The 108750-nt window shown below is 64.7% G+C and carries 114 protein-coding genes and 1 pseudogene; 54 read left to right on the forward strand and 61 right to left on the reverse strand.

Annotated features, from left to right (window positions below; genetic code table 11):
- The first annotated feature begins 47 nt into the window (after positions 1-47).
- Positions 48-542 carry a ClbS/DfsB family four-helix bundle protein gene (locus tag ACQ651_RS00595; protein WP_227284326.1) on the forward strand — a complete coding sequence of 165 codons (495 nt, stop codon included), beginning with the start codon at positions 48-50 and terminating at the stop codon, positions 540-542.
- 4 nt (positions 543-546) lie between these two features.
- Here the strand turns inward: ACQ651_RS00595 and ACQ651_RS00600 are convergent, their stop codons facing one another.
- Positions 547-1185, reverse strand: a complete 639-nt coding sequence (locus tag ACQ651_RS00600; protein WP_227284325.1) for a hypothetical protein — start codon at positions 1183-1185, stop codon at positions 547-549.
- Between the two features lie 392 nt (positions 1186-1577).
- Positions 1578-1910: an ArsR/SmtB family transcription factor gene (locus tag ACQ651_RS00605; protein WP_227284324.1), complete on the reverse strand. Its 333-nt coding sequence runs from the start codon at positions 1908-1910 to the stop codon at positions 1578-1580.
- Positions 1911-2117: 207 nt separating this feature from the next.
- Between ACQ651_RS00605 and ACQ651_RS00610 the strand changes: the two genes are divergently transcribed.
- The 5 genes from ACQ651_RS00610 to ACQ651_RS00630 all read left to right on the forward strand — a co-directional run bounded on the left by ACQ651_RS00610 (position 2118) and on the right by ACQ651_RS00630 (position 4784).
- Positions 2118-2435, forward strand: a complete 318-nt coding sequence (locus ACQ651_RS00610; RefSeq protein WP_430447837.1) for an AtpZ/AtpI family protein — start codon at positions 2118-2120, stop codon at positions 2433-2435.
- Between the two features lie 117 nt (positions 2436-2552).
- Positions 2553-3299, forward strand: coding sequence for a F0F1 ATP synthase subunit A (locus tag ACQ651_RS00615; protein WP_227284607.1), 747 nt, complete (start codon positions 2553-2555; stop codon positions 3297-3299).
- 54 nt (positions 3300-3353) lie between these two features.
- A complete protein-coding gene (locus ACQ651_RS00620; protein WP_018302205.1) occupies positions 3354-3590 on the forward strand; it encodes a F0F1 ATP synthase subunit C in 237 nt (78 codons plus the stop codon).
- A gap of 79 nt (positions 3591-3669) precedes the next feature.
- Positions 3670-4215, forward strand: a complete 546-nt coding sequence (locus ACQ651_RS00625) for a F0F1 ATP synthase subunit B' (RefSeq protein ID WP_375550559.1) — start codon at positions 3670-3672, stop codon at positions 4213-4215.
- Positions 4215-4784, forward strand: coding sequence for a F0F1 ATP synthase subunit B (locus tag ACQ651_RS00630; protein ID WP_227284606.1), 570 nt, complete (start codon positions 4215-4217; stop codon positions 4782-4784). Before ACQ651_RS00625 ends, ACQ651_RS00630 begins: the two co-directional genes overlap by 1 nt.
- Positions 4785-4904: 120 nt before the next feature.
- Here the strand turns inward: ACQ651_RS00630 and ACQ651_RS00635 are convergent, their stop codons facing one another.
- The 7 genes from ACQ651_RS00635 to ACQ651_RS00665 are packed head-to-tail and all read right to left on the reverse strand — an operon-like array spanning position 4905 to position 10518.
- Positions 4905-5894 (reverse strand): P1 family peptidase, encoded by a 990-nt coding sequence (locus ACQ651_RS00635; RefSeq protein WP_430447839.1) that lies wholly within the window; start codon positions 5892-5894, stop codon positions 4905-4907.
- 1 nt (position 5895) lies between these two features.
- Positions 5896-6249, reverse strand: coding sequence for a hypothetical protein (locus ACQ651_RS00640; protein ID WP_227284320.1), 354 nt, complete (start codon positions 6247-6249; stop codon positions 5896-5898).
- Positions 6246-6602: a cupin domain-containing protein gene (locus ACQ651_RS00645; RefSeq protein ID WP_353618428.1), complete on the reverse strand. Its 357-nt coding sequence runs from the start codon at positions 6600-6602 to the stop codon at positions 6246-6248. The genes ACQ651_RS00640 and ACQ651_RS00645 overlap by 4 nt, the downstream gene beginning before the upstream one ends.
- Positions 6599-7156 carry a hypothetical protein gene (locus ACQ651_RS00650; protein WP_430447841.1) on the reverse strand — a complete coding sequence of 186 codons (558 nt, stop codon included), beginning with the start codon at positions 7154-7156 and terminating at the stop codon, positions 6599-6601. Before ACQ651_RS00650 ends, ACQ651_RS00645 begins: the two co-directional genes overlap by 4 nt.
- A gap of 19 nt (positions 7157-7175) precedes the next feature.
- Complete coding sequence (locus ACQ651_RS00655) at positions 7176-8759, reverse strand: ABC transporter ATP-binding protein (RefSeq protein ID WP_430447843.1); 1584 nt, start codon at positions 8757-8759, stop codon at positions 7176-7178.
- Complete coding sequence (locus tag ACQ651_RS00660; protein ID WP_430447844.1) at positions 8756-9580, reverse strand: ABC transporter permease; 825 nt, start codon at positions 9578-9580, stop codon at positions 8756-8758. Before ACQ651_RS00660 ends, ACQ651_RS00655 begins: the two co-directional genes overlap by 4 nt.
- The gene (locus ACQ651_RS00665; protein ID WP_430447846.1) at positions 9577-10518 is read right to left on the reverse strand and encodes an ABC transporter permease; all 942 of its coding nucleotides are present in this window, start codon (positions 10516-10518) and stop codon (positions 9577-9579) included. Before ACQ651_RS00665 ends, ACQ651_RS00660 begins: the two co-directional genes overlap by 4 nt.
- Before the next feature lie 94 nt (positions 10519-10612).
- On the opposite strand from ACQ651_RS00665, the gene ACQ651_RS00670 reads away from it, so the two are divergent.
- From ACQ651_RS00670 to ACQ651_RS00690, 5 genes are all read left to right on the forward strand, one after another.
- Entirely contained in the window at positions 10613-10918 is a 306-nt protein-coding gene (locus ACQ651_RS00670; RefSeq protein WP_430447847.1) for a hypothetical protein, read from the forward strand.
- A gap of 115 nt (positions 10919-11033) precedes the next feature.
- Entirely contained in the window at positions 11034-12236 is a 1203-nt protein-coding gene (locus tag ACQ651_RS00675; RefSeq protein ID WP_430447848.1) for an aminopeptidase P family protein, read from the forward strand.
- Between the two features lie 107 nt (positions 12237-12343).
- Positions 12344-14494 carry an esterase-like activity of phytase family protein gene (locus ACQ651_RS00680; RefSeq protein WP_430447850.1) on the forward strand — a complete coding sequence of 717 codons (2151 nt, stop codon included), beginning with the start codon at positions 12344-12346 and terminating at the stop codon, positions 14492-14494.
- Positions 14495-14604: 110 nt separating this feature from the next.
- Complete coding sequence (locus ACQ651_RS00685) at positions 14605-15255, forward strand: hypothetical protein (RefSeq protein WP_430447852.1); 651 nt, start codon at positions 14605-14607, stop codon at positions 15253-15255.
- Between the two features lie 119 nt (positions 15256-15374).
- Positions 15375-15854 (forward strand): pyridoxamine 5'-phosphate oxidase family protein, encoded by a 480-nt coding sequence (locus ACQ651_RS00690; RefSeq protein WP_430447853.1) that lies wholly within the window; start codon positions 15375-15377, stop codon positions 15852-15854.
- A 114-nt stretch (positions 15855-15968) separates the two neighbouring features.
- Here ACQ651_RS00690 and ACQ651_RS00695 read toward each other — a convergent pair whose 3' ends face one another.
- Positions 15969-17441, reverse strand: coding sequence for an ABC transporter substrate-binding protein (locus ACQ651_RS00695; RefSeq protein WP_430447855.1), 1473 nt, complete (start codon positions 17439-17441; stop codon positions 15969-15971).
- Between the two features lie 195 nt (positions 17442-17636).
- Here ACQ651_RS00695 and ACQ651_RS00700 point away from each other — a divergent pair, with 195 nt between their 5' ends.
- The 8 genes from ACQ651_RS00700 (at position 17637) to folD (ending at position 26490) form a co-directional block, all read left to right on the forward strand.
- Complete coding sequence (locus ACQ651_RS00700) at positions 17637-17834, forward strand: hypothetical protein (RefSeq protein ID WP_227284310.1); 198 nt, start codon at positions 17637-17639, stop codon at positions 17832-17834.
- Positions 17835-18134: 300 nt separating this feature from the next.
- Positions 18135-18638, forward strand: a complete 504-nt coding sequence (pal, locus tag ACQ651_RS00705; protein ID WP_227284604.1) for a peptidoglycan-associated lipoprotein Pal — start codon at positions 18135-18137, stop codon at positions 18636-18638.
- Positions 18639-18643: 5 nt separating this feature from the next.
- Positions 18644-19480 (forward strand): tol-pal system protein YbgF, encoded by an 837-nt coding sequence (gene ybgF / locus ACQ651_RS00710; protein WP_430447857.1) that lies wholly within the window; start codon positions 18644-18646, stop codon positions 19478-19480.
- Positions 19477-20739, forward strand: coding sequence for a tRNA lysidine(34) synthetase TilS (gene tilS, locus ACQ651_RS00715; RefSeq protein WP_430447859.1), 1263 nt, complete (start codon positions 19477-19479; stop codon positions 20737-20739). The genes ybgF and tilS overlap by 4 nt, the downstream gene beginning before the upstream one ends.
- A gap of 90 nt (positions 20740-20829) precedes the next feature.
- Positions 20830-22740, forward strand: a complete 1911-nt coding sequence (gene ftsH / locus ACQ651_RS00720) for an ATP-dependent zinc metalloprotease FtsH (RefSeq protein WP_227284308.1) — start codon at positions 20830-20832, stop codon at positions 22738-22740.
- Positions 22741-22946: 206 nt separating this feature from the next.
- Positions 22947-23555, forward strand: a complete 609-nt coding sequence (locus tag ACQ651_RS00725) for an MOSC domain-containing protein (protein WP_430447861.1) — start codon at positions 22947-22949, stop codon at positions 23553-23555.
- 284 nt (positions 23556-23839) lie between these two features.
- A complete protein-coding gene (locus ACQ651_RS00730; RefSeq protein ID WP_430447863.1) occupies positions 23840-25516 on the forward strand; it encodes a formate--tetrahydrofolate ligase in 1677 nt (558 codons plus the stop codon).
- 74 nt (positions 25517-25590) lie between these two features.
- Positions 25591-26490: a bifunctional methylenetetrahydrofolate dehydrogenase/methenyltetrahydrofolate cyclohydrolase FolD gene (folD, locus tag ACQ651_RS00735; RefSeq protein ID WP_430447864.1), complete on the forward strand. Its 900-nt coding sequence runs from the start codon at positions 25591-25593 to the stop codon at positions 26488-26490.
- 61 nt (positions 26491-26551) lie between these two features.
- Here the strand turns inward: folD and ACQ651_RS00740 are convergent, their stop codons facing one another.
- A complete protein-coding gene (locus ACQ651_RS00740; protein WP_286193220.1) occupies positions 26552-26914 on the reverse strand; it encodes a PaaI family thioesterase in 363 nt (120 codons plus the stop codon).
- Positions 26915-27069: 155 nt separating this feature from the next.
- On the opposite strand from ACQ651_RS00740, the gene ACQ651_RS00745 reads away from it, so the two are divergent.
- Complete coding sequence (locus ACQ651_RS00745) at positions 27070-27873, forward strand: LytTR family transcriptional regulator DNA-binding domain-containing protein (protein WP_227284303.1); 804 nt, start codon at positions 27070-27072, stop codon at positions 27871-27873.
- Here the strand turns inward: ACQ651_RS00745 and pdeM are convergent.
- From pdeM to ACQ651_RS00825, 16 genes are all read right to left on the reverse strand, one after another.
- Complete coding sequence (gene pdeM, locus ACQ651_RS00750; RefSeq protein ID WP_430447866.1) at positions 27870-28532, reverse strand: ligase-associated DNA damage response endonuclease PdeM; 663 nt, start codon at positions 28530-28532, stop codon at positions 27870-27872. The genes ACQ651_RS00745 and pdeM overlap by 4 nt on opposite strands.
- Before the next feature lie 148 nt (positions 28533-28680).
- Positions 28681-31098: a ligase-associated DNA damage response DEXH box helicase gene (locus tag ACQ651_RS00755; protein ID WP_430447868.1), complete on the reverse strand. Its 2418-nt coding sequence runs from the start codon at positions 31096-31098 to the stop codon at positions 28681-28683.
- A 74-nt stretch (positions 31099-31172) separates the two neighbouring features.
- Entirely contained in the window at positions 31173-32495 is a 1323-nt protein-coding gene (locus ACQ651_RS00760; RefSeq protein WP_430447870.1) for an ATPase, read from the reverse strand.
- Between the two features lie 87 nt (positions 32496-32582).
- Positions 32583-33080 carry a prepilin peptidase gene (locus tag ACQ651_RS00765; RefSeq protein ID WP_375550541.1) on the reverse strand — a complete coding sequence of 166 codons (498 nt, stop codon included), beginning with the start codon at positions 33078-33080 and terminating at the stop codon, positions 32583-32585.
- A complete protein-coding gene (locus ACQ651_RS00770) occupies positions 33080-33937 on the reverse strand; it encodes a tetratricopeptide repeat protein (protein ID WP_227284298.1) in 858 nt (285 codons plus the stop codon). Before ACQ651_RS00770 ends, ACQ651_RS00765 begins: the two co-directional genes overlap by 1 nt.
- A gap of 30 nt (positions 33938-33967) precedes the next feature.
- Positions 33968-34540: a tetratricopeptide repeat protein gene (locus ACQ651_RS00775; protein WP_430447872.1), complete on the reverse strand. Its 573-nt coding sequence runs from the start codon at positions 34538-34540 to the stop codon at positions 33968-33970.
- Between the two features lie 15 nt (positions 34541-34555).
- Positions 34556-35548: a type II secretion system F family protein gene (locus tag ACQ651_RS00780; protein ID WP_227284296.1), complete on the reverse strand. Its 993-nt coding sequence runs from the start codon at positions 35546-35548 to the stop codon at positions 34556-34558.
- A gap of 14 nt (positions 35549-35562) precedes the next feature.
- Positions 35563-36531 (reverse strand): type II secretion system F family protein, encoded by a 969-nt coding sequence (locus ACQ651_RS00785; RefSeq protein WP_227284295.1) that lies wholly within the window; start codon positions 36529-36531, stop codon positions 35563-35565.
- A 5-nt stretch (positions 36532-36536) separates the two neighbouring features.
- Positions 36537-38000, reverse strand: a complete 1464-nt coding sequence (locus ACQ651_RS00790; protein WP_430447874.1) for an ATPase, T2SS/T4P/T4SS family — start codon at positions 37998-38000, stop codon at positions 36537-36539.
- A gap of 12 nt (positions 38001-38012) precedes the next feature.
- On the reverse strand, positions 38013-39266 hold the full coding sequence (locus ACQ651_RS00795) for an AAA family ATPase (protein ID WP_227284293.1): 1254 nt from the start codon (positions 39264-39266) through the stop codon (positions 38013-38015).
- Between the two features lie 226 nt (positions 39267-39492).
- Positions 39493-40113, reverse strand: a complete 621-nt coding sequence (locus tag ACQ651_RS00800; RefSeq protein ID WP_227284292.1) for an OmpA family protein — start codon at positions 40111-40113, stop codon at positions 39493-39495.
- 4 nt (positions 40114-40117) lie between these two features.
- Positions 40118-41500, reverse strand: a complete 1383-nt coding sequence (locus tag ACQ651_RS00805; protein ID WP_227284291.1) for a type II and III secretion system protein family protein — start codon at positions 41498-41500, stop codon at positions 40118-40120.
- A gap of 206 nt (positions 41501-41706) precedes the next feature.
- A complete protein-coding gene (gene cpaB, locus ACQ651_RS00810; RefSeq protein ID WP_430447875.1) occupies positions 41707-42528 on the reverse strand; it encodes a Flp pilus assembly protein CpaB in 822 nt (273 codons plus the stop codon).
- A 221-nt stretch (positions 42529-42749) separates the two neighbouring features.
- Complete coding sequence (locus ACQ651_RS00815; RefSeq protein ID WP_227284289.1) at positions 42750-42983, reverse strand: Flp family type IVb pilin; 234 nt, start codon at positions 42981-42983, stop codon at positions 42750-42752.
- A 262-nt stretch (positions 42984-43245) separates the two neighbouring features.
- Complete coding sequence (locus ACQ651_RS00820; protein WP_121896628.1) at positions 43246-43446, reverse strand: Flp family type IVb pilin; 201 nt, start codon at positions 43444-43446, stop codon at positions 43246-43248.
- 249 nt (positions 43447-43695) lie between these two features.
- Positions 43696-43953, reverse strand: a complete 258-nt coding sequence (locus tag ACQ651_RS00825; RefSeq protein ID WP_430447877.1) for a hypothetical protein — start codon at positions 43951-43953, stop codon at positions 43696-43698.
- 341 nt (positions 43954-44294) lie between these two features.
- Between ACQ651_RS00825 and ACQ651_RS00830 the strand changes: the two genes are divergently transcribed.
- A complete protein-coding gene (locus ACQ651_RS00830; protein WP_430447879.1) occupies positions 44295-45089 on the forward strand; it encodes a lytic transglycosylase domain-containing protein in 795 nt (264 codons plus the stop codon).
- Positions 45090-45092: 3 nt separating this feature from the next.
- Here ACQ651_RS00830 and ACQ651_RS00835 read toward each other — a convergent pair whose 3' ends face one another.
- From ACQ651_RS00835 to ACQ651_RS00850, 4 genes are all read right to left on the reverse strand, one after another.
- Complete coding sequence (locus tag ACQ651_RS00835; protein WP_121896631.1) at positions 45093-45374, reverse strand: GNAT family N-acetyltransferase; 282 nt, start codon at positions 45372-45374, stop codon at positions 45093-45095.
- A complete protein-coding gene (locus ACQ651_RS00840; protein WP_227284285.1) occupies positions 45367-45990 on the reverse strand; it encodes a 3-oxoacid CoA-transferase subunit B in 624 nt (207 codons plus the stop codon). Before ACQ651_RS00840 ends, ACQ651_RS00835 begins: the two co-directional genes overlap by 8 nt.
- On the reverse strand, positions 45990-46694 hold the full coding sequence (locus tag ACQ651_RS00845; RefSeq protein WP_430447881.1) for a CoA transferase subunit A: 705 nt from the start codon (positions 46692-46694) through the stop codon (positions 45990-45992). Before ACQ651_RS00845 ends, ACQ651_RS00840 begins: the two co-directional genes overlap by 1 nt.
- Positions 46695-46787: 93 nt before the next feature.
- Positions 46788-47894, reverse strand: coding sequence for a class II histone deacetylase (locus ACQ651_RS00850; protein WP_430447883.1), 1107 nt, complete (start codon positions 47892-47894; stop codon positions 46788-46790).
- 143 nt (positions 47895-48037) lie between these two features.
- Here ACQ651_RS00850 and ACQ651_RS00855 point away from each other — a divergent pair, with 143 nt between their 5' ends.
- A complete protein-coding gene (locus ACQ651_RS00855) occupies positions 48038-48385 on the forward strand; it encodes a TraR/DksA family transcriptional regulator (protein ID WP_227284283.1) in 348 nt (115 codons plus the stop codon).
- Here the strand turns inward: ACQ651_RS00855 and ACQ651_RS00860 are convergent.
- Positions 48382-48624 carry a hypothetical protein gene (locus ACQ651_RS00860; protein ID WP_121896636.1) on the reverse strand — a complete coding sequence of 81 codons (243 nt, stop codon included), beginning with the start codon at positions 48622-48624 and terminating at the stop codon, positions 48382-48384. The genes ACQ651_RS00855 and ACQ651_RS00860 overlap by 4 nt on opposite strands.
- A gap of 134 nt (positions 48625-48758) precedes the next feature.
- Between ACQ651_RS00860 and ACQ651_RS00865 the strand changes: the two genes are divergently transcribed.
- Positions 48759-49484, forward strand: coding sequence for a M48 family metallopeptidase (locus tag ACQ651_RS00865; protein ID WP_430447885.1), 726 nt, complete (start codon positions 48759-48761; stop codon positions 49482-49484).
- Positions 49485-49635: 151 nt separating this feature from the next.
- Positions 49636-49890, forward strand: coding sequence for a DUF6455 family protein (locus tag ACQ651_RS00870; protein WP_227284282.1), 255 nt, complete (start codon positions 49636-49638; stop codon positions 49888-49890).
- 40 nt (positions 49891-49930) lie between these two features.
- Here ACQ651_RS00870 and rimO read toward each other — a convergent pair whose 3' ends face one another.
- Positions 49931-51313: a 30S ribosomal protein S12 methylthiotransferase RimO gene (gene rimO / locus ACQ651_RS00875; protein ID WP_430447887.1), complete on the reverse strand. Its 1383-nt coding sequence runs from the start codon at positions 51311-51313 to the stop codon at positions 49931-49933.
- A 192-nt stretch (positions 51314-51505) separates the two neighbouring features.
- Here rimO and ACQ651_RS00880 point away from each other — a divergent pair, with 192 nt between their 5' ends.
- The 3 genes from ACQ651_RS00880 (at position 51506) to ACQ651_RS00890 (ending at position 55398) form a co-directional block, all read left to right on the forward strand.
- On the forward strand, positions 51506-53545 hold the full coding sequence (locus ACQ651_RS00880; protein ID WP_430447889.1) for an AsmA family protein: 2040 nt from the start codon (positions 51506-51508) through the stop codon (positions 53543-53545).
- Positions 53546-53615: 70 nt separating this feature from the next.
- Positions 53616-54098: a transglycosylase SLT domain-containing protein gene (locus ACQ651_RS00885; RefSeq protein ID WP_227284279.1), complete on the forward strand. Its 483-nt coding sequence runs from the start codon at positions 53616-53618 to the stop codon at positions 54096-54098.
- 94 nt (positions 54099-54192) lie between these two features.
- The gene (locus ACQ651_RS00890; RefSeq protein ID WP_430447890.1) at positions 54193-55398 is read left to right on the forward strand and encodes an MFS transporter; all 1206 of its coding nucleotides are present in this window, start codon (positions 54193-54195) and stop codon (positions 55396-55398) included.
- A gap of 30 nt (positions 55399-55428) precedes the next feature.
- On the opposite strand, the gene ACQ651_RS00895 is transcribed toward ACQ651_RS00890, so the two are convergent.
- Positions 55429-56016 (reverse strand): GcrA family cell cycle regulator, encoded by a 588-nt coding sequence (locus tag ACQ651_RS00895; RefSeq protein ID WP_375550525.1) that lies wholly within the window; start codon positions 56014-56016, stop codon positions 55429-55431.
- Between the two features lie 140 nt (positions 56017-56156).
- Here ACQ651_RS00895 and ACQ651_RS00900 point away from each other — a divergent pair, with 140 nt between their 5' ends.
- Positions 56157-56978, forward strand: a complete 822-nt coding sequence (locus tag ACQ651_RS00900) for an ABC transporter permease (protein ID WP_430447891.1) — start codon at positions 56157-56159, stop codon at positions 56976-56978.
- Between the two features lie 84 nt (positions 56979-57062).
- Here the strand turns inward: ACQ651_RS00900 and ACQ651_RS00905 are convergent, their stop codons facing one another.
- From ACQ651_RS00905 to metF, 6 genes are all read right to left on the reverse strand, one after another.
- Positions 57063-58013 (reverse strand): DMT family transporter, encoded by a 951-nt coding sequence (locus tag ACQ651_RS00905; RefSeq protein WP_430447892.1) that lies wholly within the window; start codon positions 58011-58013, stop codon positions 57063-57065.
- A gap of 116 nt (positions 58014-58129) precedes the next feature.
- Complete coding sequence (argF, locus tag ACQ651_RS00910; protein ID WP_227284275.1) at positions 58130-59056, reverse strand: ornithine carbamoyltransferase; 927 nt, start codon at positions 59054-59056, stop codon at positions 58130-58132.
- Between the two features lies 1 nt (position 59057).
- Entirely contained in the window at positions 59058-59636 is a 579-nt protein-coding gene (locus ACQ651_RS00915) for a GNAT family N-acetyltransferase (RefSeq protein ID WP_375550521.1), read from the reverse strand.
- Complete coding sequence (locus tag ACQ651_RS00920; RefSeq protein ID WP_430447893.1) at positions 59620-60816, reverse strand: aspartate aminotransferase family protein; 1197 nt, start codon at positions 60814-60816, stop codon at positions 59620-59622. The genes ACQ651_RS00915 and ACQ651_RS00920 overlap by 17 nt, the downstream gene beginning before the upstream one ends.
- A 78-nt stretch (positions 60817-60894) precedes the next feature.
- On the reverse strand, positions 60895-61392 hold the full coding sequence (locus ACQ651_RS00925) for a PaaI family thioesterase (protein ID WP_430447894.1): 498 nt from the start codon (positions 61390-61392) through the stop codon (positions 60895-60897).
- 148 nt (positions 61393-61540) lie between these two features.
- Positions 61541-62410 carry a methylenetetrahydrofolate reductase [NAD(P)H] gene (gene metF / locus ACQ651_RS00930; RefSeq protein ID WP_227284271.1) on the reverse strand — a complete coding sequence of 290 codons (870 nt, stop codon included), beginning with the start codon at positions 62408-62410 and terminating at the stop codon, positions 61541-61543.
- Positions 62411-62503: 93 nt separating this feature from the next.
- On the opposite strand from metF, the gene ACQ651_RS00935 reads away from it, so the two are divergent.
- From ACQ651_RS00935 to ACQ651_RS00945, 3 genes are all read left to right on the forward strand, one after another.
- Positions 62504-63424 carry a LysR family transcriptional regulator gene (locus tag ACQ651_RS00935; protein ID WP_227284270.1) on the forward strand — a complete coding sequence of 307 codons (921 nt, stop codon included), beginning with the start codon at positions 62504-62506 and terminating at the stop codon, positions 63422-63424.
- Between the two features lie 104 nt (positions 63425-63528).
- Entirely contained in the window at positions 63529-64164 is a 636-nt protein-coding gene (locus ACQ651_RS00940; protein ID WP_227284269.1) for an alternative oxidase, read from the forward strand.
- A gap of 80 nt (positions 64165-64244) precedes the next feature.
- A complete protein-coding gene (locus ACQ651_RS00945) occupies positions 64245-65045 on the forward strand; it encodes an inositol monophosphatase family protein (RefSeq protein ID WP_375550518.1) in 801 nt (266 codons plus the stop codon).
- A 2-nt stretch (positions 65046-65047) separates the two neighbouring features.
- On the opposite strand, the gene ACQ651_RS00950 is transcribed toward ACQ651_RS00945, so the two are convergent.
- Genes ACQ651_RS00950 through fsa form a run of 4 tightly spaced genes read right to left on the reverse strand, consistent with a single transcriptional unit; the run spans position 65048 to position 68139 of the window.
- A complete protein-coding gene (locus ACQ651_RS00950; RefSeq protein WP_227284267.1) occupies positions 65048-65746 on the reverse strand; it encodes a CDP-alcohol phosphatidyltransferase family protein in 699 nt (232 codons plus the stop codon).
- A 38-nt stretch (positions 65747-65784) separates the two neighbouring features.
- Entirely contained in the window at positions 65785-66708 is a 924-nt protein-coding gene (locus tag ACQ651_RS00955) for a tyrosine recombinase XerC (RefSeq protein ID WP_430447896.1), read from the reverse strand.
- Positions 66709-66718: 10 nt separating this feature from the next.
- Positions 66719-67432: a DUF484 family protein gene (locus ACQ651_RS00960; protein WP_227284265.1), complete on the reverse strand. Its 714-nt coding sequence runs from the start codon at positions 67430-67432 to the stop codon at positions 66719-66721.
- 53 nt (positions 67433-67485) lie between these two features.
- Entirely contained in the window at positions 67486-68139 is a 654-nt protein-coding gene (gene fsa, locus ACQ651_RS00965) for a fructose-6-phosphate aldolase (protein WP_430447897.1), read from the reverse strand.
- A 75-nt stretch (positions 68140-68214) separates the two neighbouring features.
- Here fsa and ACQ651_RS00970 point away from each other — a divergent pair, with 75 nt between their 5' ends.
- The 4 genes from ACQ651_RS00970 (at position 68215) to ACQ651_RS00985 (ending at position 73512) form a co-directional block, all read left to right on the forward strand.
- Positions 68215-70407: a primosomal protein N' gene (locus ACQ651_RS00970; protein ID WP_430447898.1), complete on the forward strand. Its 2193-nt coding sequence runs from the start codon at positions 68215-68217 to the stop codon at positions 70405-70407.
- Positions 70408-70478: 71 nt separating this feature from the next.
- Positions 70479-71564 carry a histidinol-phosphate transaminase gene (hisC, locus tag ACQ651_RS00975; RefSeq protein WP_430447900.1) on the forward strand — a complete coding sequence of 362 codons (1086 nt, stop codon included), beginning with the start codon at positions 70479-70481 and terminating at the stop codon, positions 71562-71564.
- Positions 71561-72496, forward strand: coding sequence for a prephenate/arogenate dehydrogenase family protein (locus tag ACQ651_RS00980; protein WP_430447901.1), 936 nt, complete (start codon positions 71561-71563; stop codon positions 72494-72496). The genes hisC and ACQ651_RS00980 overlap by 4 nt, the downstream gene beginning before the upstream one ends.
- A complete protein-coding gene (locus ACQ651_RS00985) occupies positions 72493-73512 on the forward strand; it encodes an extensin family protein (protein ID WP_430447903.1) in 1020 nt (339 codons plus the stop codon). Before ACQ651_RS00980 ends, ACQ651_RS00985 begins: the two co-directional genes overlap by 4 nt.
- A 51-nt stretch (positions 73513-73563) precedes the next feature.
- Here the strand turns inward: ACQ651_RS00985 and ACQ651_RS00990 are convergent, their stop codons facing one another.
- Positions 73564-74565, reverse strand: a complete 1002-nt coding sequence (locus ACQ651_RS00990; protein ID WP_227284260.1) for a DUF2125 domain-containing protein — start codon at positions 74563-74565, stop codon at positions 73564-73566.
- A gap of 72 nt (positions 74566-74637) precedes the next feature.
- Here ACQ651_RS00990 and ACQ651_RS00995 point away from each other — a divergent pair, with 72 nt between their 5' ends.
- The 3 genes from ACQ651_RS00995 (at position 74638) to ACQ651_RS01005 (ending at position 78416) form a co-directional block, all read left to right on the forward strand.
- Positions 74638-75180 (forward strand): gamma-glutamylcyclotransferase, encoded by a 543-nt coding sequence (locus ACQ651_RS00995; protein WP_227284259.1) that lies wholly within the window; start codon positions 74638-74640, stop codon positions 75178-75180.
- A 74-nt stretch (positions 75181-75254) separates the two neighbouring features.
- Positions 75255-76472 carry an apolipoprotein A1/A4/E family protein gene (locus ACQ651_RS01000; protein ID WP_227284258.1) on the forward strand — a complete coding sequence of 406 codons (1218 nt, stop codon included), beginning with the start codon at positions 75255-75257 and terminating at the stop codon, positions 76470-76472.
- A gap of 6 nt (positions 76473-76478) precedes the next feature.
- On the forward strand, positions 76479-78416 hold the full coding sequence (locus ACQ651_RS01005) for a peptidoglycan -binding protein (RefSeq protein ID WP_430447905.1): 1938 nt from the start codon (positions 76479-76481) through the stop codon (positions 78414-78416).
- On the opposite strand, the gene ACQ651_RS01010 is transcribed toward ACQ651_RS01005, so the two are convergent.
- The 3 genes from ACQ651_RS01010 to gloB form a co-directional block, all read right to left on the reverse strand.
- Positions 78413-79375, reverse strand: coding sequence for a M23 family metallopeptidase (locus ACQ651_RS01010; protein ID WP_430447907.1), 963 nt, complete (start codon positions 79373-79375; stop codon positions 78413-78415). The two genes, ACQ651_RS01005 and ACQ651_RS01010, sit on opposite strands and share 4 nt — an antisense overlap.
- 11 nt (positions 79376-79386) lie before the next feature.
- On the reverse strand, positions 79387-81726 hold the full coding sequence (clpA, locus tag ACQ651_RS01015; RefSeq protein WP_430447909.1) for an ATP-dependent Clp protease ATP-binding subunit ClpA: 2340 nt from the start codon (positions 81724-81726) through the stop codon (positions 79387-79389).
- Between the two features lie 207 nt (positions 81727-81933).
- Positions 81934-82707: a hydroxyacylglutathione hydrolase gene (gloB, locus tag ACQ651_RS01020; protein WP_430447911.1), complete on the reverse strand. Its 774-nt coding sequence runs from the start codon at positions 82705-82707 to the stop codon at positions 81934-81936.
- Between the two features lie 63 nt (positions 82708-82770).
- On the opposite strand from gloB, the gene ACQ651_RS01025 reads away from it, so the two are divergent.
- The 7 genes from ACQ651_RS01025 (at position 82771) to ACQ651_RS01055 (ending at position 89143) form a co-directional block, all read left to right on the forward strand.
- Complete coding sequence (locus ACQ651_RS01025; protein WP_227284253.1) at positions 82771-83529, forward strand: class I SAM-dependent methyltransferase; 759 nt, start codon at positions 82771-82773, stop codon at positions 83527-83529.
- 267 nt (positions 83530-83796) lie between these two features.
- Positions 83797-84357, forward strand: a complete 561-nt coding sequence (locus tag ACQ651_RS01030; protein WP_430447912.1) for a F0F1 ATP synthase subunit delta — start codon at positions 83797-83799, stop codon at positions 84355-84357.
- A 1-nt stretch (position 84358) separates the two neighbouring features.
- Positions 84359-85897, forward strand: a complete 1539-nt coding sequence (gene atpA / locus ACQ651_RS01035) for a F0F1 ATP synthase subunit alpha (protein ID WP_227284251.1) — start codon at positions 84359-84361, stop codon at positions 85895-85897.
- Positions 85898-85909: 12 nt separating this feature from the next.
- Positions 85910-86785, forward strand: coding sequence for a F0F1 ATP synthase subunit gamma (locus ACQ651_RS01040; protein WP_430447914.1), 876 nt, complete (start codon positions 85910-85912; stop codon positions 86783-86785).
- Positions 86786-86807: 22 nt separating this feature from the next.
- The gene (gene atpD / locus ACQ651_RS01045; RefSeq protein WP_227284249.1) at positions 86808-88232 is read left to right on the forward strand and encodes a F0F1 ATP synthase subunit beta; all 1425 of its coding nucleotides are present in this window, start codon (positions 86808-86810) and stop codon (positions 88230-88232) included.
- A gap of 12 nt (positions 88233-88244) precedes the next feature.
- The gene (locus ACQ651_RS01050; RefSeq protein WP_430447915.1) at positions 88245-88646 is read left to right on the forward strand and encodes a F0F1 ATP synthase subunit epsilon; all 402 of its coding nucleotides are present in this window, start codon (positions 88245-88247) and stop codon (positions 88644-88646) included.
- Positions 88647-88792: 146 nt separating this feature from the next.
- Positions 88793-89143 carry an H-type lectin domain-containing protein gene (locus ACQ651_RS01055; protein ID WP_430447916.1) on the forward strand — a complete coding sequence of 117 codons (351 nt, stop codon included), beginning with the start codon at positions 88793-88795 and terminating at the stop codon, positions 89141-89143.
- 67 nt (positions 89144-89210) lie between these two features.
- Here the strand turns inward: ACQ651_RS01055 and ACQ651_RS01060 are convergent, their stop codons facing one another.
- Positions 89211-90239 (reverse strand): ribose-phosphate pyrophosphokinase, encoded by a 1029-nt coding sequence (locus ACQ651_RS01060; protein ID WP_227284246.1) that lies wholly within the window; start codon positions 90237-90239, stop codon positions 89211-89213.
- Between the two features lie 102 nt (positions 90240-90341).
- On the opposite strand from ACQ651_RS01060, the gene ACQ651_RS01065 reads away from it, so the two are divergent.
- Both ACQ651_RS01065 and ACQ651_RS01070 read left to right on the forward strand, forming a co-directional pair.
- Positions 90342-90941, forward strand: coding sequence for a 2-hydroxychromene-2-carboxylate isomerase (locus ACQ651_RS01065; protein ID WP_227284245.1), 600 nt, complete (start codon positions 90342-90344; stop codon positions 90939-90941).
- A complete protein-coding gene (locus tag ACQ651_RS01070; protein WP_430447917.1) occupies positions 90938-91717 on the forward strand; it encodes an alpha/beta fold hydrolase in 780 nt (259 codons plus the stop codon). Before ACQ651_RS01065 ends, ACQ651_RS01070 begins: the two co-directional genes overlap by 4 nt.
- On the opposite strand, the gene ACQ651_RS01075 is transcribed toward ACQ651_RS01070, so the two are convergent.
- From ACQ651_RS01075 to ACQ651_RS01100, 6 genes are all read right to left on the reverse strand, one after another.
- Positions 91714-92769 carry a threonine aldolase family protein gene (locus ACQ651_RS01075; RefSeq protein ID WP_430447918.1) on the reverse strand — a complete coding sequence of 352 codons (1056 nt, stop codon included), beginning with the start codon at positions 92767-92769 and terminating at the stop codon, positions 91714-91716. The two genes, ACQ651_RS01070 and ACQ651_RS01075, sit on opposite strands and share 4 nt — an antisense overlap.
- Positions 92766-93212, reverse strand: a complete 447-nt coding sequence (locus tag ACQ651_RS01080; RefSeq protein WP_227284242.1) for a YcgN family cysteine cluster protein — start codon at positions 93210-93212, stop codon at positions 92766-92768. Before ACQ651_RS01080 ends, ACQ651_RS01075 begins: the two co-directional genes overlap by 4 nt.
- Entirely contained in the window at positions 93209-94135 is a 927-nt protein-coding gene (locus tag ACQ651_RS01085) for a bifunctional riboflavin kinase/FAD synthetase (protein WP_375550503.1), read from the reverse strand. Before ACQ651_RS01085 ends, ACQ651_RS01080 begins: the two co-directional genes overlap by 4 nt.
- A gap of 100 nt (positions 94136-94235) precedes the next feature.
- On the reverse strand, positions 94236-94679 hold the full coding sequence (locus tag ACQ651_RS01090; protein ID WP_227284601.1) for a MaoC family dehydratase: 444 nt from the start codon (positions 94677-94679) through the stop codon (positions 94236-94238).
- Between the two features lie 118 nt (positions 94680-94797).
- A complete protein-coding gene (locus tag ACQ651_RS01095; RefSeq protein ID WP_430447919.1) occupies positions 94798-95670 on the reverse strand; it encodes a TIGR01459 family HAD-type hydrolase in 873 nt (290 codons plus the stop codon).
- Between the two features lie 88 nt (positions 95671-95758).
- Positions 95759-96211 (reverse strand): hypothetical protein, encoded by a 453-nt coding sequence (locus ACQ651_RS01100; RefSeq protein ID WP_227284239.1) that lies wholly within the window; start codon positions 96209-96211, stop codon positions 95759-95761.
- A 78-nt stretch (positions 96212-96289) separates the two neighbouring features.
- Here ACQ651_RS01100 and ACQ651_RS01105 point away from each other — a divergent pair, with 78 nt between their 5' ends.
- Positions 96290-96724, forward strand: coding sequence for a MarR family winged helix-turn-helix transcriptional regulator (locus tag ACQ651_RS01105; RefSeq protein ID WP_430447920.1), 435 nt, complete (start codon positions 96290-96292; stop codon positions 96722-96724).
- A gap of 34 nt (positions 96725-96758) precedes the next feature.
- Here ACQ651_RS01105 and ACQ651_RS01110 read toward each other — a convergent pair whose 3' ends face one another.
- Positions 96759-98717, reverse strand: coding sequence for a bifunctional 2',3'-cyclic-nucleotide 2'-phosphodiesterase/3'-nucleotidase (locus ACQ651_RS01110; protein ID WP_430447922.1), 1959 nt, complete (start codon positions 98715-98717; stop codon positions 96759-96761).
- Positions 98718-99144: 427 nt separating this feature from the next.
- Positions 99145-100068: a manganese-dependent inorganic pyrophosphatase gene (locus ACQ651_RS01115; RefSeq protein WP_430447924.1), complete on the reverse strand. Its 924-nt coding sequence runs from the start codon at positions 100066-100068 to the stop codon at positions 99145-99147.
- A 382-nt stretch (positions 100069-100450) separates the two neighbouring features.
- Between ACQ651_RS01115 and groES the strand changes: the two genes are divergently transcribed.
- Both groES and groL read left to right on the forward strand, forming a co-directional pair.
- Positions 100451-100738 carry a co-chaperone GroES gene (gene groES, locus ACQ651_RS01120; RefSeq protein WP_121896680.1) on the forward strand — a complete coding sequence of 96 codons (288 nt, stop codon included), beginning with the start codon at positions 100451-100453 and terminating at the stop codon, positions 100736-100738.
- 39 nt (positions 100739-100777) lie between these two features.
- Positions 100778-102422 (forward strand): annotated as a pseudogene (gene groL, locus ACQ651_RS01125) (chaperonin GroEL).
- A gap of 121 nt (positions 102423-102543) precedes the next feature.
- On the opposite strand, the gene ACQ651_RS01130 reads toward groL, so the two are convergent.
- The gene (locus ACQ651_RS01130; RefSeq protein WP_430447925.1) at positions 102544-102864 is read right to left on the reverse strand and encodes a hypothetical protein; all 321 of its coding nucleotides are present in this window, start codon (positions 102862-102864) and stop codon (positions 102544-102546) included.
- A 1-nt stretch (position 102865) separates the two neighbouring features.
- Between ACQ651_RS01130 and ACQ651_RS01135 the strand changes: the two genes are divergently transcribed.
- The 3 genes from ACQ651_RS01135 to ACQ651_RS01145 are packed head-to-tail and all read left to right on the forward strand — an operon-like array spanning position 102866 to position 105864.
- A complete protein-coding gene (locus ACQ651_RS01135) occupies positions 102866-103804 on the forward strand; it encodes an NAD(P)-dependent oxidoreductase (protein ID WP_430450291.1) in 939 nt (312 codons plus the stop codon).
- A gap of 42 nt (positions 103805-103846) precedes the next feature.
- The gene (locus ACQ651_RS01140) at positions 103847-104992 is read left to right on the forward strand and encodes an alpha-D-ribose 1-methylphosphonate 5-triphosphate diphosphatase (RefSeq protein WP_430447926.1); all 1146 of its coding nucleotides are present in this window, start codon (positions 103847-103849) and stop codon (positions 104990-104992) included.
- Positions 104989-105864 (forward strand): DMT family transporter, encoded by an 876-nt coding sequence (locus ACQ651_RS01145; RefSeq protein ID WP_430447928.1) that lies wholly within the window; start codon positions 104989-104991, stop codon positions 105862-105864. Before ACQ651_RS01140 ends, ACQ651_RS01145 begins: the two co-directional genes overlap by 4 nt.
- Here the strand turns inward: ACQ651_RS01145 and ACQ651_RS01150 are convergent.
- Positions 105834-106277, reverse strand: coding sequence for an NUDIX domain-containing protein (locus ACQ651_RS01150; RefSeq protein ID WP_227284232.1), 444 nt, complete (start codon positions 106275-106277; stop codon positions 105834-105836). The genes ACQ651_RS01145 and ACQ651_RS01150 overlap by 31 nt on opposite strands.
- A 90-nt stretch (positions 106278-106367) precedes the next feature.
- On the opposite strand from ACQ651_RS01150, the gene ACQ651_RS01155 reads away from it, so the two are divergent.
- Entirely contained in the window at positions 106368-107096 is a 729-nt protein-coding gene (locus ACQ651_RS01155) for an alpha/beta fold hydrolase (protein ID WP_227284231.1), read from the forward strand.
- 24 nt (positions 107097-107120) lie between these two features.
- Here the strand turns inward: ACQ651_RS01155 and ACQ651_RS01160 are convergent, their stop codons facing one another.
- Positions 107121-108191 carry a 5-(carboxyamino)imidazole ribonucleotide synthase gene (locus ACQ651_RS01160; protein ID WP_430447929.1) on the reverse strand — a complete coding sequence of 357 codons (1071 nt, stop codon included), beginning with the start codon at positions 108189-108191 and terminating at the stop codon, positions 107121-107123.
- Positions 108184-108672 carry a 5-(carboxyamino)imidazole ribonucleotide mutase gene (purE, locus tag ACQ651_RS01165; protein ID WP_227284229.1) on the reverse strand — a complete coding sequence of 163 codons (489 nt, stop codon included), beginning with the start codon at positions 108670-108672 and terminating at the stop codon, positions 108184-108186. Before purE ends, ACQ651_RS01160 begins: the two co-directional genes overlap by 8 nt.
- Positions 108673-108750: the final 78 nt, after the last annotated feature.

The raw sequence follows: 108750 nt of genomic DNA on the forward strand, positions 1-108750 counted from the left end.
CGCGCCTCCGCGCAGTGCAAAATAACTGCATGTGAAAGGAATGTCTCATGCCCGCCGCCACCAATCGCGAAGACCTGATCGCCGTCACCCGGAAGGACTACGCCAAGCTGGAGGCCCTGATCGCCGATATTCCCGCCGATCTGGCGGAGCGGAAATTCGAGGACGATACCTCGATCAAGGATATCGTCACCCACCGGGCCCATTGGAGCGGGCTGTTCTTCAAATGGCTGGATCAGGCCGCGGCGGGCGGGCCGGTGCATATCCCCGACGAGGGCGTGAAATGGAACCAGCTCAAGCCCTATAACGCGGAGTTGCGGCGGCGCTATGCCGATATGTCCTGGGATGACGCCAGGGCGTGGCTGGCCCGCGCGCATGGGCGGCTTCTGGATTTCATGCAGGCCGGGACCGATGCGTCGCTTTACGGGCAGACCATGCCGGGGGCCACCGGATGGACCATCGGGCGCTATGCGGAGGCGTCAGGGCCCAGCCATTACCGCTCGGCCGCGAAATTCATCCGGTCCTGCCTGAAACAGGCAGGTTGAGCGCTCAATCCGTCGGCAGATCTTCCACCCGGTCGCGCATCTCCTCGGGAAAGGCGGAAAGCGGTACGCGGGCCAGATCGTAGGTGATCGTGCCCAGAGGCGCGGGCAGGGCCACCATCTGCTGCATGGAGTTACCCGAACAGGTGTAGGTGATCACGGGGTTGAAGCTTTGCGGGCCGGGCGGAGGCGCAAGCGGCACGGTCGCACTGCCATCGGATGTGGTGACCGTCATCTCGCCCGTAAGGCCGCCGCCGCCGCCCGGCAGGTGACAGATGTCCAGCATGCCACCCATCGCGGTCAGGTAACCGGCCGAGGTGATCGTCTGCGCGTTCATCTCCACCCGCGTGACATTGCCGTCATCGTCTTCGAACACGGCATTGCCATTGGCGCCCATCGGGAAGGTCTCGAAAAACCCGTCCTCGTAGATGATCATCGCGACCGGCCGCCCGAAATCGTTGAAATTGGCGCGCACGTTCTCCGGCATGGCGCGCATCGCCCGCTCCATCGCCTCGGGGATCGTGCTGGATCCGATCCATGCGCCGACGACGCAGCTTTCGATCGGGCCGACCGGGCCGTCGCAGGTCTGCGCCCCGGCGGGCGCGGCAAGCATGACCGCAAGGGTGAGGGGCAGGGCATGGCGCATGGGACAGCTTCCTTCGTGATGTGCGGACAATCATGCATATGTCGGCGCACCTGTCATCGGGGTTCAATCGCGCGGCCCCCCGCGGGCGTCGCCGGAAGGGCATCAACCTTCCCGCGACAGGCCCCGGTTCGGGACGGCCCGCCAACGCCGCGCGGCCTGATCGGGGCGAATATGGGAACCGAACCCCCTGACGGGGCGTTGGACTGGCATAGAACAAAAAACTCGGAGATTTCTCATGCGTGGTATACTGACCCTTATCGGCCTCGTCGTGGTCGTCGTCGCCATCATCAATTTTATCTGAGGTCCTCATGAGAAATATCTTTTATGTCATCGGCCTTGTCGTGGTCGTGGTCGTCATCCTGCGGCTTGCGGGTATCCTCTGATCTGAACGGTCACCCGTCCCGATCCAGACCGGTTTCGGCCAGATAGGCCTCGAACGCCTCAAGGTTCACCGGATCGAACTGCCCGAAGCCCTGCATCCAGACGGACGCATCCTTCATCGCATCGGGATCCAGCTTGCACCATTTCACCCGCCCGCGCTTCTCCTGCGTGATGAGACCAGCGCGGGTGAGTATGGCGAGATGCTTGGAAATCGCGGCCAGGGACATCTCGAACGGCTCGGCCACATCCGTGACCGCCATGTCGTCTTCCAGCAGCATCGACAGGATCTGCCGCCGCGTCGGGTCGGCAAGGGCGGCAAATGTGGTGTCCAGACGGTCGGGCATGGGGGTGGTTAAAAGCGCAGCGCACCGCAATCGTCAACCATTCGGTTGAATATGCGCCAATCCCACATGCGGCGTGGCGCCAGTGTCGCGCCTGAAACTTCTCTTTTCTCTTCAATGCATTGGCCGGTTTTTGCCGGTGCGTTTCGCGCGTTGACTCTGCGCGCGGCTCTGCTAGCTTCCGCCCGAACCTCGAAGGGGTGTCCCGCGATGCCTGACCAACTCGATCCCGACCGCCTCAAGGCGCTGGAGGAGCGGCTGGCCAGAACCAAGGGCGCGCAGGACAGCAAACCCCATACCGAGGAGCATTATTCTCAGGCGCAGCATGCCTGGCGAATGGTGATCGAACTGGTGGCCGGTCTCGGGATCGGGTTCGGCATCGGATACGGGCTGGATACGCTTCTGGGCACCCGGCCGTGGCTGATGGTGATATTCACGCTTCTCGGCTTCATCGCCGGGGTGAAGACGATGATCCGCTCGGCGCAGGAAATGCAGCGCCAGGCAGAGGCGAAAGACGAAGGGGAATAAGACGTGGCAACGGATAGCAACACCTCTGGCGACACCCAAACGGCGCAATCCGGCTCCGGTCGCCTCATTGCCTTCGGTCTTATCGGCGTTGCGGTCGTGCTGTTCATCCTCGGTCTGATGGACGATTACGAAAGCGGTCTGTCGATCCACCCGATGGACCAGTTCATCATCGAGCCGTTCTTCGGCGATGGCCCGATCCACTGGTACACGGTGACGAACTCCACGGTCTGGATGGCGGCCGCGATCCTGGCGATCACGGCGCTGATGGTGCTGGGCACGCGCGGGCGCGCGGTCATTCCCAGCCGGGTCCAGTCGGTGGCCGAACTGGCCTACGGCTTTGTCCGCAAGATGGTGGAAGACGTGGCCGGCAAGGATGCGCTGCCCTATTTCCCGTATATCTTCACCCTGTTCCTGTTCATCCTGTTCGCGAACTTCCTCGGGCTGATCCCCGGCAGCTTCACCTCCACCAGCCATATCGCGGTGACCGCGGTGATGGCCGGCGCCGTGTTCCTGACCGTCACGATCCTTGGCTTCATCAAGAACGGAGCGGGCTTTCTGAGCCTCTTCTGGGTGTCGTCCGCCCCCCTCGTGCTGCGGCCCATCCTCGCGGTCATCGAGCTGATTTCCTATTTCGTCCGCCCGGTCAGCCATTCCATTCGTCTGGCCGGCAACGTCATGGCGGGCCACGCCGTTCTGAAGGTGTTCGCGGGCTTCGCCGGGGCGCTGGGCGTGGGCGCCGTCGCGCCGATCATCGGCGTCATCGCAATCTACGGTCTCGAGGTGCTGGTCAGCGCCATCCAGGCTTATGTCTTCACCATCCTGACCTGCGTCTATCTTAAAGACGCGCTTCATCCGCACCACTAGGGCGGCGGTCAGGGTTCGAAATCTTAGCCAATTCCAACGTAAGGAGAGACGATCATGGAAGGCGATATCGCAAATATGGGCCAATTCATCGGTGCAGGTCTGGCAGCCATCGGCTCCGGTGCCGCCGCCATCGGTGTGGGCCATGTGGCCGGCAACTTCCTGGCGGGCGCGCTGCGCAACCCGTCCGCGGCCGCCGGTCAGACCGCGACGCTCTTCATCGGTATCGCATTTGCGGAAGCGCTCGGGATCTTCGCGTTCCTCGTCGCTCTGCTGTTGATGTTCGCCGTCTGAGCCACCCGAACCATCCTTACGTCCGGGTCATCCGCACTGCGCGGGTGGCCCGGTGTAATCCCGGTTCCAGGAGGACAAGATGGCCGATGAAGCCCTTGTAGCTGCAGAAGAAGCCGCCGGTGCGGCGGGCATGCCGCAGCTCGAATTTTCCACGTTCCCGAACCAGATTTTCTGGCTCGTGGTGACGTTGATCGTGATCTACCTGATCCTGTCGCGCATCGCGCTGCCGCGGATCGGGGCGGTTCTGGCCGAACGCCAGGGCACGATCACGAATGACATTGCCGCCGCCGAAGACCTGAAACGTCAGGCCAGCGATGCGGAGGAGGCGTATAACAAGGCGCTTGCCGATGCCCGCGCCGAGGCGCAGGAGATCATTGCCGAGACCCGCGCCGAGATTCAGGCCGAACTGGCCGAAGCCACGGCGCATGCGGATGCCGAGATTGCCGCCAAGGTCGCCGAAAGCGAAGCGCGCATCGGCGAGATCCGGGCCGGCGCGATGCAAAGCGTCGAAGAGGTGGCGCGGGATACCGCGACCGCACTTGTGGCGGCCCTGTCCGAGGGCAAGGCGGATGCGGGCGCGGTGAAGGATGCCGTTGCCGAACGGATGCAGGGAGGACGCCAATGATGCGCTATGTGATCGCGGCCTCCGTTCTGGCGACGCCTGTCTTTGCCGCGGGCGAAGACGGCTACAGCAGCTACGACTTCACGTCGCTGTTCAACACCGATTTCGTGGTGCTGATCGGCTTCCTGCTGTTCCTGGCCATCCTGTTCTATTTCAACGTCCCCTCCATGCTGGGCGGGATGCTGGACAACCGCGCACGCCAGATCAGGGCCGATCTGGACGAGGCGCGCGCGCTGCGCGAGGAAGCGCAGACGATCCTTGCCAGCTACGAGCGCAAGCAGCGTGAAGTCGCGGCGCAATCCGAACGGATCGTGGCCTCCGCCCGGGAGGACGCGGCGGCGGCGGCGGAGCAGGCCAAGGCAGATCTCAAAGCCTCGATCGCGCGGCGGTTGCAGGCGGCGGAGGATCAGATCGCCAGCGCCGAGCAATCGGCGGTCCGTGACGTGCGCAATCGCGCGGTAGACGTGGCCGTGGCCGCGGCGGCGCAGGTGATCGCGGCGCAGACAACGGCGGCCGAGGCCAACAAGCTGATCGACAACGCCATCACCGAGGTCGAAGCCCGGCTTCACTGAACCGGCCTGGTACCCAACCCTGCAAAAACCCCCGGTGGACCGCCGGGGGTTTTCGTTTTGGGCTGGATAATGGCCGGGGAGCCTCTGGCGGGAGGTTTTCGGGAAGCCGGGAGCCGCCGGCTAGGTCGAAGAAAACCGCGCGGCCCATGTGGGTTGCAGGTCGCCCGTGGCGGGGGTCGCATGATAGACGCCGCGGGCGATGGCGCGCGCCAGGCAAAGCGCGGCGGCGTTGCCAAGGCGGAGCAGATCTGCCTCCGGTGCTTCAAGCGGGGTCGTGCCGGTGGCCGCCGCGAAGACCAGATCGCCATCCATGGGCGTATGGCTGGGATAGATCGCGCGCGCCATTCCGTCATGGGCGGCGGTGGCGAGACGGCTGGCCTGGGACTGGGTCAGCTCCGCGTCGGTCGCGACAATCGCGATGGTCGTGGCCTGACCGCCGCCCTTGACAGGCGCGGGCGCGGAGGGATCGAAATCGCGCGCCGGGCCCAATCCGCCGAACTCGCTCCCGAACTCGAACGGCGCGGCCCAGAAATGCGGGCCGTCGCCCACCGTGACCCGGCCGAGCGCATTGACAGCGACCAGCGCCCCCACGGTGTAGCGCCCGACCTTCAGGGAGGCCGAGCCGAGCCCGCCCTTGAGATCCGCGATCAAAGCGCCGGTGCCGGCCCCGGCCGTGCCAAGGGCGAAATCCTCCGCCGCATGGGCCAGCGCGGTGGCCCCAAGCGCCTTGTAGGGGTTCTGCGCCCAGTCCTTCTGTCCACCGTTGATCAGATCGAACAGGATCGCGGCGGGTACGATGGGCACCGTGACATCGCCGACGGCGAAACCGCGCCCCTCCTTCCGAAGCGCATCCGCCACGCCCGAGGCGGCATCCAGCCCGAAGGCGGAGCCGCCGGACAGAACCAGCGCATCGACCTGCTGCACGGTCTTGTCGGGGGCCAGAAGGTCGGTTTCGCGGGTGCCGGGCGCGCCGCCCATGACATGCACGGCGGCGGTGAAGGGCCTGTCGGCCACCAGCACCGTGCAGCCGGTCTTGATCTCCGCATCGGCGGCGCTGCCGACGCGCAGGCCCTTGATGTCCGTGATCAGGTTTCCGGGTCCGGGCTGCATCTCAGGTCTCTCCGCGTGCGGGGATCATGCGCGTGACGGTGCCCCGGAACGTGCCTATTGGTGAAAGCAGATCCGTGGCCCCGACCGGGCAGTCCAGCCCCGGATAGGCCGCCGGCAGGATCAGAAGAAGGGTGTTCCGCCCGGTTGCCGCCGCACGGATGACCTGCGCGGTATCGGCCCCGAAATAGGGGGTCAGGCGCGCGATGGGCGCGCTGGCGGGGATCACCTCCACATGGTCCAGATCAAGCCCGGGCGCCACATCCAGAAGATGGGCGAAGGCCAGCGGCTGGCTTGCGAAATCGGCCGCAAAAACAGTGATGTCGGCGGGCAGGACATGGCGCGCGAAGCCGGTCATAGGCGCTCCTTCCGAACGGCGGTCTCCGGGTTGCCGGTGTTCGGTGTGCCGGCCGGTTCGATCACCAGCAGATGCGCCTCGCTCCGGGCGACCGGGCGATGGTCAACGCCGCGGGGCACGACGAACAGCTCCCCCTCCCCAAGGGTCACGGTCTGCCCGGGCATCTCGATGTCGATCTCGCCCTTGAGCACCAGAAACAGATCGTCGGTCTCCGGGTGGCTGTGCCAGACAAATGGGCCCTCGACCTTCACGACCATGATATCGTTGCCATTGTACCCCGCCACGATGCGCGGCGCCCAGTGCTCGGTGACCTTGGCCAGCTTGTCCGCAAGATTGACCTTCTGCAATGTCATGTCGCCTGTGCCTTTCCTTCAAGCCTTGCCGTGTCAAGCCGGGCGGCGCGATGGATCGGCCAGAACGCAAGAAACGCGCCGAGCGCACCGCCCACATAACTTGCTTCATGCATCAAGCCCGCGCGCAGGAAATCCTGCCGCTCCACGCCCTCGGGCGTCTGCAGCGGGTCGAGCCAGCCGGTCGCGGGCAGGGTCAATCCGGCCAGCAGCCCCAGCATGGCGGCGAAGGCCGCAAGAAACACGACCATTCCGATTGCACCGATCCCGGCGGCGAGATACGTGCCCGCCCGGGGGATGCGGAAAAGACCGTAAAGAAGGGCCGGCGCGCCCACGGCCAGCCCCATCCACCAGCTTGCGCGAAAGCCTACGATGGCCGCGCCCAGACGGTTCCGCGCCGTGTCCGGAATGCCCATCTGATCGAATTTCAGGCTGTGAAAGTAATCCGGCCCGACGGTGAAGCTGAGTTGATTGTGAACCGCGCCGAACAGGCCCGCGGCCAGCACCGACAGTGCCAGAAGCACGAAGAAAACCGGGAACTTGCCAAATCGGGTCAACACTGGTCCTCCTGTCGGCTCACATGGCCGCGTTCGTGCCCGTCCGCCCCATGATATCAAGCCTTGGCGCGGCGGCCAGCAGGGTTCGGGTGTAGCTGTGGGCCGGGGCGGTGAAAACGGTCTCGGTCTCTCCTTCCTCCACGATCCGGCCGGCCTGCATCACCAGAACCCGGTCGGTGATCGCGCGGATCACCGTCAGATCGTGGCTGATGAACAGATAGCTGAGATGCAGGCGGCTTTGCAGATCGGCCAGAAGGTCGAGGATTTGCGCGCGCACCCGGACATCCAGCGCCGAAACGGCCTCGTCCAGAACCAGAATGCGGGGCCGTGTGATCAGCGCGCGGGCAATGGCGATGCGCTGGCGCTGCCCGCCCGAGAACTCATGGGGGTACTTGGTCATGTCCGAGGGCTGAAGACCGACCGATTGCAGCGCCTCGGCCACCCGGTCGCGGCGATCGGGCGGCGGCGCCGCCATCAGGTGGAACGGCTCGGCCACCAGCTTTTCGACCTGCCAGCGCGGATTGAAACTGCCATAGGGGTCCTGAAACACGACCTGAATGCCGGCGCGCAGGTCATTGCGCATGGCGGGCGTGACGGGCTCCCCGAAAAGGCGGATCGCGCCGCCCTGTATCGGGTCAAGGCCAAGGATCGCGCGGGTCAGCGTGGATTTTCCGCAGCCGCTTTCGCCCACAAGGCCCAGACTTTCGCCCTTGTGCAGCTGGAAGCTGACGCCATCCACCGCGCGCACGGGATCGCCGCGGGTCAGCCCCCTGCGGGGTCCGGGATAGAGCCGCAAGACGTTCTCCACATCCAGCAGCGGCGCGCGCCCGGCCATCTGTGCCCGGTCCGGCTGATGGGAGGAGGCGGCGAAAAGCGCGCGCGTATAGGGATGGTTTTGCTGGCCGAGAACCTGTGCCGTGGGCCCTTGCTCGACAATCTCCCCCTTCTGCATGACAGCCACATGATCGGCCATGTCCGAGACGACGGCCAGATCGTGGGTGATCAGCAGCAGGGACATGCCTTCCTCCGCCACCAGATCCTTCAGCAGATCGAGGATCTGCGCCTGGGTGGTCACGTCCAGCGCGGTGGTGGGTTCGTCCGCGATCAACAGCCGCGGATGCAGCGCGATGGCCGCGGCAATGCACACTCGCTGGCGCTGCCCGCCGGAAAGCTCGTGCGGGAACCGGTCCATCCCGATATGGGACAGCCCGACACGGTCCAGCCGGTCGCGCGCGATGCGCCGCGCCTCCGCCCGTGTGGCGGCATCGTGGATCAACAGCGTCTCGGCGACCTGATCGCCGATGGTCTGCACCGGGTTGAGCGCGGTCATCGGTTCCTGAAAGATCATCCCGATCTCGTTGCCGCGCAGGGCGCACATATCGGCCTCGGATTGCGTCAGCAGGTCGATCTCGTCCAGATGGGCCCGCCCGGTGATCTCGGCGCCGTTCGGCAGCAGCTGCATCAGCGCCAGCGCGGTCATGGATTTGCCCGACCCGCTTTCGCCGACAAGCCCGAAAATCTGGCCCTTGCCGATGGCAAGCGACACATCGCGCAGGATCGGCAGGCCGTGGATCGACAGGGACAGCGCCTCGATGCGGATCATGTCCGCTGCCTCCGCAGTCTCGGGTCCAGTACATCGCGCAGACCGTCGCCCATCAGGTTGAGCCCCAGCACCATCAGCACGATGGCAAGCCCCGGAAGCACCGCCAGCATCGGGTGGGTGTAGATCATCGTCTGCGCGTCGGCCAGCATCCGGCCCCAGCTTGGCGTGGGCGGCTGCGCGCCCAGTCCGACATAGCTGAGCGCGGCCTCGGCCAGAATGCCGAGCGAAAACTGGATCGTGGCCTGCACGATCAGCAGGTTGGCGATGTTGGGCAGGATATGCTCGGCGCTGATCCGCACCTTGCCCTTGCCGGCGGTGCGGGCGGACAGGACATAGTCCAGCGTCCACAGGCTGAGCGCGCCACCGCGGGCGACGCGGGCAAAGACCGGGATGTTGAAGATGCCGATGGCCAGAATGGCGTTGAGCGCGGAGGGGCCGAAAACCGCGGTGATCAGGATCGCGATGACCAGCGAGGGGAAGGCGAAGATCAGATCGTTGCCGCGCATGATGATCTCGTCGAGAAGCGAGCCCCGCGTCGCGGCGGCGGCAAGGCCCAGAGGCACGCCAAGCGTTATGCCGATGCCCACGGCCACCAGCGCCACCGCGATGGAGGTGCGCGCCCCGACCATCAGCATCGACAGAAGATCGCGCCCGAACTGATCGGTGCCAAGCGGGAAGTCGCCGCCCGCGGGTTGCAGCCGGTTGGCGATGACGAGGCTTTCCACGTCATGCGGTGTCCAGACGAAGCTGAGCAGGGCCGCGGCCAGAAACCCCGCCGAAAGTGCTGCGCCAAGCAGCAGGGAGACGGGCAGGCGGCTCATTTCCGGCGCAGCCTCGGGTCGGCGGCGGCATAGGCGATATCCACCAGAAAGGTCACCAGAATGACGGCAAAGACCAGCAGCATGGTCACGCTCTCCACCACGATCAGATCCCGCTGGGTGATCCCCTGAAAGATCAGCCGGCCGAGACCGGGCAGGAAGAAGACGTTTTCGATGATGATCGCCCCGGCCAGCAGAAAGGAGAATTGCAGCCCGATGATGGTGAGCACCGGGATCAGCGCATTGCGCAGCGCATGGCGGATGACGGCCTGCCGCCGGCTCAGACCCTTGGCGCGCGCGGTGCGGATGTAATCCTGCCCGAGCGTGTCCAGAAGAGCCGAGCGCATGACCCGCGCCAGAATCGAGGCCTGCGGCAGCGCCAGCGCGATGGCCGGCAGCGTCAGCGCCTTGATCGCCGCCATCGGATCGGCCCAGCCGGGAAAGCCGCCCGCCGAAAACCATTGCAGGTTGACCGCAAAGACCAGCACCAGCAGCATCGCGAACCAGAAGTTCGGCACCGCGATGCCAAGCTGCGTGCCGCCCATGATGCCGTAATCGGTGGCCGTCCCGCGCCGCGCCGCCGCGATCAGCCCCACCGGAAAGGCGATGGCCGTCGACAGCGCCAGCGCATAGCCCGCAAGCGGCAAGGAGACCCAGAGCCGGTCGAGGATCAGGTCGGCCACCGGCACGCGATAGGTGTAGGAGGTGCCGAAATCGCCGGTCAGCATGCCCGAGACCCAGGCCCAGTACCGTTCGGGCAGGGTGCCGCCAAGCCCCAGTTCCTCGCGCAGGGCCGCCACATTCGCCTCGGTCGCGTTCAGGCCCAGCATGAACGCGGCCGGATCTCCGGGGATCACCTCGATCACCAGAAAGATCACCAGACTGGCGGCAACCAGACTGAGGCAGAGCGAAATCAGACGGTTGAGAAGATACCGCAGCATATCCCGGAGGTTAGACGGCGCGCGGGGACGGGACCAGAGCAGAGTTGACAGCCCGGGCCGTTCTGCGGCGGAGTGGGCGCAAAGGAGCGGGACAATGACGGGATTGCCGGTATGGGCGCGGTTTGCGCTGATCAACGTGGCCTTGCCCTGGGGTATCGCGCTTTTCCTGGCCTGGCTGGATCCCGAGCCCGCGGTCTCCGTCATCTCGGTCTATATCGCGGCGATGCTGATCCTGATCCTGAATGTCGGGCAGATCCGCACCTCGCCGGAGTGGCGCTGGGTGTTCGGGGTGGTGACGCTGGCCAATCTCGCCTGCACGATGCTGTTCGGCAATGTCGCGCTGGCCACCGCGTTCGGGTCGATCCTTCTGGCGCTGCAGGTGCTTTTTGGCCTTGCCTGACCGGGCGGGGTTGCGGCAGGTTTGCGCGATGGGACGATGGCGTCGTCCGGCCGCGCTCTCAGCGGGCCAAGCTTTCGCCCTGAACGCCGGGGCCTTCTGAACAGGAGGGTCCGCCATGGAGCGCCCGGAGTTCTTCAGCTTTCACAACGGCGAAAAGGCCCCGCTGCCATTTTCGCAGGCGGAGTACGATACCCGCCTGATGGGCCTGCGCACGATCATGGATGCCCACGGTGTCGAGGTGGCGGTGCTGACCTCGATGCACAATATCGCCTATTACTCGGGCTTTCTCTACTGCGCCTTCGGGCGGCCCTACGGCCTTGTGGTGACCGCCGACCAGGCGGTGGTGATCGCCGCCGGAATTGACGGGGGCCAGCCGTGGCGGCGCTGCGCCTGCGATGCGCTGACCTATACCGACTGGCAGCGCGGCAATTTCTGGCGCGCGGTGCTGTCGGTCACCGGAACGGCCCGCGTCGCCGGGTATGAGGGCGATCACATGACCCTTGCCGCGCGGCAGGCGTTTTTCGATGCGGCGGCGCCCCGCGATACGGTCGATCTTGCGCCGATGACGATGCGCCAGCGGATGGTGAAATCGGCAGCCGAACGCGATCTGATCCGCGCCGGCGCCGCGGTGGCGGATATCGGCGGGTGGGCCATGAAGACGGCCATCCGGGAGGGCGTCCGCGAAATCGAGGTGGCGATGGCCGGGCGCAACGCGATGGAGCTGGAAATCGCCCACCGGTTTCCCGATGCCGAATACCGCGACACATGGGTCTGGTTTCAGTCCGGCCTCAACACCGACGGGGCGCATAACCCGGTGACGGGGCGCAGGGTGCAGCGTGGCGATATCCTGAGCCTCAACGCCTTTCCGATGATCTCGGGCTACTACACCGCACTGGAACGCACGTTGTTCATCGGCGAGGTGGATGACGCCTCCCGCGCGATATGGGAGGCGAATGTGGAGGCCCATGAGCTAGGCATGTCCCTGATGCGGCCCGGCATCCGCTGTTCTGAGATCACCCGCGAGATCAACGACTTCCTCTCCGGGCGCGGTCTGCTTCAATACCGGAGTTTCGGCTACGGCCATTCCTTCGGCGTGCTGTCGCATTACTACGGAAGGGAGGCGGGGCTCGAACTGCGGGAGGATATCGACACGCGCCTTGAACCGGGCATGGTGATCTCCATGGAGCCGATGCTGACCATCCCCGAGGGGCAGCCGGGCGCGGGCGGGTATCGTGAACACGACATCCTGATCATCACGGAGGAGGGCGCCGAGAACATCACCGCCTTCCCCTACGGTCCGGCGCATAACGTGGTCTGACGGGCCGGCCGGGCGCAGCATTTCATGAAACCGATACATTTCCGTTACGTCAGGGTCACGCGACCGCGCGAGGAGGGGCCGTCACAGCAACTTGGGGAGCCTTCTGCATGACCACGCGTTTTCTGACCCTGACATCGGCGCTCGCGCTGATGGCGGGGCCCGCATTGGCGGACATGAATTTCAACCGTATCGCCTCGTTCGCGGTTTCCGAAAACAGCCCTGAGGCCGCGGAAACTTCCGCCGAGATCATCGCGGCAACCGGCGACGGGATGACGCTGGTCTATACCGATAGCCCGCTGGAAGCGCTGGGGTTCATCGACATCACCGATCCCGCCGCGCCGATGCCCGCCGGGATCGTCGAACTGGACGGCGAGCCGACCTCCGTCGCGGTGGTGGGCAATTACGCGCTGGCCGGTGTGAACACCTCTGAAAGCTATACCGAGCCATCGGGCTATCTCGTCGAGATCGACGTCACCGACCGGCGCGAGCTTGGCCGCTGCGACCTGCCGGGACAGCCCGATTCCGTGGCGATTGCGCCGGATGCGTCCTTCCTTGCCGTGGCGATCGAAAACGAGCGGGACGAGGATCTGGGCGATGGCCGCGTGGGCCAGATGCCGGCCGGGTCGGTCGTGATGGTGGATCTCACGCCCGACGGTCTGATCGCCTGCGACACGCTCCGCGTGGCCGATATCACCGGCCTGGCCGAGGTCGCCCCCGAGGATCCGGAGCCGGAATACGTCTCGATCAATGGCGAGGGCGAGGTGGTCGTCACGCTTCAGGAAAACAACCATATGGTGGTGCTGGACCGCGCAGGCGCGGTGCTGAGCCATTTCTCCGCCGAGGCCGTCGATCTGGAAGGGATCGACGTGGAAGAGGAAGGCGCTTTCGTCCATGACGGGCGCCAGCCGGGGCGGGTCCGCGAGCCCGATGCGGTCGCATGGATCGACGACACCCATTTCGCCACCGCCAACGAGGGCGACATGGATGGCGGATCCCGCGGGTGGACGATCTTCAGCCAGACCGGCGATGTGATCTACGAAAGCGGCACCTCCTTCGAAGAGGCGATCATCCAGATCGGCCACTACCCCGAGCGCCGCTCGGGCAACAAGGGCGTGGAGCCCGAGAGCGTGACCTTTGCCGAATTCGGCGGCACGCCCATGGTCTTCGTGGGGGCCGAACGCGCCTCCATCGTGGGCGTCTACGATGTGAGCGACCCCGCCAATCCGGTCCTGACGCAGCTTCTGCCGTCCGGCATCGGGCCGGAGGGGTACGTCACCATCCCTGAACGCAACCTGCTTGTTTCCGCGAACGAAGTGGACGGTCTCGAAGACGGGGCCGCGCGGGCCCATGTGATGCTGTTCGAATATCAGGACGCTCCGGCCAGCTACCCGCATCTGAGTTCCGCCAACATGGCGGAGCTGACCGGATGGGGTGCGATTTCCGGGCAGGTCGCGGGCGACGATGGCCTGATCTACGCGGTCAATGACAGCTTTTACGCCATGCAGCCGACGATCTTCGTGATCGACCCATCGGAACGCCCGGCGCAGATCGTCAATGCGATCCGGGTGACCCGGGCCGGCCAGCCGGCGCAGTTGCTGGACATGGAAGGCATCGCGCTGGACGGCGACGGCGGCTTCTGGATCGCCTCGGAAGGCCGGACCGACCGGCTTGTGCCCCATGCGCTCTACCATGTGGGGGCTGATGGCGAGATCGCGGATTATGTGCCGCTGCCCGCCGCGTTGCAGGCGGTGGAACGCCGGTTCGGGTTCGAAGGCATCACCCGGGTCGGCGACAGCCTGTGGATGGCGGTGCAGCGGCCTTGGGCCGATGACCCGGAAAACCACACCAAGCTGGTGTCCTACAATCTCGAAACCGAGGAATGGGGCGCGGTTCTCTATCCGTTGACCGAGCCCGCGACCGGCTGGGTCGGTCTCAGCGAGATCGCGGCCCATGGAGAGCATGTCTATGTCATCGAGCGTGACAACCAGATCGGCGCGGCGGCGGTGACCAAGCGGATCACGCGCATTCCGCTGGCCCAGATGCAGCCCGCGGCGCTGGGCGGCGATCTGCCGGTGGTGACGCCGGAACCCGTGGTCGATCTCATTCCGTATCTGACCTCCACAGGCGGCTTCGTGCTCGACAAGGTCGAGGGGCTGGCGATCATGGCGGACGGAACCATGTGGGTGTCCACCGACAATGACGGGGTCGATGACCATTCCGGCGAAACGATGTTCTTTGCCATCGACGGCGAGATGTAAGCCATTTCCGATGACGACCGGCCCCCCCGCTGCATCCCGTGGCGGGAGGCCTTTTGTTGCCTTGGTGGAGCAGCTACACCTGTTCGTGAACAGGGCAGATAGGAAACACCATGCTGATCAGACTGAAAGACTTGAAATCGCTCGATGCGGTCGCGTCGGATGACAGCCGCCACACCGTCACCGATCTGTTCGTGGGCGACAATCACAGGGTCACCCATGTGGTCGTCGATATCGGCAGCTGGTTCGAGCGGCAGAAATGCGCGATGCGGATCGCGGTTTTCGGGCAGCCGGATGTGGCCGAGAGCGTCTGGCCGGTGACGGTTGCCGCCGCCGATGTGGAAGCCGGCGAGGTCGTGGCGGCCCGCGCGCCCGAGGATGCCGAGGTCGAGCCCGAGATGCTGAGCCAGGCCGAATGCGAACTGGCCGCTGCCAGCAGTAGCGCCGATCTGCACCGGGTGGGCAGATTGCTGGATGCCGACGTGATGGGCAGCGACAAGCTGGCCGGCAGCCTGATGGATGTGATCGTCGAAACCGACGGCTGGCATATCGCCATGCTGGTGATCCATGCGGGCCCCACGGATATGGAACATCAGCGGGTGATCCCGGTGGGCATGGTCGCCGATATCGACTGGTCGACACCCCGGATCACGCTGAGCTGCCCGGAAAGCACCGTCGACAGCAGCCCGGAACTGCATGAGATCGGCGACCGGATCGAAGGCAAATGGTACAACAAGGTTCTGGGGTATTACGGGCTGGGCTGAGCCGCCACGGAAACTGCCGCGGCTCCCCGTTTTTCCGTTCGGCGCAACTGCCGGGCGGGGAACAAATGCGGCTCGTTCTGGTTGAGAGGTGACACAATCCTCAGGACAGGACACAAGCAATGAGCGATCTGAAGCACGAATTCTGGAGCCGTATGGAAGATGTCCGGGCCGGGATGTTGGGGGTCAGGGGGCAGGGCCGTCTGGTCGCCATGTCGCCGCAGGTCGACGACGACATGCCCGGGCATATCTGGTTCATCACCGCCAAGGGCACCGATCTCGCCAAATCCGTCGAAGCCGGTGCGCAGCCCGCGCAATTCGTCGTGGCCGACGCGAAAACGGGTCTCTACGCGGATGTGGAGGGCCAATTGAGCCGCTCCACCGACCGTGAGGCGCTGGATGAGGTCTGGAGCTTCGTCGCCGATGCCTGGTTCGAGGGCGGGCAGCACGATCCGGATGTCTGCCTGCTGCAATTCACGCCGGACAGCGCCGAAATCTCGGTGACACCCACCAGCGGCGTGAAGTTCCTCTACGAAATCGCCAAAGCCAACCTGACCGATCAGAAACCCGATGCCGGGGAACAGGGCACGGTCACTTTCTAGGCCTTCTCTCTCCGGCCGCGCCCCGCGCAGGCCCCGGGGCACCAATGTGGCAGGCATGAAAAACGCCCCGGGCGATGGCGCCCGGGGCGTTTTTGCGATTGTGTCGCGCGGGGCCTACTGCGTCCAGCGGACGCCGCTCAGATCATTGGCCTGTGTCGGGGAGTTTTCCCACAGACCTTCGATATTGGCGTTGGCCACGCCGGTTTTCGCAAGCTGGAACAGATAGCCGTTGACGTAATCGTCGGCGATTACCTCCTGAGCCGAGCGCAGCAGCGCCGAGCGTTCCGCCGGGTCGGCGGTCAGCGTCAGCGTGTTCATCAGATCCTGAAACCCCGGATTGTCATACTGGAAGTAGTATTCCGGCCGGGCATAGATCCCGATATCCATGGGTTCGGTATGGCTGACGATGGTCAGATCGAAATCCTTGCCCCGGAACACCTGTTCCAGCCATTGCGCCCATTCCAGATTGCTGATCTCGGTCTCGATCCCCACCTCGCGAAGCTGGGCCGCGATGATCTCCCCGCCCCGGCGCGCATAGGATGGGGGCGGCAGCGCCAGACGAAGGGTCAGATCGGAGACACCGGCCTCCGCCAGAAGCGCGCGGGCGGTCTCGGGGTCGAAGGCGGATTGCCCGGTCAGATCGACGTAATCCGGGTGATGCGGGGCGAAATGGGTGCCGATGGGCGTGCCATAGCCGAACATCGCACCGTCGATGATGTCCTGCCGGTTGATCGCATGGGAAATCGCCTGACGCACGCGGATATCGTCCAGCGGCGCGGACTGGTTGTTCATCGCCAGAATGGTTTCCCCCTCGGTCGAGCCGACGATGACGGAGAACCGGGGATCGGCTTCGAACTGGCCAAGCGTTTCGGGCGCGGGAAAGACCGGGAAGGCATCCACATCCCCGGCCATCAGCGCGGCAAAGGCGGCGTTCGGGTCGGAAATGAAGCGGAAGGTCGCGGCCTCCAGCGCCGGCGCCTCGCCCCAGTAATCGGGGTTGCGGGTCAGCTCCACCCGGTCGCCCTGCACCCAGTCGGCAAAGACGAAGGGGCCGGTGCCGACCGGATTGGTGGCATTCGTCTCGGCACTTTCGGGGGCGACGATCACCGCATCGCCCCAGGCCAGGTTGAACAGCAGCGCCCCGTTCGGCGCGCTCAGACGCAGCACCACGGTGGTGTCGTCAACCGCCTCGACGCTCTCGATCCCCGCGAACAGCGCGGCCTGCGCATTCGTGGTGTCCTCGGCCCGGGCGCGATCGAGGGAGAAGACGACATCCTCGGCGGTGAAGCTGCTGCCGTCATGGAACATCACCCCGTCACGCAGTGAAAACGTATAGGTCAGCCCGTCTTCGGAAATCTCCCACGTCTCGGCCAGCCCCGGCACCACCGATCCATCGGAGGCAAAGCGCGTCAGCCCCTCAAAGACATTGGCGTAAACCACCTCGTCGATGGCGGCGGCGGCGCCGCCCGTCGGGTCCAGGTTGGGCGGTTCCAGCTGCATCCCGATGGTGATGTCGGTCTGCTGCGCCAACGCGCCGCTTGCCGTAAGGGCAAGGATTGCGCCGGTCATCTTGAAACGGTGGAACATGCGTCTCTCCCTTGAGATGTTTCGCGGCGATGGTATTGGGCAATGGGTTTGGCTTGCAAGCGCGGATCGCGCCGCCCGATGCTGCACTGCGGCGTGGCGTCGCAAAGCTGTTACTTTGGAGTCGCCCGAATCGAAGGGGTGCATTAACCTTTCCGGCGGGGAAACGGCCTTACATGACAAAAACGGAGTTGCGCGATGCATGTGCCAAGCACTGAGGACATTCTCAAACTGTCCAGTGATCATGTTGCCGAATTCATCAACAAGCACACCAGTTCCAAGACCTTGAGTGTGATCATGCGGCAGTTGAACGAGCAGTTGATGTCCGCCGACGAGGCGGTCCGCAATGCCGCTCAGGCTGCGCTTCAGCGGTTGGGCTTTCCCGAATACGCCTAGGTTTCAGGCTGATATCCGCCAAAGCCGGGGCAAAACAGCCATCGTGACATCCGCCGTCTCCGGGACGGTGCTGCCCGGTCTGTCGCCGCGTGGCCATTCCGCGCCGCGCCTGCCGCCTTGACCGTACGTGTGCCGGCGCTGGCCTCCGGCGCGTGCCACCCTCCCGCCCGGATCCGGCAGGCGCCCGTCCGGCACGGAAATCTTTGCTGATTCCCGATCTGGCTCCCTTGTGATTTGCATGAACCCGCACCCATGTTACGCTGCGCGGCAAAACACACCCTGAACCGAGGAATGAGCACCATGAATATCCTGATGAAATCCGCCCTTCTGGTTGCGGTCCTTGGCCTCTCGGCCTGCGCCCAAGGCGGGCTTGGCGGCAACACTGCCGGCGCGTTGAACGGCGCGGGGCAGCAGGGGGCGTTCGATCCGACATCGCCGGCCTATTTCAACCAGACCGTGGGCGACCGCGTTCTGTTCGCCGTCGATCAGTCCACCCTCGCGCCCGACGCCCGGGCAACCCTTGACGGGCAGGCCCAGTGGCTGCTGACAAACACCGAATACACCGTCCTGATCGAAGGCCACGCGGATGAACAGGGCACCCGTGAATACAACCTCGCCCTCGGCGCCCGCCGGGCCAGCGCGGTGGAGGAATACCTGATCAGCCGCGGCGTTGCGGCCAACCGGCTCCGGACGATCAGCTACGGCAAGGAGCGTCCGATCGAAATCTGCTCCGACGAAAGCTGCTATCGCCAGAACCGCCGCGCGGTCAGCGTCATCGCCGCGGGCGCCGGCGCCGGGGTCTAATGACGATGCTGCGCCCGTTCGCCCTGTCCGTCGCCCTTGCGGCAACCCTCAGCCTGCCCATGCCCGCCATGGCGCAGGACCGGGATCAGACCCTGGCCGATATCCGGCAGGAGCTTTCCGTTCTCTATGTGGAACTGCAACGGCTGCGGGGGGAGCTGAACACCACCGGCGCGTCTCTGGGCAGCGGGGCGTCGGGCGACACGCTCCAGCGCGTCGACGGGATCGAGGCGGAGTTGCGCCGCCTGACCAGCCTGACCGAAGAGATGCAGCTCAGGATCGACCGGGTTGTCAGCGACGGCACCAACCGCGTGGGTGATCTGGAGTTTCGTCTGTGCGAGCTTGAGACCGATTGCGACATCGCCGATCTGGGCGATACCCCCAGCCTTGGCGGGGAACCGCTGACCGGGGCGGGTCCGGTTGCGGCCCCTTTCCCGGCGCCGGGCGGCGGCGCGGCGCTAGCGGTGGGCGAGCAGTCGGATTTCGACCGCGCGCAGGCGGCCTATGACGCGGGCAACTACGCCGAAGCGGCACAGCTTTTTGCCGCTTTCACCCAAACCTATCCCGGCGGCCCCCTGAGTGCGGAGGCGCATTTCCTGCGCGGCGAGGCGGAAGCGGCCCAAAGCAACTGGAGCGAGGCCGCGCGGGCCTATCTCGATAGTTTCTCCGGCGCGCCCGATGCGCCCCGCGCGCCCGAAAGCCTGACGAAACTGGGCACCAGCCTCGGCCAGCTCGGCCAGACGGAAGAGGCCTGCCTCACCCTGGCGGAAGTCGAACTTCGCTATCCGACCTCTCAATCGGTGTTCGACGCGCGCTCCGCCATGGCCGGCCTTGGCTGCACTTGAGCATCGAAACCCGGTTCGCCGCCACGCTTGAGCGGCTTCTGGCGGGGCGGCGAGGCCGGTGTATCGGGGTTGCGGTTTCCGGCGGCAGCGACTCGCTGGCGCTTCTGGCCCTTGCCGCCGACTGGGCAGGGGCGCAAGCCACCCCCCCGGATGTGCAGGCGATCACCGTCGATCACGGCCTGCGCGCCGAAAGCGCGGACGAGGCCGCCTGGGTCGCCGCCCGGGCGCAAGATCTGGGCGCGGCCCATGTCACGCTGCCATGGCGGGGCTGGGACGGGCAGGGAAACCTGCAGGCCCAAGCCCGCGCCGCCCGCTATGGCCTCATGGCCGATTGGGCGCACGCTGAAAGGCCGGAGATCTCCGCGATCCTGCTGGGGCATACCCGGGACGATCTGGCCGAAACCTTCCTGATGCGTCTGGCCCGCGGCTCCGGTGTCGATGGCCTCTCCGCCATGGCCGAGACGACGCAAGGTCACGGCATTCCGTTTCTCCGCCCGCTTCTGGCCGAGCGCCGCAAGGCCCTGCGCGACATGCTCAAGGCCCGCGGCCTCGGCTGGCGCGACGATCCCGGCAATGACGACCCGCGATTTGACCGGGTGCGGATGCGTCAGGCGCTTGACCTGCTTGGCCCGCTCGGCCTGACCACCGACCGTCTGGCCGAGACCGCCCGGCAGCTTGCCCGCGCCCGCACGGCGCTGGAGGCCCGCTGCGCGGAAACCGCCGCACGGATCGCGACCGAACCCCTGCCCGGCGTGATCGCACTGGTGCGCTCGGATTTTGCCGCGACCGAACGCGAAACCCAGCTTCGCCTCATGGCGCACGGGCTCTCGCGCCTGTCCTCGGCGCCCTATCGCCCGCGCCTGAAAACGCTGGAAACCGCGCTTGACGACGCGCTGGCCGGGCGGGGCGCCACGCTGCATGGCGGGCAGGTTGTGGCCACCGCATTGCATATCTTCGTGGTCCGCGAACATGCCGCGGTCGCGGGGCTGGAAACGCCCGCCGACGGCACGGCGCTCTGGGACAATCGCTGGCAGGTGCGGGGCGCGCGGCTTCAGGGCTGCACGATCCGCGCGCTGGGCCCCGACGGGGCCAGCAAAATCGACCGTCCGGCCACGCTGCCCCATGCGGCGCTCACCTCCTATCCCGGGATCTGGAGCGGCGAGAGCCTCGTGGCGGCGCCCGAGCTTTGGCACGCGCCGCTTTGTCAGGCCAGCTATGCACCGCAGGCGCGCTTTCATCGTACCATATTATCGCATTGAAGTTGGCCCGAGCATGTCTATCTTACGGGGACGTGCCGGGCGCAGTCTGTCCGCCCCCCTGTTTGGCGCGCTGATGTAAGGAGAATTCTGTTGGGCAACGCGAGAAATATCGCTTTCTGGGTCATCCTTTTTCTGTTGATCCTCGCGCTCTTCAATCTGTTCAGCGGCGGCCAGTCCAATGTGAACCAGCGTGGCGTTGCGTATTCCGACTTCATTCAGGAGGTCGAGAACGGGGCGGTCACCTCGGTCACGATCGACGGCGAGAACGTCCAGTTCACCACCGGGGACGGCACCTATTCCACCGTGCGGCCCGATGGCACCGACCTGACCGAAACGCTTCTGGCCAATGATGTCCGGATCGAGGCGCGGCCGCAGGAGCAGTCCGGGTTCCTCAGTGTCCTCTCGCTCTGGCTGCCGGTTCTGGTCCTGATCGGTATCTGGATCTTCTTCATGAACCGGATGCAGGGCGGCGGGCGCGGCGGCGCCATGGGCTTCGGCAAATCCAAGGCCAAACTGCTGACCGAGAAATCCGGTCGCGTGACCTTCGATGACGTGGCCGGCATCGACGAGGCGAAGGAAGAGCTTGAGGAGATCGTCGAGTTCCTCCGCAATCCGCAGAAATTCTCCCGCCTCGGCGGCAAGATCCCCAAGGGCGCGCTTCTGGTGGGCCCCCCGGGCACCGGTAAGACGCTTCTGGCCCGCGCCATCGCGGGGGAGGCGGGCGTGCCCTTCTTCACCATCTCGGGCTCCGACTTCGTGGAGATGTTCGTGGGTGTCGGCGCCTCCCGTGTGCGGGACATGTTCGAACAGGCCAAGAAGAATGCGCCTTGCATCGTCTTCATCGACGAGATCGACGCCGTCGGCCGCTCCCGTGGCGTGGGCTATGGCGGCGGCAATGACGAACGTGAACAGACGCTGAACCAGCTTCTGGTGGAGATGGACGGGTTCGAGGCGAACGAGGGCATCATCATCGTGGCCGCCACCAACCGCCCCGATGTGCTCGACCCCGCGCTGCTGCGCCCCGGCCGCTTCGACCGGCAGGTGCAGGTGCCCAACCCCGACATCAAGGGCCGCGAGAAGATCCTTGGCGTCCACGCCCGCAAGGTGCCTCTGGGCCCGGATGTCGATCTGCGCATCATCGCCCGCGGCACGCCCGGCTTCTCGGGTGCGGATCTTGCGAACCTCGTCAACGAATCCGCGCTGATGGCCGCGCGTTTCGGGCGCCGCTTCGTGACGATGGAGGATTTCGAAAGCGCCAAGGACAAGGTCATGATGGGCGCCGAACGCCGGTCGATGGTCATGTCCGAGGATGAAAAGAAGCTGACCGCCTATCACGAGGCCGGCCATGCCGTCGTCGGGCTGAACGTGCCCGACCATGACCCGATCCACAAGGCCACGATCATCCCGCGCGGCCGCGCACTGGGTCTGGTTCTGTCACTCCCCGAGCGGGATCAGCTCTCCGTCAGCTACCGCAAATACACCTCCAAGATCGCCATGGCGATGGGCGGGCGCGTGGCCGAGGAACTGGTTTTCGGCAAGGACAACGTGACCTCCGGCGCGGCGTCCGACATTCAGCAGGTCTCCAAGATCGCCCGCGCGATGGTCACGCAATTCGGCTATGCCGAGGAACTCGGCTATATTGATTACGCCAATGAACAGCAGTCCTATCTGGGTGCCTATGGCGGCGGCTCAAGCCACTCCGCCGCCACCCAGAAGATCATCGACGACAAGGTCAAGGCGCTGGTGGATGAAGGCTACGAGACCGCCAAGCGCATCCTCACCGAAAAGCGCGACGATCTGGAACGGCTGGCGCAAGGCCTGCTGGAGTACGAAACGCTGACCGGTTCGGAGATCACCAGGGTCATCGCCGGCGAGCCGCTCAACCGGGGCGAGGATGACGACGATCACGACACCGGCGGCACCGCGTCGATTACGGCGATCCCGAAGACCAAACCGAAGCCCAAACCCTCGGGCGATATGGAACCCGAACCCACCGCCTGATCCCGGCGCTGCCATGCTCTTCGAAACGCAAAAGACCCCGGCATCCGTGCCGGGGTCTTTTCTTTGCGCGCGAGCACCTTCCGCACACCGAAATCCGGTCTTCGCCGCCGCGCGAGCCGGTCCGAACCCGCCTTGTCCCATATCCGGCCTTCTGCATATCCTGCCGGCCGGTCCCGCCTGCCATGCAAACCGCCAAGGAGCCACCGATGCCCGCCCTCGTCCCCACCGATTTCGCCGCCCGGATCGTCTGGCTCGGCCACAATGCCGACCGGGATGCCGCGCTTGAGACACGCCCGCTTACACATATGGACCTGAGTTTTGCGGGCTATGAGGGCGAAAGCCATGCGGGGCTCACCCGGCCATCGGACAGCCGGGTGGCGGCGCAATATCCGCGCGGCACCGAGATCAGGAACACCCGCCAGCTGTCCATCCTGTCGGTGGAGGATCTGGCCGCCATCGCGGCGGAGATGGGGCTGGACCGGCTTGAGCCGTCATGGCTCGGCGCCTCGGTCCTTGTGGAGGGGATCCCGGATTTCACCCATATCCCGCCATCCTCCCGCCTTCAGGGCGAACGTGGCACGACACTGACGGTGGATATGGAAAACCGCCCCTGTTCCCTCCCCGCGAAGGTGATCGAGGCGGCCCGGCCGGGTTTCGGAAAGGCGTTCAAACGGGCGGCTGCACATCGGCGCGGCATAACCGCCTGGGTGGAGCGGGAGGGGCGGCTCGATCTGGGCGAAGCCCTGCGCCTGCATGTGCCGGACCAGCCGGCCTGGCCGCATCTGGAGGCCGCGCGCCGCCTCCAAGCCTCCTAGGCCAGAAGTGCCACGGTCAGGCCAAGCATCATCCCGGCTGCGAAACCGGCCTGCAATAGGATCATCGGAGCTGACATCGTATTTCTCCTTCATTCGATACTGTTAGAACGGCTGAGCCGCGAAAAGGTTCAAAGAAATCTCCGACGGGGCCGCGCGGGCGCGCGCAGCCGCCCGCATTCTGACGGCGCGAGCGGCGAAAATGTCGGAAATGCCCCTATGCACCCGAAACTGAGACGCTATAGGCGAAGGGAGACCACCCTCTATCGCCGCAGGAACCCCATATCATGGCCTTCAAAACCGACATCGAGATTGCCCGCGAAGCCAACAAACGCCCGATCCAGGAGATCGGCGGCAAACTGGGCATCCCGTCCGAGGATCTGCTGCCCTACGGCCATGACAAGGCCAAGCTGAGCCAGAGCTTCATCGACGGTGTGCAGGGCCGCCAGAACGGCAAGCTCATCCTCGTGACGGCGATCAACCCGACGCCCGCGGGCGAGGGCAAGACCACCACCACCGTCGGGCTTGGCGACGGTCTCAACCGGATCGGCAAGAACGCGGCCATCTGCATCCGCGAGGCCTCGCTCGGGCCCTGTTTCGGAATGAAGGGCGGCGCCGCGGGCGGCGGTTATGCCCAGGTTGTGCCGATGGAGGAGATGAACCTCCATTTCACCGGCGATTTCCACGCGATCACTTCGGCCCATAACCTGCTGTCGGCGATGATCGACAATCATATCTACTGGGGCAATGCGCTGGAGATCGACCAGCGGCGCGTCGTCTGGCGCCGCGTGCTCGACATGAACGACCGCGCGCTCCGCGACATGGTCACCTCGCTCGGCGGGGTGGCCAACGGCTTCCCGCGCCAGACCGGGTTCGACATCACCGTCGCCTCCGAGGTCATGGCGATCCTGTGCCTCGCCACCGGTCTCGACGATCTGCAAAAGCGGCTCGGCGACATCATCGTCGCCTATACGCGGGACCGCAAACCGATCTATGCCCGCGACATCAAGGCCGATGGCGCCATGACCGTCCTTCTCAAGGATGCGATGCAGCCCAATCTGGTCCAGACGCTGGAAAACAACCCCGCCTTCGTCCATGGCGGCCCGTTCGCCAATATCGCCCATGGCTGCAATTCGGTCATCGCCACCACCACCGCGCTGAAGCTGGCCGATTACGTGGTGACGGAGGCCGGGTTCGGCGCCGATCTGGGGGCCGAGAAATTCATGAACATCAAGTGCCGCAAGGCGGGCATCGCGCCCGATGCGGTGGTGATCGTGGCCACGGTGCGGGCGATGAAGATGAATGGCGGCGTCGCCAAGGCCGATCTGGGCGCGGAAAACGTGGCGGCGGTGGAGGCGGGCTGCGCCAATCTGGGCCGCCATATCGGCAACGTCAAATCCTTCGGGGTGCCCGTTGTCGTCGCGATCAACCATTTCGCGGGCGACACCGAGGCCGAGGTGCAGGCGGTGCAAAGCTATGTCGCCACCCAGGGCTCCGAGGCGGTCCTGTGCAAGCACTGGGCCGATGGCTCCGCCGGAACCGAGGCGCTGGCCCGCAAGGTGGTGGACATCATCGACGAAGGCGGCGCCGATTTCGCGCCGATCTATCCCGACGACATGCCGCTGTTCGAGAAGATCGAGACCATCTCGACCGCCATCTATCACGCCGATGGCGTGGTGGTGGATGCCAAGATCCGCGACCAATTGACGGCCTGGGAAGAGGCGGGCTATGGCCACCTGCCGGTCTGCATGGCCAAGACGCAGTATTCCTTCACCACCGATCCCGGCGCACGGGGCGCGCCCACGGGCTTCACGATCCCCGTGCGGGAGGTGCGGCTGTCGGCGGGGGCCGGCTTCATCGTGGCGATCTGCGGGGAGATCATGACCATGCCGGGCCTGCCCCGCGTGCCCTCCGCCGAGGCGATCATGCTGAACGACGCGGGCGATATCGAGGGTCTGTTCTGAGGTCGGGCGCAGTGGCAAATTGATCTACCATTGATATACCTGACCCCGACGACGCAGCAGCAAAGGACACCCCCATGACGGCCGAAATCATCGACGGAAAAGCCTTCGCCGCACAGATACGGGAAAAGGTCGCGGCCCATGTGGCGCGGCTGAAATCCGACCATGACATGGTGCCCGGTCTTGCCGTGGTTCTGGTGGGCGAAGACCCGGCCAGTCAGGTCTATGTGCGCAACAAGGGCAAGCAAACCGTCGAGGCGGGCATGGCCGGTTTCGAACATAAACTGGATGCGGCAACCTCCGAGGCGGATATCCTCCATCTTGTCGACCGGTTGAACGCCGACCCAAAAGTGCATGGTATTCTGGTGCAGTTACCGCTGCCCGATCATGTGGATAGCTCCAAGGTTATCAACAGGATAACCCCCGCCAAGGACGTTGACGGCTTTCATATCTCCAATGTGGGGCTGTTGGGCACGGGGCAGAAATCCATGGTGCCCTGCACGCCGCTCGGTTGCCTGATGATGCTGCGCGATCATCACGGGTCGCTGTCGGGGCTGAACGCGGTGGTTCTGGGCCGCTCCAACATCGTCGGCAAGCCGATGGCCCAGCTTTTGCTGGCCGACAATTGCACCGTGACCATCGCCCATTCGCGGACGACGGATCTCCCCCGCATCTGCCGGGGCGCGGATATTCTGGTGGTTGCGGTCGGGCGCCCGGAAATGGTTCAGGGGGATTGGGTCAAACCCGGCGCGACGGTGATTGATGTGGGGATGAACCGCATCCAACACCCTGATAACCCTGATAAAACCAAGCTTGTCGGGGATGTGGACCTTGCCGCTGCGGCGCAGGTTGCCGGTGCCATCACGCCCGTGCCCGGCGGTGTGGGCCCGATGACCATCGCCTGTCTTCTGGCCAATACGGTCACCGCCTGCTGCCGCGCACATGGCCTGCCGGAGCCGCAGGGACTGACCGCCTGATCAGGGGGATTGCCGGGAGCGCGCGCGCCGATGCGACGTCAACGGCCTCGGTGAAACACGCTCAGACCGGGATCATCGTGCCCTGCAACAGGGCCACGTCCCGGCGGCTGCCATCGGCGCGCTCGACCTCCACGGTGCAGCGTGTGATCACCAGCCGGCGACCGGGTTTCATCACCTCCCCATGCGCCCAGAGGCGGACCCCGTCGGCGGGTGCGATCAGATTGATCTTCATCTCGACGGTCATCACCTCGCTGTCTTCGGGCATCTGGCTCAACGCCGCATAGCCCGAGGCGCTGTCGCCAAGCGCGAAGGTCAGCCCGGCATGGGCAAACCCGTGCTGCTGCGACGTCGCCGGGACGACCGGCGCGGAAAGCGTGACCCGGCCTGCCGCGACGGAGTCGATCCGTGCATCGAGACTGCGCATAAACCCCTGCTTATGAAAGCTTTTCGCAATTCGGTCTCGCATAAATTATCACGCCTTTGTGTATATCCGATCTACACTTATCGAAATCATGGTTTATCATAACTTTCTCGCGTTGGGATAGGAGCCGCGCCAAACTCAGACTGAACCGGGGGAAGATGCAAACCGACAATTGCGATCTCCGTCATCTGGCCATCCGGATTGTTCGCTCGCCGGTCACATCCGGGTGGTTTGCCGCAAGCCTTCTGGCCACGATGGTCGGGCCGTTCGGCACCTATGTTTCCATGTCGGTGACAGAGCGGGCGGTGTATTGGGGCGGCCTGATCGGAGCGTCGATCCTGCTTGCGCGCCTGACCAAGGCATGGGTGGCCAGACGGCTCACCGGAAGCAGATTTGCCGTGGACATGGCCAGCAGCGCGATCATGGGGCTGTCTCTCGGACCGGCGGTCTGGGCCTATAACCGATATGTCTATCAGATCCCGGCCGACGATCTGCCCGGTATCGGCTGGCACATGTCGGTGGTCCTTGTGGTGTGTATGGTCGTTGTCCTGATCCGGCTTTATCTGCAGGGCGATGAAGAGGAGGACGGGGAGGCCGCGCCGCGCGCCCTTCCGGAGCAGGAAGCCGGGACGGCAAAGCCCGAGGAGGACGTGCCGTTTCTGCGCCGCCTGCCCCGGGAGCTGGGCAACGAGCTTATGCACATCAAGGCAGACGGCCATTATCTGGAGGTCGTCACCCGTGACGGCAAGGACCGTATCCTGATGCGGTTTTCCGACGCGCTGGCCGAGCTGGACGGCTATGACGGCGTTCGGATTCACCGATCCCACTGGGTGGCGCGGCATGCCGTATCGCGGGTGGAACAGCGCGGCAGGCGCGTCTTCGCGGTGTTGCCCTGCGGCCGCCGCCTGCCGGTCAGCCAGGCATATCAGCAGGACTTGCCCGGCGATGTCACCCGGTTCTAGCGGGGCATCGGAACCCGGACAGGCGGGTCGCTCAGCAGGATTGCGGTGGCGCCGGGGCCCATCAACCCGGCCAGCGCCGCATCATGGCTGTGCAGCCCGCCGGTATAGGTGCCATAGGCGGGCATGATCACCCGCATCTCATCTATCAGAAAACAGGGTCGTGTGACATGCCGTGCCCTTGTCGGCACCTTGGCTTTGGGGTGGTAATGGCCTGAAATCTCGTACTTTTCACCCGGCTCCGCGATATGGCGAAAGCTGAGCGGGCCGGCCCGGAAACTGCTGAGATGGGTGCCGCCAAGATCGACCGGGCCTGCATCGTGATTGCCTTCGATCCAGATCCAGCGGCGCCCGGCCATCAGCGTGGCAAGCCACGCGGTCATCTCGTCGCTCAGCGCGCCGGCGGCGGCAAGGTCATCGAAACTGTCGCCCAGGCAAATAACCGTCTGCGCGGCCGTCGCGGTCAGATCGTCCTCAAGCCTGATCAGCGTGTCCCGCACCTCGTAAGGCGGCAGCATGGGGCCGCCGCGGCGGGCCATTCGTTCGGATTTTCCAAGATGCAGATCCGACACGCAAAGCAGGCCCTCGGCCTCCCACCAAAGCGCGCCTGAGCGCACCGCCTCAAGCTGTAATCCGGCAAAGGTGAAGCTGCATCCGTTCATGCTTCGTTCGATGGCACGGCGCAGCGGGTCTTGCAAGGCATCGCGACAGGGACTGCCGCTGCATCCGATGCCCGCGGGTGCATCCGGGGGATGGGCCGGGGCACGGAAAGGGTCGACTTAAGCTCGAAACCGGGGGCGTTTTCGTCACCTATCCGGCTGCAGGCAGTCCCGCTTCGGCCATCAGGCGGGCGGCCTCTTCCTCCACCAGGCGCTGCTCTGCGCGGCCTTTGACGGCAACCCGGCCCACCTCCAGAAAAAGCGGCGCGGCCAGCGGCGTCAGTCTCGGCAGTTGCACATGGTCTATCCTGTCGCCGATCCGGGTCAGCATGGCATCGATCCGGCCGTAATCGACCATGCCGCGCATCGCCTCCGCCCTCGTGATCTCCAGCATCACATGGGTGGGATCGTATTTCCGAAGCGTATCGTAAAGGATATCTGTCGAAAATGTCGCCTGCCGCCCGGTCTTGCGCTTGCCTGCGGGCATGTTCCGGTCAATCAACCCGGCGATTATGGCCGCCCCCTTGAAGGTGCGTTTCATCACCGCGTTTCCGGACAGCCAGATTTCCATCGTCTCGGTCAGATTTTCGCGTGAAAAGAGTGGCTTGGCGTCCTTCAGCGGATCAAGCCCCCAGATCAGCGTCGCATAATCGGTGGAGACGAAGCCAAGCGGATTCAGCCCCTCCTCCTCCATGCGTTGGGTGAGCAGAAGCCCAAGGGTCTGCTGCGCGTTCTTGCCGGCAAATCCGTAAACGCAGACATGTTCGCGGCCGTCATGGGGAAAGCTTTCCACGAGCAAACGGTCGCGCTCCGGCAGGCGGGACACCTCGCGTTGCAGCGCCAGCCATTCGGCCGTGTGGGCGGGCAGGTTGGGCCAGTCCTCCTGCCGGAACATGGCAAGGATCCTGTCGGACAGCTGGGTCGACGTGGCAAATTTGCTGCCCATGAAGGTCGCGACCTTCGGTTTGTCCGACGGGCTGCGCGTGACCTCGATGGTCATCTCGCGCAACCCTTCGTAGCGCACGATCTGGCCGCCGATCAGAAACGTGTCTCCCTTCATCAGCGTGGCCGCAAACTCCTCCTCCACCTCGCCGAGGGGCATGCCGCCACGGGTATGTTTCAGGCGCACCTTCAGCTTGTCGGAGGCAAGGATCGTGCCGATATTCATACGGATCTGGCGCGCGGCCCGCGGGTCGCGCAACTGCCAGTACCCATCAGGTCTCAGGATCAGTTTTTGCCAGCGATCATAGGATTTAAGCGCGTATCCCCCGGTGGCGCAGAAATCCAGGCACCGGTCGAACCTGTCGCGGGAGAGCGTGGCATAGGCCCCGGCCGAGATGACCTCGGCATAGAGATCATCGGCGGCAAAGGGCCCTGCGGCCGCGCGGATCAGGATATGCTGGCACAGCACATCCAGCGGGCCGTCCCCCATCGGCTCGCCGTCCAGATCATGATCGCGCGCGGCCTCCAATGCGGCGACGCATTCGACAACCTCGAACCGGTTCGCGGGCACCAGAAGTGCCTTCGACGGCGCGTTGTAGCGATGATTGGCCCGGCCGATCCGCTGGACCAGCCGTTTGACGTTTTTCGGCGCGCCCACCTGAATGACGAGATCCACATCGCCCCAGTCAATGCCCAGATCAAGCGAGCCGGTGCAGACAATCGCGCGCAGCTCGCCCGCGACCATCGCTGCCTCCACCTTCTCGCGTTGTTCGCGGGACAGGGCGCCGTGATGGATGCCGATGGGCATCCGGTCTTCATTGGCGAGCCAGAGATGATGGAAGAAGATCTCCGCCTGCGCACGGGTATTGTGGAAGATCAGCGTGGTCTTGTGGGCCTTCACCTGTTCCAGAACCGCCGGGATCGCATAGCGGCCCCCGCCGCCGGACCAGGGCGGGCGGTCGCTGGTTTCCAGCATCGAGATATCCGGGTCGGGCCCGGGATCGGCCTCCAGGATCTGGCAGGGGTCGGGATGGCGGGCAAGAATGCGGGCGATGGCGGGCGGGTCTTCGACCGTGGCGGAAAGACCGACCCGGCGCAATCCGGGCGCAAGCGTTGACAAGCGCGACAGCGCCAGCATCAACTGGTCGCCGCGTTTGCTTTCGGCAAGGGCGTGAATCTCGTCGACGATCACCCGTTGCAGACCTTTGAACATGTGGCCCGCATCCTCGTAGGAGGTGAGCAGCGCCAGACTTTCCGGCGTGGTTAGCAGGATATGCGGGGGATCGGCGCGCTGGCGTTTTCGTTGCGTCTGGGTGGTGTCGCCGGTCCGATCCTCGATACGGATCGGCAGGCCGATCTCCTCCACCGGGGTCCGCAGATTGCGTTTGATGTCGGCCGCGAGAGCCTTCAGGGGCGAGATATAGAGCGTGTGCAGACCCTGGTGCCGGCCATCGGCAAGCTCCGCCAGCGTGGGCAGGAAGCCCGCCATGGTCTTGCCGCCGCCGGTGGGCGCGATCAGCAATTGACAGGGTTCCGAGGAAAGCTCCCACATCCGCTGCTGGTGCGGATGTATCGACCAGCCACGGGCATGGAACCAGTTGTCTATTTCCGGGGGCAATGCCGTCATGCGGCAGAGATAATGCCTGCGCGGGCCCGGGTCAGCCCCTTTCGTGCCGATGGGTTGCGCGGCGGCGGCCCGCGTCAGTGTACGATGGCTTCCTCTTTCACATACATGTTTTCCCACGCGCGATCGATCAGATCGGGCCGCATCTGATAGTGAATGCCTTCGAATTCGCAGATCGCGATCAACTGGTCGATCAGGAAATTCGCATGGTAATTGGCGTAGAGGTTGTTGATTTTCGGATAACGGACCTTGAGCATGTGGACGAGGGTTTCCTCGTTCAGCGGCACCTTTTTCTTGCGCGCGACCATGGCAAAGACCTTCAGGAATTCCTCCTGCGTGGGCCCGTCGATCTTGACCTTGAAGAAGATCCGGCGAAGCGCCGCCTGGTCGAACAGTTCGTTCGGGTGGAAGTTGGTGGAGAAGATCACCAGCGTATCGAAGGGCACCTCGAATTTCTCGCCGGATTGCAGCGCCAGAATATCGTATCCGGCTTCCATCGGCACAATCCAGCGGTTGATCAGAGCCTGTGGCGGCTCTTCCTGGCGGCCAAGGTCGTCGACGATGAAAACGCCGCCTGAGGATTTGAGTTGCAGGCTGGCCTGATAGGTGCGGCTGACCGCGTTGTAGTTCAGGTCGAGCATGCTGAGCATCAGTTCGCCCCCGGTCATCACAGTGGGCCGCTTGCACAACAGATAGCGGGTGTCGAACCGGGCCGAAGCCTTGCGCAGGGTGCTGCCGCCGGTCACTTCGGGTTCGCTGACCGGCGTATGCACGATCGGGTCGAACAGGGTGATGACCTGACCCGCATAGCTCAGCGCGCGTGGAATGTAGATGGTATCGCCCATCGCCGCGCGGATACCCTCGGCGATGGAGGATTTGCCGTTGCCCGGCGGACCGTAAAGCAGGACGGAACGCCCGGATCCCACCGCGGGGCCAAGCTGATCGATCAGGCCCTTGGGCAGGATCAGATGCCCCATGGAGGTTTCCAGCATCTCGCGCGTCAGATGAATGTCACGGATGGACTGCCGCTTCGTCTGGACCTTGTAGGCCTCAAGCGGAACCGGCATGGCGCCGTAATATTCCGACTGGCTGAGCGCATCCAGCGCGCGGGCCTTGCCGTTATCGGTGAGCTGAAAGCCCATTTCCGAGCCGGAGGTGGCATGCAGCGTTCCGGTTGCCTGCAGCAGGCTCATGTCGCGGGCCATGTCGATCAGGGCCTGGGTCAGGGTCAGCGGCAGGCAGATCGCCTCGGAGATCTCGGTCGCGGTTTCGACGTTCTTGCGGAAAATGGTTTTCAGCAGGATGTCCCGCATCATCACCATCGGCAGGCCGGTATCGCCCAGCTTGCGCAAGGCGGGCGGGGCAATACTGTCGGTCGCATTGGGAGTTTGAACGTTCATTGCAGGCCCTCTGACTGATGCGATTCTGCCGGATGAATGCGGCACAAACTAGGCGGATCGCCTTGAAAAACCGTCAATTCAAGCGGCTCAAGCCCAGAGCCCGAGACCGAGGATCAGATAGATCGAGAGGGCGCCGGCCAGCGCCACGCCCATGGGGAAAAGCTTGCCCCGTTCCCACGATACCCAATCCGGTGTGGCGCGGCGGACCGCCGGAACCCGGGCGGCCCCGCGATGTGTCGCCCAGGAGGCGATCAGCACGACCGAGAAGAGCAGCAGGAAGAACAGCACGTCCCCGGGCACGATGAACGGGGCCATGGCGGCGGCGAATTTGGCATCGCCCGCGCCGACCATTCCGATCGACGCGATGACGAAGCCGATGACCAATACGCCCAGAAGCTGCGCCAGACGCCAAAGATAGGCGTCAAAGGGCAACACGATCAGCCCGATCGCCAGAAATCCGCCCGCCAGCGCCAGAACCGCGACGTTGGGGATCCGCATCTCCCGCAGGTCGGACCAGGCCACCCAAAGACAGATCGGCAGCACGAAGGGCAGGAACCAGGCGGCTTCGGCAAATGTCAGCTCCATCAGCCGCGAACCTCGGTATCAAGGGCGCGCAACGCCCGGACGGCGGCATCGAAATGCTGCGGATGGGCGTCGATCGCCTCCGCCAGCAGGCCGCGGCCCACATCGACCTCCCCCTGACGGATCGCGGCAAGCGCGGCGGTGTGCAGCAATTGCGCCCGCTCGATCTGGGTCATCTGGACCAGCGGAAGCCCGTACTGGCCCCGCGCGGCACGGGCCAGAACGAGGTTGTTCTTGGCGGTGAACAGGCTCGGATCGTAGGTGATGGCCTCGGTGAACAGCCGTTCGGCGGCTTCGCTGTCGCCGCGTGTCAGCTTGGAAAAGCCCCAGTTGTTCAGAACGCCCGCCGGCCGCGTCGTCAGGCCAACGGCCGTTTCATAAAAACTATCGGCGTTTTCCCATTCCTGATTGCTGTCGGCGATCATCGCTTCCAGACGGTACCGCTCGAAAGTCTCGAAGGTGGGGGGCACCTGATCGAGCTGCGCCTCGGCTTCTTCCCAATCGCCGTTGCGGATCAGCGCGTCGGCGAAATCCACGCGGTCCTGATCCGTGGCCTCGCCGGTGTCGACAACGGCGCGCCAGACAACCGCCGCCTCGGTGGCGCGCCCGGCGCGGATCAGGCTTTGGCCCAGGCCCCGTCGCAGGTCGACGCGTTCGGGCTCCGCGGCGGAGGCGCGCCGGAAATAGGCGACCGCCTCTTCGGGGTCGGCCACGGTCAGCATGATATCGTTGAGGTTTGTCTCGTCGATGACATTCATGGAATCCATCGCGCGATCGACATCCGCACGGTCGGAGTTTCCGCATGCGGCAAGTCCGACGGACAAGCCGACAACCAGAGTGATCCGGGTGGTCAGGCGCATTGGCGACCTCTTACTGCTCGATCGCTATGTTCACGGAGTCTCGTAGAGGACATAAAGGCCCCCGCCGCGACGCTCCAGGTCATAGCGGTTTTCATTATCTTCAGGAATATACCCGGTATTCTCCATTCTTGCGATAGCCAGCCGCAAGTTTTCACGAATGGAGTCCGTTTGGCCACTATCCAGCGCGAAGGCGTGCTGAAAGACCTGCCGCGCCTCGCCGTATTCGCCCTGTTCCATCAGAACGACGCCGAGATTGTTCCAGGCGGGGGGGAAATCGGGGTCTTCCTCGATCGCCGCGCGCAGCAGGGTTTCGGCCTGTCCCAGCCGCCCGAGTTGCAGATTGGCGGAGCCCATGGCCGACAGATGCGCGGGCGTTGTACCGTCGGTGGCGGCCGAGCGGGTATAGGCCCGCAGCGCCAGCTCGTATTCGCCGGCATCCATCAGCCGGTGGCCCACGATCAGCCCGTCCACCGCATTGCGCAGGACAGGCGTGCCGGACGGCGCAGGCAGACCCTGCCGCTCGGCCCCCAAAGGCACGGCCGCCTGATTGTTGCAGGCGGCCAGCGCGATGAGTGTGGTGATGATGATGAGCCCCCGCATCATGATCCTTCTCCCTGATCAGAACCCGCTGCTGCCAGCTCCACCGAGGTTCTGGGCAATCCCGTAAACCGACGGGCCGATCAGGATGATCAGCAAGGGCGGCACACAGAACATCATCGTGCCGAGTGTCAGCTTCGTGGGCAGCTTGTTGGCTTTTTCCTCGGCGCGCAACACACGCTTGTCGCGCATCTCGCTGGCATAGACCCGAAGCGCATCGGCGACCGAGGTCCCGAATGTCGCCGACTGGATCAACACGGTGACAAAGCTGTTCACATCCTGAATATCGACCCGTTCGCCCATGTCGCGCAAGACCTTGGTCTTGTCCTTGCCGGCCTTCATTTCATAGGCCACCATCTCGAATTCCTCGCACAGGGCGGGGTAGGCGGCGCGCATCTCCTTGGAGACGCGAATGATCGCCTGATCCAACGACTGGCCCGCTTCCACGCAGACCAGCATCAGGTCCAGCGCGTCGGGGAAGCCCTGGGTGATTTCCTCGGCCCGTTTCTGGACCCGTTTGGTCACCCAGTATTTCGGAAGGAAGTACCCGATGCCGCCCGGTACGATCACCGACAGGATCGACGCCTGCGCGCTGAGACCGGGGGCGATCAGGACATAGATCGAGCCGATGGCGAGAAGGCCCAGGCCAAGCGCGAATTGCGCGAAATGGAAGGTCTGGACCGCACCTTTCGACCGGTATCCGGCGCGGATCAGGGTCAGGCGGACCTGGCTGAGCTCGTCCACGTTCTGGGGTTCGAGGAATTGCGCGAAACGGTCAAGTCTCTGGTCCTTGCCGCCGACGCGCAACGCGCGCCCGGTGGTTTTTTCCTTTTCGGTTTTCGTCTGGTTCCGCAGCTTGTCCAGCGGGTCCTGCTTTCGAAACAGAAACGCGGGCAATGCGACGATGACCAGCAGGAACCCGAGCCCGCCGACCAGGATCAGGGGACCCAGATCGCCGAACATGCCGGTCATGACCTCGTTGATGCTGGCCAGAAGGTTTTGGATGAAGTCCATGTGCTTGCCCGTCCTCAGACCTTGATGTTGACCATGATACGCATGAAAACCATGTTGACGAACAACATGACGCCCACCACCGCGGCGGCGGGAATGAAGACGGGGCTTTCCATCACTTCACTGTAGTAATCGGGCTGCATGACGTTGATGCCGATCAGGCACAGGATCGGAAAGAAGGACAGGAAGCTGCCGGACCATTTCGCCTCGGCGGTGATGGCTCTCACCCGGCGGAACAGCTTGAAGCGCGCCCGGATCACATTGGCTAGCCCCTCAAGGATTTCGGCCAGATTGCCGCCGGAGGTCTGCTGGATGCCCACAGCCACCGCCATGAACCGCAGATCCTGCAAATCAAGGCGATCGGCCATGTTCTGAATGCTTTCGGCGATGTCGCGGCCATAGGCGGCCTCGTCGGCGATAACACCCAGTTCCGAGCCGAGCGGGTCGGCAACCTCCTTGGCAACGGTGTTGATGGCCGACACGAACGGGTGGCCCACGCGCAGCGCGCGCACCATCAGCTCCACCGCGTCGGGCAACTGCTCCTCGATCATGCCGATGCGCTTCTTGGCCTTGGAGTTGACCCAGTAGAACACGCCGCCCACGCCCATTGCGACCGAGATCAGCAGCCGGATCGGCAGGGAGGCCCCGGTCAGAAGCGTGAGCACGAGAAAGGCCGTCACGGTCAGCACGCCCATGACGATGATCAATTGCTGCGGTGTGAAGGCGATATTGGCCTTCTGCGCCTTGTCCGCGATCAGCGAGTAAAGCGGGATGGTCCGCGACTTCATGTGCTGGTCCATCTCCTTGCGGAGCTTTGCCAGAACGTCCTCGCGGGAGGATCCCTTCTCAAGCATGGTCAGGCGCCGGTTGACCCGCGCATTCATCGACACGGACTTGCCGAAGACCATCAGATAGATGCCGTTTACCAGCATCACGATGCCGACAAAAATGCCAATGTAAATAAGAGGTTCGATGCTAAGTTGCATATCCGCTACTCCGCTGCCACGGGGTCGTAAATCGACATCGGCAGGTCATACCCCCATTGCTTGAAGCGCTCGGAGTAATGCGAACGCACGCCGCAGGCGGTGAACCGCCCGATGATCTTTCCGTCGGGTTTCAGGCCAAGGCGCTGATAGCGGAAGACTTCCTGCATCGAGATCACCTCGCCCTCCATGCCCGTCACCTCGGTGATCGAGACCATCCGGCGGGAGCCGTCCTGAAGGCGCGAGGCCTGCACGATGAGATTGACCGCCGAAGAGATCTGCGCCCGAACCGCCTTGATCGGCATCTCGATGCCCGACATGGCGATCATGTTTTCCAGACGCGAGCAGGCATCGCGGGCGGAGTTTGCGTGGATCGTGGTCATCGAGCCGTCATGCCCGGTGTTCATCGCCTGCAGCATGTCGATCACCTCGTCGCCGCGGGTTTCCCCGACGATGATCCGGTCGGGCCGCATCCGCAACGCGTTCCTCAGACAATCGCGCTGCGTGACGGCGCCCTTGCCCTCGACATTGGGGGGGCGGCTTTCCATCCGGCCCACATGGACCTGCTGCAGCTGCAGTTCCGCAGTATCCTCGATTGTCAGGATCCGCTCGGAATTGTCGATGAAGCTTGAAAGCGCGTTGAGCGTGGTTGTCTTGCCCGAGCCGGTCCCGCCCGAGACGATCACGTTCAGCCGGGTGGCGACGGCGGCCTGCAGATAGGCGGCCATCTCCTCGGAGAAGGCGCCGAACTTCACCAGGTCGTCGACCCCGAGCTTTTCCTTCTTGAACTTCCGGATGGAAACCAGCGAGCCGTCGACGGCCACGGGCGGGACCATAGCGTTGAAACGCGAGCCATCCTTGAGGCGCGCGTCCACATGCGGGTTGGATTCGTCGACCCGGCGGCCGACGGCCGACACGATCTTGTCGATGATCCTGAGAAGGTGACGCTCGTCCTTGAAGCGCACATCGGTCAGGGTCAGGCGGCCATCGCGTTCCACAAATACGCGGTTCGGGCCATTGACGAGAATATCGTTGACCGTGTCGTCCTTCAGAAGCGGTTCCAGCGGGCCAAGGCCGGTCACCTCGTCGAAAAGCTCCGTTTGCAGCGTCTGACGGTCTTCGCGGTTCAGAACGACGCCCATCTCGCTCAGCTCTTCGGTGGTGATCGCCATGATCTCCGCCTTCAGCTCGGTATCCTTGGCGCTTTCCAGTGCGGACAGGTTCAGGTTTTCGAGCAGCCGGTGGTGCATCTCGGTCTTGATCTCGTCCAGACGGAGACGGCGTTTCTTCTCCTTGTCGAGATTTGCAACCTCCGCCGCCGGCCGGGTGGGCTCGCCGTCCGACATCTGCTTGCGCTGGACCTTGGGCGCCTCGGTTGCCGCCGCACCGGTTTCGGGCGCATCGGGTTCGGGCACGGCTGCAATGGGCGGTACGGGGCTGGCAGCCGAGGGTTTCTTGTACTTCGAGAACATGGCGATCTTTCCCTAGCCGGTGGCGGCTTCTGACAGCATCGCATTGAAGAGGCCGCTGCCCAGTTTCATGATGTCTTTGCGCAACGGGTTTTTCTTTGCCATTTCGGCCAGAGGCACGCCGTGGTCGGCACATTGCGTGATCTGCTTGGCGCCATCGGACAATTGCGTCGAAATCTTCACGCCAAGGCTGTCGGCCAGGCGTTTGACACGGGATTTCCCGTTCAGATCGAGGCTTTTGGGGGCGCGGTTCAGGACGAAATTCACCTTTTCAAGCGGCAGATCCTCCGACCGCAGCGCCTTGATGAAGCGCATCGCGTTCTGGGCCGAGCGCATGTCCAGTTCCAGCATGGCGAAGAACACATCCGTTCGGTGAAGGATCGTTTCGGTCCACTGCACGATCGTGGTCGGCATGTCGATGATGACGATGTCGAAGCATTCCGAGGCGAGGTTCAGTATCGCCTCCACATCCTCGGGGCCGATCATGTCCAGCGGAATGATCTCCGCCGGCGCGGTGAACACCGACATCTTGCCGTGGTAATCCACCAGCGCCTGCTTGAACGCGTCCACGTCCATGCTCTGGCTGTCCGACAGCACTTCGAGGATCACCTCGCGGCGCGGCAGATCAAGGAATGTGGAGGCCGAGCCGAACTGAAGATCCAGGTCGATCAGGCAGACCGACGGGGATTTCTTCTTGTCGATATTGGCCAGTTCCCACGCAAGATTGACCGCCAGCGTGGTGGCCCCGGTGCCGCCGGCAAGGCTTTGCACCGCGAAGATGGCCGAGCGGCCCTCCAGACGCGGGGACGGATCGATGGTCGATCCGCTTTGCGGCGGGGCGGGCAGCCTTACCACGGGCTCCGGTTCGCGGATTCTCTTGATCGCGTCGTGCAGGGCCCGTTCGGGCAGGGGATAGGGCACGAAATCATCCGCCCCCAGCTTCAGAAGCTGGTGCAGGCCTTGCGTGCTGAGATCGTCGGCGATCAGGATGACCTTGATGTCTTTTTCCTTCGCGCCGCGAATGATCTCGCCGATCAGGCCGATATCGCCCTCGTCGCTCTGATCCACGGCGATGGCCACGAATTCCAGCTCGCCGGATTCGGTCTGGTCAAGAAAGGCGCGGGCCTCCTCCAGGTGCAGATCGCCCCAGGACTCACCCAGTTCGGCTTCCATGTCATCGATCAGCAGATCGAATTTCTGAACATCCCGGGAGATCGTGGAAGCCACGATCGGTGCGGGGTCTGATTTCAGCGCAAGTCCGCCACTCATTCCTCAATTCCCATATTGCCTGACTTCGCCAGGTTCTGTAGCCACCCGGGCCCTGCATGTTTTTGCCGGGTCAGATGGGCCAGGGTCATTTCCGCGCTGCTCGGATGCGGAATCGCCCCATGCCTTGAGACTGTTTTGGCTGCTAAAATGGGCAACAATACGACCAAATTGCCCAAACTATTGGGAAATCGCCACGCCGGGGGCGTGGCGACCAACAGGTGCGAGGCTACTCTTCCGCTGCTCCGGGGGTGCCGCTGGAATAGGCCCGGTAGACGATTGCCGCATATCGGCCATCAAGAACCATCGGGTTGTCCTGCACGAACCCGCTGACCTCGGTCACGGTCCGGCGATTGCGGCGTTCCCGGCTCTGGGTTGCAACGATCGGTTGTGTTTCCCCTAGGGAAACAAGGGCATGGAGCCGGCTGCGGCTGATCCCCTGACTGACCAGGTAATTCACCGCGGCCCGCGCTCTGCGCAGCCCGAGCTGCTGGTTGTAGGCCTGGCTGCCGACCAGATCGGTATGGCCGTACACGCTGAACTGCACCTCGGGGAACTGCCGGATCCAGGTCGCCTGCCGGCGGAGCGTGGTACGCGCCGCATCGTCAAGTTGCGCCGAATTGAACGCAAATGTGATGGTCGTGGGCACCTCGGCGGCGAATCGCTCCGCGAGGCTTTCCACGTAACTGCGCTGACCGGACATCACGAGCACGTTGTTCATGGTCGGGTTGCCGAAGCCCCCCTCGTCCATGCGTCCGCCGGCCTGCCGGTCGAGGGTGGATGCGCAACCGGCCAGCGCCAAGGCGGCCAAGGCGAAGACAGCGTATTTTGCGGGTGTCAGGATAGCCATCTGCTTACTCCATCACATAGCCGTAGGAGCCGCCGAAATCCTGCTGCGCCACATCGGCCGCGGCAGATCCCGCACGGTTCGCGCCGGCGACCCTGCCATTCAGGAAAAGCTCCCTCTCGGTCGGGATCGCGACCCTGTCCGTCGGCAGCGCCAGAGCCTCGCCCCGGGTCGGGGACACCAGATGCGCGGTCACAATGACGACCAGTTCGCTTTGCTCACGCTGATAGTTGGTGCTGCGGAAAAGCGCGCCCAGAACCGGGATGTCGCCAAGCCAGGGCACCTGACCGATGGAGTCGCGGAAATCGTCCTGCAAAAGGCCCGCGATGGCAAAGCTTTCGCCATCCCGCATCTCGACGGTCGTGCTGGCGGACCGGGTGCTGAGCGACGGGATCTGGTTGCCCGCAATCGCCGTCGTCTGCCCGATGGAGGAGATTTCGGTCGCGAGGACCAGATTGATCACGCCATCGCCCACGACGGTCGGTGTGAAGTTCAGGTCGATCCCGAAGGGCTTGAACTCGATACCGATACCATCGTCGCTTTGCGTGGGGACCGGAAACTCGCCACCTGCGAAGAAGCTGGCTTCCTGTCCCGACAAGGCCGAAAGGTTCGGCTCGGCCAAGGTGCGCACCATACCGTTGGTTTCCAGCGCCTCAAGCAGGATGCCGAACTGGGCGCTGCCCGATCCGAAAGTGATTCCCAGAACGCCGTTGGCGCCATCGAGCGTCGGATTGATCACGGCAGCGGGGAAGTTCGCCGCCGCACTGCCCGACCCGAACCGGGCATCGCCTCTGCTGGCGCCGAAGCTGGTGGAAAGGTTCTGGCGGACACTCCGCGACATTTCGGCAAAGCGCACCTGCAACATCACCTGTTGCGTGCCGCCGACCATCATCAGGTTGGAGACACGTCCGGGCGCGTAACGCTCGGCCAGTTCCAGGGCCCGTTGGACCGCACGACCGGAACTGACGATGCCGGAAAGCACGATGCCGTCATTTGCGGTGCGTACCTCGACCGGCTCACCATGCAGGATGTCGCGCAGACGCTCCCGCAGCTCGGCCACATCCGGGACGACCTGAACCTCGACATTCGCGATCAGGCCGCCATCGACGCCCAGAAGCGTCATCGTGGTCCGGCCCGGAGCGCGGCCCAGAACATAGATCGTGCGCTCCGACAATGTCGCGATATCCGCGATCGCGGGGTTCGCGACCGAAAGTTCGGCGAAAATGGCTTCGCTTTCCACCACGACGGCCCGGTTCATCGGAACCCTCAGCGAGGTGGAGGTGCTGCCTTCGAGAACGCGCAGCGTCTGTGCCTGAATGCCGACAGGCAATACTACCAACGCAAGGGCGCAGCCGATCAGGCCTGCCCGAATAAGGGTCATAAAGCTCATTGTGATCCTGCCTCTCTGATCACGTTATGGGCCGATTTTTCGTGCCCGATTACGCGCACCATGCCTCAATTCCGCTTTCCGCGCAAGAATCAGGGAGTTGCGGGTCGTTTCTTATGTGTTCGGGAAACCACGCGACCCAAGGTATCGCGGCAAACGCAATGCGGCCCCCAAGATGCTGGGGGCCGCGATCGTCTGTTTCGGAAAGTTCAGTTGGTGCAGGGCACCGGTGTCACGACCACCTCGCCGCCCCGGCGGTTGCGGACCGTGCAGATCCGGGGGCCGGCTTCCCGCTCCACCGCAACGATCCCCAGAAGCTGATCCTGGTTGATCTCGACTGTCTCGCTGACCGTTTCGTCGCCGACACCAACCAGCGCCAGCGTCAGCCGGCCGCTCGATTGCGCATGCGCCAGCGCCGCGATCTCTTCGGGCGGGGCTTCGACGGTGATCGTGCGGGCGATGGTCGGGTTGTTGCGATCCTCATCCGCGATCTGGTCGATTGCGATGATCTGCACATTGGACCGGATCAGCCGCGTGACGTTCTCTCCACGCGACGTGCCGGTCCAGTAGACATCGACCCGGTCGCCCGGACGCAGGAAGCCCGACACGCCCGAGGCCACATCGACCGACAGGGCGAAGGCGCGCATCCCGGTGGCCAGCCGCGACGCCACGCCGGCATCCTCGCCGGGGGCGGTCACCTTGGAAATCAGCACCGGTTCGTCGCGCTCCATCACACGCAAAACGGTGCGCAACTCATCCGTGCCGGCGGGAAAAAGATCTTCCTGGCTGGTGAAGGCGCCGAATGGCACATGGCTTGCAGGCCATCGCACCGCCGTGACATCCTCTGGCCGCAGCACCTGGCCATAGCGCAGCTGCGTGTTTACCACGAAGACCTCGGTGGTCTGGATGATGGCATTGCTTTGATTGGCCAGCGCGCGCTGATACTGCGCAAACCGGTCCTGTGCGACATAAACCGCAAATCCTGCCAAGGCGACGCCGACGATGAGGACAAGCCCGAAAATCACTCGCATGTCGTAGGTCCTTTTTTATCAGTGCGCGGCACAGGCCCGAAGACATGTGCCGCGCGGTTTTCCGCTGATGATCATGGTTCGTAAATTGGGCAGAAACATGGTCCCGCGGCGGAGACATTGGGTCTGGCCGCCGAGAGTTCTTTCCCCCTCGGCGGCCATCCGCAATTTCACCCGATCTTCGAGCGGTCCGGTGCGTGTCGGCACGGTCCGGGCGCGGCCCGTCACGGGGTGGTCGTTGTTTCCGTGAAGGTGACGTTGTTGGCGAACGGATCGGTCAGCGGGTCCGTATCGGTCAGTGCCTGGCCGATATCGGTGGACAGTTCTTCCATTCCGCCGGACACGACCGAGATCACGGCGAGGCCAAGGCCGACCAGAGCGGCGGTCAGAACGACCCAGTCGACGGTGACGGCACCGGACTCGTCGGCGAAAAAGGTCTTTGCTTCAGTAAGTTTCATGATTTGCTCCTGCATGGATGCTTGATTGGATCAGCCCGCGTCTTGCAGGCAGGCGCATTCTGCAGCCGGCACCTCGATGGGTGCGGTCTGTCTCGAATTCGGCCAAGGCAGGAATGTGGCGGAGCGGCGGCTTGGCGTGGCCAATTCGCAAGTCTTTGAATCAAACTATGAGCGTTGCAGGGGCGTGAGGGTGCTCAAACAGCAACGGGCGCCAACCCCGAAGGGTGACGCCCGCATACCTGTCTGTCCTGTCTTGGTCGTGTTACTCGTTGAAACCGGTGCGGATATGGTCGGTCATCAATTGCGTACGGATATCCTCCGACAGATCTTCCAAACCAGCACCCACCACATTCGTGACGGCCAGGCCAAGTCCCACCAAAGCGGCAGTTAAAACCACCCAATCGACACTTACGACGCCGCTTTCGTCCTTAACAAAGGACGCGGCAAAATCGAGACTCGGCATTCGGGATTCTCCCCAACGATAGTTAACAGGGTCCGTAGACCCCAGAGCAGACAGGGGCAGAGTCGTGGCGAAATGCGGCGGGAATGTGTCAAAGTTGCGCGATTATGATGCATTTTTGACAAATTTGAGAACCAATCTCGGCAAATTGTTACCTGAGCCGGCACAACGAAGAAGCCGCGCCCGGTCGGGCGCGGCTTTTGTTTCCTTTTTCGAACAAGCCCGTCGCTTGGGCGAGCCTGCCGCTGAGAATTACGGCGTGGGAGTGGGAGTGGGAGTGGGAGTGGGAGTGGGAGTGGGAGTGGGAGTGGGAGTGGGAGTGGGGATCCCGGTTGACCCAGCGACATCGCTCAGAGCGGTATCGATGCTGCTGGCCACTTCGTTAACGCCACCGGACACAACGGCCATGACGGCCAGGCCAAGGCCGACGATGGCTGCGGTCAGCACGACCCAGTCAACGGTCACGGCACCGGATTCGGATACGATAAAGGTTTTCATCAGTTTGGTCATAGTCTCTGTCTCCAGTTTTAACTTCGATTTCGAGTTTCCGTCAGTCTACCTGGTTGGCTCCTGCCCCCTCGGATGAGGATGTTTTCCCCCGGAAAGGCGGCGCAAATTGGGCACTCTCTGGCTTTTTATGAGAATTGTTGGCGGTTCTTTTACGTTTCACTTACCCAAAATCCGTAAATCGCCGGATCCTGAGCGCATTGTTTCCGAATGCGGCAGTATCCGGCAGAAACCCATACCCGGCGCGGGAGGGATTCCTTTCAGCGCCGCTTTCAGGCATGGTGACAAAAAAGAGCAGCAGGTGTTCCGGACCCATGCGGATGATCGTTTTAGTGGTGGCGTGCATGCTGGCTGCGCCAGGGGCGATGCCGGTGGCGGCGCAATCCGCCGACCCGCCACCCTTTCCCGAATTCACTTTTCGCAGGGTGACACCGCCCGCCGCGGGCCATACCGGGCCCAGGATCACCATTCAGATCGAGCCGCAGGCCACACCGGCCACGGCCCCTGCGCCGACGCCGCCCGACGGGGCGGCCCTTGCCGTGCCGAACGGCGTGGAGTGGTTCTGGGCCGAAGTGCCTGCCGACCTGTCCGCCGGGGCGGGGCGGTTTCAGGCCGCGCTGGAGCATCTTTCGCTGTCGCCCGAAACGGCGGGGCTCGGTATCCCCAGATTGGAACATCTGCGCGCATTGTCCGGCACCCATGGCGCCGATATCCTGCGGGCGACGGTGGGCACGCCGGTTTCTCCGGCACTGGTTCTGGCGGTGATGTCGGTCGAATCCTCCGGGGTGACCGACGCGGTCAGCCATGCGGGCGCCCAGGGTCTGATGCAGCTTATCCCCGCCACGGCCGACCGGTTCGGCGTGGAGGATGTGTTCGACAGCAGCCAGAACATCGTCGGCGGCGTCGCCTATCTCGCCTGGCTGATGGAGGAGTTCGACCGGGACCCGGTGCTGGTGCTGGCCGCCTATAACGCGGGCGAAGGGGCGGTCAGGGGCGCGGGCGGCGTACCGGATTACGCCGAGACCCGGCGCTATGTTCCCAAGGTTCTGGCGACATGGGCGGTGACGCGGATGTTGTGCCTGACCCCGCCCGATCTGATCTCGGATGGCTGCGTGTTCGAGACGATGATCGGCGGCTAGTGCCTATTGGAACACATCCGCCCAGTCCGGGTGGCGGCGGAATTGCGATTTCACGAACGGGCAGAGCGGAACGATCCTGACCCCTTCGGCGCGTGCATCCGCCACCAGCCGCTCCACCAGCGCCGCGCCCGCCCCCGTCCCGCGCAACGCGTCGGGCACACCGGTGTGATCGGCGATGATCAGCGTGGGCGAGGCGATGGAATAGGTCAGTTCCGCCTCGGCCCCGTCTTGTTGCAAGACATAGCGACCCTTGGAGCCCGCGATCTCCCGCGCGATCTCAGACAATGGTCGCCTCGGTCGCGGCGCGCAACTCCTCCTCGGTCACGCCGTCGGCGGTCTCGACGATCTTCAATCCGCCCTCGACCACATCCAGCACACCGAGATTGGTGATGATGCGGTCCACCACGCCCTTGCCCGTCAGCGGCAGGGTGCATTCGCGCAGAACCTTGCTGTCGCCATGCTTGTTGGTGTGGTCCATCACCACCACCACACGGCCCACGCCCGCCACGAGGTCCATCGCGCCGCCCATTCCCTTGACCAGCTTGCCGGGGATCATCCAGTTGGCCAGATCGCCGTTTTCGGCCACTTCCATCGCGCCCAGGATCGCCGCGGCGATCTTGCCGCCGCGGATCATGCCGAAACTGGTGGCTGAATCGAAATAGCTTGTGCGGCGCAGTTCGGTAATCGTCTGCTTGCCGGCATTGATCAGGTCCGGGTCTTCCTCCCCCTCGAAGGGGAACGGGCCCATGCCAAGCATCCCGTTTTCCGATTGCAGCGTGATATCCTTGTCGCCGACGTAATTGGCCACAAGCGTCGGGATGCCGATCCCGAGATTCACATACATGCCGTCTTCCAGCTCTTCCGCCGCGCGCGCGGCCATCTGATTGCGATCCCAGGGCATCAGGCTTCCTCCCGCTTGCGCACCGTGCGCTGTTCGATCCGTTTCTCATGTTCGCCCTGGATCAGGCGATGGATATAGATCCCCGGCAGGTGGATCTTGTCGGGGTCGAGGCTGCCAAGGGGGACGATCTCCTCCACCTCGGCCACGCAGACCTTGCCGCACATGGCCGCGGGAGGGTTGAAGTTGCGCGCGGTCTTGCGGAAGACCAGATTGCCCGTCTCATCCGCTTTCCACGCCTTGACGATGGAGAGATCCGCGAAAATGCCTTCCTCAAGGATGTAATCCTCGCCCCGGAAGGATTTCACCTCCTTGCCCTCGGCAATCACCGTGCCCACGCCGGTCTTGGTATAGAAGCCGGGAATTCCGCAGCCGCCCGCGCGCATACGCTCGGCGAGCGTGCCTTGCGGGTTGAACTCCAGTTCCAGCTCGCCGCTCAGATACTGGCGCATGAACTCGGCGTTTTCACCCACATAGGAGCTCATCATCTTGCGGATCTGCCGCGTATCGAGCAGCTTGCCCAGGCCAAAGCCGTCAACGCCCGCGTTGTTGGAGGCCACCGTCAGGTCCTTCACGCCGCTTTCCACGATCCCGTCGATCAGAAGCTCGGGTATGCCGCACAGGCCAAAGCCGCCCGCCGCGATCAGCATCCCGTCAAACAAGAGCCCGTCCAGCGCTTCGCTTGCCGAGCCGTATACCTTTTTCATGAGCAGCCGCTCCCCATCCTGGCAATTCTGCCGCAAACTGGCCCGTGCCGTTAGGGAAGTCAACGCAGACCGCGCCGCGCTGCGGCAAGCGGTCTAGGGGTTCAGCGCGTCTTCCATCTCGGCGATCAGCGTGGCGCAATAGGCGTCAAATCTGGGGCCCGGCTGCTGGCCCTCGATCCGGGCGGCCAACGGGTCGGGCGCGGTGATCGCGCTGCCCGACAGGGCCTCCAGCACCGCATGGCCGCAAAACGGCACATGAGCTGCGGAATAGCCGCCTTCATGCACAAGCGTCAGCCGTCCGTCGCAAAGCTCCGTCGCGGCGTCCCGGGTCATCTCGGTCATCTGCCGGAAGGTGTGGGAGCCAGCAAGCATCCGGCTGAGCGGATCCACGCCCGAGGCATCGAACCCGCAGGCCACCACGATCGCGTCCGGCTGAAAGCCGTGAAGCTGTGGCACCACCAGCCGCTCCATCGCCTCGATATAGGCCCGGTGCCCGCCGCCGGGCGGCAGCGGAATGTTCAGGTTGAACCCGTCACCGGCAGCGGAGCCGCGATCCTCGAAATCGCCACTGTCGAGCGGGTAGTTGCGCTCCTGATGGATCGAGATGGTCAGAACGTCGTCCCGATCATAGAAAATGGCTTCCGTCCCGTTGCCGTGATGCACATCCCAGTCGATGATCGCGACGCGGTCCACCATGCCGGCTGCAAAGGCCGCCTCGACCGCGATGCCGATATTGGCCAGAAGGCAGAAGCCATTGGGGAAATCCGGCAGGCAATGGTGCCCGGGCGGGCGGGAGAGGGCATAGGCATTGTCCACCTCCCCCCTGAGCGTGGCGAAGAGCGCGGCCTTGGCCAGACCGGCGGAAAGCCGGGCGATCTCGTAGCCGTCCGGGCCGAAGGGCGTGCGCAAGCCCAGCTCCCCACCGCCCGCCTCCGACGTTTTCCGGAAGCTTTCAAGGTAACGGGCGGGATGCACCCTGAGCAGGTCCTCTTCCGCGATTGGGGGCGCGCTGGCCACATCCAGTTCCGCCAGCAATCCGGTTACATCCAGCAGGTTTTTCAACCGCCGCTTGGTTTCGGGGTCTTCGGGCAGCCCGCCGGTTGCCATCGGCTGCACCAGCCCGCCCACCGGCGACATGAAGGCGTAATTGCCCCCGGTGTGCCAGAAACAGCGCTCGTCCCAGAAAAAACCCGTCGCCATGAAATACGCTCCCCTTTCGTTCGGCTGGAGTATGGCAGCGGCCCGCGACCGGGCGCAATGGGCGTTGCCCTGCCGGGAAAGGTGCATGTTTCCGCCCCATGGGCCACCTTGCGGGCCGGGCGCCGATCTGATGCGATGGCGCCATGAGCGATCCAACCGATGTCAGGCTTGCCGCCCGCTACCGACCGCGCCTTCTGGCCGAGCGGGCAGAGATCCTTGCGGCTTCCGACAACACGGGCGACAGCCGCAAGCCGGTGGAACTGGATCAGCAATCGGTCGGCCGGCTGAGCCGGATGGATGCGTTGCAGGGCCAGGCCATGGCCAAAGGGCTGGAAGCGCGGCGGCATGGCCGGTTGCGCGCGATCGGGGCGGCTCTGGCCCGGATCGAGGCGGGCGATTTCGGCTGGTGCGAGGATTGCGGCGAATTCATCGGCTCAGGCAGGCTGGACTTCGACCCCTGCGCGCCCCGTTGCATCGGCTGCGCGTCCTAATCCGCCGCCTCGCGCCGCAGCCGGTAGACGCCTTCGGGCAGGTCGAGTGCGGCGGCCAGATCGTGGATCTGTGCCATCGACAGGGTGATCTTCTGCATCTGGTCGGTGCGCGGATCGAATTGCTCCAGCGTCACGCATTCCGAAAAGGCGGAAATCGTGAGGTCTTCCTGCAGGGGCGCCTCGCCCTCGTCCACAAGGGTGACCACGGTGGCGTCGAATTCGTGCTCGATGGTAAACATGACGGTCAACCTATGGCTGTTTCCATGCCTTTGCAACGGCGGCACGGGCGCGCCCGTGCCGCCAAAAATGATGTGATGCGGACTGGACGCGGGGCCGCCCCGTGTTACTCCTTACCCAAACGGAGAGTGTGTGAATGCGGACCTGCCTGCTGATCCTTGTTCTGGCCACCCTGGCCGCCTGTAACATAGCCCCCGCGCCGACAGCGCCCCGCGCGCCCTCGGCCCCGGCGGCGACCGAGAACACGCCGCGCCTCTCACCGGCAGTCGCGGTCGCCAATTTCGAAGAGGTCGTGGCCCGGGTGGAACCCGTGGCCGAACGGGTCTGCCGGGAGCAGACCAGACGGCAGAATTGCGACTACGTGATTGCCGTGGAACGGGACCCCCGCGCTGGGGTGAACGCGTTCCAGACCGAGGATCGCCAGGGCCGGCCCCTGATCATCTTCTCTCTCGGGCTGATCGCGGAGGCGCGCAATATCGACGAGCTGGCCTTTGTCATGGGGCACGAGGCCGCGCATCATATCGAGGGGCATATCCCGCAACAGCGCGCGTCCGCGCGCGAGGGCGCGATCGTGTTCGGCATTCTGGCGCAGATGGGCGGGGCCAATCAGGCCGGCATTCAGCAGGCCGTGGAAATCGGTGCCGCCGTGGGTGCGCGCCGGTTTTCGCAGGAACACGAGCTGGAGGCCGATGCCATGGGCACGATCATCGCGCTTCGGGCCGGGTTCGATCCGGTGCGGGGCTCGGCCTTTTTCGAGCGCCTGCCGGATCCGGGCGAGCAGTTCCTGGGCTCTCACCCGCCCAATGCCGCGCGTCAGGCGATCGTACGGGAAACCGTCGCCCGCTATGGTGGGCGCAGTTGATCTGTATCCGCTATGGTGGGCGCAGTTGATCTGTATCCGCTATGGTGGGCGCAGTTGATCTGCATCAAGGTGCATCCACCCGCATAGCCTAGTTTCGGATGCAAGGAGCGTACCCGGCGACCGGACGCAGGATGCTTGCGAGGAATGGGATATGCCCGGAACCAAGACATTGAAAGAGCATGACGCATTGATGACGCGGATGGCCCGGCTTGTGGGCACCGATCTCGACGAGGCGGAACTGCGGGGCGATCTGTCGCCCGAGATGCGCCACGACATGCTGTCCCGCTGCGTCGGATGCAGCGCACCGCAGGATTGCGCGCATTTCCTCGACACCACCCCCATCGCCGAAAGCACACCGGACTATTGCCGCAACGGCATGGTTCTGATGGCGCTGCGCGATATCTGAACCCGTCGAATACCGACCGGTCTGAAGGACCGGGCCGGTTTCAGACCGGCCGGCCCCAAAGGTCGTATTCGCTGGCTTCATCCACCTCGACGGTCACGATCTGGCCGGGCTCCAGCGTCTCGAACCCGGCATCTATGAACAGGTTGCCGTCGATTTCCGGCGCGTCCGCCTTTGTTCGGCAGGTCGCGCCCTCGTTATCCACCGCATCGACGATGACATCCATCCGCTGGCCGATTCTGGCCTCAAGCTTGGCGGCGGAAATCGCCTGCGCCTTTTCCATGAACCGGGCGAAGCGCTCGTCCTTGACCTCTTCGGCGACGTGATCCGGCAATGCGTTGGAGCGCGCGCCCTCGACATTTTCGTATCTGAAACATCCGACCCGGTCGAGCTGTGCCTCGTCCAGCCAGTCCAGCAGCGTCTGAAACTCCGCTTCGGTCTCGCCGGGATAGCCGACGATGAAGGTGCTGCGCAGCGTGATCTCGGGGCAGGTGGCGCGCCACGCGGCAATCTCGTCAAGCGTGCGCGCGGCGGCGGCGGGCCGGGCCATGCGGCGCAGCACATCCGGGTGGGCATGCTGAAACGGAATGTCGAGATAGGGCAAAAGCCCGCTGGCCGGATCCGCCATGATCGGGATCAGGTCGCGCACATGGGGGTAGGGATAGACGTAATGCAGCCGGACCCAGGCCCCGAGCGCGCCCAGATCGCGGGCCAGATCGGTGATATGGGCCCGGTGCCCGCGATCTTCGCGATGGCGGATATCGGCCCCGTAGGCGGATGTGTCCTGAGAGATCACCAGAAGTTCCCGCACACCGGCCTCGACCAGCTTTTCCGCCTCGCGGATCACCGCATGCGCAGGGCGGGAGGCCAGTTTGCCGCGCATGTCCGGGATGATGCAGAACTTGCACTTATGGTTACAGCCCTCGGAGATCTTCAGATAGCTGTAATGCCGGGGGGTCAGCGACACGCCCGTCGCGGGCAGCAGATCGACAAACGGATCGGGCGCGGGGGGCACCGCGGTATGTACCGCGTCCAGCACCTGTTCGTACTGGTGCGGGCCGGTGACGGCCAGAACCTTGGGATGCGCGCCGGTGATGTAATCGGGTTCCGCCCCCAGACACCCCGTTACGATCACCCGCCCGTTTTCGCGCAGCGCCTCGCCGATGGCGTCGAGGCTTTCGGCCTTGGCACTGTCGAGAAATCCGCAGGTGTTCACGATCACCGCCTCCGCGCCTGCGTAATCCGGAGAGATCGCATAACCCTCCGCGCGCAGGCGGGTCAGAATCCGTTCGCTGTCGACCAGCGCCTTGGGGCAGCCAAGGGAGACCATCCCGATGGTGGGCTGGCCGGGCCGGGCCGCATCCGCCGCGCGCGGAACGCGGGCATGGGCGAGATCGGGGCGAAGATCGGGCGGGTTCTGGGTCATGGAACTGGCAGATAACCCCTGCCGCGATCCGGGGAAAGGGCGTGTTTGCAAAACCGCGCTCAGGTAGGGTCCGAACGGCGCGGATCGGCGGGTTCGACCCTGCCGCGGTTTTACCGGCCAGCCGGGGACGCGAGGGGCTGTTTCACACCCTTTTTGCGCGCTAATGTCGGGCCAACAGGGCGGAGCCTTTTCATGCGGTGGATCATCAGGACAATACTGGCCATTCTGGTCCTTGGCCTGCTGGCCATGGGCGCGCTTCTGTCGATCCCGGCGGAACGGATCGCGGATGTGGCGGCCGACCGGCTGCAACGCGCGACCGAGCGGCCGGTGCGGATCACCGGCGGCATCCGCCCGACGCTGGTGCCCTATCTCGGCGTCCGGGTCGAAGGGCTGGAGATCGGCAACCCGGACTGGGTGTCGGACGGGCCGATGTTGCAGGCGGAGGCGCTGAATGTCGGCGTGAACTGGCAGGCGCTGATCGCGGGCCGCATCCAACTGGATCAGGCGTCGCTCGATGCGCCGCGGCTTGTGCTCGTGCGCGCCGCCGACGGGCGTGAAAGCTGGAGCTTCGGCGGCGCCGATGCCACGCCGGCGCCCGCGCCCAACGGCTCGGAAGCCGCGCCCGCCGCCCAAAGCAGCGGCGGGGTTCTGGCAACGCTTGGCTTTGACGCGGCGGTGTTGCGCGACGCCACGGTCCTCTATCGCGATCTCGGGGCCGGCACGACCACATTGGTCGAGGCGCTGGATCTGACCCTGCGCCTGCCCCAAGCCGGAGGTACGGCACGTGCGGAGGCCAGCGCGATCGTGAACGGCAGCGCCCTGACCCTAGACACCTCCATCGAGGGGATCGGCGATCTGCTGGCCGGAGAGGTGCAACCCGTCACGCTGGCCCTTGAATGGGATGGTGGCACGCTGTCTTTCGACGGGCGTGCCGGTCTCGACCTCGCCGCGGACGGGCAGTTGCAGCTTGACGCCCGGGATCTGGGCCCGCTGATGGCGGCGCTGGGTCAGGTGGCACCGACGCTTCCCGAAGGTCTTGGCCGCGACCGGATCGACGTGACCGGAGACGTCACTCTCGCCTCCGAAGGGTCGGTGCATCTGCGCGCCGGCGATGTCCGGCTGGACGATCACCGGTTCACCGCCGAACTGGACCTGCTGCCCGGTGCCGAGCGCCCGATGCTCCGGGGTGTGATCCGGGGCGGCGATGTCGATCTCAGCGCTATGACCGCGGGCGAAAATGCACCGGACGCAGGCCGCGGCGGCGCGGCGGGCGCGGCAAGCTCCGGCTGGCCGCGCGACCCGATCGACGTCAGCGGTGTTTTTGCGGTGGATATGGATATTGCGGTAACGCTTGAGGCACTGGATCTGGGGCTGGCAAGCCTTGACGGGCTCGACCTGCGCGCGCGTCTGGACCGGGGCCGTCTGGTTCTGGATCTGCGCCGGATCGGCGCCTATGGCGGGGCGCTTTCGGGGTCGGTGGTGGTGAACGGGCGCGGCGGGCTCTCGACCCGCGCCGATCTGGCCTTCCGCAGCGTGGCGCTTGGCCCGCTTCTGGCGCAACTGGCCGATTACGACCGGCTGGAGGGCCGGGGCGATATCGCGCTGAACGTGCTGGCCGTGGGCAATGACATGGACGCGCTGATGCGCAGCCTCGATGGCAGCGGGTCGGTCACTTTCGGGCAGGGGGCGATCCTGGGTTTCGATCTTGCGGGGATGATCCGGAATTTCGACCCGTCCTACCGGGGCGAGGGGCAACGGACGGTCTATGACAGTCTGACCGGCAGCTTCACCATCGCCGACGGGGTGCTCCGCAACGAGGATCTGGTGCTGGCCGCACCCTGGGGCCAGGTGACCGGCGCCGGGCGCACGGATATCGGGGCGCAGACGGTGGAGTACCGGGTCATCCCGGGCGTGTTGCAGGGCGCGGACGGGACCGGCGGGTTCGCCGTGCCGATCCTGATCACCGGCCCATGGTCGGATCTCAGCTTCCGCCCCGATCTGGCCTTCATCGCCGAGCAGGAACTGGCGGAGGAACGCGCGCGGCTCGAAGCGGCGGCGCGTGAGCGGCTGGCGGCGGAACGCGAAGAACTGGAACGGCGGTTGCGCGACCAGGCCGGCGATGCGCTTGGGGTCGAGATCGAGGAGGGGCAGAGCCGCGAAGAAATCGAAGACGCGCTGGAACAGCGTCTGCGCGAGCAGGCGGAGGAGCAATTGCGCCGATTGTTCGACTGATCGGCAAGCTGTTGCCGGGCCGTCGTATCGGCTCTGGCCAGACCGCCCCCGGGCGGGCTAAAGGCGGCGCATGACACGCCTTATCTCCACACTCATCCTTCTGGGTCTGCTTGCGGCCTGTGGTCGGGGCGCGGGCCCCGCCGCAAGCCCGCAACCTGCGCTCTATCCCAACGAAACACCGGAAATCCGTGCTTTGGTCAACGAATACGCCGCGCGCTACGATGTGCCGGCGGCCCTGGTGCATCGGGTGATCCAGCGCGAAAGCGACTATCGCCCCGCCGCCCGAAACGGCCCCTATTACGGCATGATGCAGATCCTGCCGCAAACCGCGCGGACCATGGGCCATGACGGCCCACCGTCCGAATTGCTGGATGCGGAAACCAACCTGCGTTACGCGGTGCGGTATCTGCGCGGCGCATGGCTTTTGTCCGACGGGGATTTCGACACGGCGGTGGGCTGGTATGCGCGCGGCTATTACTACGAGGCGCGCAACCGCTGCATGCTGGTGGAAACCGGTTTGCTGAATCGCGAGATCAGACGCGATTGCCGATAGTTTCGGGCCGGTCCGAAGGACCCTGACGCAAGGCACGCGCGGCCCGGTAGGCGGCGCTATGGCACTCCGCCCCGGCCGGGCATAGTCTGCGCGCATGTTCACCCTGCCGGCAGCCCTCTCCAACCGCGATTTCCGAACCCTGATGATGGGCCAATTGCCCGCCGATTTCGCGGATTGGCTTGATTTCGTGGCCATCGGCGCGCTCCTTGCCTTTGTCTGGACCGTCGATCCGTTCGTGTTCGCGCTTCTCGCGGTCAGCATGGGCCTGCCCTATCTGGTGGTCGGCCTCGGGGCGGGCGCCGTGGTGGATCGTGTGAATGTCAAATCCGTCCTGATCCTCAGCAATATCGGGCGCGGGCTGGTCACCGCGGCGCTGTTTTTCGCGCCGGACTGGGGCATCCTGCTGCTTCTGGTCGCGCTCAGAAGCTCGGTGGACACGTTCTTCACCCCGGCCAAGCAGGCGGCGATCCAGACCCTGACCCGCCCGGAGGAGCGGATGGGCGCAAACGGGTTGAGCCACGCCATCAATCAGGCCTCCAAGATCGTGGCGCCAGCTCTGGGCGGCGTGCTTTTGATCTGGGTCGAACCGCAGGTCATCTTTCTGCTCAATGCCGGCGTTTCCTTCATCGCGGCGGGTCTGCTGCTGCGCCTGTCATCCCTCGCACCGGTGCCCGATGACGGCGCCGCCGAAACAGGCGTAATCGGCGCGATCCGGGGCGGGCTGGCGGAGGTCGCGGGAAGCTCCCTTCTCAGATCGGCGATCTGGCTGATGGCGGCGGGATACTTCGCGATGTTCTTCTATGACACGCTGATCGCGCCCCTGACCCGGGATCTGGGCTATTCGCAGACACATCTGGGTTTCGCACTTGCGGCAGTGGGGGCCGGCGGCGTGGTCGGGGCGGTCATGCTGGGCGCGATGAAGGACCTGCCCCGGCCCTTCTTGCTGATCGCCGCGGGCTCGGCCATCGCGGCCTGCGCCGTTGCGGTGCTCGGGGGGCTGGATCTACTCGACATCCGGTGGCCCGTGGGCGCCTTCGTTGGGCTTTTCGCCATTCTGGGCGTGGCATCCGCCCTGTCGGTCGTGCCGTTCCGAACCGTGCTTCAGAACACCGTCGCCCCCGGCCGCATGGGCCGGGTGACCGCGTTGAGCGAGGCGCTCAACACCATGGCCCTGCTCACTGCGCCGTTCATCGGCGCCGCCATCGCATCGCTGACGGCGGTCGGGATGGCATTCATATGCGGGGGCGTCATCCTGATGGCGATTGCAGTCAAGGCGATGCGCATGCGCAATCACCGCTGATCGGTGCCGGATGGCCGGGAAAACCCGGGTCTAGCGCCGGCGATCCCGGCGGCTGGACATCGGCTGGAACGCCACGCCCACATGCGCTTCGCAATAGGGTTTGCCCTGCTGCACCGGAAGACCACAAAAATAGAAATCGTCGGTGGCGGGGTCGCCGATGGGCCATTTGCAGGTCCGCTCGGTCAGCTCCATCAGGCTGATGCGCTTGGCATGTTTCTCGACCTCGTTGACCTTGGCCAGCGCCTCGGGGCTGATCTCGTTGGCCGAGGGCTGCGGGGGCAGGGGCTGCCCCGCGGGCACGATCGGTTTGCGCAACGGCGTCACGTTCGATGGCCGCGGTGCCGTCTCCGTCGCGGTCTCGGCACGGGCGGGTTCGGTCTTGGGGGCAGGTTTCGGAGCCGATGGCGCGGCCTTCGACGTGGCTTTCGCCGGCTCCTTCGCGGGCGCGGGCTTGCCCGTCGCCCCGGTGGTGGCCCGGTTCGACAGGCCCAACCGATGCACCTTGCCGATCACTGCATTGCGTGTGACACCGCCCAATTCCTTGGCGATCTGGGAGGCCGACTGGCCTTCGCCCCACATCTTCTTCAGTTTCTCGACACGCTCGTCGGTCCAGGACATCTGCGTCCTCCTGCTCGTTTATGCACATGGCTCGGTGCGCCACGGCCCTTGCATATGGGCCCGGGACCAGCGAATTGGAACCCCTATTCTATCTTGTCTATGGAGACGGATACAAGGCGGCGAGAAGCGAAAGGGCAGGAATGATGGACGGACAGGCGACAGGGGCGCAAACCGGAATGGGCGTGCGCCGTTTCGGGCGGGTCAACTGGCTGGGGTTATATACGCTGGCCAAGCGCGAAGTGATGCGATTTGTCGTGGTCTGGACACAGACGCTTCTGGCGCCGCTGGTGACCGCGGGCCTGTTCATCCTGATCTTCTCGCTGGCCATCGGCGGGCAGCGCGGCGAGGTGATGGGTGTCAGTTTCCTGCATTTCATCGCGCCCGGCATCCTGATGATGACGGTCATCCAGAACGCGTTTGCGAACACCTCCTCCTCGATCGTCATCGGCAAGGTGCAGGGCAACATCGTCGATACGCTGATGCCGCCGCTCAGCCCGCTGGAACTGGTTCTGGGCTATATCATCGGCGGTGTGCTGCGCGGCGTTCTGGTGGCCCTGGCCGTGACGCTGGTGATGTTTCCGGTCATCGGCCTTTCGGTCGCGCATCCGGTCTGGGCGCTGGTCTTCGTCGTGCTGGGCAGCGCGTTTCTGGGAGCCCTGGGGATCGTCGCGGCAATCATCGCCCAGAAATTCGACCAGATCGCCGCGATCACCAATTTCATCGTCGTCCCGCTCAGTTTCCTGTCGGGGACCTTCTATTCGATCGAGGCGCTGCCCGGCTGGCTGAACACGATCACGCACTGGAACCCGGTCTTCTATCTGATCGACGGGGTGCGCTACGGGGTTCTCGGCGTTTCCGACAGTTCGCCCTGGCTTGGGCTGTGCGTGGCCTCGGGCGCGATCATGGCCGTGATGGCGCTGGCCTGGTGGTGGTTCAAGACAGGCTACCGGCTGAAGTCGTGAGGGCCGGCGTTGAAGACATCGCGGCGGGGCGGGCGGCGTTCGTGGGGGTGAGTTCTTGGGCCCCCTCCCTGACGGACGAAGCCGTCAGGGAGGGGGCGGAGGCCCTGTCCGGTCTGCCCGGGGCCGCCTTTTGAACCGTGCCTCGCGCCAGGCTAGAAAGGCGGCGCCGGAGACGATGATCGCCGCGCCGGTCAGGCTGATGGCATCCGGGATCACATCGAAAATGATCAGGTCGTAAAGCCCGGCGAAAACAAGAGTCAGATAGGAAAAGGGCGTGACGAAGCTCGCCTCGGCCCGGCGCATGGCGTGGATGAAACAGGCCTGCGCGCAGGCCATGGCAAGGCCAAGCGCAACCAGCGCCCCCCATTGCGCGGGGGTCGGGGCGGCCCAGACGAACAGCACCGCAACCGACGCGATGAGTAGCCCGAGCGCGTTGTTGACGAAGAGGATCTGAAGCGGGCCTTCGCGGTTCGACAGCCGCTTGATGAAGATCAGCTCCAGCCCCATCAACGCCGCCGCCGCAAGTGCCAGAAGGGCGGCGGGCTGAAAGCTTTCCGGCGTCGGGCGCATCAGCACGATCATCCCCGCAAGCGCGATGCCCGCCGCCAGCCAGCGCCAAGGCCCGACCCGCTCCCCCAGAAGCGGGATGGCCAGCAGCATGCCGAAGACCGGGTTCAGAAAGCTGATGGCGGTGGCATCGGCCAGCGGGATGAAGGCGACGGCGGCAAACATCAGGCTGATCCCGCCCCAGCCACAGAGTGTACGCCCGATATGGGTTTTCAGATCGGGTCGGATCAGGCGCGGACGCAGCGCCAGGACCGTGGCCGCGATTGCCAGAAACGCGAACAGGAAACGGCCATGGCTGATCTGCAGCGGATGCAGCGGCGGGCCAAGCGCATCGGTCCCGAGCGCCTTGGCCAGAAGCGTGGTGGCGGCGATGAACAGCGTCGCCACCAGCATGAAGGCGACGGCACGTGGACGGTCCTCGGCCGTCTGCGGGGTCGCCGGGACCGGAGGGATGGGCGGGACGGCCATGCGCAATCGATGACCATTCCCCACGGCGGTGTCAACGCGGGGGCAGAGCGCTTTCGCCGGAGCCGGTCGGCAGGGGCCCGACGCCCGGGTCCCAATGGCGCCCCGTCAGGGCCGGGCTAGACGCCCAGGCACCAGCGCAGGATCGCCTTTTGTGCATGCAGGCGGTTCTCCGCCTCGTCGAAGATGACCGAATTAGGCCCGTCCATGACCGCACTTGTCGCCTCGTCCTCCCGATGGGCGGGCAGGCAATGCATGAACAATGCGTCCGGCTTGGCGTGGGACATCAGCTCTTCGTTGACCTGATAGCCCCGCAACTGGTTGTGGCGGCGTTCCTTGGTGGATTGGCTGTCATGCATCGACACCCACGTGTCGGTCACCACAAGATCGGCACCGGCGACGGCGCGCACGGGGTCGCGGACGATCTCGACCTTCGCGCCGCGCGCGCGGGCGTCCTCGATGAAGACGCGTTCGGGGTCCAGCGTTTCGGGTCCGGTGAAGGTCAGGTCGAAACCGAACTGGCCCGCGGCATGAAGAAAGCTGGCGCAGACATTGTTGCCATCTCCGGTCCAGACCACCTTCTTGCCGGCGATGGGCCCGCGATGTTCCTCGAAGGTCATCACGTCGGCCATGATCTGGCAGGGATGGGTGCGGTTCGTCAGCCCGTTGATGACCGGCACCGTGGCGTGTTCGGCCATCTCCAGCAGCACATCCTCCTCGAAGGTCCGGATCATGATCAGATCCACATATCGGCTCAGCACCCGGGCGGTGTCGGCGATGGTCTCGCCATGGCCCAGTTGCAGATCCGTGCCGGACAGGACCATCGTTTCGCCGCCCATCTGGCGAACGCCGACATCGAAGCTGACCCGGGTCCGGGTCGAGGGCTTTTCGAAGATCAGCGCCACCATGTGGCCTGCCAATGGCTGTTCGTCATCGGGCATGCCCTTGGGGCGCCCCGCGCGGGCGGTCTTCATCGCGCGCGCATCGTCGATCATATGCCGCAGATCGGAAGGGTCGGTTTTGTGAATGTCGAGAAAATGTTTCATATCAGATACTTGTATTTTTGTCGGGCGCAGGAATGCGGTCGCCAGGGGATGGCGGGGCCGGGGCGGGCGGTTCGGGTGCCTGTCGTCGGAAGACCATGACAAGCACCATGTCGCCATCCTCGCAGGCGCGTTCCTCCAATGCGCTGAACCCGGCGGCCCGATAGGTCGCGACGGCCCGGGCATTGGACGGGTCGGGGTCGATCGCGACGGTCGATGTCCCGGCCTCGATGATCTCCAGCGCGCGCTGCCGCAGATAGGCCTGCGCGTGCCCCCTGCCCAGAAAGGCGGGGTCACCGAGAAACGTGTCCATCGCGCGCGCATCGGCGGGAAGGTCCGCGAAATGCGGAGCCGGCCAGTGATGCGCGGGGTAATCCTGCACGAAGGCGAAGGGGTGCCCGTCCAGTTCCACGATCCGCATATCCGTGGGACCCGCGTCCAGATCTTCCTCCATCAGGGCGATCTCGGCGGCCGCCGTGCCCCACCAACCGCCGATATGCGGCTGGCTGAGCCAGCTTTCGATCAGCGGATAATGGGCGCGCGTCAGCCGGGGAAAGCTGTAGCGGTTAGTCTGCGGCATCATCGTCCTGCGTCTCCAGCGCGGTCGCGGCGCGGTCAAGCCGGTCGATCCCGTCGGCGATCTCCTCTTCGGTCACCGTCAGCGAGGGAAGCAGGCGGACCACGTTGTCCCCCGCGGGCACGGTCAGCATCTCCTGATCATAGGCCGCGTGTATCACGTCCAGATTGGGTTTCCTGCAGACCAGCCCAAGCATGAAGCCCGCGCCGCGCACGGTTTCGAACACCTCCGGATGGGCCGCCACGAGGCCTTCGGCCTTCTGGCGAAGCAGCCCGGCGCGGCGGTTCACATCCTCCAGAAACCCCTCTTCGGTGATCACATCCATGACCGTGCTGGCCACGGCGCAGCCAAGCGGGTTCCCCCCATAGGTGGAGCCATGGGTGCCCGGCGTCATGCCGACCGCCGCCGCTTCGGTGGCCAGAAGCGCGCCGATCGGAAAGCCGCCGCCGATACCCTTGGCGATCATCATGATATCGGGGGTGATGCCTGCCCATTCATGCGCGAACAGCTTGCCGGTCCGGCCCATGCCGCACTGGATTTCGTCCAGGATGAGCAGCAGCCCGTGTTCATCGCAGAGATCGCGCAGACCTTTCAGGCACTGGTCGGGAACCGGGCGGATGCCGCTCTCGCCCTGAACGGGTTCGATCATGATCGCGCCGACATCCGGGCGTGCGGCGGCCTCCCTCAGCGCATCGTGATCGCCGAAGGGCAGGTGTACGAAGCCCGGCAGAAGCGGACCGAACCCCTTGGTCAGCTTCTCCGCCCCCGCCGCGGAAATCATCCCCATGGAGCGGCCATGGAACGCGCCCTCGAATGCCAGGATCGTGGTCCGCTCGGGCTGGCCTTTCTCGTACCAGTATTTGCGGGCCATCTTGACCGCCAGTTCACCCGCCTCCGTGCCGGAATTGCAGAAGAACATGGTGTCGGCAAATGTGTGCTCCACCAGTTTCGCGGCCAGTTCTTCCTGCTGCGGCACCGTGTAGAGGTTGGAGGTGTGCCACAGGTTTTCCGCCTGCGATTTCAGCGTATTGACCAGTTTCGGGTGGCTGTGGCCAAGGGCGATCACGGCGACGCCGCTGGCGAAATCCAGAAACCGTCGGCCGTCGGCTTCCACCAACCATGCGCCTTCGCCCTTGACGAAGGAGAGCGGCGCGCGGGAATAGCTGGGAAGAACCGGCGATATCATGACCATCTCCAGAAATGAGGGGTTTTCAGGAAGAACGGGGCTTGCCCGAAACCTGACCTCAAGTCAATTCAAGCGCGGTTATGCACCATCGCGGATTTTCATGATCATGCAGGTGGTCGACCCGGTCGCGTAAAGCGTGCCGTCCTCCACGCCGCGGATCGTACCGTCCGCCACGCCGGTGGACCGGCCCGAATGGCTGGTGATGCCCTCGGCCAGAATTTCCGTGCCGACGGATAGCGGGCGGATGATATTTATCTTGTATTCCAATGTCGTATAGACGGAGCCCTTTGGCACTTTCGTCATCACCGCGCAGGCCATGCAACTGTCGAGCAAGGTGCCGTACCAGCCGCCGTGAACCGTTCCCATCGGGTTCATATGGGCGAATTCGGGCGCGCCGCGAAAGACCACACGACCGTCTTCGACGGTGTCGAGACGATAGTTGAGAGTTTCGGAAATGGGCGGATGAGGCAGGGCGCCGTCTCGCATCGCCTCCATGAAGGCTTGCCCGGAGAGCGACAGAAGCCGCGCCTGATCCGGCAAGGCGTCGAGCGAATGTGCGAAGACCGGTTCGGTCATGTCGTGCGTGTCCCGAAAAGGGCTGTTGCGATCAGCCAACCCCGAGCCGGGAGGCGGTGCAAGCTGCCCGCGCGATTTACGCAGCGTCAGGAAGGCGACAGGTTACAAGAAAACCGGATTGCGCGATTTTTCGTAACCTGTTCGCCGCTCAGGCGACTTCGGCCAGGGACAGTTTGGGGGTCACCCCAAGGGCCGCGCACACGTCCCGTGTCAGATCCGGCGCATTCAGCGTGTAGAAATGCAGATTGCCCACGCCTCCCTCGATCAGGTCGGTGCACAGCTCCGAACAAAGCGCGGTGGACAGAAGGTCTTCGCGCCCGTCGCGGATGGCGGCGGCATAGGCCTCGTCCAGCCAGGCGGGGATCACGGCACCGCAGGCGCTGGCAAAGCGGCGGACACGGGTCCAGTTGTTGATCGGCAGGATGCCGGGAATGATCGGGGCCTCGATCCCGGCGGCGACACAGGCATCGCGGAACCGGAAGAAAGTGTCCGCCTCGAAGAAAAACTGGGTGATGGCGGAGGTCGCGCCCGCATCGATCTTGCGCTTCAGGAAATCGACGCATGCCGCCATGTCGGGGGCATCGGGATGCGGGTCGGGATAGGCGCCTACGCGCAGGGTGAATTTCCCGGTCCTTGCCAGCGCCTCGATCAGTTCGACCGAACTTGCAAAACCGTCCGGATGGGGCGTGAACGCGCCGGCGCCTTTCGGCGGGTCGCCCCGCAAGGCGACGATCTGGGTCACACCCGCCTCGGCGTAACTGTCTGCAATCGCCAGCGTTTCCTCGCGGGTTGCGTCGACGCAGGTCAGATGTGCGGCGACCTTCACCCCGAAATTGCTGTGGATCGTTTTCACCGCCTCATGGGTCAGCGTCCGTGTCGTGCCGCCCGCGCCATAGGTGACCGAGACGAACTCGGGCGCCAGCGGCGCCAGCGTGCCAAGCGTGTCCCACAGACGAAATGACGCCTCAAGGGATTGGGGCGGAAAGAACTCGAAGGAAACGGACGGAGCGGCGGTCATGGCGATTCTGATCCTTGAAAAGTCGCCTTTGGATGTCGCATAGAGGAGTTATCGAGACAAACTCATAAAACTCATCATCTATATGAGGCGTATATGCATCTGGAGTTTCGCCATCTGCGGACCATCCGCGCCATCCATGAGGAGGGCGGGCTGGCCAAGGCGGCGGATACGCTGCACATCACGCAAAGCGCGCTCAGCCATCAGATAAAGGGTCTGGAAGCGCAGGCGGGGGTGGAGCTGTTCGTGCGCCGCTCGAAGCCGATGCGCCTGTCGCCCGCGGGGATGAAGCTGCTGCGGCTGGCCGAAGAGATTCTGCCCCGGATCGCCGCGCTGGAGGAGGAGTTCAGCGGCCTGCGATCGGGCAAATCGGGCCGTCTGCATATCGCGATCGAATGCCATGCCTGCTTCGACTGGCTGTTGCCGGTGCTGGAGGGGTTCCGCACCGCATGGCCCGATGTGGATGTGGATATCCGGCCCGGTTTGCAGTTCGAGGCGCTGCCCGCGCTGATGCGGGAGGAGGTGGATCTGGTGATCTCTTCCGATCCCGAAGACCTGCCCGGCATCGATTTCACCCCGCTCTTCGATTACGAGCCGGTTTTCGTCGCCTCCTCCCAGCATCCGCTGGCCGCCAAGGAGTTCATCGAGGCGGAGGATTTTCGCGATGAGTTGCTGATCACCTACCCGGTGGAGCGGGCCCGGCTGGATGTGTTCAGCCAGTTGCTGATACCCGCCGGGGTGGAGCCGAAGGGTATCCGGCAGGTGGAACTCTCGGCGGTGATCCTGCTGTTGGTGGCATCGAACCGGGGGGTCTCCGTCCTGCCGGACTGGGTGGTGCGGGAGCTGCGGCACAATGCCAGCTACGTCACCCGCCCGCTGACCAGCACCGGCCTGACCCGGCGGCTTTACGGGGCGACCCGCGCCGACGACACCACCAAGCCCTTCATGTCCCATGTGCTGAAACTCGCCCGGACCGAGCCGCTAAAGCTGCAACGGAAACCCGCGGCGGCAGAGTGACGCAATCCTCTTGAAAAAAAGGCCGATTGCAACGCGGATCATGGTGTCGCAGGCGCTTGTCCGGCGCTGTCTCGGGCGCATCTATGAGCTAGGAGGCGCAACAGATGACCCAGATCGTTCAAACACATGGCCCGGAGTTGAATGTTCACCGACCGCCGGCCGATATTCATGACAGGATCGCGCTGCGAACCGTAAGGTTCATGCGCATCTTTGCCGACAGATTCTTTGCCAAACGCTACGGCCACCGGGCCGTGGTGCTGGAAACGGTCGCGGCCGTGCCCGGAATGGTGGGCGGTCTGTTGCAGCATCTCAAGGCGCTGCGCCATATCCGCGACGATCAGGGCTGGATCCGCGAGTTGCTGGAAGAGGCCGATAACGAGCGCATGCATCTGATGACCTTCATCAAGATCGCCGAGCCAAGCCGGTTCGAACGCCTGCTGATCATGCTGGGGCAGGCGGTGTTCTTCAATTTCTACTTCTTCCTGTACCTCTTTGCGCCGCGCACGGCCCATCGCGTGGTGGCCTATCTCGAAGAAGAGGCAGTGATCAGTTATACCCAATATCTGGCGCAACTGGATGCCGGCGCGGTGGAAAACGTGCCCGCGCCGGAACTGGCCATCGACTACTGGAAGCTGCCCGCCGATGCGCGGCTGCGCGAGGTAGTCGTCGCCGTGCGCGCGGACGAGGCCGGGCACCGGGACGCAAATCACCGCTTTGCGGACGAATTGGCCGCCCGCTAGGCCACGCGCCCGTTTGTACCCTTGGCAGCCCGCGCGCACAGGTCTATACGCGCGGGCTGAACCACGAAAAGGGGCCGGTCATGCAGGGCAGTGCAAATCTCAACATCATGATCAAGGCGGCGCGTCTGGCCGGGCGCTCGCTGGCCAAGGATTTCCGCGAGGTGGAGAACCTGCAGGTCAGCACCAAGGGTCCGGGCGATTTCGTGTCCAAGGCCGATATGGCCGCGGAGAAGATCGTGCGCGAAACCCTGATGGAGGCACGCCCCAATTACGGGTTTCTGGGTGAGGAAAGCGACGAGGTTCAGGGCACCGACCCGACGCGTCGCTGGATCGTCGATCCGCTGGACGGAACCACGAATTTCCTGCACGGGATGCCCCATTGGGCGGTCTCCATCGCGCTGGAACACAAGGGCGACATTGTCGCCGGTGTCGTGTTCGACCCCGCCAAGGACGAGATGTTCTTTGCCGAAAAAGGGCAGGGCGCGTGGCTGAACGACAATCAGCGGCTGCGCGTATCGGGCCGCGCGAAGATGATCGAAAGCGTCTTTGCCACGGGCGTGCCCTTCGGTGGCGGCAAGTATCTGCCTGCAACGTTGCAGGACCTTGGCCGCCTGATGCCCGCATGTGCCGGCGTCCGGCGGTGGGGTGCGGCCTCTCTCGATCTCGCCTATGTCGCCGCGGGCCGGTACGAGGGCTATTGGGAACGCGGCCTGAACATCTGGGATATCGCGGCGGGCGTCATCATCGTGCGGGAGGCCGGCGGCATGGTTGCCCCGCTGCGCGAGGGGCAGGACATGCTGGAAGGCGGACAGCTGATCGCCTCCAACGGGGCGATGTTCGATGCGTTCGCCAAGGTGATCCGGGAGCGCCCCGGGGCCTGAGATCAGGCGTTGGGCCGTCCGTTCAGCGCCTGCTGAGCGATGCCGGCCACAAGCAGGTAGACCGAACTGAGCGCCACGACCAGCGTCAGAACCGGGTTCGGCGCGAAGTTGGTCCATGCGGCCCAGCCAATGGCCAGTGTCCAGATCAGCGCGACCGGCAACGTCACCAGACGCCAGCGTTTGGTGCGCACGGGGTGGACGAATTTCAGCGGGACGAACATCGCCACGCTGAGAACAACCACCAGCGCCAGCGTCACCCAGACCCCGGGCGTCATCACCAAAAGCGCCAGCACCAGCATGTTCCAGCAGCCCGGAAAGCCGCTGAAACTGTCATCGGGCAGTTTCATGCGCGTATCCGAGAAATAGAGCGCGCTTGCGAAGGGGATCAGCAGAACCGCCAGCCAGCCGGTCCAGCCGGGCAGAAGACCCGAGGCATAGAGCGCATAGGCCGGGATGACCACATAGGTCAGGAAATCGATGATCAGGTCCAGAAGCACACCGTCGATTTCGGGGGCGTGTTTCTTGACCTCGAAATGCCGGGCCAGCGGGCCGTCTATCCCGTCGACCAGAAGCGCCACGGCCAGCCACAGGGCCATGATGTCCCATTGCTGCTGCATCGCCTCCAGCAGCGCCAGCATGGCCAGGGCGGCTCCGATGGCGGTGAAGCCGTGGACAAGAAAGGCGGAAAGTCTCGCGGTCATCGGAGTCCAATGCCCGGTTGTCGGCCCATGCGCAAGGCTCAGGCTTTCGGATGGGCGTTGCGGTAGACCTCCAGCAGGCGCGCGGTGTCCACGGCGGTATAGGCCTGCGTGGTGGAGAGCGACGCATGGCCAAGCAGTTCCTGGATCGCCCTGAGATCGCCGCCCGCATCCAGCAGATGGGTGGCGAAGCTGTGCCGCATCGCGTGCGGGGTTGCGGTGGCCGGCAGGCCAAGCTGCAGCCGGGCCTGTTCCACCGTCTTCTGGATCTGCCGCGGGTTCAGCGCGCCGCCGCGCATGCCGCGGAAAAGCGGCCCCGCGGGGTCAAGCCGGTGCGGGCAGAGCCGGGCATAGCGCGCCACGGCCTCCCGCGCGGCGGGGATCACGGGCACCTCGCGCTCCTTGCCGCCCTTGCCGCGGATGCGCAATGTGTCCGACAGGGGCAGTGCGGCCGCCGTCAGGCCAAGCGCCTCCGAAATCCGCAGGCCGCAGCCGTAAAGAAGGGTCATGACCGCCAGATCCCGGGCGCTGACCCAGTCGCGCCCGTCCTGCATCTCGACCGTATCCAGAAGGTCGCGGGCCGCGGTTTCCGCCAGCGGCCGGGGCAGGGGGCGCTGAAATTTCGGCGCCCGCGCGGCCAGTACCGCAGTGGGTTCGAACCCGTCGCGTTCGGCCCACCACCGGAAGAAGCTTTTCACCGCCGAAAGCCGCCGCGACAGAGACCGCGCGCCAAGGCCGCGCCCACGCTCTTCGGCCATCCATGCGCGCATGTCCCGGATGCCGAGCGATCGGAGCGGGGCAAGGCCGAGGCTTTCCCCGTGATAGGAGGACTGAAATGCCAGAAACCCGGTGACGTCGCGGCCATAGGCGTCGACCGTGGCCGCCGCCGCACCGTCCAGCGCCGCCACATGGGCCAGCCAGCTTTGCAGCAGATCGCGGGCGGCCGGGCTGAGCGAGAGGGTCACGGCTCCGCCCTCAGGCCAGGTATTTCCGCATCAGCCGTTCGAAGACCCCGTTGAAGAAGGTCAGCAGGTCGGTGCCCTGGCTCGGGCGGAACTGATGCGGATCCTCGGCGCCCATGACAAGCAGGCCCGGCAGGCGCCCCGCACCCAGATCGAGGCACAGCAGGGCTTCGGATTTGATCCAGTCGGCGGCCTCCCCGTAGATCACGCCGGAACTGTCGCCCACCTGGCGCAGCGTGACCGAGCGATGCGGCACATCGCGGCCCCCGGTCAGATAGCGCTCGACAAAGCCCGGGGCGACGATGGTCAGCACGTCTTCGAGCTTCTGCACCTTGGGCGCGCTTGTCTCGGTCGCTTCGGCGCTTTCCAGAACCAGCCGGATGCGGTCGACCCGCAGGATCCCGGCCACATCCGTGCCGAGCGCCCTCAGAAACCCCTCGAAACCCGGCTGGTCCAGCAGGGCAAGGATCGCGCGGTGCACCTGATTGGTGCCCGAAAGGTTCTCATAGGCCGCGGCGATGACGGACCGGTGGGTATCTTCGAGCCGGTCCAGCCGGTTTTCCAGCCGTTCCATCGCAATTCCGCGCATGTCGACGATGTTGCCGCCCATCTGCCGATCATTCGCGGCAATCAAGGCGCGCATCAGATCGCGGTCTTCCAGAATAAGCTCCGGGTCGCTCAGAACCCGTTCGCGCCAATCACCCAACATGTCTGCTCGTTCGCCCATGGTCTTGTCCGTGCCTCTTGGTTTTATTGATTGGCGGGGACCTTACACGATGTTCACAGGATTTTCTGCCCCGTTTTTTCCCAATCCTTCAGGAAGGCCTCAAGGCCCTTGTCCGTCAGCACGTGGCTGGCAATGGATTTGATGACCCCCGGCGGTGCGGTGGCCACATCGGCACCGATCAGGGCGGCGTCCTTCATATGGTTCACCGACCGGATCGAGGCGGCGAGGATCTCCGTCTCGTAGCCGTAATTGTCATAGATCGTGCGGATGTCCGCGATCAGGTCCATCCCGTCGAGGTTCAGATCGTCCAGCCGCCCGATGAAGGGGCTGATGAACGTGGCCCCCGCCTTGGCCGCCAGCAACGCCTGATTGGCGGAGAAACACAGCGTGACATTGACCATTCTGCCCTCGCCCGAGAGTACCTTGCAGGCCTTGAGGCCGGCCCATGTGAGCGGAACCTTGACGGTGATGTTCTCGGCGATTTCGGCCAGTTTGCGGCCCTCGGCGATCATATCGTCCGCCTCCAGCGCCACAACCTCGGCAGAGACCGGGCCATCGACCAGATCGCAGATCTCCTTGGTCACTTCCAGAATGTCGCGGCCCGATTTCAGGATCAGGGAGGGGTTCGTGGTGACCCCATCGACCATGCCCAGATCGTTCAGTTCGGCGATTGCATCGATATCGGCGGTGTCGACAAAGAATTTCATTCGGACGGTTCCTTTCGGGTGGCAGCCGTGGTCATTTGACGATCTCTTATCGCAAGGGCCGCCAAGCGGAAAGACATGACCCGGGACTATTTCGCAGAAGGAGAGCTGGTGGGCGTTCTGACTACCGAGCCGCTGGATCGGGCGCTTGACTACAAGGCGCCCGAAGGCGGCTGCTGGCTGGGTGCGTTCGTGGAGGTGCCGCTGGGCCCGCGCAAGGTGCTGGGGGTGGTCTGGGGGCAAGGTCGCGGTGACTGGGACAGTGCCAAGGTCCGGGCCGTGGGACGGGTGCTGGATGTGGCCCCGATGCGCGAAGAGTTGCGCGCGTTTCTGGAAAAAGCTGGCGCCTATACGCTCACGCCGCTGCCCGCGATGCTGCGTCTGGCCACCCGCGCGCCGGGGTTGAGCGACCCGCCCTCGATGCGGAAGGTCTACCGGTTGGGCGCGGGCGCGCCCGACCGGATGACCGATGCGCGGCGGCGCGTTCTGGCCACGCTGGAGGAATATGGTGGGCTGGCCTTCACGCTGAAGGAACTGTCGGAAATGGCCGGTGTGACGTCGTCGGTCGTCAAGGGGCTGGCGGCGCAGGGCGCGGTGGAGGAGGCCGACACCCCCCGCGACGCGCCCTATCTGCCGCTTGACCCGGACCGCCCGGGCAAGGACCTGACCGATGATCAGGCCGTGGCCGCGCGCGTCCTGCGGGACGCGGTGCGGTCCGGCAGCTACGGCACGACACTGCTCAAGGGTGTCACCGGATCGGGCAAGACCGAGGTCTATCTGGAAGCGGTGGCCGCCTGCCTGAAGGCGGGGCGGCAGGCGCTGGTTCTGCTGCCCGAGATCGCGCTGACATCGGAGTTTCTGACCCGGGTCGAGCAGCGTTTCGGCGCGAAGCCCGCCGAGTGGCATTCCGGCGTGACCATGACCGAACGCCGCCGCTGCTGGCGGATGCTTGGGCAGGGGGCGGCGCAACTGGTGGTGGGCGCGCGCTCGGCGCTGTTTCTGCCGTTTCGCGACCTTGGCCTGATCGTCGTCGATGAGGAGCACGACACCTCCTACAAGCAGGAGGACGGGGTTCTCTACAACGCGCGGGACATGGCGGTTCTGCGCGCCTCGATCAATTCGGCGCAGGTCGTACTGGCCTCGGCTACGCCGTCGCTGGAAAGCTGGGCCAATGCGGAGGCCGGGAAATACGCGCGGCTGAACCTAGGCGCACGGTTCGGTGCGGCGGTCCTGCCCCGGATGCAGGCGATCGACATGCGGCTGGAGGATCTGCCGGGCAATGCGTGGATCTCCCCGACCTTGCAGGGGGAGGTGAACCAGCGGCTGGACCGGGACGAGCAGGCGCTTTTGTTCCTGAACCGGCGCGGCTATGCGCCGGTCACGATCTGCCGGGCATGCGGGCATCAGGTGGGCTGTGACAATTGCGATGCGCGGATGGTCGAACACCGGTTCCAGAAACGGCTGATGTGTCATCAGTGCGGGGAGACCAGACCGATGCCGGAGATCTGTCCCGCCTGTAAGGCGGAGGGGAAACTGGCGCCGGTCGGGCCGGGCGTGGAGCGGCTTGCGGAAGAGGCGGCAAAGCTCTTTCCGGAGGCCCGGATCGCTGTGCTGTCCTCCGACCTGTTCGGGTCGGCCCGCGCACTGAAAGCCCAGATCGAAGAGATCGCCCACGGCGGGACAGACATCATCATCGGCACGCAGCTGGTCGCCAAGGGGCACAATTTTCCGCGGCTCACGCTGGTGGGCGTGATCGACGCGGATCTGGGACTTCAGGGGTCGGATCTGCGCGCCGCCGAACGGACCTTTCAGCTCATGCGGCAGGTGTCGGGCCGTGCCGGGCGCGCGGACAAGCCCGGCGTCTCGCTGATGCAGACCTTCCAGCCGGAGCATCCGGTGATCCGGGCCATCCTGTCGGGCGACGAGGAAGGCTTCTGGCAGGCCGAAGCGGCCGAGCGCCAGCAGGCCGGGATGCCGCCCTATGGCAGGATGGCGGGGATCATCGTGTCAGGCCCGGACGCGGCGGCGGCCTTCGATCTCGGCACGTATCTGGCGCGCAGCGATGCGCCGCTTCGCGCGCTTGGCGCCACCGTCTACGGGCCCGCGCCGGCCCCCATCGCGCGGATCAGGGGGCGGCACCGGGTCCGGCTGCTGGTCAAGGCGCCGAAGGGCGTGGCCCTGCAACCGGCGCTGTCGGAATGGGTCGGCGGGTTGAAGCTGAAGGGCGGATTGCGGCTGGCGGTGGATATCGACCCGCAAAGCTTCTATTGAAAACCGGTTCCCTTGGCCCGCGCCCACGGCTATGAACCCGAAACCTGTCCATTTTCGGTTGAATGCTGCCAATGTCCGCACCGATCCGCCCGCAACCCGGCATCCTCGACATCGCGCTTTACAAGGGCGGCGCGAGCACGCTGGCCGGAATCGACGAGCCGCTGAAGCTCAGCTCGAACGAAAACCCGTTCGGCCCCTCCCCCAAGGCGGTGGCGGCGATGCAGGATGCGCTGGCCCAGATGCACCGCTACCCGTCCACCGACCACGCCGCACTCAGGCAGGCGATCGCCGAGGTGCATGGCCTTGATGCCGAGCGGATCATCATCGGCGTGGGCTCCGACGAAGTTCTGACCCTTCTTTCGCTGGCTTTCGCGGGCCCGGGCGACGAGGTGCTCTATCCCGAACACGGGTTTTCGATGTACCGGATCTTCGCCTTGTCGGCCGGGGCCACACCCGTGGTCGCGCCGGAAAAGAACCGGACGGTGGATGTGGAGGCGCTTCTGGCCGCGGTGACGCCAGCCACCCGGCTGATCTATCTGGCCAACCCGGCAAACCCCAGCCCGACCTTTCTGGACATGGGCGCGCTGACCCGGCTGGCCGATGGCGTTCCGGCCCAGTGCCTGCTCGTTCTCGATGGCGCCTATGCGGAGTTTGCCGAGGGTTATGATGGCGGTGCGTCGCTGGTGGAGGCGCGCGAAAACGTGGTGATGACGCGCACATTCTCCAAGATCTACGGGCTTGGCGGCCTGCGCGTGGGCTGGGGCTATGCCTCGCAGCATGTGATCGACGTGCTGAACCGTATCCGCGGCCCGTTCAATATGTCGAAGGTCGCGCTGGCCGGAGCCGAGGCCGCGGTGCGCGACCGGGCATTCGTCGAGACCTGCCGCCGGATGAACGCGGAAGGCCGGGCGCGGTTGCAGGGCGGGCTGGCGCAGCTTGGTATCCCGTCCGATGAAAGCCACGCCAATTTCGTGCTGGCCCGGTTCTCCGACGAGGCCGAAGCGCTGGCGGCCGATGCCCATCTGAAATCGGAAGGGATTCTGGTGCGTCTGGTCAAGGGCTACGGCTTCCCCGAGGCGTTGCGGATCACCGTCGGCACGCCCGATGACGTGACCCGCGTGCTGGATGCGATGGCCAGGTTCAAGGGGGCCCTATGAGCGTGATCTACGCCCGTGTCGCCCTGATCGGTCTTGGCCTGATTGCGGGATCCATGGCGCATGCGATGCGCCGGGCCCGGCTTGCCGGCGAGATCGTGGGCACCGCGCGCTCCGCCGAAACGCGGAAGATCGCGGGCGAAATCGGGCTCTGCGACCGCGTTGTCGACACCGCCGCCGAAGCCGTCCGCGACGCCGATCTGGTGGTGCTGGCGGTGCCTGTCGGCGTCATGGGTGCGGTCGCGGCCGAGATCGCACCGCATCTGGCGCCGGGCGCCACGCTGACCGATGTCGGGTCGGTCAAGCAGGACGTGATCGCGCAGGTCGGCCCGCATCTGACCGATGGCATCCATTTCATCCCCGGCCATCCGCTGGCGGGCACGGAGCATTCCGGGCCCCGGTCCGGTTTCGCGCAGTTGTTCGACAACCGTTATGTGCTGCTGACCCCGCCCGAGGGGACCGATCCGTCCGCCACGGCGAAACTGCGTGCGCTCTGGGAAGGCTGCGGCGCGAATGTGGAGGAGATGGACCCCGATCACCACGATCTCGTACTTGCCGTCACCTCGCATACCCCGCATCTCATCGCCTATACGATGGTGGGCGTCGCCGATGATCTGCGCCGCGTCACCGACAGCGAGGTGATCAAGTATTCCGCCGCGGGGTTCCGCGATTTCACCCGGATTGCCGCCAGCGACCCGACCATGTGGCGCGATGTGTTCCTGTCGAACAAGGAGGCGACGCTGGAGATCCTTGGCCGCTTCACCGAGGAACTGTTTGCCCTGCAACGGGCGATCCGCACCGGCGACGGCGACCATCTGCATGCGTATTTCACCCGCACGCGCGCGATCCGCCGCGGGATCATCGAAGCCGGGCAGGACACCGATGCCCCCGATTTCGGGCGCATCGGACAGCGCAAGGAGGGGCCGGCGGAATGAAGCCCGTTGCGGTGTTTCTTCTGACCCTTTCCCTTTGCGCGCCGGCCCTGGCCCAGGCGCCCGACCGGTCCCCGCTTCCATCCCCGCGGCCCGCAACCACAGACCGCGCCGCCACCCCGCCCGGGGCCGCCGATGCGCCCCGCACTGCCCAGGTGGTGATCCGCGCAGGGGCTCATGCGCCCCGTCAGTCGCTGCGCCCGATGCAGCGGCCCGGCGGCAGCCCTGCGCCCGCGCGGGCGGCGGCGCAGATGGCCGCGCGCAGTGCCGCGGCCGACGCCCCCGTCGCCACGGGCGAAACCGTGCAGGTGATCGAGCGCAGCGGGCTTTTCGGCCTTGGCCGCAGAACGGTGGAGGTGCGCACCATCGCCGGGGCCACCCGGCTTGCGGTGGTGCGATCGCTCAGGCCGCAGATCCGCCCGGATGGTCTGGAACGACAGGTCCGCGCCGTGGCCGCCAGAACCACGCCCAGTCGGGTCGCGCAGCCGGGGCGGCGCGGCTCGCTCTGCGGCAGGCCCGGTATCGTGGGCGAGACGCTTTCGCCCATCACCGGGCGGATACAGGGCTGCGGCATCGCCGAGCCGGTGCGTGTGCGCGAGATTGACGGTGTGACGCTGAACCAGCCCGCGACCATCAACTGCGATGCGGCGCGCGCCTTGCAGGAGTGGCTCAACGAGGGTGCGATTCCGGCCGTCGGGCGGACGGGCGGCGGCATCGCCTCCCTCCGCGTTGTCGCCTCCTATTCCTGCCGAACCCGCAACAGCCGCCCCGGCGCAAGGCTCAGCGAGCATTCCACGGGCAATGCGATCGACATCGCGGCCATCGGGCTGGTCAACGGGCAGGAACTGTCCGTGCTGACCGATTGGCGCCGCGGCAGTACCGGGCGGCTGATGCAACGCCTGCATCGCGCGGCCTGCGGCCCGTTCGGCACCGTGCTCGGCCCGAATTCGGACCGCTTCCATCAGGACCACTTCCATTTCGACGTGGCGGGCTATCGCTCGGGGCCCTATTGCCGCTAGAACGCGGGTTCCGTTCCACCAATTGCGGGTGCCGCCGCGCCCCGTGGGGCGCTAGCGCAACACAAGCTGCGGCGCAGCCCCGATCGGGATCGGCCCGAAAAATACCCGCTGGTTGCGGAAACTGAGCGGGGCGTCGATATCGCTTTCGCGCCCCGACAAGCCGGCGACCAGCGCCAGCACCCGCTCGATCCCGCCGCGTGTTTCCGCCGGGATCGCGCCTGCATTCACCCCCATCTCGACCATCTCGCGCCAGTTCTGGGCGCGCACGGAAATCTCTCCGGTCGGGTAACCCTCGGCATCGACATCCATCGACCCCGCCAGACGCAGCGACAGATCCCCCCAGTTCGCGCTCAGATCGGCAAGATCGATGCGGGTGATGCCCGGCCGCGACTGCTCCAGCGCCGACAGGTCCCAGGGCCGGTCAAACCCCATCACCGCATCGAAGCGCATCTGCTCCATCGCGTCGGGCAGGATGCCCGCGGGGTTCAGGACCGCCTGCAACGGCTCGGGCGGTGTCAGGCTGTTCGCTTCGAACAGGATCTCGTAACTGGCCTCGCTTCCGTCCTCTCGCATCATCTGGAACGTCGCGTCGGCCAGCGCCATCTGCCAGCCCTCGGTGCTGGACATGGCCATCTCCGCCAGCGTGACCCGGGACTGATCTAGGGCCAGATCGCCGCCGGGGCGAACCTGCACCACCGCTTCCATGGCGCCGCTGGTGATATCCAAACGCTCGAAAGGTGAGGCGAGTGTCTGCTCCGCGGGCCAGACCGCCTCGATCCGGTGGGGTTTGTAGCTGGGCTGGGTAATCTCGAAACGGGGCGCGATCCAGGCCCATCCGGTTTCCGGGTCGGCCAGTTCCACCTCCGTCAGGGTTGTCCGGAAGGCCGCGGGGTAGCCGGCCGTCTCCAGGCTCCGGTAATTCACCAGCCAGCCTTCGTTCGACCGTGCGTCCAGCCATGCGCCCATCACCCGTTCGGTGCCATAGGCACCGGCAAACCAGATGCCCGACCAGGCCAGCCCGATGATCCCGAGGATCCAAAGCCAGACTTTCATGGCCCGATCTCTCCCCTTCAAATCCGCTCCTGTCCTGCATATAGGCAAGGGGTCAGGAAAGGACCATCTCCGATGTCGGACGAGCTTTGGGTTTTCGGCTATGGCTCGCTGCTCTGGCGGCCCGGGTTCGACGTGGCCGAACGTCGTCTTGCACGGCTCGATGGCTGGCACCGCAGTTTCTGTATGTCCTCGGTCCATTATCGCGGCACCGAGACCGATCCCGGCCTCGTGCTGGCCCTTGACGCGGCGGATGGCGCCTCTTGCGACGGTGTGGCGCTCAGGGTTGCATCCGGTCAGGAAGACGCCGTCCTGGCCTATCTGCGGGAACGCGAGCTGATCTCGGCGGCCTATCTGGAGGCACGCCTGCCCGTCACCTTCCATTGCGAGGGCGGGGTCGAGGCGCTGACCTATGTGATCGACCGCGATCACTGGCAATATGCAGGCGCGCTTGATCTGGAAGAGCAGGCCCGGATCATTGCCCGCGCCCATGGAAATCAGGGCGCCAACGCGGATTACCTCTACAACACCGCCGCCCATCTGCGAGAGCTTGATCTCGCCGATGCCGACATGGATTGGCTGGTCGCGCGGGTGCGGGAGCTGATCGACACCGCCTAGGCGCATGGGTGTTGGCACGCCGCCCCAAGCCTAGTAGGCTGCGCGCACCCATTCAGGATGGCCAAAGACCAGCCATGACGAGCAGACCAGACGGCGCCCCGGCGCCTCGTTTCACCCGACCGCTTCGGCAGATCGTATTGATGTTGATCATCTGCGGTCTCGTCGGCTTTGGCGGTATGCTGGTTTATCCCCGCGTGGAGCCGGTGTTTCTGGCCAACCCCTATCTGAACGGCACCATCGCGATCGTCTTCGTGGTCGGCGTTCTGGCCTGTTTCTGGCAGGTTCTGCAGCTGTTTTCCTCGGTCGCCTGGATCGAGGGTGTCGCAACGGACCGGGACGATCACGACATGGATCGCGCCCCGCGTCTGCTGGCGCCCCTGTCCGGCGTCTTTCGCGGTCGTGGCGCGCGGATGCAGCTTACCTCCTCCTCCTCCCGCTCGATCCTCGATTCCGTCGGCGCGCGGATGGAGGAAAGCCGCGATATCACGCGCTACATCGCCAACCTTCTGATTTTCCTGGGTCTCTTGGGTACGTTCTTCGGTCTGGCAACGACCGTTCCGGCGGTGGTGGAAACAATCCGCAGCCTGCAACCGACTGAAGGCGAACAGGGAATTGCCGTCTTTGGCCGCCTGATGGACGGGCTGGAGGACCAGTTGGGCGGTATGGGCACCGCCTTCGCCTCCTCCCTTCTGGGCCTTGCGGGCTCGCTGGTGGTGGGCCTGCTTGAGCTGTTCGCGGGCCATGGCCAGAACCGGTTCTACCGGGAGATGGAGGAATGGCTGTCCACCATCACGCGGGTCGGGTTTTCCTCTGCCGACGGGGATGGCGGAGGCGTGGATCGGGGTGCGATCGCGACCGTGCTGGACCATATGGTGGACCAGATCGACACGCTTCAGAGCCTGTTTGCGCAATCCGAAAGCCGTCGGGCGGAGACCGAGGCGCGGATGATGGACCTGTCGAGCTCGGTCGCCGCGCTGACCGACCGGCTTGGCCCCGGCCCGGTGGAGGCGACCGAGCGGCTGGCCGCCGCGCAGGACCGGCTCTCCGAAGTTCTGGCCGCCACACAAGGCGAAAGCGGGATCGACGCGGAAAGCCGGATGCGCCTGCGCTCCATCGACGTGCAGTTGCTGAAGATCTTCGAAGAGATGGGCGCCGGCCGGCAGGAGGAGATCAGCGTCCTGCGCAGCGATCTTCAGGAATTGACCGAGGCGCTGCGCGCGCTCACCCGGGCCGCTTCGGACCCGGCGCCGCCACGTCGCCCGCGCCCGGCCCGCAGCGGCGGCGGGGAGTGACCGGGGATGGCCTTTCAGCGACGGGCAGGGACACGTCTCACCGCCTCGATCTGGCCCGGTTTCGTGGACGCGATCACCGCGCTGCTGATGGTGATGATCTTTCTGCTGACGATCTTCATGGTCGTGCAATACGTGCTGCGCGAAGAGATCAGCACCCAGGATGACGAACTGAACGCGCTGAACGCGCAACTCAACGAACTGGCCGACGCGCTTGGACTGGCCCAGGGCAGCAATGCGCGGCTGGAGGCGCGCGTGGCAACCCTTGGCAGCAGCCTGTCACAGGCCGAGGCGGAGGTAGCAACGCAGGCTGCCCTGATCGCTTCGCTCAGCGCCGAGCGCACGGCGCAGGCCGCCCGTATCGCCAGTTTCGAGGAGCAGGTGGCCTCTCTGATCGCGGCCAATACGGATCTGACCGCCGACCGGGATGCGGCCCGCGCCGAGATCACCGAGCGGATCAGCGAGGCCGAGGCGCTGGAACTGGCGCTGGCGACGGCCCGTTCCGAGATCGACGAGGCGGCCGAGGCCGCGCGCCGCGCCGCGGCGGAGCGCGCGGCGCTGGAGGCACTGATGGCCGACCTTCAGGCCGAGGCCGCGCAGACCGAGGTGACGCTGGCCCAGACCCTTGCCGCCCTGCAGGAGGCGGAGGACGAAACCACCGGGCTGAGCGCCCGGATCGGCGATCTTGAAGCGGATTTGAGCGAGCAGGAGGCGGCCCGTCTGGCGGAGCTGGCGGCCGCCGAAGCCCTGCGTCAGCGTCTGGACGAGACCGAAGCCGCCTTGAGCGCCGAGGAAGCCGCCCGGTTGACCGAGGCCGCCGCGGCGGAGGCGTTGCGGGCCCGTCTGGAAAACGCCGATGCCGAACTGACCGCCATGGCGCTGGCGCTGGAAGAACAACGCCGTCAGGCGGAGGAAACCCTGACGCTGCTGGCCGCGGCCAATCAGGCGGAGGACGACCTTGCCGCCCGGCTGGCCGCAGCACTTGCCGAAGGCGCGAGCGAGGCCGAGACCGCCGCCGCCCTAGAGGCCGCATTGGCCGAGGCGGAGGCCCGCGCGGCGGCGTTGCAGGGCGATGCCGCGGGGCAGGCCGAACGGCTTTCGGCGCTGGAACTTGCGCTGGCCGAGGCGCTTGCCGCACAACGCCTTGCCGAGGCGGATCTGGAGAACAGCCTGACGGAGGCGGAAACGCGCGCGGCACTTCTGGCGCAGGCCAATCTGGAACTGGAGGCCGCCGAAGCGCTGTCGGCGGATAGCCAGCGGCAGGTGGCCGCGCTGAACGAGCAGGTCGCGGCATTGCGCGCCCAACTGGGTGGGTTGCAGAACCTGCTGGATGCATCCGCCGCGCGCGACGCGGAGGCCGAGGTTCAGATCGAAACCCTCGGCGCGCAATTGAACGCAGCGTTGGCACAACTGGCGACGGAGCAAAGCGCGCGCGCAGATCTGGAGGCTGCCGAGGCCGCGCGTCTGGCCGCCGAAGCCGAGGAGCTGGAACGCTACCGGTCGGAGTTTTTCGGCCGCTTGCGGGACCTGCTGGAAGGTCGGGAAGGGGTGCGCATCGAGGGGGACCGTTTCGTCTTCTCCTCCGAGGTTCTCTTTGCCCCGGCCTCGGCCGAGCTGGCCGCCGAGGGGCGCGCGCAGATCGCCAATGTGGCCGGTCTGCTGACCGAGATCGCCGACGAGATCCCCGAGAGTATCGACTGGATCATCCGGGTGGACGGCCATACGGACAACACGCCGCTGTCGGGCTTCGGCGAGTTTGCGAACAACTGGGAACTCAGCCAGGCGCGCGCGCTGTCTGTCGTGCTCTACATGTCTGAAGAGTTGGGCATTCCGCCGCGCCGTCTGGCCGCCACCGGGTTCGGCGAATACAGGCCGATCAGTGCCGAAGACACCGATGAGGCCCGGGCCCAGAACCGGCGGATCGAGATGAAGCTGACCGAACGCTAGCGGAGCGTCACGTCCGCCTCGATCCGGTCGATCTCGCGCGCTCCGCGGGTGAGCGTGATCTGCCCCAGATACCGCCCCGCCGGCCAGCCGCCCGCCGGGGCCCGCCTGCCGGATGCGTGGAAGAGCTGCGCCTGCGTCCTCTCCAGCGTCACGGATTGCGTGTGAAATGCGCCCCCGTCCGGCGAGGTGATGGTCAGCGTCAGCACGTCGCCCGCCCGCCCGCCATAGACATTCGCCCAGAGAACGAGCGCCGTGGACGTGGTCGCCGAAAGGGTGGCGGCATCGGCGCGGCCCGCCTTGATCTCATCGAATTCGGGAAGCGCCGCGGAGAACCCGGCAGACAGAAACCCGCCCATGGAAGGCGTGATCGGATCGGCCCAAAGCTGCGCCGCCTGCGCGCCGCAAAGGGTGATGTCGGAGGGGGAGAACGGGTCCACGACCTGCCCGTCCCGGCGGAGTGTCAGATGCAGATGCGGAAACTCCGTATTGCCGGACAGCCCGATCAGCCCGAGCGGCGTACCCGCCGCAACCGCGTCTCCGGTGGTCACGGCGACACTGCCCATGCGAAGATGGCAATACTGGGTTTCCCAGCCGTCCGCATGGGTGATCGCCACGCCGTTCCCGCAGTCCTGGCCGTCCAGCATGGCGGCGCGGCCCAGGTCCGCCACCCCGTCGCGCGTGCCGCGCACGATGCCGGGCGCCGCCGCGGTAACGGTCGCGCCCGCGGCCATGGCCTCCAGATCGGGGAGGCGAATATCGGTTCCCTGATGGGTATCGTAGCTGAGTGGCCCGCAGGTGAAATCCCGCGCGCCCGGCCCGGGATCCCGGTCGACGAATTGCTGGAGGAAACAGGTTTCGCCCAGAGTGCAATCCACGGGGAAGTGCAGCGCGGGCGGGTCCGCGCGGGCCGCGGATGTGAAAACGGCGGCCCCGAGCAGGACCGCCGAAATTCCGATCATATGCCGTCGGATCATTCCGCCGTCAGCAAGGGCGGCTTTTTCTTCGACGACAGGCGCGGGCTGCCGGGCTCTTCGATCCGCAGGTCGATCTTGCCGTCTTTCAGGCCGACCTTGACGTTGCCGCCCTTGGCGAGCTTGCCGAACAAGAGCTCTTCGGCCAGCGGCTTCTTGATGTGCTCCTGGATCACGCGGCCAAGCGGGCGAGCGCCCATCTTGTCATCATACCCCTTGTCGGCCAGCCACTCCGCGGCAGCTTTCGTCAGCTCGATGGTGACGTTCCGGTCCAGCAACTGTGCTTCGAGTTGCAGAACGAACTTCTCCACCACCTGCAGGATAACCTCCTTCGGCAAGGGCGCGAAGGAGATGACCGCGTCCAAACGGTTGCGGAACTCCGGCGTGAATGTCCGCTCGATGGCGGCCGTATCTTCGCCCTCGCGCCGGTCGCGGCCGAAGCCGATGGCGGCCTTGGCCTGTTCCGTCGCGCCCGCATTCGAGGTCATGATCAGAACGACATTGCGGAAATCCACCGACCGGCCGTTGTGGTCGGTCAGTGTGCCGTGGTCCATGACCTGCAGCAGGATATTGAAGACATCCGGATGCGCCTTTTCGATCTCGTCGAGCAGCAACACGCAGTGCGGATGCTGGTCCACGCCATCGGTGAGAAGACCACCCTGATCGAAGCCCACATATCCCGGCGGCGCGCCTATCAGGCGGGAAACCGCGTGTTTCTCCATGTATTCCGACATGTCGAAGCGCAGCAGTTCCACACCGAGCGTATCGGCCAGTTGCTTGGCCACCTCGGTCTTGCCGACGCCGGTGGGGCCCGCAAACAGGTAGTTGCCGATCGGCTTTTCCGGTTCCCGCAGCCCGGCGCGCGCCAGCTTGATGGCCGAGGCGAGCGATTCGATTGCATTATCCTGCCCGAAGACCACACGCTTCAGCGTCACCTCCAGATCCTTCAGCACTTCTGCATCGTCCTTGGAGACGTTTTTCGGCGGAATGCGGGCGATCTTTGCGACGACCGCCTCGATCTCCTTGGCGCCGATGGTCTTGCGGCGTTTCGATTCAACCACCAGATGCTGCGCGGCGCCGGCCTCGTCGATCACGTCGATCGCCTTGTCCGGCAGCTTGCGGTCGTTGATGTAGCGCGCGGACAATTCCACCGCGGTCTTGATCGCATCATTGGTGTATTTGATATCGTGATGATCCTCGAAATAAGGCTTGAGGCCCCGCAGGATCTTGACCGCATCCTCCACCGAAGGCTCGTTCACGTCGATTTTCTGGAAACGGCGGCTCAGCGCGCGGTCCTTCTCGAAATGCTGGCGGAACTCCTTGTAGGTGGTCGAGCCCATGCAGCGCAGCTTGCCGCCCTGAAGGGCAGGTTTCAGCAGGTTCGAGGCGTCCATCGCCCCGCCGGAGGTGGCTCCGGCACCGATAACGGTGTGGATCTCGTCGATGAACAGCACCGCGTCGGGGTGATCCTCCAGTTCGGTCACAACCGCCTTCAGCCGCTCCTCGAAATCGCCGCGATACCGCGTGCCGGCAAGCAGCGCGCCCATGTCGAGCGAATAGATCGTGGCGCCGGAGAGCACTTCGGGTGTCTCGCCGGAAACGATTTTCCGTGCCAGACCCTCGGCAATCGCGGTCTTGCCGACGCCGGGATCGCCCACCAGAAGGGGGTTGTTCTTGCGTCTGCGGCACAGAACCTGAATGCAGCGTTCGACCTCGTTGTCGCGGCCGATCAGCGGATCGACCTCGCCCTTCTCGGCCTTGGCGTTCAGATCGACACAATATTTCGCAAGTGCCGATTCCTTCTGATCGCCGTCTCCGCCGCCGTCCTGACCGGTCTGGTTGGTCTCTTCTTCCATGTCCGAGGCGCCGCTCACCGGGCGCGCCTCGCCGTAGGAGGGGTCTTTTGCAACGCCATGGGCGATGAAATTGACCGCGTCGTACCGGGTCATGTCCTGCTCCTGCAGGAAATAGGCGGCATTGGATTCCCGCTCGGCGAAGATGGCGACCAGAACATTGGCGCCGGTCACTTCGGTCCGGCCCGAGGACTGGACATGGATCGCGGCCCGCTGGATCACCCGCTGAAACGCGGCGGTCGGCACCGCTTCGGAACCCTCCACATCCGTTTCGAGTGTCGAAAGATCCTCGTCGATGAAGGTTACAAGTGTTTCGCGCAGCGCCTCGATATCGACGCTGCAGGCTTTCATGACTTTGGTGGCATCGGGTTCATCCAGCAACGCCAGCAAAAGATGTTCGAGGGTCGCCAATTCGTGGCGGCGCGCATTGGCCTGTGCCAGCGCTGCGTGAATGGCCTGCTCAAGGGTGTTCGAAAACGACGGCACGTGAGGTGCTCCTTTTCATGTGCAGCGGCTCCATGGACTGGCCCGCCGACTATGGCCTCATAGTGTTAAGCTTCGGTTTTTACCGACGGGTTTCAAGGCATTTCTGTTCAAATAGTACGTTACAGGATCGTAACTTCAGCGAGAGCGCCCTTTTTTACTTGCCGTGAGCCGCGCGTGCCCGGAAATCGGGCAATCATTGGCCGGGGCCTAGAACCGGTCCTTGCGGGCCCGGATTTCCGCGAAAACCTCGACATCGGGCTCGCCCGACATCCCGATCCCCGATTTCAGGTCGTCCAGATGCGCACGCAGGAAGGGGTTTGTGGCCAGTTCGTCGGCCAGTTTGCTCGGAACGGTGGGGCTGTCTGCCGCCCGCGCCGATTTGATCTTTTCGATCCGAGAGATAAGCGCGGCGTTCTGCGGTTCAATACTCAGCGCGAATTTCGCGTTCGACATGGTGTATTCATGTCCCGAGCAAACCAGCGTTTCGGGCGGCAGGGCCGCAAGCTTCTGCAGGCTGTCCCACATCTGTTCCGCAGTGCCTTCGAACAGCCGCCCGCACCCGAGCGCCATCAGGCTGTCGGCGGTGAAAACGGCCCCCGCATCGGGAAAATGAAAGGCGATGTGGCCGATTGTATGCCCCGGCACTTCGATCACGTGGCCCGACAGCCCGCCGATCCGGACGGCGTCGCCTTCGGCCAGTTCCTGATCGAGCCGGGGAAGGCGCTCCCGATCGGCGCCCGCACCCCAGACCCGGGCCCCGCCGGGTCCGCGCAAGGCAGCGACGGCCTGGATATGATCGTCGTGGTGATGTGTGATCAGGATATCGCTCAGCGTCCAGCCGCGGGCGTCCAGTTCCGCCCGGATCGGACCGGCCTCGGGGGCGTCCACAAGCGCCGTTCGCCCGCTCTCTGGGTCGTGGAGCAGGAATGCGTAATTGTCGCCGAGGCAGGGAATGGTCACAATCTGGGCTCTGTCGGTCATGGTAATCTCCGGCGCTGCAGCTAAGGTGCCGGTGCAGCGTCGCGCACGGCCAAGGGGTTTGCAATGCATCTTGATGTTCTGGACCTGCGCCAGTTCTACTATCGGACACGGCTGGGGCGGATTGCCCAGAAAGCGGTGCGCGATCAGGTTCTGGCGCTGTGGCCCGAGGCGAAGGGGCAGACCGTGATCGGTTTCGGCTTCGCCGTGCCGCTGCTGCGCCCCTATCTGGCGGATGCGCGCCGGGTGATCGGCCTGATGCCCGCGGAGCAGGGCGTGATGCCGTGGCCCGCGGGGCTGGAAAACGTCTCGGTCCTGTGCCGCGAAGGCAGATGGCCGATCCAGACCGGGTTTGCCGACCGCATCGTCTGCCTGCATGGGCTGGAGACATCGGAACATCCCTCCGCCGTGCTGGAGGAATGCGCGCGGGTTCTGGGGCCGGGGGGGCGCGCGCTTTTCATCGTGCCGAACCGCTCCGGCATGTGGGCGCGGCGCGACGTGACGCCGTTCGGCTTCGGCCGCCCCTACAGTCTCAGCCAGCTGGAAGCGCAGCTGAAACGCCATGACTTTGTGCCCGAACGCCACGCCGCGGCTCTTTTCGCCCCCCCAAGTCAGCGCCGGGCCTGGCTGAAATCTGCGGAGATGGTCGAGAAGATGGGCCGCAGGCTCTCGTCCTATTACGCGGGCGGGGTGATTTTGGTCGAGGCCTCGAAACAGGTCTATGCGCCCACCCGCCCAGGCCTGGCCGAACGGGTGCGCCGGCCCCTGCGCGTGCTTGACGGGGTGCCGACGCCCGCGGGTCTGACGGGGCGCCACGCGCCTTAGCAGCCGCAGAATCGCAGATTTCTCCATAGAAATCGCCTATCGTGTTAAGCTTCAAAGCGTCGCAGTTTTACGCTGCGTGAGCAAAGCCTTGAAAACAAAGGAGATGGCCGTAATTCGCCCGATAACTGTGGCGGTTGCAGCAAGCCAACCCCTCTGCTAGATCAACGGCGATTTTGGGGAAACGGCGGGCGCTCCACCCGCTTGAACACGCGAACTGCCCGGGCGCGACCTTCGCGCGGCCTGGGCCAAAATACTGAAAGGGTGGACGTGTCCGAACCTGCTTCGATCTCAATGGGCATTGCTGCGCGCTACGCGACCGCGATGTTTGAACTGGCCACCGAAGCAAAGGCGCTGGATGCGTTGCAAGCCGATGTGGCCGCGCTTGAGGGCGCGCTTGCCGAAAGCGACGATCTGACCGATCTGATCACCTCCCCCATCTACAGCCGCGACGAGACCGAGGCGGCCATCGGCGCCGTGGCCAAGGCGATGGACCTGAATGACATGACCGGCAACACGCTGCGCCTTATGGCGTCGAAGCGGCGGCTCTTCGTGCTGCCTGCCTTGCTGCGCGCCCTGCGCGAAAAGATCGCCGATCACAAAGGCGAAGTGACCGCCGATGTCGTGTCGGCCAAACCGCTGACCAAGACCCAGTCCGAAAAGCTGTCCAAGGCGCTGAAAGCGTCGGTGGGCAAGGATGTGAACCTGAATGCGACCGTGGATGAAAGCCTCATCGGCGGTCTTGTCGTCAAAGTTGGCTCGAAGATGATCGACAGCTCGATCCGTTCGAAGCTCAACGCCCTGAAAAACACCATGAAAGAGGTCGGATAATATGGCGATCCAAGCAGCAGAGATTTCTGCGATCCTGAAAGAACAGATCAAGAGTTTCGGTCAGGACGCCGAAGTTGCCGAGGTGGGCCGCGTCCTGTCCGTGGGCGACGGGATTGCGCGTGTGTACGGGCTCGACAATGTTCAGGCCGGCGAGATGGTGGAATTTCCCGGCGGCATCCAGGGCATGGCCCTGAACCTCGAATCCGACAATGTGGGTGTCGTGATCTTCGGGTCCGACCGGGACATCAAGGAAGGCGACACGGTCAAGCGGACCAACTCCATCGTGGACGTGCCCGCGGGCCCGGAATTGCTGGGGCGTGTGGTGGACGGTCTGGGCAATCCGCTGGACGGCAAGGGTGCGATCAAGGCGACCGAGCGCCGGGTGGCGGATGTGAAGGCGCCGGGCATCATCCCGCGCAAATCCGTGCACGAGCCGATGGCCACGGGCCTGAAAGCCATCGACGCGATGATCCCGATCGGCCGTGGCCAGCGGGAGCTGATCATCGGCGACCGCCAGACTGGCAAGACCGCCGTGGCGCTCGACACGATGCTCAACCAGAAGTCCTATAATGACGCCGCGGGTGATGACGAGAGCAAGAAGCTTTATTGCGTCTATGTGGCCGTGGGCCAGAAACGCTCGACCGTCGCGCAGCTTGTCAAGAAGCTGGAAGAAAGCGGCGCGATCGAGTACTCCATCGTGGTCGCGGCGACCGCGTCCGACCCCGCGCCGATGCAGTTTCTGGCGCCCTACGCCGCCACTGCCATGGCCGAATACTTCCGCGATAACGGCAAGCACGCGCTGATCGTCTATGATGATCTGTCGAAACAGGCCGTCTCCTACCGTCAGATGTCGCTCCTGCTGCGCCGTCCGCCAGGCCGGGAAGCCTATCCGGGCGACGTGTTCTACCTGCACTCCCGTCTGCTGGAGCGTTCGGCGAAGCTGAACGAGGATCACGGCGCAGGCTCTTTGACCGCGCTGCCGATCATCGAAACGCAGGGCGGCGACGTGTCGGCCTTCATTCCGACCAACGTGATCTCGATCACCGATGGCCAGATCTTCCTTGAAACCGAACTGTTCTTCCAGGGCGTCCGCCCGGCGGTCAACACCGGTCTGTCGGTCAGCCGTGTGGGCTCCTCCGCCCAGACCAACGCGATGAAATCCGTTGCGGGCCCGGTGAAGCTGGAACTGGCGCAGTATCGTGAAATGGCCGCGTTCGCGCAGTTCGGCTCTGACCTCGACGCCTCGACGCAGCGTCTTCTGAACCGGGGCGCGCGCCTGACCGAGCTGATGAAACAGCCGCAGTATTCGCCGCTGACCAACGCGGAAATCGTGGTTGTGATCTTCGCTGGCACCGAAGGCTACCTCGACAAGATCGCGGTGAAGGATGTGGGCCGGTTCGAGCAGGGCCTGCTGAAGCACATGCGCGGCAAACACAGCGATGTGCTGGACTGGCTGACCAATGAAGATCCGAAAATCAAGGGTGACGCGTCGGACCGCCTCAAGGCCGTTCTGGATGAATTTGCCGCTGATTTCTCGTAAGGGGACCGGTCCATGCCAAGTCTCAAGGACTTAAAAAACCGGATCGAGTCGGTCAAATCGACCCGCAAGATCACCAAGGCGATGCAAATGGTCGCCGCCGCAAAACTGCGCCGGGCGCAGGAAGCGGCGGAGATGGCGCGCCCCTATGCCGAGAAGATGGAAGACGTGATGAGCGGGCTGGCCGCATCGGTCGGCAATGCCGAAGGCGCGCCGAGGCTTCTGGCGGGAACCGGGCAGGACCAGACCCATATGGTGGTTGTGATGACCTCCGAGCGCGGGCTGTGCGGCGGGTTCAACTCCTCGATCGTCCGGCTGGCGCGGACCCGCATCATCGAGTTGCTGGGCCAGGGCAAGACGGTGAAGATCCTCACCGTCGGCAAGAAGGGCCGGGATCAGCTCAAGCGCGATTATGCCGATCACATGGTCGGCCATGTCGACCTGACCGATGTGAAGCGCGTGGGCTATGCGGATGCGGCCAAGATCGCGGCCGATGTTCTGGGCCGTTTCGATGGCGGTGAATTCGACGTGGCCACGATTTACTACGGGCGTTTCGAGTCCGTCATCAGCCAGGTTCCGACCGAACGGCAGGTGATCCCGGCGGTGTTCGACGCGTCCCAAGACGGCGCCGACAGCACGCTCTACGACTACGAACCTTCCGAACAGGCGGTTCTGGAGGATCTGCTGCCGCGCGGTGTGGCCACGCAGATTTTCACCGCGCTGCTGGAAAATGCCGCCTCGGAGCAGGGCGCGCGGATGTCCGCGATGGACAACGCGACCCGCAACGCGGGCGAGATGATCGACAAGCTGACCATCCAGTTCAACCGGTCGCGTCAGGCGGTCATCACCAATGAACTGATCGAGATTATTTCGGGCGCCGAGGCGCTCTAACGACAACGCTGGAGACAACCACATGGCAAACGCAAAAGGCAAAGTGACCCAGGTCATCGGCGCCGTCGTGGACGTTCATTTCGACGATCACCTGCCGGAGATCCTGAACGCGCTTGAAACAGACAACAACGGCAAGAAGCTTGTCCTCGAAGTGGCGCAGCACCTCGGTGAAAACACCGTGCGCGCGATCGCGATGGATGCCACCGAGGGGCTCGTCCGCGGGCAGGAAGTGACCGACACCGATGGCCCGATCAGCGTGCCGGTCGGCGACGCCACACTGGGCCGGATCATGAACGTGGTCGGCGATCCGGTGGACGAAAAGGGCCCGATCGGCGCCGAGGAAACCCGCTCGATCCATGCTGAAGCACCGGAATTCATTGAACAATCCACCGCCTCCGAGATCCTTGTGACCGGTATCAAGGTGATCGACCTGCTGGCGCCCTACGCCAAGGGCGGCAAGATCGGCCTGTTCGGCGGGGCGGGGGTCGGCAAGACCGTTCTGATCCAGGAACTGATCAACAACATCGCCAAGGTGCACTCGGGCTATTCGGTTTTCGCCGGTGTGGGGGAGCGGACCCGCGAGGGCAACGACCTCTATTACGAATTCATCGAATCCGGGGTCATCAACGCCGATGACCTGACCAAATCCAAGGTGGCGCTGGTTTATGGCCAGATGAACGAGCCGCCGGGTGCGCGGATGCGGGTTGCGCTGTCGGGCCTGACGATGGCGGAATCCTTCCGCGACAGTTCGGGCACCGATGTTCTGTTCTTCGTCGACAACATCTTCCGCTTCACGCAGGCGGGGTCCGAGGTATCGGCGCTTCTGGGTCGGATCCCTTCGGCCGTGGGGTATCAGCCGACGCTGGCCACCGACATGGGCCAGATGCAGGAGCGGATCACCTCCACCAAGAAGGGCTCGATCACCTCGGTGCAGGCGATCTATGTGCCTGCGGACGACCTGACCGACCCGGCGCCCGCCACATCCTTCGCCCATCTCGACGCCACCACCGTTCTGTCCCGTGCGATCTCGGAACTCGGCATTTATCCGGCCGTGGACCCGCTCGATTCCACGTCGCGCCTGATGGACCCCGCCGTTGTGGGCGAGGAGCATTACAACGTGGCCTTCGAAGTGCAGGGCATCCTTCAACGTTACAAGTCGCTGCAGGATATCATCGCGATCCTCGGCATGGATGAGCTCTCCGAAGAGGACAAGCTGACCGTGGCCCGCGCCCGGAAAATCCAGCGCTTCCTGAGCCAGCCCTTCGACGTGGCGCAGGTGTTCACCGGTTTCCCCGGCGTGCAGGTGCCGCTGGAAGACACCATCGCATCGTTCAAGGCGGTGGTTTCCGGTGAATACGATCACCTGCCGGAAGCCGCGTTCTACATGGTGGGCGGCATTGAGGATGTGGTCGCCAAAGCCGAAAAAATGGCCGCAGACGCCGCGTAAGGAGGGGCCGATATGGCCGATATGATGCAGTTCGATCTTGTCTCGCCCGAACGCCGTCTGGCTTCGGTGCAGGCAAGCTCCGTGCAGATCCCCGGTGCCGATGGCGATATGACCGCCATGACGGATCACGCGCCGACGATCACGACGCTGCGCCCCGGCGTGCTGACGGTCGAAAGCGCGGATGGCAAGTTGCAATTCGCCGTCACCGGCGGGTTCGCGGATGTGTCCGGCCCGGCCACCACGATCCTTGCCGAGCAGGCCATGCCGCTTTCCGAAGTCACCGACGAGATCATGGCGGAACTGGTTGCCGAGGCCGAGGCCAAACGCGATGCAGCCAGCGATACCGGCGCCGATACCGCCGCCAAGCTGGTGGCCGACATGACGGCATTGCGCGATCAGGTCAAAGCCAGCTGAGCCACGGGTTGGCGAACATCTTGGCCTCGTCCGGTCCGTCCGGGCGGGGCCTTAACACCCGGATCTGCACTATTTTTCCTTTTTTTAATCATTATGCCATCGGTATGGTCGCCTAGGCTGTCGATGGCGTGCAGGAAAGACAGGCGATGAAACGGCTCAGAAACCATCTGATCGGGGTCGATCAAGGCTCCCGACTGCTGTTCTCGGATTTCGAGGATGGTGGCCAGATGTGGACGGGCGAGGGCCCGCGGGAGGCGCGCTTCGCCGCGAAGTTCTCCGAAGCGTTCAGAGCCCTTCCGGCGGTCCATCTGGCGTTCAGCATGTGGGATACCGACGGCAGGACCAACCAGCGCGCCGATCTGAAGGCCGAGAACATCACGCTTGAAGGGTTCGAGATCGTTTTTCGGACCTGGGGCGACAGCCGTATCGCGCGCGTCCGAGCCGACTGGATGGCCATCGGCGAGATCGTCGGCGAGGATGAGTGGACGCTCTACTAGGCCATAAGGCTTTGAAACTGAATTGTTTCCGCGGGCCTCTTCTGTCGAGGCCCGGAAAAGACGCCGTCTAGCGCCCGTACATTCCGTTCGGATACAGCCCCTCGTAGATCGGGATCAGCGTGTCCGTATCGAAAAGGGACGATACGCTGGTGCCATTCCAGATGTTCAGGATCGCCTGTGCGAACATCGGGGCGGTCGGGCAGATGCGGATGTTCTTGCAGGCGGCCACCTCCGATGTCGCCTCGATCGTATCGGTGATGACCAGAGATTTCAGGACGGAATTGGTGATCCGGTCCACGGCCGGCCCGCTCAGAACGCCATGGGTGGTATAGGCGTGAACCTCGGTCGCGCCCGCGCCCAACAGAACATCGGCGGCCTTGCAGAGCGTACCGGCGGTGTCGCAGATATCGTCAACGATCACGCATTTCTTCTCCGTTACGTCGCCGATCACGGTCATTTCGGCCACTTCGCCGGCTTTTTCCCGGCGCTTGTCCACGATTGCCAGCGGGGCGCCGATCCGTTGGGCCAGTTCGCGGGCGCGCGCCACGCCGCCCACATCGGGGGATACGACCATCACATCGGACATGTCGCCGCCAAACTGGTGCAGAATATCCAGCGCGAAGATCGGGCTGGCATAGAGATTGTCCACCGGAATGTCGAAGAAGCCCTGGATCTGCGCGGCATGCAGATCCATCGTCAGAACCCGCTCGATGCCGCCTTCGGCGATCAGGTTCGAGACCAGCTTCGCGCTGATCGGGGTGCGCGCCTTGGTCCGCCGGTCCTGCCGGGCATAACCGAAATAGGGGATGACGGCCGTGATGCGGGACGCCGAGGAGCGGCGCAGCGCATCGGCCATGATCAACAGTTCCATCAGGTTGTCATTCGCGGGCTTGGAGGTCGGCTGGATGATGAACATGTCCTCGCCGCGGACATTCTCGTAGACCTCGACGAAGATCTCCTGATCGTTGAACCGCTCGACCCGGGCATCGACCAGCCCCACCTGCATTCCCCGATGCATCGACATCCGCCTTGCAATGGCGTCTGCCAGCTTGCGATTGGCATTGCCGGAAATGAGTTTGGGGTCGGTGGCTGGCATTGGCAGATGTCCCTTGTTTCGGGCAGTTTTCCCGCCCTTTGATGCGTTGACACCCCCTAGCATCCGGCTACCCTCCGCGCAAAGCCAAAACCGGAGGCAGCGATGGCCCATATCGACTTCTACTTCGCGACAATCTCGCCTTTCACCTATCTATCCTCCGGCACGGTGGAGGAGATCGCCGCCAGGCATGGCGCCACGCTCACCTACAAGCCGCTGGATATCATGGCCCTTTTCGCCCGGACAGGCGGGCTTCCGCCAAAGGATCGCCACCCTTCCCGGCAGGCCTATCGCCTTCAGGACATGGTGCGGAGGGCCAGCCGTCTGGGCCGCCCGCTGAACCCGAAACCTGCGTTCTGGCCCACCAACCCCGCGCCGTCCTCCTATGCGCTCATAGCCGCGCAAAAGGCCGGCGGCGGCGATCTGGGCAAGCTTCTGGCCGAACTGACCGCAGCGGTCTGGGCGGGGGAAAAGAACATCGCCGAGGATGACGTGATCCGCGCGGCCCTGTCGGCGGCGGGGTTCGATCCGGCGCTGGCCGACAGCGGCATGTTGCAGGGCGCCGAGGAATATGCCCGCAATCTGGAGGACGCCGTCGCCGACAACGTGTTCGGCGCCCCGTTCTTCGTGGTCGACGGAACCGCGCATTTCTGGGGACAGGACAGGCTGGAAGACCTGGATCTGTATCTCGCCGGCAAGCTTTGAGCGGAGACGTCCGGACATGGGGGCAGGGGCCGGAGCCGGCCCTGCTGCTGCATTGCTCGCTGGCGCATTCCGGCGCATGGGATGGCGTGGCCAGGGCTCTTTCCGATCGGATGACGATGACCGCGCCGGATCTGATCGGCCACGGACGGGCCCCGGATTGGGACCGGAGCCAGGATCTCCACGACCAGACGACCGCGCATGTCGAGGGGCTTCTGCCGGATGCGCCCTGCCATATGATCGGCCACAGCTTCGGCGCGACGATCGCGCTGCGTCTGGCAGAACGGCATCCCGCGTGCGTGCGGACCCTGACGCTGATCGAACCGGTGCTGTTCGCGGCCGTGGCGCAAGATGCGCAAGACGCCGCAAGGGCGACGTCCGCCGATCAAGGGGAGGAGGATCTGCCTGGGTCGGATGCGGATCTGGTCGCAGCGGCGAGAGTGTTTCTGAAGGATTGGGGCGGCGGCACCGCCTATGACGATCTGCCCCAGGCGCAGCAAGCCTATATGTCCGCGCGCATGCCGCTGATCGCGGCCAGTCACCGCGCGCTGCATCATGACAGCGCCGGGCTGTTGCCGCGTCTGGGGCAGGTGACCGCGCCCGTCCTGCTGATGTCCGGCGATGCATCCCCGCCGGTGGTGGAGGATATTCTGGACCGTCTGGCCGCGAGCATTGCCCGGAGTTACAGGGCCCGGATCGCACGCGCAGGTCATATGCTGCCGATCACCCATCCCGGCCCGGTTGCCGCTGAAATCGCGGCGCATATCAGGCGCGGCTAGACACCGCGGAACAGCGCCAGAAGCGACTGGACCTTTTCGGAGGTGCAGGACCAGTCACAAACCAGCCGGCACAGGATCGGCGTCTCGGGATCGCCGTCAAGCGCCTGATCCTCGCCGAACAGATAGTATTTCGCCCCCGCCGCCATGGCGCGGGCATGGGCCGCGCGCGGCAGATGGACGAAGACGAGATTGCCCCGGGGCTCTTCCATGAAGGACGCGCCCGGCAGTCCGCGCAACCCCTCCGCCAGTTCGGCGCAGCGGGCATTGGCGCTTTGGGCCAGCCGAAGCCACAAGCCGTCGGTGATGTAGGCTTCCATCTGGGCCGACAGGTACCTGTGCTTGGAAAACAGATGCCCGCCGCGTTTGCGGCGCAATTCCAGCTCCCACGCACTCGACTGATCGAAGATCACGACCGCTTCCACACCGAGGCAGCCGTTTTTCGTGCCCCCGAAGCTCACCGCATCCACGCCCGCCTTCCACGTCATCTCTGCTGGTGTGCAACCAAGTGTGGCGCAGGCATTGGCAAACCGCGCACCGTCCAGATGGAGCTGCAGACCGAATTCGCGGGCCACGTCGCTCAGGGCCTCGATCTCCGGCAGGGCGTAGACCGCGCCCTCCTCGGTGATCTGGGTGATGGAGACCGGCCCGCGCTGTACGGAATGCACGTCGCCGCCACCCTTAGCGTGGATCGCCTTTCGCAGCGCCTCGGGCGTCATCTTGGCGCCGACGCCTTCCACCAGCGCCAGCTTCGCGCCGCCGGTGTAGAATTCCGGCGCGCCGCATTCATCCGCCTCGATATGGGCAGCGCGATGACAGAAAATCGCCTCCCAAGGGCGGGCCAGGACCGACAGGGCCAACGCGTTGGCCGCGGTGCCCGTTGCGACCAGATGCACCGAGGCCTCGGGCGCCTCGAACAAATCGCGGATCTTCTGAATCGCGCCGTCCCGGACCGGGTCATTGCCATAAGGCATGGCCGATCCCTCATTCGCCGCGATCACGGCTGCCATGATCTCGGGCGCTGCGGGCCCTGCATTGTCCGAGGCGAAGTTCATCTGCCCGGCTCCTCGATGATATAGTCTTCCCAGTCTTCTTCCGGCACCTCGAACTCCGGCACCGTGATGCCGCGTATCGAAATGCCCGCCTCATGCACCGTTTCGGGATCGCCCGAGATCAGATGGTGCCACCAGTAAAGCGGCTTGCCTTCATGAAGCAGCCGATAGGCGCAGGTTTCCGGCATGAAATAGGCCACATCCCCCATCGTCTGCGGTGTCAGGCGGATACAGTCCGGGACCAGCGTCTTGCGGATCTCGTACTGGCCGCAGCGACAGCTTTGATCGTCCAGCAACCGGCAGGCGACGCGGGTCAGGGCAACCTCGCCCGTGTCTTCGTCTTCCAGCTTGTTCAGGCAGCACTTGCCGCAACCATCGCACAGGGCCTCCCACTCCTCGGGGGTCATCTTGTGCATCGGCACACGGTCCCAGAACCGCTGTCTCACAGGGCGGCCAGAATGCCGCGCGCGCGGGCGCTGTCGGCATCCATCTGTGTGATCAGGGTGTCGATCCCGTCGAAGTTTTCCTCAGGGCGCAGAAAGTCGATAAGGCCCACGGACAGATCCGCCCCGTAGAGATCTCCCTTGAAATCAAAGAGATGGCTTTCAAGATTGGGTGTCTCTCCGCCAAACATGGGGCGCACACCAAGCGAGGCGACCCCGTGATAGGTGCCCCGATACGCGCCATCCAGCACGTCGATCAGAACCGCGTAAACGCCCAGTTTCGGCACATGCAGGCCGGCGAGCGACATGTTCGCCGTGGGATATCCCAGTTCACGGCCGCGTTTTTCGCCGTGGAGCACGGGGCCCTCGATCCGGTGCCAGTGACCCAGCATCGCGGCGGCATCGCGCGGGCGCCCATCGGTGAGCGCGTTGCGGATATTCGTCGAGGAGACGGCGCCAAGTTCCCCTTGCATGATCTCCGCGATGGTCACGTCAAACCCGTAGCGCGCGCCGAACTCCTGCAATGCCCGGGCATTTCCGGCGCGGCCCTTGCCGAAACAGAAATCCGCGCCAACAACCACGTGGGACAGGCCCAACCCCTCCGCCAGCACCTCGCGCGCGAAGGTTTCCGCCTCTAGGGTCGCAAGCGCGCGGTTGAAGGACAGCTCATAGAGCAGATCCACCCCCAGCTTCTGCAAGCGGTTCTCGCGGGCCTCCGCGTTCATCAGCCGAAAGGGCGGGGCCTCGGGGGCGAAGAATTCCCGCGGATGCGGCTCGAAGGTCAGAACGCCGAGCGGGGCGTCGTGGCCCCGCGCCAGATCGATCACGTATTGATGACCCAGATGCACACCATCGAAATTACCGATCGCGACGGAGGCGCCCCGGTCATCGGCTGAGACATACTGATAATCGCGCACCGTCCGCATAAGGGGGGATTAGCCCTGCGGCGCGGGAAGGGCAAGATGGGGTCTGAGCAGATGACAGGTTGGAAAAACCGGCAGATCCGGAGTTTTCCGCAATCTGTTTTCAGTCGAATTTCCGGGATGGGGCCAGAACGACCGCCTCCCCCTTCAGCACAACCCGGCCATCCACGGCGCAATGCGTGTCCATCGTGACCCGGCGCCTGGCGAAATCGATCTGCGTCACCTCGACCTCGGCGCGAACCAAGTCGCCCGGGCGAACCGGCGCCATGAATTTCAGGCTTTGCCCCAGATACACGGTGCCATGGCCCGGCAGTTGCTCTCCAATGACTGCGGAAATGAGACCGGCGGTCAGCATGCCATGCGCAATGCGCCCTTCGAAAATCGTGTCCCGCGCATAGTCGTCGTCCAGATGCACCGGGTTGTGATCGGTGGAGACCTCGGCAAACAGCGCGATATCCCGATCCGTCACCATTTTCGTCAGGCTGCGGGTCATCCCGATCTCGATATCTTCGATGCAGATCGTACCGCGGGGCATATTGTCGAGCATGTCATCCGGTCCATCGGTCATTGTGATGGCGACATACCGCAGATCGAGCTATGCTGCAACGCAGAAGTAACAATGTGACCCTTTGTGGGACATATTTTGTAACTTTGTTGCGCTTGTGTTATCTCAGGAAGCCGATCGCATAGCTGGGACCGATCTGCGCCTCGGCCAGGAATTGCGCCAGTTTGTCGGGATCCGGCTGCGTGTCGGTGCCGGTTTCGGCCCGGGCCAGCCCGCCGGTGATGAAAAGCGTGTCGATGTTTTCGCCCATCCCGCCCTGGATGTCGGTGCTGATGCCGTCGCCCACGGCGAGGATACGCTCATCCCCTGCAAGCTTGCCGATCTGTTGCAGGCGCCGCCGCGCCAGATCGTAGATCGGGGGATGCGGTTTGCCGAAGTAAAGGCTCTCGCCCCCCATCTCGGAATAGAGCTTCGCCAGAGCGCCGGCACACCATTCGCGCGTGTCGCCCCTGTCCACGACGATATCGGGATTGGCGCAGAGCAGCTTCAGTCCCTTTGTCTTGGCATAGAGGAAATCGGAGCGATAGACGGCCGGATCGGCCATCGGGTCGAACGGCCCCGTGCAGACGATCCCTTCGGCCTCGCGAAGCGGCACCTGCGTGATCTCGACCGCATCCTCGACCAGTTCCATGGGGGCAAAAAACGTCTGATCCCGGTCTTCGCCGATGAAATAGACCTGCCGACCGACAACACCGCGCAGCATCGCCGCGCGGGCACTGTCCCCGGAGGTTGCGATCACATCCCAGGCGTCGCGGGGGACGCCGAGCTTTTCGATCTGCGCTTCCACGCCCGCCCGCGGTCTGGGCGCGTTGGTCAGCAGCACCACGGTGCCGCCCTGGGCGCGATAGGCCTGCAACGCGGCGACCGCGTCGGGGAAGGCCCGCAGCCCGTCATGGACGCAGCCCCAGAGATCGCAAAACAGCGCATCGTAGCGGGCGGAGATTTCGGCGAAACTGGAAATGATACGGGTCATGCGGGCTTTCGAATGGTTGGGCACGGCCAAATCGGCCGCGCCCTTCCATACGCCCGGGAACGCCGGTGCAAAAGGGTCAATTCGGGGGCTAACGCACCGTCCGGCGGCGCCGGAACCGCCCGGTCAGTCGGAAGCCGTCGCGCATGCTGAGCCCCAGAAGCGTGAGGTTGACCGCACCGGCAAGCAGTTCCACGCCCTGAACGACATAGAAGCCCGTGTCGAAAATCCCCGCACTGGCGCGGGAGGCCAGAAATAGCGCCGCCGGCACCAGAACCAGCAGCCCGTTGGCCGCGATGAAGGGCATGCGGCGCTTCTTGGCATCGATCACGCGCCCGCCACGCCCCTTGGTCCGGATGAAGCCGGTGGCCCCGACGGTCGCCAGCGCCGGGATCAGGATCACAAACAGCCAGGGGATCGTGGTCTTTACCGCGACGATGGCGCTTTGCGGCCCGAAGAGTTCGACAGCCAGTGTCGAGACCCAGAAACCGAGGATGATCAGAAACGCCGTGATCCCGGCGAGGGGATGCAGGATTTTGGTCATGGGAGGTCTCCATCGATCATTTGTATAGCAAGCTATATAATATTGCATAGCGTGCTATGCAAGTGCATGTATGCCGGCATGCGGTTCAGAAAAACCCAGTCGGCCGGATACCTGACCAATCACCTGTCGCGGCTTTTCGCACGCGGCCTGACGGCACGGATCGGGCCGCTTGGCCTGAGCCCGGGCAACTTCCCCGCGCTGCTGGAGTTGTGGGAAACCGACGGGCTGACCCAGAAGGATCTGATCGCGCGTCTGGATATCGAACAGGCGACCATGGCCAACACGCTCAACCGGATGGAACGCGACGGGTTGATCATCCGCAGGAAGGACCAGGCGGATGCGCGGGTGCAACGGATCTGGCTGACCGAAAAGGCGCGGGCGCTGCATGGCCCGGCGACCGAAGCGGCGAGTGCCGTCAATGCCGAGATCCTGACCGGCTTGTCCGACGAGGAACGCGTGGCGCTGGTGACGCTGACGCGCAAGGCCATCGCCGCCCATCGGGGGACGGGATAGGGCAGGGCGGCCAGAACCGCCCGGCCCATGGCGCTCAGAGCGAGATGCGGTAGCGCGCGAACCCGTCAGGCCCCTCTCCCGCGGGTTCGATCGTCACGCCCGGCACGGTGTCCGCATAGGCGCTGGCCGCGGGGCCGGTGTCGAACAGAACCGTCGTTCCGGGCATCGGCGCGAAGGACCAGTTGGCATCGGCGGCCGGGTTGATCGTGCCCTGCTCGACGATATAGCGCACGATCACGTCCCGATTGGTGTCCGGCCCTTCGAAGATTGTCGTCTCCGGCGAGGCCCCGGGGAAGTTGCCACCGCCGCCGGCCCGGTAATTGTTGGTGGCGACGATGAATTCCTGTTCGGGATCAACGGGCTGGCCATCATGGGTCAGATTGACGATCCGTTGGGCGCCTTCGTTCACCACATTGCCGTCCCGGTCGTAGCGGGAGGGCTGGGACAGGTCGATCTGATACTCCACGCCGTCGATGACATCGAAATTGTACGACGGGAAATCCGGGTTCAGCAGCACCTGATCCGCCGTGCCCGGCTCGATCTGGTTGAACATGCCGGCGGAGCGTTCAAGCCAGTCCTGCACCTGCGCGCCGGTTATGCGCACCGCGCGGACGGTGTTGGGATAAAGGTACAGATCGGCCACGTTTCGGATGGCGATATCGCCCGTCGGCACATCGGTGAAATACTCCGGGCCGCCGCGCCCGCCGGCCTTGAACGGAGCCGCGGCGGACAGGATCGGCAGGCCTGCATGCTCGGTCCCCGCCATCATCTGCTCGATATACCAGGTTTGCGCGTTGGAAACGATCTGGACCGATGGATCATCGGCCACCAGCGCGAAATAGGAATGCAGCGGTGCGGTGGTTTCGCCGACGGCGCGACGGACATATTCAAGCGTTGCGTCATGGTCCGCCTGAGCGGCGGCCAGCACCGAGGGCACGCTTTCCACTAGGGCGGTGATCGAGCGGTCTTCCTCGCGCCGGGAGATCGGGCGGGCTTCGGACATGTGGCTGACGATGCGCCAGCTGTTGCCGTCCCGCTCCAGCATCAGATCGACCAGCCCCATATGGCTGCCCCAGAACCCGCCCATCGTGGCCGGCTTGCCCATGATCGTGCCTGCACCCGCATCGACGCCGGGCGTGTCGGCATAATCGGGACCCGGGAAGACCCGATGGTGATGGCCGGTCAGGATCGCGTCGATCCCGTCGATGGCGGCGAGCGGGACGGAGGCGTTTTCCATGCCGTCCGTATGATCCGCCGCGCCGATGCCGGAATGCGACAGCGCGATGATCAGTTCGGCCCCGTCTTCCTTCATCTGAGGAACATAGGCCCGGGCGGTTTCCACGATGTCGCGCGCCATCACATTGCCTTCCAGATGGCGGCGGTCCCAAGTCATGATCTGCGGCGGGACAAAGCCGATCAGGCCGATCCGGATCGGGTGGGTTTCCCCCGCGCCATCGGTGATCTGGCGATCAAGGATCACGTAGGGCGGGACCAGCGTGGTATCCCCGGTCGGGCTTGCGCCCATTTCGGTGGCCACATTGGCGCAGATCATCGGAAAGCCCGCGCCGGCCAGCGAGTTCATCAGGAAGCTCAGCCCGTAATTGAACTCATGGTTGCCAAGCGTCGAGCCGTCGAAGCCGAGCGTGTTCATCGCGGCGATGACGGGGTGCATGTCGCCCTCGGCCATGCCGCGCTCATAGGCGATGTAATCGCCCATCGGATTGCCCTGCAGGAAGTCGCCATTATCGAGCAGGAGCGAATTTGTGGACTCATCACGGACCGACTGGATCAGCGCCGCGGTGCGGGCCAGGCCGACCGTGTCGACGGGCCGGTCGCCATAGTAATCGTAAGGAAAGACATGCACGTGCAGATCGGTCGTCTCCATGATCCGCAGATGCGCCTGACCCGCCTGCGCATGGGCGGAAAACGGGTGCAGCGCGATGAAACTGGCGGTGGTGCCCAGAAAGGTGCGGCGGTTGAGATAGATGGGCATGGCAGTGTCCTCCGATGGTGTGTGTCGTTCTTGTGGTGGTTCGTGACCGCTTTTCTACACCGCTTCCCGGGTTCGGGCGCGGTCATGGGTTAATGCGATCGGCGTTATCCCGGCGCATGATGATCGGCCCGGTCTGGCGCGGTGCGCCGAAGGGAGCGTTTTGAACGGGAGAGAGATCGGGCGCCGTCACGGTCGGGCCGTTTGCCGGGGGTGCCAGCCGCTGCCCCGAACCTGGGCGACCGGTGTCGGCGCGGCCAGACGGGGAAATCGCCCAGACAGGCAGAGCCGGTTTCAGCGGTTTTGGAAAGCGGGTCATGCGGTGTGTGGTCATAATGCCTTGGTCCCGCATGGACCGTTGCAGACAAGCTCGGACACGGCAAGGGGCCACCATCGGCAGCCCCTCGCTCAGCCGGTTTTGGCCGATGGTTCAGAGTTTGAGGTTTGGGATGATCTGTTTCTTGCGGCTGACAACGCCCGGCAGAACGACTGTGTCGGCATCGCCGCAGGCTGTGGCAAAGCTCGCCTCGGCCAGTTGCTTGGTCAGCGCGTTGGGGATCAGCATGGTGCTTTCCTCGTTCAGGATGTCGACGACGAAAAGCAGCACCTGATCGACGCCATCCTCCTCGGCAACCAGCGGCATGGTCTCCATCAGATCGGCTTTGCGCGACAGCACTGTTTCGGGCGAGGTGGTTTCCAGAACGCTCACGCGGAAGGATTTGCCGCCGACCTCGTATTCCTTGCTGTCCATCCGCAGCAATTCGGCATCCGAGAAGGCGGAGACATCGGATTTCGCGGCGAACATCTCGGCGGCATAGGCGGGAATGTCGACGCCCAGATCCTCGGCCAGAGCATGGGCGATGGCGGTGTCTTCCTGCGTGGTGGTCGGGCTGCGGAATTCCAGCGTATCGCTGAGAATGCAGGACAGCATCGCGCCCTTGATCGCCTTCGGCGCCTGAGCCATGTCGTCGCCGATCATTTTCCACATGATCGTGGCGGTGCAGGCGACCGGTTCGATACGGATGTCGATGGGTCCCTTGGTCTCCAGCCCGCCGACCAGCTTGTGATGGTCGATAATCGCGGTGATATCGGTGTCGTTGATGCCTTGGGGCAGCTCGGCGGGGTTGTTGGTGTCGACGATGACGACCGGTGTGCCCGCCTCGACCGTCTCGATGATCTCGGGTTTCTCCAGATCCCAATGGTTCAGCATGAAGGCCGCTTCGGTATTGGGTTCCCCAAGGAGACGTGCTTCGGCGGGCGTCCCTTTCACGCTGGAAAGATACCAGGCCCAGATGATCGGAGAGCCGGTGGAATCGGTGTCGGGGGATTTGTGGCCGAAAACGAGGGTGGTCATGGGTTCGGGTCTCGACAGATGAGGTCAGGGAAAATCGCCGCCCTTGTAACGGTGGCGATTTGCGTTGTCACGTAATGAAGGCGGGGCAGGGTGTCACGGGCGGCCATATCTTTGCGCCGGTGCATCGCCCGGACGGTCGCCGATATCGGGGTGTCGGAGCCCGGTGGGGGGCGGGTGATACAAGCCGCGCCCCGGGGCGCTTCCATGCCGGATATCCTGGGTTGCCGGGCTTGCCCGGGTCGGCCGGAAAATCTCTCGCAAAATCTCTGGCCAAGCCGTGTTGACAGCGGCCGGGTCTTTGCCTATCTCCGGTCCGTTATCACTCGCCACGGGTGAGTGCTAACGCCATGGGAGAAACAACGAACCGAAGGAGTGTTCGCAGATGGCATTCACACCGCTGCATGACCGTGTGTTGGTCGAACGCGTCGAAAGCGACGAGAAAACCGCAGGCGGGCTGATCATCCCCGACAGCGCCAAAGAGAAACCTGCCGAGGGCAAGGTCGTCGCCGTGGGCGCGGGCGCCAAGGATGAAGATGGCGACCGGATCGCCATGGACGTCAAGGAAGGCGACAAGATTCTGTTCGGCAAATGGTCGGGCACCGAAGTCACCGTCGACGGCAAGGAGCTGTTGATCATGAAGGAAAGCGACATCCTCGGCATCATCGCCTGAGATCGCCCTTCCAATTCCAATCAGAGATAGGAGCACATCATGGCTGCTAAAGACGTCAAGTTTGATACCGACGCCCGCAACCGCATGCTCAAGGGCGTGAACACGCTGGCAGATGCGGTAAAAGTCACCCTCGGCCCCAAGGGCCGCAACGTGGTGATCGAAAAGTCCTTCGGGGCGCCCCGCATCACCAAGGACGGCGTCACCGTCGCCAAGGAAATCGAACTGGAAGACAAGTTCGAGAACATGGGCGCGCAGATGGTGAAAGAAGTCGCCAGCCGCACCAATGACGAAGCCGGCGACGGCACCACCACCGCGACCGTGCTGGCCCAGGCCATCATCCGCGAAGGCATGAAATCCGTTGCCGCCGGCATGAACCCGATGGATCTGAAGCGCGGCATCGATCTGGCCGTGGCGAAGGTCATCGAGCAGATCAAGAACTCCGCCCGCGAAGTCGCCGACAGCGACGAGGTTGCGCAGGTCGGCACCATTTCGGCCAATGGCGAGGCCGAAATCGGCCGCCAGATCGCCGACGCGATGCAGAAGGTCGGCAATGACGGCGTGATCACCGTAGAAGAGAACAAGGGCCTTGAGACCGAGACCGAGGTCGTCGAAGGCATGCAGTTCGACCGCGGTTACCTGTCGCCCTATTTCGTGACCAACCCGGACAAGATGATTGCCGAGCTTGAGGACTGCATGGTCCTGCTTCACGAGAAGAAACTCTCGTCCCTGCAGCCGATGGTTCCGCTTCTGGAAACCGTCATCCAAGTCGGGCAAGCCGCTGCTGATCATCGCAGAAGACGTGGAAGGCGAAGCGTTGGCCACTCTCGTGGTCAACAAGCTGCGCGGCGGCCTGAAAATCGCGGCCGTCAAGGCACCGGGCTTCGGCGATCGCCGCAAGGCCATGCTGCAGGATATCGCGATCCTGACCGGCGGTCAGGTGATCTCCGAAGATCTGGGCATGAAGCTGGAAAACGTGACCATGGATATGCTGGGCTCGGCCAAGCGTATCTCGATCACCAAGGACGAGACCACCATTGTCGACGGTCACGGCGAGAAGGCCGAGATCGAGGCGCGGGTGTCGCAGATCCGCCAGCAGATCGAGGAAACCACCTCGGACTACGACCGCGAGAAGCTGCAGGAACGTGTGGCCAAGCTGGCCGGCGGCGTTGCCGTCATCCGCGTGGGCGGCATGACCGAAGTGGAAGTGAAAGAGCGCAAGGATCGCGTCGATGACGCCCTGAACGCAACCCGTGCCGCCGTTCAGGAAGGCATCGTTGTGGGCGGTGGCGTGGCGCTGGTTCAGGGCGCCAAGTCGCTTGCCGGGCTGGAAGGCGTCAATGCCGACCAGAACGCGGGTATCCAGATCGTCCGCAAGGCTCTGGAAGCTCCGCTGCGCCAGATCGCCGAAAACTCCGGCGTGGACGGCTCGGTCGTGGCAGGCAAGATCCGCGAAAGCGACGACGCGACCTTCGGCTTCAACGCGCAGACCGAAGAATATGGCGACATGTTCAAGTTCGGCGTGATCGACCCGGCCAAGGTGGTGCGTACCGCGCTGGAAGATGCGGCCTCGGTCGCGTCGCTGCTGATCACCACGGAAGCCATGGTTGCCGACAAGCCCGCCAAAGAGGGCGCAGGCGCCGGCGGTGGCATGCCCGACATGGGCGGCATGGGCGGCATGATGTAAGATACGAATTTCCCAAGGGAAATTCGACCGCACCCAACCGGCAGCTTTTCGGACCGAAAAGCTGCCGAAAGGGGAAGACATCGCCGAAAATCTAAGGGGCGCCCGGTCGGGCGCCCCTTTTTCATGCCTTGCCGCCGCCCCCGACGAGATCCATCGCGTCACCCATCAGGCTTTCCCAACGATCCGTATCCGCAGCAGGGATCACGACCCAATCGCGCATCATGCGTTTGCCAACCTGCAGGGGGGTGGCCCTCGCCTCGGTCACCAGGCCCGCCGCAATCGGTTCGGGCAGCTTCAGCACCAGCTCGGCTTCCGACAGATAGGCGAAACTTTTGCCGTCAATGCGCAGGGCCTCGGATGCGAGCATCTTTCCCTTCGAAACGTGCGGCCCGGCTAGACAGGCCGTCGCCAGCCGCTCGTAAAGCCTTTCGGGATCGGTCATCCTGTCCTCCTTCCGGGAAAGGCGGTTTCGTGAAAACCGGTTCCATGGCAGGAACGCTTGGGAAATGGGAGATCGTAACATGGACAAGATCGGTGTCATAGGATTGGGCCGGATGGGCAGCGCGATGGCCGAGGCCTTGTTGGGGGCAGGGCGAGCCGTCACCGGATGGACGCGGAGCGGCATCACCCCCGACCGCGCGGCCGGTTTGGGCATCGCCGTCGCCGAAGACCTGAACGCGCTGGCGGCATCGTCCGACATTCTGGTGCTCAGCCTTTTTGACGATGCGGCCGTGGATGCGGTGATCGGGCAATTGCTGCTGGCGGATCTGAACGGCAAGCTGATCGTCGATACCAGCACGGTGAGCCCGATCGTTCTGCAATCGCGCGCGGAGGAGATCGCGGCGGCCGGGGGGCGGGCGGTGGATGCGCCGATTTCTGGCGGGCCCGAGATGGTCCGCGCGCGAACGGCCGGCTTTTTCATGGGCGGTGCCGATGCGGATGCAGCCCGGTTCCGTCCCGTGGCCGAGGTGATCGCCGGGCGGGTGTTCCATGTCGGACCGCTTGGCGCGGGCATGGCGATGAAAACCATCAACAACGCGATGTTGCAGGGATATTTCGCCAGCCTGACCGAAATGACGAAGCTGGCCAAGCGGGCCGGGCTGACACTTGAAAGGACGATGGACATTCTGGCGGGCGGCCCCGCGGCCTGCGACATGTTCAAGGCGCGGCTCCCGAAGATCCTGGGGCAGGATACGGAGGTCGGCTTCTCGATTGCAGGAGTTCGGAAGGACGCGGATGTGTTCCTGAGGGTTGCGCGCGACATGGGCGTGGCGACCCCGGTATTGGAGGTTGCGCGCGATGTGGTGGATCGCGGCATCGACGCCGGGCTTGCCGATGCCGATGTGGCCGCCCTGATCACGCGCGCGTATCAGGACGGCTAGGCGGGGTTTTCATTCGGCGCGAAATGGCGCACCACGCGGTTCATGACGCTGACGCCTCTTCGCCTTGTGAATGCCACCGTGCTGCGGTCGGGTGGTCTCGACACCGATCCGATCAGTCTCTGCAACGGGCGGATCGCGACCGATGGCGGGCGCGAGGTGGATCTGTCGGGATATCTGATCCTGCCGGGTATCGTCGATATCCATGGAGATGCGTTCGAGCGGCATCTGGCCCCCCGGCGCGGGGTGGTCACCGATCCGCGCGCGGGCCTTGCCGCGGTGGAGGCGGAGCTTTCCGCCAACGGGATCACCACCGCGTGGCTGGCGCAATTCTGGAGCTGGGAGGGCGGCATGCGCAGCCCCGACTTCGCCGCCACCCTCTGCGCGGCGCTCGAACGCTACGGGGCCATGCCGGACATACGGGTGCAGTTGCGGCTGGAGCTTGGCTGTCACGATGCGTTCGAAGCGGCCAGCGACCTGATTGCGCGCTACGGGATCGGCTATGTGGTCTTGAACGATCATCTGCCGCACGAGGCTCTGGCCGCCCGCAAGCGCCCGCCCCGGCTGGAGGGGCAGGCGCTCAAATCCCGCCGGTCGCCCGCCGATCATCTGGCGCTGATGCAGCGCCTGCATGCGGAGATGCCTGTGGCCCGCACACGGCTTGCCGCTTTGGCCGCGGATCTGAAAAACCGCGATGTGATCCTTGGCAGCCATGATGATCATGATGCGGAAACCCGCGCCTGGTATCGCGGCCTTGGCGTCGATATCTCCGAATTCCCGACCAGCGAAGCCGCCGCGATGGCGGCACAGGCGGCGGGCGACCCGGTGGTCATGGGCGCGCCGAATGCCCTGCGCGGCGGCAGCCACGCCCGCGGCGTCTCGGCGGCGGCGCTGATCGAGATGGGGGCGGTGAGCGCGCTGGCCTCGGATTATCATTACCCGGCACTGGCCCAATCGGCCTTCCGGCTGGCGGAAACGGGCCTGCCTCTGGCGGAGGCCTGGGCGCTGATCTCCACCAACCCGGCGCGGATGATGGGGTTGAACGACCGCGGCGATCTGGCCGCCGGTCAGCGGGCCGATCTGGTGATCGTCGAAACCGCGACCAAGCGCATCGCGGGCACCATCGCGAACGGGCAGATCGCCTATCTGTCCGGTCTGCTGGCCCACCGGTTGATCGGCGGTGATGCATGAGCCCGGTTCTGCGTCTGGGCGTTCTGACGACGCTTGTCATGATCGCTTTCGCGGCCAATTCGATCCTGAACCGTCTGGCGGTCGGGGGCGGGCACATCGGCGCGCTGGAGTTTTCCCTGATCCGCGTCGTGGCGGGGGCGGCCATGTTATGCGCGCTGGTTCTGTTCCGGGGCGGGGCGCTGCCGCTGCTGGCGCGCGGCCGGATCGCGGGCGCGATCTGGCTCAGCCTCTATCTTCTCGGCTTTTCGGTTGCCTACACCCGGCTGGATGCGGGACTTGGCGCGCTGATCCTTTTCGGTGTCGTGCAGATCACCATGTTTGCAGGCGGCGTGATCGGCGGAGATAAGCCGCCGCTGCGGCGTTGGATCGGGGCAGGTCTGGCGCTTGTCGGGCTGGCATGGCTGATCTGGCCGGCAGGCGCGGTCACGGTGCCCGGTGTCGCCGCCGCGGCGATGGCCGTGGCCGGGCTGGGCTGGGGCCTCTATTCCCTTGCCGGACGCAAGGCGCAGGACCCGCTATCCGACACGGCCGCGAATTTCCTTCTGGCGGTGCCGCTCTGTGGGCTGCCGGTGCTGCTCTGGCCCGCCGAGCCTGATGCCGTGAGCACCGCGGCGACCGGCATTTCGCTGGCGATTGTGGCGGGCGCGATCACATCGGGGCTTGGCTATGCGCTCTGGTATAGCGTTCTGCCCCGGCTTGGTGCGTCTGTCGGCGGGCTGGTGCAACTGACCGTGCCGGTGATCGCCATCGTCGGGGGCATGCTGCTTCTGGGTGAAGAGATCACCTTGCGGCTCGTGGCGGCAAGCGCGCTGGTTCTGGGCGGGATCGCCTATGGGCTGTTTCAGCGCAGGATCGGCTCCAGCGGATCGTAGAGCAGGCTTTGCCCCCAGACGGCATCGGCGAGGCTGTCGGGTTTCACGCGCAGACCCGCAAGCTCGTCCCGGGCGACCAGACGGCGCTTGTTCACAACGCCTTCGGGGTCGATCCAGCCATCGGAGAGCTGGCCTGCTTCATAGGTGACGTGAAAATAGATATCGACCTGATGAAAATCGCCCGCGGGATCGTGGAATTCATTGACCAGACAGGGCGCGCCGACGCGGACCGCCAGCCCGGTTTCCTCGTGAAACTCGCGGACCAGATTTGCCGGAAGCGATGTGCCGGGCTCCACCCCGCCGCCCGGCGCGCACCACAGATCCGACCCGTCACGCCACGCATTCACCAGCAAGAGCCGGTTATCCAGAAGAAGCAGGCCGCGAACGGCAAGGCGGGGGCGGCGCGTTGACATCGCCGCGATGGTGCCCCGTGACGCAACGGCGATGCAAGAGGCGCAATTTCCATACTCGCAGTGGCGTCCGTTCATGCCTAGATTACGCACATGCGTGTTCTGGTTGCCCTTCTGGTACTGTTCCTTCTGTCCGCGGCCCCGGCGCGGGCGGAATGCGTGGTGCTGCTGCATGGGCTGGCGCGCGGGGCCGCGTCCCTTGCGGTGATGGAGGAGGCGCTGGAAGCCGCGGGATATCAGGTGGTCAACCAGAGCTACCCGTCGACCCGCGCCTCGATCTCGGAGCTTGCACCTGTCACGATCCTGCCGGCCATGGCGCGGTGCGGGGCCGACAAGGTGCATTTCGTCACCCATTCCATGGGCGGCATTCTGGTGCGCTACTGGCTGTCGCGGCACCGGCCCGTCCGGCTGGGGCGGGTGGTGATGCTGGCGCCGCCGAATAGCGGCTCGGAGCTGGTGGACGTATTGGGCGAACTGGAGCCTTTCGAATGGCTGAACGGCCCGTCGGGCATGCAACTGGGAACCGGCGAGGACGCCCTGCCGAACCGGTTGCCATCGGTGGATTTCGAGCTTGGTGTGATCGCGGGCGACCGGACCCTGAACCCGGTCTATTCCGCCCTGATCGAAGGGGCGGATGACGGAAAGGTCGCTGTGTCCAGTACCCGCGTGGCCGGGATGAGCGACCATATCGTGCTGCCGGTGACCCATACATTCATGATGAACAACCCGCTTGTGATCGCCGAGGTGATCACATTTCTCGAAACCGGCGCCTTCGATCACGACATGGACATCTTCGACGCGATCGAAGGGTTTGTGGAGTAGCCGCGGACGGTGTATCGGCGGGGCTCAGGCCGGGCCTGTCACACGGTTGACATGGCCCATTTTGCGGCCCGGGCGGGTTTCGGCCTTGCCGTAGAGATGGATCTGGGTGCCGGGCTCCGCCGCATGTCGGCGGCCCTCGTCGATCTGGTCGCCGATCAGGTTTTCCATCACGACATTGGCGTGCCGCGCGCCGTCGCCAAGCGGCCAGCCGGTGATCGCGCGGATATGCTGCTCGAACTGATCGACGGCGCATCCGGCCTGGGTCCAATGGCCGGAATTGTGCACGCGCGGAGCGATCTCGTTCACCACGAGGCCGTCGGGCGTCACGAAAAGCTCCACACCCAGAACACCGGTATACTCAAGCGCATTCAGGATGCGCGAGGCGATCAGGATCGCATCGGTCTTGAGGCTGGCCGGAATCGCGGCTGGGACCGTCGTGGTGGCGAGGATGCCGTCCTGATGCACATTCTCGCCCGGGTCATAGGCCGCGATGCTGCCATCGAGCCCGCGCGCGGCGATGACGGAGATTTCGCGGCTGAAGGCAACGAAGCCTTCGGCAATCGCGGGCGCGCCGTTGAAGGTGGCCATGGCGCCTTCGGCCTGATCGGGGGTGGCGATCCGCGCCTGCCCCTTGCCGTCATAGCCGAAGCGGCGGGTCTTCAGGATGGCGGGCGTGCCGGTGACTGCAAGCGCCTCGGGCAGATCTGCGGCGATCCCGACGGGTGCGAAGGGCGCGGTGCGGAGCCCCAGACCGGTCAGGAAGGTCTTTTCCGCCAGCCGGTCCTGGCTGACCTCCAGTGCGCGCCGGTCGGGGTACAATGCGGCATCGCGGGCAAGGTGATCGAGCGCGGAGGCAGGAATATTCTCGAACTCGAAGCTGACGACATCGCAGGAGGCCGCAAACACGCGGAGCGCGTCGATATCGTCATAGGCGGCCTTGGTCCAGGCGGCGGCCACATCCGCGGCGGGGGCCGCGCCGGGTTCGTAGATATGGGCCTTGTATCCCAGACGTGCGGCGGCCATGGCGAGCATCCGGCCCAGTTGGCCGCCCCCCAGAATGCCGACGGTGCTGCCTTGCGGGAGCGGTTCAGTCATCTTGCGGTGTCTCGGGAATGGAGGCGGACAGGGACGCGCGCCAGTCGTCGAGACGCGCGGCAAGGGCCGGGTCCGACAGCGCGAGGATTTCCGCGGCCATCAGCCCCGCATTCGCTGCACCACCGGCACCGATCGCCATGGTCGCGACGGGATAGCCGCGCGGCATTTGCAGGATCGAATAAAGACTGTCGACGCCCGAGAGCGCTTTGGTCTGCACCGGGACGCCGATCACCGGCAGTCGGGTCTTGGACGCCATCATGCCCGGCAGATGGGCCGCGCCGCCCGCACCCGCGATGATCACTTTCAGCCCCCTGTCCACGGCGGTCGCCCCATATTCCCAAAGCCGCTCGGGCGTGCGATGGGCGGAGACGATGCGAACCTCATGGCCCACGCCTAGCGTGTCGAGAATATCGGCGGCCTCCCGCATGGTGGGCCAGTCCGACTGGCTGCCCATGATGATGCCAATTTGGATGTCATCCATGATCGTAAAGGCCCCTTCGGCGGATCTGAGAGCGCGATGCCGGCCGTGGTGCGGGCCCGGTGCATCGGTTTCGTCATC

The sequence above is a fragment of the Rhodophyticola sp. genome, assembly GCF_965284195.1.
Taxonomy (GTDB): Bacteria; Pseudomonadota; Alphaproteobacteria; order Rhodobacterales; family Rhodobacteraceae; genus Rhodophyticola.

Bases quoted from the DNA above. Each gene is read 5' to 3' on its own strand.
- ACQ651_RS00595 (WP_227284326.1), top strand. From the start codon at position 48: ATGCCCGCCGCCACCAATCGCGAAGACCTGATCGCCGTCACCCGGAAG.
- ACQ651_RS00600 (WP_227284325.1), bottom strand. From the start codon at position 1,185: ATGCGCCATGCCCTGCCCCTCACCCTTGCGGTCATGCTTGCCGCGCCC.
- ACQ651_RS00605 (WP_227284324.1), bottom strand. From the start codon at position 1,910: ATGCCCGACCGTCTGGACACCACATTTGCCGCCCTTGCCGACCCGACG.
- ACQ651_RS00610 (WP_430447837.1), top strand. From the start codon at position 2,118: ATGCCTGACCAACTCGATCCCGACCGCCTCAAGGCGCTGGAGGAGCGG.
- ACQ651_RS00615 (WP_227284607.1), top strand. From the start codon at position 2,553: ATGGACGATTACGAAAGCGGTCTGTCGATCCACCCGATGGACCAGTTC.
- ACQ651_RS00620 (WP_018302205.1), top strand. From the start codon at position 3,354: ATGGAAGGCGATATCGCAAATATGGGCCAATTCATCGGTGCAGGTCTG.
- ACQ651_RS00625 (WP_375550559.1), top strand. From the start codon at position 3,670: ATGGCCGATGAAGCCCTTGTAGCTGCAGAAGAAGCCGCCGGTGCGGCG.
- ACQ651_RS00630 (WP_227284606.1), top strand. From the start codon at position 4,215: ATGCGCTATGTGATCGCGGCCTCCGTTCTGGCGACGCCTGTCTTTGCC.
- ACQ651_RS00635 (WP_430447839.1), bottom strand. From the start codon at position 5,894: ATGCAGCCCGGACCCGGAAACCTGATCACGGACATCAAGGGCCTGCGC.
- ACQ651_RS00640 (WP_227284320.1), bottom strand. From the start codon at position 6,249: ATGACCGGCTTCGCGCGCCATGTCCTGCCCGCCGACATCACTGTTTTT.
- ACQ651_RS00645 (WP_353618428.1), bottom strand. From the start codon at position 6,602: ATGACATTGCAGAAGGTCAATCTTGCGGACAAGCTGGCCAAGGTCACC.
- ACQ651_RS00655 (WP_430447843.1), bottom strand. From the start codon at position 8,759: ATGATCCGCATCGAGGCGCTGTCCCTGTCGATCCACGGCCTGCCGATC.
- ACQ651_RS00660 (WP_430447844.1), bottom strand. From the start codon at position 9,580: ATGAGCCGCCTGCCCGTCTCCCTGCTGCTTGGCGCAGCACTTTCGGCG.
- ACQ651_RS00665 (WP_430447846.1), bottom strand. From the start codon at position 10,518: ATGCTGCGGTATCTTCTCAACCGTCTGATTTCGCTCTGCCTCAGTCTG.
- ACQ651_RS00670 (WP_430447847.1), top strand. From the start codon at position 10,613: ATGACGGGATTGCCGGTATGGGCGCGGTTTGCGCTGATCAACGTGGCC.
- ACQ651_RS00675 (WP_430447848.1), top strand. From the start codon at position 11,034: ATGGAGCGCCCGGAGTTCTTCAGCTTTCACAACGGCGAAAAGGCCCCG.
- ACQ651_RS00680 (WP_430447850.1), top strand. From the start codon at position 12,344: ATGACCACGCGTTTTCTGACCCTGACATCGGCGCTCGCGCTGATGGCG.
- ACQ651_RS00685 (WP_430447852.1), top strand. From the start codon at position 14,605: ATGCTGATCAGACTGAAAGACTTGAAATCGCTCGATGCGGTCGCGTCG.
- ACQ651_RS00690 (WP_430447853.1), top strand. From the start codon at position 15,375: ATGAGCGATCTGAAGCACGAATTCTGGAGCCGTATGGAAGATGTCCGG.
- ACQ651_RS00695 (WP_430447855.1), bottom strand. From the start codon at position 17,441: ATGTTCCACCGTTTCAAGATGACCGGCGCAATCCTTGCCCTTACGGCA.
- ACQ651_RS00700 (WP_227284310.1), top strand. From the start codon at position 17,637: ATGCATGTGCCAAGCACTGAGGACATTCTCAAACTGTCCAGTGATCAT.
- pal (WP_227284604.1), top strand. From the start codon at position 18,135: ATGAATATCCTGATGAAATCCGCCCTTCTGGTTGCGGTCCTTGGCCTC.
- ybgF (WP_430447857.1), top strand. From the start codon at position 18,644: ATGCTGCGCCCGTTCGCCCTGTCCGTCGCCCTTGCGGCAACCCTCAGC.
- ACQ651_RS00725 (WP_430447861.1), top strand. From the start codon at position 22,947: ATGCCCGCCCTCGTCCCCACCGATTTCGCCGCCCGGATCGTCTGGCTC.
- ACQ651_RS00730 (WP_430447863.1), top strand. From the start codon at position 23,840: ATGGCCTTCAAAACCGACATCGAGATTGCCCGCGAAGCCAACAAACGC.
- folD (WP_430447864.1), top strand. From the start codon at position 25,591: ATGACGGCCGAAATCATCGACGGAAAAGCCTTCGCCGCACAGATACGG.
- ACQ651_RS00740 (WP_286193220.1), bottom strand. From the start codon at position 26,914: ATGCGCAGTCTCGATGCACGGATCGACTCCGTCGCGGCAGGCCGGGTC.
- ACQ651_RS00745 (WP_227284303.1), top strand. From the start codon at position 27,070: ATGCAAACCGACAATTGCGATCTCCGTCATCTGGCCATCCGGATTGTT.
- pdeM (WP_430447866.1), bottom strand. From the start codon at position 28,532: ATGAACGGATGCAGCTTCACCTTTGCCGGATTACAGCTTGAGGCGGTG.
- ACQ651_RS00755 (WP_430447868.1), bottom strand. From the start codon at position 31,098: ATGACGGCATTGCCCCCGGAAATAGACAACTGGTTCCATGCCCGTGGC.
- ACQ651_RS00760 (WP_430447870.1), bottom strand. From the start codon at position 32,495: ATGAACGTTCAAACTCCCAATGCGACCGACAGTATTGCCCCGCCCGCC.
- ACQ651_RS00765 (WP_375550541.1), bottom strand. From the start codon at position 33,080: ATGGAGCTGACATTTGCCGAAGCCGCCTGGTTCCTGCCCTTCGTGCTG.
- ACQ651_RS00770 (WP_227284298.1), bottom strand. From the start codon at position 33,937: ATGCGCCTGACCACCCGGATCACTCTGGTTGTCGGCTTGTCCGTCGGA.
- ACQ651_RS00775 (WP_430447872.1), bottom strand. From the start codon at position 34,540: ATGATGCGGGGGCTCATCATCATCACCACACTCATCGCGCTGGCCGCC.
- ACQ651_RS00780 (WP_227284296.1), bottom strand. From the start codon at position 35,548: ATGGACTTCATCCAAAACCTTCTGGCCAGCATCAACGAGGTCATGACC.
- ACQ651_RS00785 (WP_227284295.1), bottom strand. From the start codon at position 36,531: ATGCAACTTAGCATCGAACCTCTTATTTACATTGGCATTTTTGTCGGC.
- ACQ651_RS00790 (WP_430447874.1), bottom strand. From the start codon at position 38,000: ATGTTCTCGAAGTACAAGAAACCCTCGGCTGCCAGCCCCGTACCGCCC.
- ACQ651_RS00795 (WP_227284293.1), bottom strand. From the start codon at position 39,266: ATGAGTGGCGGACTTGCGCTGAAATCAGACCCCGCACCGATCGTGGCT.
- ACQ651_RS00800 (WP_227284292.1), bottom strand. From the start codon at position 40,113: ATGGCTATCCTGACACCCGCAAAATACGCTGTCTTCGCCTTGGCCGCC.
- ACQ651_RS00805 (WP_227284291.1), bottom strand. From the start codon at position 41,500: ATGAGCTTTATGACCCTTATTCGGGCAGGCCTGATCGGCTGCGCCCTT.
- cpaB (WP_430447875.1), bottom strand. From the start codon at position 42,528: ATGCGAGTGATTTTCGGGCTTGTCCTCATCGTCGGCGTCGCCTTGGCA.
- ACQ651_RS00815 (WP_227284289.1), bottom strand. From the start codon at position 42,983: ATGAAACTTACTGAAGCAAAGACCTTTTTCGCCGACGAGTCCGGTGCC.
- ACQ651_RS00820 (WP_121896628.1), bottom strand. From the start codon at position 43,446: ATGCCGAGTCTCGATTTTGCCGCGTCCTTTGTTAAGGACGAAAGCGGC.
- ACQ651_RS00825 (WP_430447877.1), bottom strand. From the start codon at position 43,953: ATGACCAAACTGATGAAAACCTTTATCGTATCCGAATCCGGTGCCGTG.
- ACQ651_RS00830 (WP_430447879.1), top strand. From the start codon at position 44,295: ATGCTGGCTGCGCCAGGGGCGATGCCGGTGGCGGCGCAATCCGCCGAC.
- ACQ651_RS00840 (WP_227284285.1), bottom strand. From the start codon at position 45,990: ATGCCCTGGGATCGCAATCAGATGGCCGCGCGCGCGGCGGAAGAGCTG.
- ACQ651_RS00845 (WP_430447881.1), bottom strand. From the start codon at position 46,694: ATGAAAAAGGTATACGGCTCGGCAAGCGAAGCGCTGGACGGGCTCTTG.
- ACQ651_RS00850 (WP_430447883.1), bottom strand. From the start codon at position 47,894: ATGGCGACGGGTTTTTTCTGGGACGAGCGCTGTTTCTGGCACACCGGG.
- ACQ651_RS00855 (WP_227284283.1), top strand. From the start codon at position 48,038: ATGAGCGATCCAACCGATGTCAGGCTTGCCGCCCGCTACCGACCGCGC.
- ACQ651_RS00860 (WP_121896636.1), bottom strand. From the start codon at position 48,624: ATGTTTACCATCGAGCACGAATTCGACGCCACCGTGGTCACCCTTGTG.
- ACQ651_RS00865 (WP_430447885.1), top strand. From the start codon at position 48,759: ATGCGGACCTGCCTGCTGATCCTTGTTCTGGCCACCCTGGCCGCCTGT.
- ACQ651_RS00870 (WP_227284282.1), top strand. From the start codon at position 49,636: ATGCCCGGAACCAAGACATTGAAAGAGCATGACGCATTGATGACGCGG.
- rimO (WP_430447887.1), bottom strand. From the start codon at position 51,313: ATGACCCAGAACCCGCCCGATCTTCGCCCCGATCTCGCCCATGCCCGC.
- ACQ651_RS00880 (WP_430447889.1), top strand. From the start codon at position 51,506: ATGCGGTGGATCATCAGGACAATACTGGCCATTCTGGTCCTTGGCCTG.
- ACQ651_RS00885 (WP_227284279.1), top strand. From the start codon at position 53,616: ATGACACGCCTTATCTCCACACTCATCCTTCTGGGTCTGCTTGCGGCC.
- ACQ651_RS00890 (WP_430447890.1), top strand. From the start codon at position 54,193: ATGTTCACCCTGCCGGCAGCCCTCTCCAACCGCGATTTCCGAACCCTG.
- ACQ651_RS00895 (WP_375550525.1), bottom strand. From the start codon at position 56,016: ATGTCCTGGACCGACGAGCGTGTCGAGAAACTGAAGAAGATGTGGGGC.
- ACQ651_RS00900 (WP_430447891.1), top strand. From the start codon at position 56,157: ATGATGGACGGACAGGCGACAGGGGCGCAAACCGGAATGGGCGTGCGC.
- ACQ651_RS00905 (WP_430447892.1), bottom strand. From the start codon at position 58,013: ATGGCCGTCCCGCCCATCCCTCCGGTCCCGGCGACCCCGCAGACGGCC.
- argF (WP_227284275.1), bottom strand. From the start codon at position 59,056: ATGAAACATTTTCTCGACATTCACAAAACCGACCCTTCCGATCTGCGG.
- ACQ651_RS00915 (WP_375550521.1), bottom strand. From the start codon at position 59,636: ATGATGCCGCAGACTAACCGCTACAGCTTTCCCCGGCTGACGCGCGCC.
- ACQ651_RS00920 (WP_430447893.1), bottom strand. From the start codon at position 60,816: ATGATATCGCCGGTTCTTCCCAGCTATTCCCGCGCGCCGCTCTCCTTC.
- ACQ651_RS00925 (WP_430447894.1), bottom strand. From the start codon at position 61,392: ATGACCGAACCGGTCTTCGCACATTCGCTCGACGCCTTGCCGGATCAG.
- metF (WP_227284271.1), bottom strand. From the start codon at position 62,410: ATGACCGCCGCTCCGTCCGTTTCCTTCGAGTTCTTTCCGCCCCAATCC.
- ACQ651_RS00935 (WP_227284270.1), top strand. From the start codon at position 62,504: ATGCATCTGGAGTTTCGCCATCTGCGGACCATCCGCGCCATCCATGAG.
- ACQ651_RS00940 (WP_227284269.1), top strand. From the start codon at position 63,529: ATGACCCAGATCGTTCAAACACATGGCCCGGAGTTGAATGTTCACCGA.
- ACQ651_RS00945 (WP_375550518.1), top strand. From the start codon at position 64,245: ATGCAGGGCAGTGCAAATCTCAACATCATGATCAAGGCGGCGCGTCTG.
- ACQ651_RS00950 (WP_227284267.1), bottom strand. From the start codon at position 65,746: ATGACCGCGAGACTTTCCGCCTTTCTTGTCCACGGCTTCACCGCCATC.
- ACQ651_RS00960 (WP_227284265.1), bottom strand. From the start codon at position 67,432: ATGGGCGAACGAGCAGACATGTTGGGTGATTGGCGCGAACGGGTTCTG.
- fsa (WP_430447897.1), bottom strand. From the start codon at position 68,139: ATGAAATTCTTTGTCGACACCGCCGATATCGATGCAATCGCCGAACTG.
- ACQ651_RS00970 (WP_430447898.1), top strand. From the start codon at position 68,215: ATGACCCGGGACTATTTCGCAGAAGGAGAGCTGGTGGGCGTTCTGACT.
- hisC (WP_430447900.1), top strand. From the start codon at position 70,479: ATGTCCGCACCGATCCGCCCGCAACCCGGCATCCTCGACATCGCGCTT.
- ACQ651_RS00980 (WP_430447901.1), top strand. From the start codon at position 71,561: ATGAGCGTGATCTACGCCCGTGTCGCCCTGATCGGTCTTGGCCTGATT.
- ACQ651_RS00985 (WP_430447903.1), top strand. From the start codon at position 72,493: ATGAAGCCCGTTGCGGTGTTTCTTCTGACCCTTTCCCTTTGCGCGCCG.
- ACQ651_RS00990 (WP_227284260.1), bottom strand. From the start codon at position 74,565: ATGAAAGTCTGGCTTTGGATCCTCGGGATCATCGGGCTGGCCTGGTCG.
- ACQ651_RS00995 (WP_227284259.1), top strand. From the start codon at position 74,638: ATGTCGGACGAGCTTTGGGTTTTCGGCTATGGCTCGCTGCTCTGGCGG.
- ACQ651_RS01000 (WP_227284258.1), top strand. From the start codon at position 75,255: ATGACGAGCAGACCAGACGGCGCCCCGGCGCCTCGTTTCACCCGACCG.
- ACQ651_RS01005 (WP_430447905.1), top strand. From the start codon at position 76,479: ATGGCCTTTCAGCGACGGGCAGGGACACGTCTCACCGCCTCGATCTGG.
- ACQ651_RS01010 (WP_430447907.1), bottom strand. From the start codon at position 79,375: ATGATCGGAATTTCGGCGGTCCTGCTCGGGGCCGCCGTTTTCACATCC.
- gloB (WP_430447911.1), bottom strand. From the start codon at position 82,707: ATGACCGACAGAGCCCAGATTGTGACCATTCCCTGCCTCGGCGACAAT.
- ACQ651_RS01025 (WP_227284253.1), top strand. From the start codon at position 82,771: ATGCATCTTGATGTTCTGGACCTGCGCCAGTTCTACTATCGGACACGG.
- atpA (WP_227284251.1), top strand. From the start codon at position 84,359: ATGGCGATCCAAGCAGCAGAGATTTCTGCGATCCTGAAAGAACAGATC.
- ACQ651_RS01040 (WP_430447914.1), top strand. From the start codon at position 85,910: ATGCCAAGTCTCAAGGACTTAAAAAACCGGATCGAGTCGGTCAAATCG.
- atpD (WP_227284249.1), top strand. From the start codon at position 86,808: ATGGCAAACGCAAAAGGCAAAGTGACCCAGGTCATCGGCGCCGTCGTG.
- ACQ651_RS01050 (WP_430447915.1), top strand. From the start codon at position 88,245: ATGGCCGATATGATGCAGTTCGATCTTGTCTCGCCCGAACGCCGTCTG.
- ACQ651_RS01055 (WP_430447916.1), top strand. From the start codon at position 88,793: ATGAAACGGCTCAGAAACCATCTGATCGGGGTCGATCAAGGCTCCCGA.
- ACQ651_RS01060 (WP_227284246.1), bottom strand. From the start codon at position 90,239: ATGCCAGCCACCGACCCCAAACTCATTTCCGGCAATGCCAATCGCAAG.
- ACQ651_RS01065 (WP_227284245.1), top strand. From the start codon at position 90,342: ATGGCCCATATCGACTTCTACTTCGCGACAATCTCGCCTTTCACCTAT.
- ACQ651_RS01075 (WP_430447918.1), bottom strand. From the start codon at position 92,769: ATGAACTTCGCCTCGGACAATGCAGGGCCCGCAGCGCCCGAGATCATG.
- ACQ651_RS01085 (WP_375550503.1), bottom strand. From the start codon at position 94,135: ATGCGGACGGTGCGCGATTATCAGTATGTCTCAGCCGATGACCGGGGC.
- ACQ651_RS01090 (WP_227284601.1), bottom strand. From the start codon at position 94,679: ATGCTCGACAATATGCCCCGCGGTACGATCTGCATCGAAGATATCGAG.
- ACQ651_RS01095 (WP_430447919.1), bottom strand. From the start codon at position 95,670: ATGACCCGTATCATTTCCAGTTTCGCCGAAATCTCCGCCCGCTACGAT.
- ACQ651_RS01100 (WP_227284239.1), bottom strand. From the start codon at position 96,211: ATGACCAAAATCCTGCATCCCCTCGCCGGGATCACGGCGTTTCTGATC.
- ACQ651_RS01105 (WP_430447920.1), top strand. From the start codon at position 96,290: ATGCGGTTCAGAAAAACCCAGTCGGCCGGATACCTGACCAATCACCTG.
- ACQ651_RS01110 (WP_430447922.1), bottom strand. From the start codon at position 98,717: ATGCCCATCTATCTCAACCGCCGCACCTTTCTGGGCACCACCGCCAGT.
- ACQ651_RS01115 (WP_430447924.1), bottom strand. From the start codon at position 100,068: ATGACCACCCTCGTTTTCGGCCACAAATCCCCCGACACCGATTCCACC.
- groES (WP_121896680.1), top strand. From the start codon at position 100,451: ATGGCATTCACACCGCTGCATGACCGTGTGTTGGTCGAACGCGTCGAA.
- ACQ651_RS01130 (WP_430447925.1), bottom strand. From the start codon at position 102,864: ATGACCGATCCCGAAAGGCTTTACGAGCGGCTGGCGACGGCCTGTCTA.
- ACQ651_RS01140 (WP_430447926.1), top strand. From the start codon at position 103,847: ATGACGCTGACGCCTCTTCGCCTTGTGAATGCCACCGTGCTGCGGTCG.
- ACQ651_RS01145 (WP_430447928.1), top strand. From the start codon at position 104,989: ATGAGCCCGGTTCTGCGTCTGGGCGTTCTGACGACGCTTGTCATGATC.
- ACQ651_RS01150 (WP_227284232.1), bottom strand. From the start codon at position 106,277: ATGTCAACGCGCCGCCCCCGCCTTGCCGTTCGCGGCCTGCTTCTTCTG.
- ACQ651_RS01155 (WP_227284231.1), top strand. From the start codon at position 106,368: ATGCGTGTTCTGGTTGCCCTTCTGGTACTGTTCCTTCTGTCCGCGGCC.
- ACQ651_RS01160 (WP_430447929.1), bottom strand. From the start codon at position 108,191: ATGACTGAACCGCTCCCGCAAGGCAGCACCGTCGGCATTCTGGGGGGC.
- purE (WP_227284229.1), bottom strand. From the start codon at position 108,672: ATGGATGACATCCAAATTGGCATCATCATGGGCAGCCAGTCGGACTGG.